Origin of the sequence: Paracoccus sp. C2R09, assembly GCF_018860625.1 — a bacterium.
Lineage (GTDB): Bacteria > Pseudomonadota > Alphaproteobacteria > Rhodobacterales > Rhodobacteraceae > Paracoccus.
Genome location: NZ_JAHKQB010000014.1, coordinates 55,262 through 166,261 on the forward strand (window position 1 = coordinate 55,262; position 111,000 = coordinate 166,261).

Consider the following 111,000-nt stretch of genomic DNA (forward strand, 5'->3'; position numbering starts at 1 on the left):
ATCACCGCAGAAGAAAAAGCCCGCGTCATCAAGGAATTCGGCAAGACCGAAGGCGATACCGGCGGCGCCGAAGTGCAGATCGCGATCCTGACCTCGCGCATCGTCACGCTGACCGAGCACTTCAAGACGCACAAGAAGGACAACCACAGCCGTCGCGGCCTGCTGAAGCTCGTCGCTCAGCGTCGCAAGCTGCTGGACTACCTGAAGGGCAAGGAAGAAGCCCGCTACAACGTGATCATCGCCAAGCTGGGCCTGCGTCGCTAAGACGTCGGATCGCCTTGCGATGAAGGCTTCAGGCGCCCGCGGTCGGCCGACCGCGGGCGCTTTCTCGTGCCTTGTCGCGTCTTTTCAAGTGACGCGATTTCCTGTATGGCCGCGAAATCTGAGACGTGAGGCCCGGCCCCGGGGCGCATGCGATAAGGATCGGGGCGGCGGCAATGGGGCCGCCATATGACACGGGATCACCGGAGGGCCGGTGCGTCCCCAGAGGAAACCAGATGTTTGATGTCGTGACGAAATCGATCCAGTGGGGCCAGGAAACGCTCACGCTGGAAACGGGCAAGGTTGCCCGTCAGGCCGACGGCAGCGTCATCGCCACCCTTGGCGAGACGAGCGTGATGGCCAACGTGACCTTCGCGAAGGAACCGAAGCCCGGCCAGGACTTCTTCCCGCTGACGGTCCATTACCAGGAAAAATACTATGCCGCGGGCAAGGTGCCCGGCGGCTTCTTCAAGCGTGAGGCCCGTCCGTCCGAAAAAGAGACGCTGACCGCCCGCCTGATCGACCGCCCGATCCGCCCCCTGTTCGCACCCGGCTTCAAGCACGAAGTCCTGGTGATGTGCACCGTCCTGTCGCACGACCTGGTCAACGATCCCGACATCGTCGCCATGATCGCGGCATCGGCCGCGCTGACCATCTCGGGCGTGCCCTTCATGGGCCCGATCGGCGCCGCGCGCGTCGGCTTCTCGGATGGCGAATACGTGCTGAACCCCGAGGTTCAGGACATGGACCAGCTGCGCGGCAACCCCGAACAGCGTCTGGACCTGGTCGTCGCCGGCACCAAGGACGCCGTGATGATGGTCGAATCGGAAGCCTACGAGCTGACCGAGGAAGAGATGCTGGGCGCGGTCAAGTTCGGCCATGACGCCATGCAGCCGGTTCTGGACCTGATCATCGATCTGGCCGAAGCCGCCGCCAAGGAACCCTTCGATTTCAAATCGCCCGATTACAGCGCGCTCTATGCCCGCGTGAAGGATCTGGGCGAGGCCGACATGCGCGCCGCCTATGCGATCCGCGACAAGTCGGACCGCCAGAACGCGATCGCCGCTGCCAAGACGAAGGTCAAGGAGCAGCTGTCCGAGGACGAGCTGGCCGATGCCAACCTGGGTTCGGCGCTCAAGAAGCTGGAATCGGGCATCCTGCGCGGCGACATCATCGAGGGCGGCGCCCGGATCGACGGCCGCGACACCAAGACCGTTCGCGCCATCGAGAGCCAGGTCGGCATCCTGCCGCGCACCCACGGTTCGGCCCTGTTCACCCGCGGTGAAACCCAGGCGCTGGTCGTGACCACGCTCGGCACCGGCGACGACGAACAGATCATCGACGCGCTGCACGGCAACTTCCGTTCGAACTTCCTGCTGCACTACAACTTCCCCCCCTATTCGGTGGGCGAGGTCGGCCGCGTGGGTTCGCCCGGTCGCCGCGAGATCGGCCACGGCAAGCTGGCATGGCGCGCGCTTCAGGCCGTGCTGCCCGCACCGACCGATTTCCCCTACACCATCCGCCTCGTCTCCGAGATCACCGAATCGAACGGTTCGTCCTCGATGGCGTCGGTCTGCGGTGGTTCGCTGTCGATGATGGATGCGGGCGTTCCGCTGAAGGCACCGGTCGCGGGCGTCGCGATGGGCCTGATCCTGGAAGATGACGGCCGCTTCGCCGTGCTGACCGACATCCTGGGCGACGAGGATCACCTCGGCGACATGGACTTCAAGGTCGCGGGCACCGAGGCTGGCATCACCAGCCTGCAGATGGACATCAAGGTCCAGGGCATCACGCCCCAGATCATGGAACAGGCGCTGGCACAGGCCAAGGACGGCCGCATGCACATCCTGTCCGAGATGTCGAAGGCCATCACCGAGGCCGGCAGCTTCTCGGCCCACGCCCCGCGCATCGAGACGATGCAGATCCCGACCGACAAGATCCGCGAAGTGATCGGTTCGGGCGGCAAGGTCATCCGCGAGATCGTCGAGGTTTCGGGCGCGAAGGTCGACATCAACGACGACGGCACGATCAAGATCGCGTCCTCGAACGGCGATGCGATCCAGAAGGCCTACGACATGATCTATTCGATCGTGGCGGAACCCGAAGAGGGCAAGATCTATACCGGCAAGGTCGTCAAGCTGGTCGATTTCGGCGCCTTCGTGAACTTCTTCGGCAAGCGCGACGGTCTGGTCCACGTGTCCCAGATCGCCAACAAGCGCCTCGGCCATCCGTCCGAGCTGCTGAAGGAAGGCCAGGAAGTGAAGGTCAAGCTGCTGGGCTTCGACGATCGCGGCAAGGTCCGTCTGGGCATGCGCATGGTCGATCAGGAGACCGGCGAGGAGATCGTCGAGAAGAAGGAAGAAGCGACCGAGTGATCGGATCGTCTTTCTGAAAAAAAGGGCCCCGCGCGATCGCGGGGCCCTTCTTCGTTCGGGGGCCACGGGGATTTGCATTTGCATCCGCGGCGTATTCCAGCAGAGATGCCTGCATGACGATCAGCCCGCATTTCGCAATCCTGTCGCGCCTGCCACCCGCCCTGCGGGGGCCGCTGCTGCAGTTCCTGACCCGTGACATGGATCTGGATGCGGAAACGCTGCGGGGCAGGCGGGTTCTGATCCTGGGGTCCGCCTCGTGCCTGGCCGAGGATCTGCACGCGCTGGACAGCGCCGGCTACGATCTGCTGGTGCGGTTCAACAACGGGCTGGATACGCCCATGCCCCTGCGCGGACACGATCCGCTGCATTGCGACCTGCTGTTCCATTCGCTGACGGATGATGCCCGCCCGGTGACGCCGGCCAAGCTGGAACGCGCGGGCGTGCGCTGCATCGTCCACCGGACCGCCACCAGAAGCGCGCTGCTGAACACGCTGACCGAGGCGCGGCGCCTGCAGGGTTGCGCAATGGCGCGCATTCCACTGGAACGCTACCGCGCCCTGTCGCACAGGTTGGGCGGGGCCAGCCCCAGTTCGGGGCTCGTGGCGGTATCCGTCATGCTGGAAATGCCCGTGGCGGAACTGGCCATCGCGGGCTTCACCTTCTTCTCGACGCGCTATGTCGCGGGATACGACGATGCCGTGGACACGGACGAGGCGGCGCGCCGCCGCATCGCCGCCGCCGGACATCACGATCCCGCAGCCGAGGCCGCGGTCCTGGCCGAAGACGTCGCCGCGGCCGTGTCGCGCGGGCTGAAGGTGACGCTTGGGTCGAACGTGTTGCAGGCGATCGCCCGCGTGTCCGGGCGCGAAACCGACAGCCTGCTTGCCTGCGCCCCCCGATCCGGGTCAGAACCGCAGGTGCGAAATTCCGATCCCGGCGCCGAGAGTTCGGCACCGATGACACCAAGCGGCACGATATTGGGGGCACCTGCGGATGACTGACCAGCCGGTCCTGATCCTGACGATGAAATGGGGCAGCCTCTATGGGGCCGAGGACGTGAACCGCCTGGCGCGCCAGGTGCGGCGTCACCTGTCGCGCCCGCATCGGTTCATCTGCTTCACCGACGACGCACAGGGGCTGGAGCCGGGGATCGAGGCGATGGACCTGCCCGAGCTGGGCCTGCCCGAGGGACATGCCGACACGCGCTGGCGCAAGCTGGCGATCTTCCGCCCCGATCTGGCGGGGCTGTCGGGCACGGCGCTGTTTCTGGATATCGACCTGGTGGTCGTAGATGACCTGGCCCCGTTCTTCGACCTGCCGGGCGATTTCCGCATCATCCGCGACGACGACCTGTTCCGCCCCAAGCCCCTGCGCCGCCTGAACCCCGCGCGCGACCGCTTTCTGCACAGCGTCGGCAATTCCAGCGTCTTCCGCTTCGAGATCGGTCGGCACGCCTATGTGCTGGACGCCTATCTGGCCGACCCGGCCGCAGCGACCCGCGATTACGAGATCAGCCAGCAGTTCCAGACCGCCCAGCTGGCCGCGCATGGCGATCTGGATTACTGGCCGAAGGGCTGGTGCGTCAGCTTCAAGAACGATTGCGTGGCGCCTTCGCTGCAAAGCTACCTCCGCGATCCGGCGCTGCCCGAGGGCGCGCGGATCGTCCTGTTCGCAGGCGCGCCCAAGATGGAGGACGTCTTCGCGGGGCGGGGCCACAAATGGTATCGGCGGATCGGACGAATCGACTGGCTGCGCGAGGCCTGGCAGGCAAGATGATCGGACAGCTGTTTCGCGGCCTCAAGCATCGCCGCCGCATCGCCCGCGCCCTGGCGGGACTGGAGGCACCGGCCCCCGAGGCGCGGCCCCACGGGTTGCCCGGTCCGCTGGTCGTGTCGCTGACCAGCCATGCGGCGCGGTTCGGCACGCTGAAGCCCACGCTGCAGTCGATCCTGCGGCAGGATATCCGCCCCGATGCGGTGATCCTGTGGGTCGGGCAGGACGATCTGGACCAGCTGCCGCGCAATATCCGCGATCTGCCCGGCCTCGAACTGCGCAGCTGCCGCGATCTGCGATCCTATACCAAGATCGTGCCGACGCTGCGTGCCCATCCGGATGCCCATGTCGTCACCGCCGATGACGATGTGCATTACGAACAGGGCTGGCTGGCGGGGCTGGTCGATGCCGCGCGGAACGGTGCCGCCGTCGCCTGTCACCGCGCCCACCGTGTCGCGATGGAGGCGCCGGGCCGGCCCGCGCCCTACGACATGTGGGACCACAACATCGATGCGCCCGACGCCGGTCCGCAGGTCTTCCTGACGGGCGTCTGCGGGGTGATCTATGCCCCCGGCGCGCTGCATCCTGACGTGCTGCGCGACGACCTGTTCACGACGCTCGCGCCCAGTTCGGACGATGTGTGGCTCTATTGGATGCACCGGTTGAACGGGGTCGAGGCCGTCAAGATCGGGGGGCGTCGCCGCATCCTCGAATGGGAGGGCAGCCAGGACATCTGCCTGCGCCAGACGAACACGCAGGCCGGAACCGGGAACGACCGGGCCATCGCCGCGCTGATGGACCGCTATGGCTGGCCCGGGGGCGCGAAAGCCTGAGCCGCGCCCTTGCGGCCCGGGGGGCGCGGTGTCAGGCTGCGCCCCAAAGCCAAAGGAGGGCCAAGATGTCCGATCTGCTGGACAAGCGTCAGTTCTATATCGACGGTGCGTGGGTCGATCCCGCCGCCGCCCGCGACCTCGAGGTGATCGACCCCTCGACCGAAGAAGCCGTGGCCGTGATCTCGCTCGGGGATCAGGCCGATACCGACCACGCGGTCGCCGCCGCCAAGCGCGCCTTCCCCGCCTGGTCCGCCACCACGCGCGAGGAACGCCTGGCCGTGATGGAGCGCGTCCTTGCGGCCTACGAGGCCCGCATGGAGGAGATGGCGAAGGCCATCAGCCTGGAGATGGGCGCCCCGCAGGAAATGGCGCTGAATTCGCAGGCCAGTGCCGGGTCCTATCACATCCAGGTCTTCCTGGACGCGTTCCGCGATTTCGAATTCGTGCGTCCCCTGGGGCCGCATGCGCCGTCCTCGATGACCTCGTGGGAACCGATCGGCGTCGTGGGGCTGATCACGCCCTGGAACTGGCCGATGAACCAGGTGACGCTCAAGGTGATCCCGGCGATCCTGGCGGGCAATACCTGCGTGCTGAAACCCTCCGAGATCGCGCCGCTGTCCTCGCATCTCTTTGCCGAGATCATGCACGAGGCGGGCGTGCCCGCGGGCGTGTTCAACCTGGTCAACGGCGACGGCATGGGGGTGGGCAGCCAGCTGTCCACCCATCCCGATGTCGAGATGATCAGCTTCACCGGATCGACCCGGGCGGGCATCGCGATCACCAAGGCGGCGGCCGACAGCCTGAAGAAGGTCGCGCTGGAACTGGGCGGCAAGGGGGCGAATGTCGTCTTCGCCGATGCCGACGACCAGGCGGTCGTGCGCGGGGCCCGGCATTGCTTCAACAATACCGGCCAGTCCTGCAATGCGCCGACGCGCATGCTGGTGGAACGCCCGATCTATGACCGCGCGGTCGAGACTGCGGCGAAGGTCGCGAACGAGACCGCCGTGGCCACGGCCCATCAGCCGGGCAAGCATATCGGGCCGGTCGTCAGCAAGGCGCAGTGGGACAAGATCCAGGACCTGATCCAGCAGGGCATCGACGAGGGCGCGCGTCTGGTGGCGGGCGGCACCGGCCTGCCCGAAGGCGTCAATCGCGGTTACTTCGTGCGTCCGACCGTCTTTGCCGACGTCTCGAACGACATGACCATCGCCCAGCAGGAGATCTTCGGCCCCGTCCTGACGATCATCCCCTTCGATTCCGAGGACGAGGCCGTCCGCATCGCCAATGACACGCCCTATGGCCTGACCAACTATGTCCAGTCGCAGGACGGGGCGCGCCGCAACCGCGTCGCCCGCCAGCTGCGTTCCGGCATGGTCGAGATGAACGGCGAATCCCGCGGTGCCGGTTCGGCCTTCGGCGGCGTGAAGATGTCGGGCCGCGCCCGCGAAGGCGGCGTCATGGGCCTCGAGGAGTTCATGGACAGCAAGTCCATCAGCGGCTGGGATGTCGACGCCTGAGGGGCGTCACCCGATCTCTGCAAGAAATATGTAGCCCGCGCCATAGATCGTCTTGATCAGGCGCGGGTTCTTCGGATCCTCGCCCAGCTTCGTGCGCAGGCGGGAAATCCGCACGTCCATCGCCCGATCGAAGCTGTCGCCCGCCGCCCCGCCAAGCGTTTCCAGCATCTGCGCCCGCGTGATCAGGCGGCGCGGATTGTCGGTGAACAGGCGCAGCACCTCGGCCTCGGCATGGCTGAGGGGGGTTTCGACGCCGGTGGGCGAAATCAACGCATAGCGGTCGAAATCGGCAGTCCAGCCGGCAAAGCGCAGGGTCTGGGCGCGCGTTGTCGTGTCGCGGGCCGGGCGGCGCAGGCGCGCGCGGATGCGGGCCACCACCTCGGCCGGTTCGAAGGGCTTGATGATGTAATCGTCCGCGCCCAGCTCCAGCCCCGTCACCCGGTCCTGCACCTGCGCCCGCCCCGAGATGATGATGATCGCCGCCCCGGATTCGCTGGCCAGCCGATGCACCAGCGCCAGCCCGTCGCGGTCGGGCAGGCCCAGATCGATCAGGCAGGCATCGGGGGTGATACGGCGCAGGGCGGCCTCGAACTCGGTCGCGCGGGAAAAGGACTGCGTGCGGTACCCCGCCTGCTCCAGCGCCTGGGACAGAAGGCGGCGGATCTCGGGTTCGTCGTCCAGGATGGCGATCAGCGGCGTGTCGGTCATGCGGTATCCGGTATGGCGTGACGGATGGTGGCGGCCAGCCGTGCGGTGGTGAAGGGCTTGGTCAGGACCGGGCAGCCCGCGCCTTCGCGCAGGGGGTGGCCGGGGGGCAGGGATGTCATGGCGACCATCGGGCGGTCACCTGCCAGATCCAGCCCCAGGCCGTCGCCCAGCTGGATGTCGGTCAGCACCGCGTCGAGGCCCGGCAGGTCGGACAGGGCGCGGGCCTCGGACAGGGTGGCGGCCTCGATCACGGAATGCCCGAGCGAGGTCAGCTGGTCGCGGACCTGTGCGCGGATCTGATCGTCATCCTCGACCAGCAGGATCATGCGGGGCGCGACAGGCCGCCAAGGCAGGCGTAGCGCCACGCGCGCACCGCCCCCGTGATCGTTCGCCAGCCGCAAGGTGCCGCCCGACAGCTTGGCCATGTCATAGACCATCGACAGCCCCAGCCCGGACCCCTGGCCCTTCTTGGTGGTGAAGAAGGGCTCGGTCGCGCGGGACAGGGCCTCGGGGGCGAAGCCCGCGCCCTGATCGGCCAGTTCGATCGCCAGCCAGTCGCCGGTTCGCTGCGCATGCAGCGTGACCGTGCCGCCACCCGGCATCGCGGCATCGGCGTTCAGGATCAGGTTCAGCACGGCATCCTGCAGCGCGCCCGCATCCAGCATCTGCTTGCCGGGGGGCAGATCCAGATCCAGCCGCAGCGCGACACCCTCGGACAGGGCGGGGCGGGCAAGCTGGGCCACCTCGAACAGCAGGGCCGCGGGGTCGGCCGGTTCCTGTGCAGGTTCGCGCGGGCCTGAAATGCGCGCCAGACGGTCCAGCAGCGCAGCCCCGCGCCGGGCCGCGGTCAGGGTGCCCTGCACGTCCTCCTGCGCATCGGGGGGCAGGTCGCGCGCCGCCAGCCGTCCCTGCAGCCCCAGGATGATGGTCAGCAGGTTCCCGAAATCATGCGCCATGCCCGCCGTCAGCTGCGCCGCCAGCGTGCGCTTGCCCGCATGGGCCAGCGCCTCGCGGGCCTGAACTTCGGCCGAGACGTCGGTGGACAGGATATAGACGCCGTGCCCTTCGTGGTCGGGCGTCAGCGCGATGCGGATGCGCCGCCCCGATCCGGGATGCGTGATCTCGAAGACCTGCGCGTCGCCTTCCAGCGCGCGGGCCATGTAGGGCAGCAGCGCAGCGCAGGTTTCGCGGCCCAGGGCCTGTTCCAGCGTCAGCCCCACGACATCCTGCGCGGCCCCCGGAAAGATCGCGGCCAGCCTGCGGTTCGAGAAGGTGTAGCGGAAATTCGCATCCATATGCGCGATATGGGCCGGCACCATCTGGGTCACCTGCCGGGTGCGGGCCTCGGTCCGGGTCAGGATGCGCTGCGCCTCGGACAGGGCGGCGTTGGTCGCGGCCAGTTCGCGGTTCGCCGCCGCCAGCCGTTCGGCGTTCAGCAGCACCTGTTCGGACAGCGCATCCGACCGCGCGCGCAGCAGGCGTTCCTGTTCCTTGATATGGGTGATGTCGGTATAGACGGTGACCCAGCCGCCCTGCGACAGGGGCGCGCCCTCGACCGCGATCCAGCGTCCGTCGGCGCGTTCGCGTTCGAAGTAATGGGGCTGGAACCGGCGGGCCTGCGCCACGCGCAGCGCGACCGCGGCGTCCGGATCGTCCTGCGGCCCGTATTCGCCGCGCGCGACCAGGAAGCGGATCGTGTCCTCGAAGCTGGCACCGGGGCGGGTCAGTTCGGGCGGCAGGTCGAACATGTGCTGGTACCGGGTGTTCGCCACGCGCAGCGTCAGGCCGTCGTCGAAGATCGACAGCGCCTGCCCGATCAGGTTCAGCCCCGATGCCACCAGTTCGCTGTCGACCCCGGCCACCGTCAATGCATCGCGCAGATCCGTCCGCTTCATCCCCGTCCCCCCGGCATCAAGGGTTAGCACCGCCTTCGAGCCTGCGGAAGCGCCGTAACATTTCGTTGGAATTCGGACAAACTGCGGCAATGATTGACCACAAGAGTGGCGGAACGTCATCGGGGGCAGGGGAGGCCCGCGGTGGCAGGCGCGTTCCGCGCACCGAGGGAGGAGACATGACGGACAGCCAGACGCCCTCGGGCGAATTGCGTTCGATACCCGCGCTTCTGGCGCGGAACGTGGCCCGCTTCGGCCACAGGCCGGCCTATCGCGAAAAGGAATACGGCATCTGGCAGAGCTGGACCTGGTCCGAGGCCGCCGAGGAGATCCGCGCATTGGCCCTGGGCCTGCTGGGGCTGGGGCTGAAGCCCGGCGATCATGTCGCCATCATCGGCCGCAACCGCCCCGCCCATTACTGGGGCATGGTCGCCGCACAGATGTGCGGCGCCGTTCCGGTGCCGCTGTATCAGGACGCCGTCGCCGAGGAGATGGCCTATGTGCTGGGCCATTGCCGCGCGCGCTTCGTGATCTGCGGCGACCAGGAACAGGTGGACAAGGTCCTCGAGGTCGCCCGCAGCGTCGAGGGGATCGACCAGATCCTCTATACCGACAAGCGCGGCATGCGGAAATACGACCATGGCCGCATGAACCCGCTGGCCGATATCCAGGCCGAGGGGCGGGCCGCGAAGCAGCGCCTGCAGGACGAACTGGACGCGCGCATCGCCGCGCTGGATTACGACGGCACCTGCGTCATGCTCTATACCAGCGGGACGACGGGCAAGCCCAAGGGCGTGGTCCTGTCCAACCGCAACATCATCGAGACCGCGAGGAACAGCGCCGATTTCGACCGGCTGGACCGAAGAGAGGAGATCGTCGCCTATCTGCCGATGGCATGGGTGGGCGATTTCATCTTCTCGATGGGGCAGGCCATGTGGTGCGGCTTCACCGTGAACTGCCCCGAGGGCGCGCACACGATGATGACCGACCTGCGGGAGATCGGTCCGACCTATTTCTTCGCCCCGCCCCGCGTCTTCGAGGGGCAGCTGACCAGCGTGATGATCCGCATGGAGGATGCGGGCCGGCTGAAGCGCGCGATGTTCCACCGCTTCATGAACGTGGCCCGCCGTGTCGGACCCGCGCTGCTGGACGGGCGCCCCGTCGGCTGGGGCGACCGCATCGCCTATGCCTTGGGCAACCTTCTGGTCTATGGCCCGCTGAAGAACACCCTGGGCTACAGCCGGATCCGCGTCGGATACACCGCGGGCGAGGCGATCGGCCCCGAGATCTTCGATTTCTACCGCAGCCTCGGGATCAACCTGAAGCAGCTCTATGGTCAGACCGAGGCGTCGGTCTTCATCACCCAGCAGCCCGACGGGCAGGTGCGATCGGACACGGTGGGCGTGCCCAGCCCCGGCGTCGAGCTGCGCATCGCGGACAGCGGAGAGGTTTTCTATCGCAGCCCCGGCACCTTCGTCGAATATTTCGCCAATCCCGAAAGCACCGCATCGACCAAGGACGCGCAGGGTTGGGTGGCCACCGGCGATGCGGGCTTCTTCGAGGAGGGCAGCGGCCATCTGCGGATCATCGACCGCGCCAAGGATGTGGGCAAGATGGCCGACGGGTCGATGTTCGCGCCCAAATATGTCGAGAACAAGCTCAAGTTCTATCCCGCCATCCTCGAGGCGGTGGTGATCGGCAACGGGCGCGACTTCTGCACCGCGATGCTGAACATCGACCTGACGGCTGTGGGCAACTGGGCGGAACGCAACAACATCGCCTATGCCAGCTACCAGGAACTGGCGGGCAATCCGCAGGTCTATGCGACGCTGCGCGAGCATGTCGAGGCGGTGAACCGTTCCGTGGCCGACGACCCGATGCTGTCGGGCTGCCAGATCCACCGCTTCCTGATCCTGCACAAGGAACTGGACCCCGACGACGGAGAGATGACGCGCACCCGCAAGGTCCGTCGCGCCGTCATCAGCGAGAAGTTCCACGATCTGGTCGACGCGCTCTATGACGGCAGCGCCCAGGTCCGCACCGAAACCGAGGTCACCTACGAGGACGGCCGCAAGGGCAGCATCAAGGCCGTGCTGCGGATCGAGGACGTGCCCGTCTTCGGCCAGGCCGGCGCACGAAAGGTGGCGGCGGAATGAACAGCATGACCGACGAATACGTGACCGAGGATGGCCGCCGCATCGGCGGGACCGTCATGGACCTGCGCAACATCACCCTGCGCTTCGGCGGCGTGGTGGCGATCAAGGATATCAGCTTCGACATCCGCCAGGGCGAGATCCGCGCGATCATCGGCCCGAACGGGGCGGGCAAGTCCTCGATGCTGAACGTCATCTCGGGGTTCTACAACCCGCAGGAGGGCGAGGTCTGGTTCAAGGGCCACCGCCGCGGGCCGATGCGCCCCTATCAGGTGGCGCGGCTGGGCATCGCCCGCACCTTCCAGAACATCGCGCTGTTCGACGGGATGAGCGTTCTGGACAACATCATGACCGGGCGCCTGAACCGCATGAAGGCGGGGTTCCTGTCGCAGGCCCTGTGGTGGGGCCGGGCCGAGCGCGAGGAGATCGAGAACCGCGAGGCGGTCGAGAAGATCATCGACTTCCTCGAGATCCAGAACATCCGCAAGACGCCGGTGGGACGGCTGCCCTACGGGCTGAAGAAGCGCGTGGAACTGGCGCGCGCGCTGGCCGCCGAACCGCAGCTGCTGCTGCTGGACGAACCGATGGCCGGCATGAATGTCGAGGAGAAGGAGGACATGTCCCGCTTCATCCTGGACGTGAACGACGAATTCGGCACCACGATCTGCCTGATCGAACACGACATGGGCGTGGTCATGGACCTGTCCGACCGCGTGGTCGTCATGGATTACGGCCGCAAGATCGGCGACGGCACCCCGGACGAGGTGCGCAACAACCAGGACGTCATCGACGCCTATCTGGGGGTGGCCCATGACTGATCTGTCCCCCGCACCCGCAGCCCCGAAAGGACGCATCTGATGGATCAGCTTATCTTCGCCGGAGAGGTCTTCCTGAACGGGCTGATGACGGGCGTCATGTACGCGCTGGTGGCGCTGGGCTTCGTGCTGATCTTCAAGGCCTCGGGGGTGTTCAACTATGCCCAAGGGGTGCTGGCGCTGTTCGCGGCGCTGACCCTGGTGGGCATCCAGCAGGGGCAGATCCCCTTTGCCCATCTGATCAACGCGGCCTTCGGTACCAGCCTGCACCATTTCGGCTGGACAGTTCCTGCCGTCCTGGCCATCGCCCTGACCGCCGGCGTCATGGTGCTTCTGGCCTTCCTGATCGAGAAACTGGTCCTGAAGCATCTGGTGGGCCAGGAACCCATCATCCTGTTCATGGCGACGATCGGGCTGGCCTATTTCCTGGAAGGCCTGGGCGACGTGATGTGGGGCGCCGACATCAAGACGCTGGACGTGGGCCTGCCGCAGGGGATCTCCGACACGATCGAGACCGCGACCGCGAACTGGTTCGGCTATGGCTTCTTCATCGACCGGCTGGACATCTGGGCCACGGTCATCGCGGCGGCGCTGGTCGCGGCGCTGGTCGCATTCTCGCAATACACCAAGCAGGGGCGCGCGATGCGGGCGGTGGCCGACGATCACCAGGCCGCGCTGTCGGTGGGCATCAGCCTGCGCTTCATCTGGGTGATGGTCTGGTCCATCGCGGGCTTCGTGGCGCTGGTCGCGGGCATCATGTGGGGCACGAAATCGGGGGTGCAGTTCAGCCTGTCGCTGATCGCGCTCAAGGCGCTGCCGGTGCTGATGCTGGGGGGCTTCACCTCGATCCCCGGCGCCATCGTCGGCGGGCTGATCATCGGCGTGGGCGAGAAGCTGTTCGAGTTCCTGATCGGTCCCATGGTGGGCGGCGCGACCGAGAACTGGTTCGCTTATGTCCTGGCGCTGCTGTTCCTCGTGTTCCGGCCCCAGGGCCTGTTCGGCGAACGCATCATCGAGAGGGTGTGACCATGGCCCGTATCAACGCAACCCGCAGGACCGAAGAGGCCACGGCATGATCTATCGCGAGGCAGGCGACTTCAAGACGAGCTACCGCTCGGACGGGCAGACCTTTCCGATCCGGCTGGACCGTTGGGGATATTACGCGGTGCTGGCCGTGGCCTTCGGGGTGATCCCCTTCGTCATCGACGACTACTGGGCCAATGCGGTCTTCGTGCCCTTCCTGATCTATGCGATCGCGGCGATCGGGCTGAACATCCTGACGGGCTATGCGGGCCAGGTCAGCCTGGGGACGGGCGGCTTCATGGCGGTGGGCGCCTATGCGGTCTACAAGCTGATGACCGCATTTCCCGACATCAGCATCGTGATCCACATCCTGCTGGCGGGCGGGATCACGGCGGCGGTCGGCGTACTGTTCGGCCTGCCCAGCCTGCGCATCAAGGGCTTCTATCTGGCGGTGGCGACGCTGGCCGCGCAGTTCTTCCTCGTGTGGCTCTTCAACAAGGTGCCGTGGTTCTACAACAACTCGGCCTCGGGGCAGATCACGGCGCCGACGCGCACGGTGCTGGACCAAGCCGTCACCGGACCGACCGCATCCGCCCCCGCGAAATACCTGATCTGCCTGGTGCTGGCCGTCGCCGTCGCATGGATGGCGCGCAACCTGACGCGCGGCACCATCGGGCGCAAGTGGATGGCCATCCGCGACATGGACATCGCGGCCGAGATCATCGGCGTGAACCCCCTGGCCGCGAAACTGTCGGCCTTCGCGGTCAGCAGCTTCTTCATCGGCATCGCGGGCGCGCTTCTGTTCGCTGTCTATCTGGGGGCGGCCGAGGTGGGCGAGGCCTTCGGCATCAACAAGAGCTTCCTGGTGCTGTTCATGATCATCATCGGGGGGCTGGGCAGCATCTTCGGCAGCTTCGCGGGCGCGGCCTTCCTGGTGCTGCTGCCGGTGCTGCTGAAGAACACGCTGGTCGGCGGCTTCGGATGGCCCACCGATCTTGCCGCCCATATCGAACTGATGGTCGTCGGCGCGCTGATCGTGACCTTCCTGATCGTCGAGCCCCACGGCCTTGCGCGGCTGTGGCGGTTGGCCAAGGACAAGCTGCGCCTCTGGCCGTTCCCGCACTGAACCCTGCGCCTTCGAAAGACCGGGCAACCGGCAGAACATCTCTGGGAGGAGAAAACCGATGAAGACGACTGTCCCCGCATTGGCCGCCGCCGTCATGATGGCCGCAAGCCCGGTCATGGCCGATCTGGTGGTGCCCAACATGTCCTATCGCACCGGGCCCTATGCCGCGAACGGCATCCCCTATGCCGACGGCTTCTCGGATTACTTCACGCTGCTGAACGAACGCGACGGCGGCATCGGCGGGCAGCTGATCCAGGTCCCCGAATGCGAGACGGCCTACAACACCGAGAAGGGGGTCGAGTGCTACGAGTCGCTGAAATCGCAGAACCCGCTGGTGCTGAACCCGCTGTCCACGGGCATCACCTACCAGCTGATCCCCAAGGCCTCGGTCGATGACATCGTGCTCTATACGCCGGGCTACGGGCGGACCTCGGCCAAGAACGGCGAGGTGTTCAGGTGGGTCTTCAACGCGCCCGCCAATTACTGGGACGGGGCATCGGTCGCGGTCAGCCACATCCTGGAACAGGAAGGCGGCGATCTGTCGGGCAAGAAGATCGCGCTGGTCTATCACAACAGCGCCTATGGCAAGGAACCGATCCGCACCCTGCAGGGCCTGTCCGAGAAGCACGGCTTCGAGCTGGTCGAACTGCCCGTCGACGCGCCCGGCCAGGAACAGAAGTCGCAATGGCTGCAGATCCGCCGCGAGAAGCCCGATTACGTCATCATGTATGCCTGGGGCGTCATGAACCAGGTCGCCATCCAGGAGGCCGTGAACATCCGCTTTCCGATGGACAAGTTCGTCGGCATCTGGTGGTCGGGTTCGGAAAACGACGTGACGCCCGCGGGCGCGGGTGCCGACGGCTACAAGTCGCTGACCTTCCACGGCGTGGGGCAGGACTATCCGCTCTATGACGATCTGCGGACGCATGTCCTCGATGCGGGTAAGGCCGCGGGTGCGGGCGACCAGATGGGCAACGTGATCTATTCCCGCGGCGTCTATGCCGCCGTCGTCATCGCCGAGGCCATCGCCAAGGCGCAGGAGCTGGCCGGCACGTCCGAGATCGACGGCGCGCAGCTGCGCGACGGCTTCGAGGCGCTGGAGATCACCCCCGAGCGCATGGCCGAGCTGGGCCTGCCCGATTTCGGCCAGCCCATCGCGCTGAGCTGCCAGAACCATGGCGGCGACGGGCTGGGCCGCATCCAGCAATGGAATGCGGGGGCGGGCGAATGGAGCCTGATCACCGACTGGATCGAACCCGATGCCGAGATCCTGCAGCCGTTGGTCGACGAGGACAGCGCCGCCTATGCCCAGGAAGCGGGCATCGAGCCAGGCTGCAACTGACGCGATACGGGGCCGGCGGGATCTCCGCCGGTCCGCCATGCCGGAAAGGGGATGCCCCATGTTCGATGCCGAACGACAAGAGACCCTGCTCGAGGTGAACAACGTCGAGGTCATCTACAACCACGTCATCCTGGTGCTGAAGGGCATCAGCCTGAAGGTGCCCAAGGGCGGCATCACGGCGATCCTGGGCGGCAACGGTGCGGGCAAGACCACCACGCTCAAGGCGATATCGAACCTGCTGGCCAGCGAACGCGGCGAGGTGACGAAGGGGTCGATCAGCTATCGCGGGGACAGGATATCGGACCTGAACCCGGCGGCGCTGGTCAAGCGCGGCGTGATCCAGGTGATGGAGGGCCGCCGCTGCTTCGAGCATCTGACCGTCGAGGAGAACCTGCTGACCGGTGCCTATACCCGCGGCGACGGATCGGCGGCCATCAGGCGGGACCTGGAGATGGTCTACGATTATTTCCCGCGCCTGCGCGAAAGGCGCCGCAGTCAGGCGGGATACACCTCGGGTGGGGAACAGCAGATGTGCGCCATGGGTCGCGCGCTGATGTCGCGCCCCGAGATGATCCTGCTGGACGAACCCTCGATGGGGCTGGCGCCGCAGCTGGTCGAACAGATCTTCCAGATCGTGAAGGCCGTGAACGAGGGCGAGGGGACGACCTTCCTGCTGGCCGAACAGAACACCAATGTCGCGCTGCGATACGCCCATTACGGATACATCCTGGAGAACGGGCGCATCGTCATGGACGGCCCCGCCGCCCAGCTGCGCGAGAACCCCGACGTCAAGGAATTCTACCTGGGCATGTCCGACGAGGGGCGCAAGTCCTTCCGCGACGTGCGCAGCTATCGCCGGCGCAAGCGCTGGCTGGCCTGAAGGACGACGCCATGAGCCATTACGACGACCTGGAAACCCGTGACGAGGCGGCACGGGGCGATGCCCTTGCGACCGGGCTTCCTGCCGCGATCGCGCGTGCCCGGACCGCCCCCGCGCTGGCCCGCCTGCTGCGGGACGTGGACCCCGCGACGGTCACGGACCGCGCCGCGCTGGCCCGCCTGCCGGTCATCCGCAAGGCCGAGCTGTCGGCTGCGCAGCAGCGCCAGCCCCCCTTCGGCGGCTTCACCACGCGGCTGGCATCCGAATTCGATCATGTCTTCCAGAGCCCGGGCCCGATCTACGAACCCGGGCGGCGCGAGGGCGATTGGTGGCGGCTGGGACGGTTCCTGCACGCCTCCGGGGTGGGGCGCGGCGACATCGTGCACAACTGCTTCGGATACCATCTGACCCCCGCCGGCATGATGTTCGAGAGCGGCGCGCGCGCCGTCGATGCGGCAGTGCTGCCCGCGGGCGTCGGCCAGACCGAACTGCAGGTCCGCGCCGCCGTCGATATCGGAACCACCTGCTACGCGGGCACGCCCGATTTCCTCAAGGTGATCCTGGATCGCGCCGATCAGATGAACGAGACGCTGTCCTTCACCCGTGCGGTCGTGGGGGGCGGGGCGCTGTTTCCGTCGCTGCGTCAGCTCTATGCGGACCGGGGGATCGTGACGCGGCAATGCTATGCCACTGCCGATCTGGGCAATATCGCCTATGAATCCGAGGCGCTGGAGGGGATGATCGTGGAGGAGGGCGTCATCGTCGAGATCGTGCGCCCCGGCACCGGCGACCCCGTCCCCGATGGCGAGGTGGGCGAGGTCGTCGTGACCACGCTGAACCCGGATTACCCGCTGGTGCGCTTCGCGACGGGCGATCTGTCCGCGGTGCTGCCGGGGATCAGCCCCTGCGGGCGGACCAACATGCGCATCACGGGCTGGATGGGACGCGCCGATCAGACGACCAAGATCAAGGGCATGTTCGTGCGCCCCGAACAGGTCGCGGCGCTTGTCGCCCGCCACCCCGAGATCGCCCGCGCCCGCGTCATCGCTGACCGGCAAGGAGAGATGGACGTGATGACCGTTCAGCTGGAAACGGCCGCCGCCGGGGGCGATTACGATGCCACGATCATGGATACGCTGAAGCTGCGCGGTCAGGTGGAACTGATGGCCCCGGGCAGCCTGCCAAATGACGGGCGCGTGATCGAGGATCGGCGCAGCTACGACTGACCGAATGCGGGGCATTTGACCGACCGCCTTGCCTGATGCGCCGCTTGGTCCAATCTGGTGCGATCGGATCAGATCGGGGAATGCCATGCCTGCGGGACGTGAAACGTCGCCCATCATCATCAAGCGGGTCGAGGGCGCGCCCGAGGCCGGTCATCACGGCGGCGCGTGGAAGGTGGCCTATGCCGATTTCGTGACGGCGATGATGGCCTTCTTCCTGCTGATGTGGCTGCTGAACGCCACGACCGAGGAACAGCGCAACGGGCTGGCGCAGTATTTCTCGCCCTCGATCACCAAGACGCCGGGCGCGGGCAGCGGCATGTCGGGCGAAGGCATAGAACATGGCGTCCGCCACGCGATCGAGGCCCCTGTGCCCGACAGCGACAAGGCGGGCGATTTCGACCAGATCGCGAAGGCCGTGCAGGACGCGCTGACCGGGACGGGGGCCGAATCCATGCAGATGCAGAACCTGCTGAAGCATGTGGTCACCCGCATGACCGACGAGGGTCTGGTGATCGAGGTGGGCGATCTGACCGATGCGCCCCTGTTCATCGAGGATACAGCCCAGCCCACGACCGAGCTGGTGCAGCTGGCGGGGATCCTGTCGAACGTGCTGCGCCACACCCGCAATCAGCTGGGCGTGGCGGGCCATGTCAGATCCTATCCCGAGATGCTGGTCGCCTCGCCCGTCTGGGCGCTGTCGGATGCGCGCGCCCATGCGATGCGCAACCTGATGGAGGGGCGCGATTTCGATCCGAAGCGATTCGAACGCGTCACCGGCTATGCCGATCGTCGGAACAGGTCGTCGAACCCGATGGACCCCGGGAACAATCGGATCGAAGTCATTTTACTAAGATAGGTTCGGGCAGGGGGCGGGATTATCCGAATCTTAAACCCTTGCAGGTCAGACTGACGGCAACGAGGTTTCACAAGGATTGCCGTCCATGTCCATGTCATCTGCCATGAATGCCAGCGTTGCGGGTCTGTCGGCGAATTCGTCCCGACTCGCGACGATCTCCGACAATATCGCCAACTCTTCCACCTATGGCTACAAGCGCGTCACGACCGAATTCGACTCGTTGGTCGTAGGCAGCGGGACGGGCCTCTATACCGCTGGCGGGGTGCGATCCAGCACGCAGCGGGTCGTCGATCAGGACGGTGCCATCGTCACCTCGACCGCGGCGCTGGATCTGGCGATCTCGGGGCGGGGCATGTTGCCTGTCACCAGCATCGCGGATGCCACGGGCACGGATGCACCGGGCATGATGATGACCCGCACCGGCTCCTTCTCGCCCGATGCGAACGGCATCCTGCGCAGCTCGAACGGGCTGGTGCTGATGGGCTGGCCCACGACCTCGGATGGCAGCCTGGGGGCGGTGTCGCGCGATACCTCGGGCTCGCTGGAGCCGATCCGCATCGATGCCACCACGCCGGTGGGCGATCCGACGACGGCGGTCTCTTTGGGGCTGAACCTGCCCGCCACCGCCACCCGTGCCGATGGCGACGCATCGGTCCTGCCGCTGCGGGTCGAGTATTACGGCAATCTCGGCACGACCGAGGCGTTGGACATCGAGTTCACCCCGATCCAGGGCGCCGACAACACCATGACGAACCGCTGGTCCGTTTCGGTCAGCGACAGCCAGTCCGAGACGAACCCGATCGCGACATTCGAGGTGACCTTCGACGACAGCCAAGCCAATGGCGGTTCGATCCAGACGGTGACCTCGGGGACCGGCGGCGTCTATGACGAGGCGACGGGAACGATCCCGCTGACCGTCGGCGGCGGACAGATCGACCTGTTCATCGGCAATTCGGACAGCGCAGGCGGGCTGAAGCAGCTTGCGACCGGCTTCTCGCCCTCGAACATCGCCAAGGACGGATCGCCCGTGGGCAAGCTGGTCAATGTCGAGATGGATGACCAGGGCTATCTGATGGCGACCTACGACACCGGGGCGGTCAAGTCGCTCTACAAGGTGCCGGTGGTGGACGTGCCGAACCTGAATGGCCTGGTCGCGCAAGAGGGGCAGGCATTCACCGCATCCCCCGAATCCGGTGCGTTCTACCTGTGGGACAGCGGCGACGGCCCGACCGGGTCGATCTTGGGCTATGCGCGCGAAAGCTCGACCACCGACATCGCGCAGGAGCTGACTTATCTGATCACCACGCAGCGGGCCTATTCGTCCAACGCCAAGATCATTCAGACGGTCGACGAGATGCTGCAGGAAACCACCAACATCAAGCGCTGAGCGCAAGCCCCGAGGGAGATACGGGATGAGCATTGCACAGGCCATTTCCAGCGCCATGTCGGGGCTGACGGCCACCGCGCGCGGCACCGAAACGGTCGCCGCGAACCTCGCCAACGCCATGACGCCCGGCTATGCCCGTCGGGAAACGGTCATCAGCGCCCAGACGCAGGGGGCGGCCGGCGGCGTGCGGGTGGACGGCATCGCGCGGATCGTCAACGCGACGCTTCTGAACGAAAGCCGCATCGCCTCGTCCTCGGGTCAGGAGGCTGGCGTGATCTCGGCCTTTCAGGTGTCGATGGAAGGGCGGATCGGCCTGCCGGGAGAGGCGAGCGCGCTGAGCACCGCGCTGAGCGATTTCCAGAACGCGCTGACATCCGCCGCGACGCGCCCGGATGACGAGATCCGCCTGACCCAGCTTGCCAGCGCGGCCTCGACGCTGGCGGGGCGGCTGAATACGGCATCCGATGCGGTCCAGGCCGCGCGGGGTGCCGCGCAGACGGCGATCGCCACGGATGTGGAGACGCTGAACGGATCGCTGGAACGGGTGGCGTATCTGAACACGCGCATCGCGGCGTTGGATGCCGATGGTACCGATGCCTCGGTCCTGCGCGACGAAAGGCAGTCGGCCATCGACCGCATCGCGGCCATCGTGCCCGTGCAGGAGGTTGCGCGCGACGGCGGCAAGGTCGCCCTGTTCACCGCCGAGGGTGCGGTCCTGCTGGACGGGAACATTCCCGCCAGCTTCGGTTTTCAAGGCGCGGGGCAGGTCACGGCCGACCAGGAAGTCGGCGCCGGCCTGCAGCTTCTGACCTTCAACGGCAAGGCGCTGGATGCCGGGCAGATGAAGATGTTCGCGGGCGGGTCGCTGTCGGCGCAGTTCACGATCCGGGATCAGCTTGCGCCCCAGATGCAGGCCGAACTGGATGCGCTGGCACTGGATCTGCACGACCGCATGCTGCCCGCGGATGGCGGTGCCGGCGTCTTTACCGATCAGGGCGCACCGGCCGATGCGGCGAACCTGACGGGGCTTGCGGGACGGCTGCGGCTGAACGCGGCTGCCGACACGCGCCAGGGGGGCAGCGCCACTTGGCTGCGCGATGGCGGGACGGGGACGGTCGCGGCGGGCGACGGGACGCGGCTCAACGCGCTGAACGAAGCCCTGAGCGATGCGCGCGCCGCGACGGGTGATGCGGACCTTGCCGGGAATGCCACGTTGGCCGACCGCTTCGGCACGATCGAGGCGCGCGTCTCGACCCGCCGCATCGACGCCGAGAGCGACCTTTCGATCCGGCAGGCGCGGGTCGAGACGATCTCGGGCAGCCTGCTGGCCGATGGTGTCGATACCGATGCCGAGATGCAGAAACTGCTGCAATACGAACAAAGCTATGCCGCCAATGCGCGCGTCCTTGTCGCAATCGAGGACATGCTCGACCAGATCCTGAGGATGTGACCATGACAGTGACCGGAACCGGCGACCAGGCCCGCGCCTATGCGCTGCAGCTTTCGTCCAATCGGCTGAAATCGACGCTGAACACGCTGACGCGCGAAGTCGCCTCGGGTGAGGTGGCGGATCTGGGCCAGCGCGTGCAGGGCAATACCCGCACGCTGAACGATATCGAGACGCGGCTGTCCCAGACGCGCCAGCTGCAGCAGAACGGTTCCGAGGCCGCGAACCAGCTGGAAGGCCTGCAGAACATCTTCGAGGCGCTGCGCCTGACCACCGGCACGCTGGCGGTCGAACTGGTGTCGGACCCGCTGCTGCAGGGGGGCTTCTCGCTCCAGACGCGGATCACGCAGGGCGCCACCGCATTCGAGACCGTGGTCCAACAGTTGAACGGCATGAATGCCGGGCGCTTCCAGCTGTCGGGAACCGCGACCGATCAGCGCTCGCTGCCATCTTCGGCGCAGATGCTGGATCAGCTGCAGACGGCCATCGGCGGCGCGACCGATGCCGCCCAGATCGAGGCCGCGGTATCGGCATGGTTCGACGATCCGGCGGGGGGCTTCATGACGTCCTATGGTGGCAACCAGCAGCCGCGGACGATCCCCGTTTCGGAAGGCACCGAGATCGCGATCACCACCACCGCGGCCGATCCCGGCATTCGCGACATGCTCAAGGGGCTTGCGATGGTGGCGCTGATGGATCGGGGCGTGCTGGCGGGCGATCAGGCGGGACAGAAGGCGATGATACAGGCGGGGGGACAGGCGATGTTGACGGCGGATGGGGCGATCCTGGCCGAGATGGGCCGGATCGGCCTGCAGCAGGAGGTGGTCGAGCGCGCCAGCACGATCAACGGCGCGGCCATCGCCACGTTCGAGATCGCGCGCAGCGATATCCGCGGCGCCGATGCCTTCGAGACCGCCGCCGCCCTGACCGAGGTCGAGAGCCAGCTCGAGGCGCTCTATGCCGTGACGGCGCGGCTGTCGAAGCTGAGCCTGGTGGATTACCTGTGATGCGGGCGCTGATCTCGACCGTCCTGATCTGGGCCATGCTGGCAGGGGCGGGGTTCGCCGTGCCCGTACGGATCAAGGACTTGGCGGATTTCGACGGGGTGCGCGGCAACGACCTGGTGGGTTACGGCCTGGTCGTGGGCCTCGACGGAACGGGCGACGGGTTCCGCAACGCCCCCTTCACCGAAGAGATGCTGGCCGGCCTGTTGGAGCGGCTGGGCGTGAACGTCACCGATGACGCGCTGCGGTCCAAGAACGTCGCCGCCGTGATCGTGACCGCAACCCTGCCACCCTTTGCCCGGTCGGGCAGTCGGATCGACGTGAACGTCTCGGCCATCGGCGATGCCGGCAGTCTTCTGGGCGGCACGCTGGTCATGACGCCGCTGAAGGCGGCCGACGGCAACATCTATGCCGTGGCGCAGGGGTCGATCATCGCGGGTGGGGCTGCGGCTGCGGGCGATGCCGCGCGCGTGGTCGAGGGCGTGCCGACGACCGGCAAGATCCCTGTCGGCGGGCGCGTCGAGCGCGAGGTCGAGTTCGATTTCGCGGGGATCGACAACATTCGCATCGCGTTGCGCAATGCCGATTTCACCACTGCCACGCGGGTCGAGGATGCGATCAACCGCGACTTCGACCGTCAGCTTGCGATCACCCAGGACAGCGGGACCATCATGGTGAATTTTCGCAGCCTGGGCGATGTGAACCCCGCGCGGGTGTTGGGCCGGATCGAGAATCTGATGATCGAACCCGAAGATCGCGCGAAGGTCGTGATCGACCACAAATCGGGGACCATCGTCGTGGGCGAAAGGGTCCGCATATCGCGCGTGGCCGTATCGCAAGGCAACCTGACCCTGCGCGTGGCCGAGGCACCGGTGGTTTCGCAGCCCAACCCCTTCGCGCAGGGCGAAACGGTCACCGTCCCGCGCAGTGCGGTCGAACTGGAACAGGAACCGGGCATCGGCTTCGTCGAGGTCGCCGGAGAGACGAACCTGTCCGACCTGGTGGCCGGTCTGAACGCACTGGGGGTAAGGCCGCGCGACATGATCGACATCCTGAAATCGATCCATGCGGCCGGCGCACTCCATGCGGATCTGATCGTCGAGTGATCCCTAGCGCCAGCTGCCCGCCGCAGCCGAAAGGAACAGCGCGGTGGTTCCCGCCGCCGTCTGCCGATAGAGGCCCGCCTGCCGCAGCATCGCCGCGCAGCGCGGGCCGCTTGCGTCCAGCGCATCGGTGAAGCGGTCGAAGACCTGCCGGTTCGGAATGGTCAGCAGGTCCGCCACCGGTGCCAGGGCCGCCTGGTTCGAACGCAGCCATTTGCCGTAATCGCCCGCCATCAGCTTGCGCAAGCGGACGGCCATCGCCTGCGGGGTGTCGTTGCGTCCGACCTCGGAGCGGCCATGCTGACGATAGAGCAGGCAGGGCCGCGGATCATGGACCAGCGTGGCACCCGCGCCAGATGTGATCTGATAGGCCCACCAGTCATGCGACAGGACCTGCGCGCGGATCGCGGCGGGGGCCGCAAGCTGCAACAGCTCGACCGCGCGGGGCGAAAAGACCGAGGCATTGCCCGCCATGATCGCCTGCACCAGCGCGTTCCGAAACCCGAGCGGCCGCCGAAAGTGCCGCGAGCCCGTCAGCGGATGCAGGTTCTGATCGGTGATGACGGTGCGGGCGGCGTAGTGAACCGGCCCTACATCCGCGACATGGGGAAGCGCGCGGGTCAGCTTGTCGGGGAACCAGTGATCGTCCTGATCGCAGAAGGCCATGGCCGCCCCTTCGGGAACCTCGGCCAACATGGACAGGAAATTCGCGGTCGCCCCCTTCCGCGGTCCGCGTCGCAGGCGGACCTGGCCGTCGGGGCGGGATCGCGCGAATTCCCGCACGATCGCGACCGTATCGTCATCCGAGCCGTCATCCGAGACGATCAGGGACCAGTCGGCATGGCTCTGGGCCGCGATGCTGGCCAGCTGGCGCGGAAGATGCGCCGCCCCGCGATAGGTGGCCATCAGGATCACGATATGCTGCGACATGGGCCCCCTTCGGCATGCGTCGTCCGACGATGCTTTTGGCGCGGGCGGGCGGACATGACAAGGCCGCGCCCCATTTGCCGGGGCGCGGCCTCGATGCTCAGGGCGTCAGCCCTGCTGGCGGGCGATATCCTCGATCAGGACGGCTTCGATCGGCAGGTCGGTGACCCCCTGCGCGGCGGTCAGCAGATCCGCGCGCAGTTGCTCCAGGTTCCGATCCAGCGTGTAGTTCCCGTCGAACCCGCCGGTATTGGCATGGATCATCAATTGGCGCAGCAAAGCGTCGCGGAGCGAATGCTCCTTCTTCTGCAGCGCCTCGACGCTCTCGGCCCCGGTCTTCAGGGTCAGCGTCAGCACCATGATGTCATTCATGCTGCCATACCGGACCAGCGGCACGAAGAATTGCGACGGGAAGGTGAAGAAGGTCTCGGCCGAGGCGTGATCGCCGGATGCATGATCGTCGGATGCGTGGTCATCGGGGGCGGGTTCGCCATGCGCGGCCGGATCGGCCGGCGCGCGCAGCATGTCGCCCGCGAAGGCGCCCCCGACAAGCGCTGCGATGGGCAGCAGCACGGGAAGGATTTTCCGGATCATCTGGGACCTCAATACGGAAGCAGGATGTCGGCGATCTGCTGACCGTAGCGCGGCTGCTGGACATCGGTGATCTGCCCCCGCCCGCCATAGCTGATGCGCGCGCCCGCGATACGGTCATAGGCGATCTCGTTCTGGCGATCGATATCGCCCGGCCGCACGAAGCCGCTGACGGTCAGTTCGCGCAGTTCGAAGTTCACGCGGACCTCCTGCGTGCCCTGGATCTGCAGCGTGCCGTTCGGCAGCGTGTCGATCACGGTGGCCGCGACCCGCAATGTCAGCTGATCGCGACGAGAGATGTTGCCGCTGCCGCGATAGGTCGACGAAGACGAGGCATCCGCCAGTTCGTCGAAGCTTGCCCCCTCGGGCAGCTTGCGTTCCAGCCGCTGCGGGATGCCCGCCATCTGCGGGATCGACACGCTGTCCTTCGATGTCCGGTTGCGGTCGCTGCTGTTGGACAGCTCGGCGCTGTCGTCGATCTCGATCACGACGGTCAGGATGTCGCCGCGAATGGCCGCACGGCGGTCGCTGATCAGCGAACTGCCGCCCCCCGCCCAAAGCGACGCCGCGGCCTCGGGGCGGCCGGAATCGACGGGGATGTCCAGCGGCGGATTAGTCATCGCCATGAATTCCTCGGTCTGCTGGATCGGGGTCAGTTCGGGGGGCTGACCGATCTGCGCGGCGCGCCCGCAGGCCGTCAACGTCAGGGCAAGCGCAAGGAAATGGGCGGGTTTCACGGACATTCTGTCTTCCTTCGGGTGGCGTCAGCGGGGAACGGACAGGCTGCCATCTGGCATGACCTGCGCGGTGATCTGGGATTTCGAGCCAAGGTTCATGGCGCGGATCAGCTCTCCTTCCGCGCCGTCGGACAGGGCGCGGGCCTCGGTGTCGATGCGCAGCGATCCGCGCTGGAAGCTGAGCCGCACGATCTGGTTGCGGCTGATCAGCCTGGGGGCCTGCAGCATGTTGGCGTGAAGCGGGCGCCCCTCGTAGAGCGTGATGCGCGTCTGCATCCCGATCGCGGCGGACGGATCGGTCAGGCCGGGGCGGTCGGTGTCGATCGCGCGCAGATCGGCCGCCGTGACGATGGTGCCCGCGGGCAGGGTGCGCGCGGCGCCAAGGCCGCCGGCGGCAGCGATGCCCGGCATCAGGGCCAGTGCGATGATCAGAACCCGCATCAGCGCACCTGCGTCGTTGCGCTCATCATCTGGTCGGCGGCGGTGATGACCTTGGCATTCAGTTCATATCCGCGCTGCGCCTTGATCAGCTCGGTGATCTCGCGCACCGCATCGACCGAGCTTTCCTCGAGATAGCCCTGCCGCAGCGTGCCCAGGCCCTCTTCGCCCGGATCGACGACCTGCGCACCGCCCGAGGCCGCGGTCTCGATGAACAGGTTCGACCCGATCGCCTCGAGGCCCTTTTCGTTCGAGAAACCGGCAAGCGTGATCTGGCCCAGCAGTTCCGGTTCGACCCGGTCGTCGAAATAGGCGTGAACCTCTCCGCCCGCATTGATCGAGATGGCGCGCGCATCGTCGGGGATGGTGATCTCGGGGACCAGCGGATGCCCGTCCGAGGTGACGATCAGGCCGTCGGCGGACCGTTTCAGCCCCCCGTCGCGGGTATAGCCCGAGATCCCCGAAGGCAGCGTCACCTCCAGGTATCCCGCCCCTTCGATGGCGACGTCCAGATCGCCGCCGGTCTGGGTCAGGCCGCCCTGCTGCAGGTTCACGCTGACGGCGGTGGCACGCACCCCCAGCCCCAGCTGAACGCCTGCGGGGATGACGGTGCCGTCGGCGGCGGTCACGCTGCCGGGGCGGGCAGCCTGCTGGTAATGCAGGTCCGCGAATTCGGCGCGGCGGGCGTTGTAGCCGGTGGTGGACATGTTCGCGAGGTTGTTCGAGATGACCTCGACGCGGGTCTGCTGCGCGCTCATGCCGGTGGCGGCGATCTGCAGGGCTCTCATGGCGGTTCCTTAACGGGTCATGGCGGTGATCGCGCCGCGGATGCGCTGATCTTCGCGGTCAAGAAGGCTCTGGCCCAGCTCGTAGGCGCGCTGGACCTCGATCATGCGGGTGATCTCGAAGACGGGATCGACATTCGATTCCTCGAGGAAACCCTGGCGGATGCGGGCATCCTCGGCCGGTTCGGGATTGCCGGTGAAGGCGAAGGACGTGCCGCCCTGGCGGGTCAGATCCTGCGGGTCCGGCGCGGCGAACGTGCCGATCCTGCCAAAGGGCAGACCGTTCGACGACAGCGTCCCATCCGCGCCGACGACGACATTCGCCGCCCCCGCGGGCAGGATGATCGGGGCCTGGCCTTCGTCCATCAGGCGATGCCCGTCCGAGGTCATCAGCTCGCCCTCGGCCGAGGGGGTGAAGGCGCCTGCGCGCGTCAGGCGCAGCCCCTCGGGGGTCTCGATCATGAAGAAGCCGTCACCCTCGATCGCGAGATCCAGGTTGTTTCCGGTCTGCGTCAGGGCGCCCTGTTCCAGGTCCAGCAGCCTGCCGCGGGCATGGGCCATGGACAGCGTGTCGCCGCGCCCGTCCACGGCGGACAGATGTTCGGCAAAGATCACCCCTTCGCGGCGAAAGCCCGTGGTGTTCGCGTTGGCGATGTTGTTGGCCACCACGCGCATTTCGGCCAGAAGGCCCGATTGGCGCGTCAGCCCGGCATAGATCGCGTTGTCCATGGCTCAGCCCCCCGCGACCATCGGGATGATCTCGCCCAGATAGAAATCGGCCAGGGCGGTGGTCATGAAGCTCATGGAGACCCAGAAGACGACCAGCATCAGGCCCACCTTCGGCACGAAGGTCAGCGTCATCTCCTGGACCGAGGTCAGCGCCTGGAAGAGGCCGATGACCACGCCGGTGATCAGCGCCACCCCCAGCAGCGGGGCCGAGATGCGCACCGCGATCAGCAGGGCCTGGCGCAGCATGTCGAACAGGATCGCGTCACCCATCAGACCGGCATCCTCAGGATTTCCTGATAGGCCTCGACCACCTTGTCGCGGATGGCGGTGACGGACTGCATCGCCAGTTCGGCCTCGGCGATGGTCTGGACCAGCTGATGCGTGCTGCCCTGGCCGGTCATCGCGGCGGTGGCCGCCTGGTCGACCTGCGCCATCTGGGCGGCGAATTCCTCGGCTGCCTGTCCGGCACGGGCAAGGGGGGTGGCGGTGGCTTCGGGGGCCACGGCGGCCCGGGCGGCGCTGTAGGCGCTGGCGGCGTTCATTGTGGTGATCATGGGGTTCTCCTCAGCGGCGGATCAGGTCCAGAAGGGCGCCGCTCATCTCGCGGCTCTGTTCGAACATGCGAAGGTTGGCCTCGTAGCTGCGCCCGGCCTCGCGGGCATCGGCAAGCTCGATCACCAGGTCCACGTTCGAACCCTGGTAATATCCCTCGGCATCGGCCATCGGATGCGCGGGGTCGTGGATGCGGGGCAGCGCGCTGCGATCCAGCTGAACGGGGCCTGCCGCGACCTCGCCCGTGGGGCGGCCCATGGTCACGGCCTCCTCGAAGGCGACGAGCTTGCGGCGATAGCCGGGCGTGTCGGCATTGGCGATGTTTTCGGCGCTGTGGCGCAGCCGTTCGGACTGGGCCCGCATCCCCGACGCCGCAAGGCGCAGAGGCGAGATGGGTTCGCTCATTCTGATATCCCCGTTGTTCAGTTGCGACCAAGGCCGCTGCGCATCAGGTCGAGGCCCGACCGGAACACCGCCAGCGACAGGTCGTGCTGGCGCTTGACGTCGGCGGCGCGGACCAGTTCCTCCTCAAGCGAGACGGAATTGCCGTTGGGCGACATGGGCGCCCCCGTATCCGACAGCCGCGCGGCACCGGGCGTCCAGTCGGGCGCGGCCAGGTGGCGCGGGTCGGTGACCCGCAGATCGGCCGCACCGGCATAGGCATCCGTGAAATCGCCCAGATCCGTGGCGCGATATCCCGGCGTATCGGCATTCGCGATATTCCGGGCCGTGGCCACATGCCGGTCCGCCGCATGGGCGGTCAGGGCGCGGGCCATCCGCATCATTTCGATATTCTCAAACACGAGGCTTCTCCTCAGTTTCGATAAACCCGGTCTTAACCCCGAGTCGTTTAGAAAACCTTTCGTGAACCTGGAAAAACCGCGGGGCCGGAATGGACGCACTTCAATCGATCGCCGCACGCATTGCGCAGATGCCCGTCTGCACGCATCACGGTCGGGTGGCTGCGGTTCGGGCGGGACTGATCACGGTCGAGGGGCTGGGCGGTCGCGCCTCGGTCGGGGATCGCGTATCGATCACGCGCGACGGCCCCGCCCTGATGGGCGAGGTCGTGGGACTGGGCCCGCGCGACATGCAGGTCCTGCCCGAAGGCCCGGTCGAGGGTCTTTCGGTCGGGGCGGAGGTACTGCTGCTGCCCGCCCCCCGCATCGCGCCCTGCGATGCCTGGATCGGGCGCATCATCGACCCTTTCGGCAATCCGCTGGACGGACGCCCGCTGATCCGGGGCGGCGCGGCACGGGCATTCCGCGCCGATCCGCCGCCCGCTGCCGGTCGGCGGCGGCTGGGCGCACGGCTGGCGACGGGATTGGCCGTCTTCGACACGTTGCTGCCGCTGGTCGCCGGCCAGCGGATCGGCCTGTTCGCCGGGTCTGGCGTGGGGAAATCGACGCTGCTGGCGCAGATGGCGCGCGGGGTGCAGGCGGATGTCGTCGTCATCGCGATGATCGGCGAACGGGGACGAGAGCTGCGCGAATTCGTCGAACGCACGATGGGCCCCGAAGGCATGGCGCGCACCGTGGTCGTGGCGGCCACCTCGGACCAGTCGCCGCTGCTGCGTCGCCGCTGCGCATGGGCGGCCATGGCCGTGGCCGAACATTTCCGCGACCAGGGGCGGCATGTCCTGTTCCTTGCCGATTCCATCACCCGCTTCGCCGAGGCGCATCGAGAGATCGCGCTGTCGGCGGGCGAGGCGCCCAGCTATCGCGGGTTCCCGCCCTCGGTCTCGAACCTGATCATGGCGCTGGCCGAAAGGTCCGGCCCCGGCCCCGAGGGGTCGGGCGACATCACCGCCATCTTCAGCGTGCTGGTCGCAGGGTCGGACATGGAGGAGCCGGTCGCCGACATCCTGCGCGGCACGCTGGACGGGCACGTCGTGCTGGACCGCACCATCGCGGAACGTGGCCGGTTTCCCGCCGTCGATGTGGTCCGTTCGGTGTCCAGATCGCTGCCAGACGCCGCGACCGGGCCGCAGAACGCATTGATCGGCAAGGCCCGCGCCGCCCTCGGTGCCTATGCCGAATCCGAGCTGATGATTCGGGCGGGGCTTCATGCGCCGGGCTCGGATCCGCGCCTGGACGAGGCCGTGCGGCTCTGGCCCGGCCTCGACGATTTCGTCTCGCAACGCAGTCCCGGCGTCGATGAAAGCTTTGAGGCGCTTGGGCTGGCTCTGCGGTCCGGACGCCGTGCGGGGAACCGAAGCTGATTGATGAATGTTAGATAAGCCGAGCGGCCATTGAACCTAACGACTTGATTTGCCAGTTTTCCCCAGCCGCGGAAAGGAGCGGCAGACATGGCGATAACAGAGTACTTCATCCGCTTTCTCCAGCGGCGCGACATCCTGAGCGAAAGGGATCTGGAACGCCTGCGGGCGCTGCAGACCACTCATGTCGCATATGCCCCGGGCGAGGTGATCGTCCCGCGAGATCGCAGCGCACATCGCAGCTGCATGATGCTGCGCGGCCTGTCTGCACGTTCGCATCAGCTTGTGGGTCGCCCCGACGAACGGGTGATCACGGCGCTGCATGTGCCGGGCGATTTCGTGGACCTGCACGGCTTCGTCCTTGCGGGGCTGGAACATTCCGTCGTGGCCGTGGGCCATGCCGAGGTCGAGTTCATCGACCATTCCGAACTCCAGGAAATCACCGAGAATTTCCCCCATCTGACGCGGCTTCTGTGGATGGCAACGCTGATCGACGCAGCCGTTCATCGACAATGGCTGGTCGCCGCCGCCAGCCTTCGGTCCAGCGCGCATCTGGCCCATTTGCTATGCGAGATCTACACCCGCCTGAATGCGGTCGGGGCGGCGACGAACAACAGGTTCTGCCTGCCACTTCTGCAGCGCGAGCTGGCCGAGATCCTGGGCTACAGCCCCATCCATGTGAACCGCGCGGTGCGCGATCTGCGTGATCGGGGCCTGATCCGCTGGACCGGGACCGAGATCATGATCCTCGATTGGCCCGGTCTTGCGATGCTGGCACGGTTCGATCCGACCTATCTGGACCTGGAACGCCAAGGTCGCTGAGCACCGATGTGCCGATCACTGGCAGAGCCGCCAGCCGCCATTCCGTTCGGCCATGTCCAGATGCAGGTGATCGTCATGGGCGGCATTCGCGCCGGGGCCCAGAACGGTCGTGAAGAACAGGCACGCCCCGGCGCGCGCGGCGGCCTGATACGCCGTCTGCATGTCGCCTTCGCGCGGTTCGATCGCGATCGTCGCGCCGTTGTCGAACTCGAAGGCCGTCACGTCGATGGCACTGCCGGTCGAATGCTCGGACGGCTTCGGGTCGTCCTTGCCGGTGCCGACGCGGTCGCGGCAGACATGGCCCGGCCCGGTCCGGATGGCCGTCAGGCGCGGCGCGCCGGGCATCATCGCCGCTGCGGGTTTCAGCATCCGGTCGGCCCATAACGCCATCGCCCGCGCGGTATCGCATTGCAGCACCGGTTCGCCGGGCAGCGCGATTTCCGGCGACAGCCGCTTCAGGCGCACCGGGTCGGGCACGCTGCATTCATCCCTGCCTTGCGCGGGCAGGCGTTCGTAATCCGCGCCCAGAAGCTGCAGCGCCAGGTCGCAGGCATCGCCCGCCTTTGCCATCGCGGGCAATCCCCCGGCCAGGACCAGCCAGATGACGGCAAGGGCCGGGGCGCGCTTCACGGTGCCGCCTGTTCCAGCGGGGGAACCACGAAGCCCTCGGGCAGGACATTGTCCAGGGCATCGGTCAGCGGGTCGGCCTGCGGCTGGACGGCGTTTTCCTCTCTCGTATCCTCGACGATCTGGGCGGGATCGGCGGGCAGGGTCAGCGGCTCGGCCGGGACCGGCGCCGTTTCCGAGGGCTGCGTATCGGCGGGCAGGGCCAGCGGCGTGTCCACCGGCATGTCGGTCGCGGGCACGCCGCGGTTCAGCGCATCGGCGATGGTGACGTCCGTGGGCAGGAACTCGACCGAGGTGCCGCCGATCGAGACCAGCTTGGCCAGTTCCTCGGCATCCCAGTTCGTCAGGCGCACGCAACCGTTCGAGGCGTTGCGGAACAGCTGCGACGGCGTCGGCGTGCCGTGGATGCCATAGGTGGGCTTCGACAGCCCGATCCAGACCGAGCCGACCGGCCCGTTCGGCCCCGGCGGCACGATCAGCGGCTTGTCGTTGTCGCCCTGCTTGAAATTGACGTTCGGGTTGTAGGTATAGTTCGGGTTCACCGCCACGGTCCGCACCTGATGCGAGCCTTCGGGCGACGGGGTGGCCGACGACCCGATGGTGGCGGGATAATCCGCGACCATGTTGCCGTTCGCATCGTATCCCGCGACGCGGCGGGTGGCCTTGTCGATCAGGATGCGCGTCACGCGGCGACCGCTCAGCGGCGGGTTCGGGGCCATGACGCGGATGACCTCTCCGGGGGTGAAGGTCGCGTTCGGGTTCAGGATCGCGATGAAGCGTTCGTCCATGTGGAAACGCTCGGCCAGACGCTCGGCCACGCTGGTATGGGCCATGGCGGTCATCTGCGCCTTTTCCGCGTAATCGGTGGGGATGGCGTCGACCAGCCCCTGCGCGTCGGCCTCGGTGATGGTGTAGTCCTGCGTGACGGGGCGTTCGGCATAGGCCTGCAGCAGGTTCCAGACATGCGGGTCCAGCACGCCGTCCATCGGCAGGCTGGCGCGGCGTTCGAAGGCCATCAGCGCGCTGCGGCTCATCTCGCCCTTGTAGCCGTCGATGACGCCCGGCGAGGTGCCCGACCGGTCTAGCAGGATCTGCACCTTGGCCGTCAGCGCGGACCGACCGCCGGGCAGGTCGCCGCCGCCGAACTGCGCGGACTCGATGGCCTCGGCGGTGATGGGGGCTGCATCCTGCGCGTGAACGGCGGTGACCGACAGGGCAAGGGCAAGAAGGGCAGGGGCCAGCTTGTGCGGCATGGGTCAGGAACTCCGGATGTCGGGAGGGGCGATTATGGCCGTTGGGCGGAAATCCGCCAGATACCCCGCCGGTCACGATCGGGTCAACGTGGCATTAATCGCTTGCAGATCATGCAAAATGAAAGGGTTGATTTCCACTATGCGGAATGCAAACCTGCCTGTTGAAACGGAGGAGGTTTCAATCATGTCCACGCAGTCTTACCGGACTGCGCTGGTTGCGGCGGGGCTTGTCAGCCTCGTGGCCGCGCCTGCGCTGTCGCAGACCACTCTCATCTATGGCGAACCCGGCCCCAATCGCGGCGCAAGATCCGAGGCGACGCAATGGTTCGCCGACGAGGTCGAACGCCTGTCCGGGGGCGAGGTCACGCTCGACATCACCTGGGGGGGCGCGCTGTTTTCCGAAAAGGCCGCCGTGCAGTCGCTGCGCGACGGGGTGGCCGATCTGGGCAGCGTCATCGGCGTCTATTTCCCGCAAGAGATGGTCGCCTACGGCATCGCCGACCTGCCGGTGAACAACCCCGACCCCTGGGTGGGCATGAAGGCCACCGACACGCTGATGCGCACGAACGACCAGATCAAGGCGAACCTGGCGCAGCAGAACCTCGTCTATGTCGGCACCTATACCACCTCGGCGGTGCAGATGGGCTGCAAGGGCGATGCGGTCGCATCGGTGGACGACATCGCGGGCAAGAAGGTCCGGGGCGTGGGCGCCTATGGCCAGACCTTCCGCGACCTTGGCGCCACGCTGGTCGACATGACCGTCTACGAGGCCTACCAGGGGCTGGAAAGCGGGCTGATCGACTGCACGCAGACCTATTCCTACCTCGTGAAGGCGCTGAAGTTCGACGAGGTCTTCGACAGCTACACCTTCATCGACTGGGGCCAGATCGGCGCCCTGGGCATCGTGATGAACAAGACGATGTTCGACGCGCTGGAACCTGCGCAGCAGGACGCCATCATGACCGCGGGCGAAGGCCTTGCCGACGAGTTCGGCCGCATCATCGAGGCCGCGAACGAGGAATCCATCGCCATGCTGGAAGAGCAGGGCAAGGAGATCGTCCGCATGTCCGACGATGATCGCGCCAAGCTGGCCGAGGCGGGGCAGAAATACCTGGACGAATGGGTCGAACGGGCGAACGGTTCGGGCCTGGATGGCGCGGCGCTGCTGGACGAATATCGCGAACTGATCGCGCAATATGCCCAGGAGGCCGAGACGCAGGGCTACCCCTGGGAACGCGGCTGATCCGATGCGGCTGATCGAGCGGACCCTGCTGGACCTTTCGGTGCTGGCGCTGATCGCGCTGGCCGGCGTCATCTTCGCCAATGTCGGGATGCGCTGGCTGCTGGGCACGGGTCTGCCCGACGCCATCATCCTGGTGCGCGAACTGATGATCGCGGCCGTGATCCTGCCCATGGCCGCGGCGACCGCCGCGCGCGGCCATGTGGCCGTCACCTTCTTCAGCGACCGGATGCCGCCCGACCTGCGCGGATGGCTGGTCGTGCTGGGCCACCTGGTGGGCGTGCTGGCGCTGATCCCGCTGATCTTCGCCGCATGGCGCGTGACCTCGCAGGTCTGGTCCTCGGGCGAATTCTACTATGGCGATCTGAACCTGCCGCGCTGGCCGGGCGTCGCGCTGTTCCTGGTGGGGCTAGGGCTGATGTGGCTGCGGCTGTGCCTGATGCTGGCGGGCGACATCCGTCAGCTGATGCGGGGCGGGACGATCCTCGACGACAACGGAAATGAGGTAAGCTGATGGACCCGATGACGATCGGCCTCGTGGCGCTGGCGGTCGTGCTGGTGCTGTTGGCGATGCGCGTGCCCATCGCCTTCACGCTGGCGGCGGTGGCAAGCGTGGGCACCTTCCTCGTCTATGCCACCCGCACCGGAGGTTGGGCGCCGGAGCGGGCGCTGAACCCGACCAGCTCGGTCGTCTTCGCGAATTTCTTCGATTTGGTCCACAGCTACGACCTGTCGATGGTCCCGCTGTTCGTGGCCCTGGGCAACATCGCCTTCTATGCCGGGATCACGACGCGCATCTACGACGCGGCTGCGGTCTGGTTGCGCCCCCTGCCGGGGGGCGTCGCGATGGCCTCGGTCATGGGTTGCGGGGGCTTCAGCGCGATTTCGGGGTCGTCCATCGCCTGCGCATCGACCATGGGCCGCATCTGCGTCCCCGAGATGCTGCGCATGGGCTACGACCCGCGCCTGGCGACCGCATCGGTCGCGGTGGGCGGCACGCTGGGGTCGCTGATCCCGCCATCGGTGCTGTTCATCCTCTATGGCATCTTCACCGAGACCTCGATCGCGCAGCTGTTCCTTGCGGGCATCCTGCCGGGGCTACTGTCGCTGGCGGGGATGATCCTGGTCATCGCCTGGTGGGTGGGCCGCGATCCCGCCGCCGCCCCCAAGGCCGATCGCGGCGGGGCCAGCCGGACCGAGGCCGCCATCGCCGCATGGCCCGCCGTCCTGCTGTTCGTCGTCATCGTCGGCGGCATCTATGGCGGGATCTTCACCGCGACCGAGGCCGCCGCCGTCTGCGTCGTGCTGACCACGCTGATCGGCATCGTCCAGCGCCGCCTGACCTTCGTCCATTTCCTGATGGCCATCCGCGAGAGCCTGGTCCAGACCGCCGCCATCTTCCTGATCGCGGGGGCCGCCAAGATCTTCGTCAGCTTCGTCGCGCTGACGGGTATCGCGGGCGCGGTCGTGGGCATGGTCGAGGACGCGCAGCTGTCCTTCCTGATGCTGATGCTGGTTCTGGTGGTCATCTACCTGGTGCTGGGGATGTTCCTCGATCCCATCGGGATCATGGTGCTGACGCTGCCCTTCATGATCCCGCTGATCGAGGGTTACGGCCTGAACCTGATCTGGTTCGGCGTGATCGTCGTCAAGCTGCTGGAGATCGGGCTGATCACCCCGCCCGTCGGGCTGAACGTCTTCGTGGTGGGCAACGTGACGCGCGATGTGGGCATCGGGCAGATCTTCTCGGGGGTCAGCCGGTTCCTGTTCGTCGATCTTCTGGTGCTGGCGCTGCTGATCCTGTTCCCGATCATCTCGACCTTCATTCCGGGATCGATGTGATGGACAGCCACGCCCCCCGCCCGGATTACGAAAACGACCGCAACTTCGCCACGACGCTGGCGCGGGGGCTGTCGGTGTTGCGGGCGTTCCGCGCGGGCGATGACGGGCTGACCAACGCCCAGATCGCCGAACGGACCGGGCTGCCGAAATCGACGGTATCCCGGCTGACCTTCACCCTGGGATGCCTGGGATACCTGACGCAGCCGCAGCGCAACGACCGCTATCGCCCCGGCCCGACGCTTCTGGCGATGGGGCATGTGGCGGCGTCGTCGCTGGCCTTCCTCGACCCGGCGGATGGCATGATGCAGCAGCTTGCCGACGAGACGGGGACCATGGTCCTGTTCGCCGTGCGCGACCGCGACAAGGTCGCGCTGATGCGGACATGGCGGCCCCGCCAGGCGGCCTCGATCTGGCTGGAGGTGGGGCACCGCCTGCCCATCGGCGGGTCGTCGTCGGGCATGGCCGTCCTGGGCGCCACGACGCGCGAGGAATTCGGCTGGCTGCTGGGCGACCGGCCCGACAGCCCGCTGGACGGGTCCGATTTCGACCGACTGCGCCAGGAGGCGCGCGATCAGCTGATGGCGCGCGGCTATACCGTCGTGCGCAACGAGCTTCGCTATTCCCGCAACATCTCGGCCGTGTCGGTGCCGTTCCGGTCGCAGCGCCTTGCGGGGCCGGTGGCCTTTTCCTGCGGGGCGCTGGACGACGTGCTGCCCGACGACCGCATCCATGCCGAGGTCGGCCCGCGCCTGCAGCAGACCGTGGCGCGCCTGCAATTCCTTGTCGGCCAGCAGGGCAGCCCTGCATGGCCCGGCAGCCCGAACGAATGAAGGAGGCTTCATGACCGTCACCTATCGCCGCGAGGGCGAGATCGGCATCATCGCCATCGACAACCCGCCCGTGAACGCCCTGTCCCATGCCGTGCGCGACGGGCTGGTCCGGGCGGCGGCTGAATTCGCCGCCGACGATCAGGCGCGCGCCTGCGTCATGCTGGCCATCGGCCGCACCTGGGTCGCGGGGGCCGACATCTCGGAATTCGGCAAGCCGCCGCGCGAACCCTTCCTGCCCGAGGTGATCGCCCGGATCGAGGCGCTGGAGAAGCCGGTCGTCGCCGCGATCCACGGCACCGCGTTGGGCGGCGGGCTGGAACTGGCGATGGGTGCGCATGCCCGCGTGGCCGCGCCCTCGGCCCGGATGGGCCTGCCCGAGGTGACGCTTGGCCTGCTGCCGGGCGCGGGCGGCACGCAGCGCCTGCCGCGCCTGATCGGGTTGGAGCCTGCGCTGAAGATGATCACCTCGGCCCGCCAGGTGCCGGCCCCCGAGGCTGCGGATCTGGGGCTGATTGACCGCATCGCGGATGGCGACCTGACCGATGCCGCGATGGCGCTGGCCGCGGAACTGGCGGGCCACGCGCCGCGCCGCACGTCCGAACTGTCCGCCCCCGAGCAGGGCGTGGACCTGGCCGAGGCGATGAAGGCCGATCTTGCGCGCCGTCTGCCGGGGCAGATCGCGCAGGCCCGCGCGGTGGATACGGTCGTGCAGGGCATGGCGCTGCCCTTTGCGGACGGGATGGTGCTGGAGCGTCGCGCCTTCATGGACCTGATGGACAGCCCGCAGCGTGCGGCGCTGATCCACGCCTTCTTCGCCGAACGCGCGGTCGGGCATCTGCCGGAAATCGCGGGCGTCGATCCGCGCCCGCTGGACCGGCTGGGCGTGATCGGCGGCGGCACGATGGGGGCGGGCATCGCGACGGCCTCGTTGATCGCGGGGCTGGACGTGACCCTGATCGAGCGCGACGGGGCGGCTGCCGACAAGGCCCGCGCCACCGTCGCCAAGCTGCTGGAAGGCGCGGTCAAGCGCGGCAAGCTGAAGGCCGATCGCCGCGACGCGATCCTGTCGGACGCCTTCCGCACCGACACGGCCTATGGCGCGCTGTCGAAGGCCGACATGGTGATCGAGGCCGTCTTCGAATCCATGGAGGTCAAGGAACAGGTATTCGCCGAACTGGACCGCGTGGCCAAACCCGGCTGCGTGCTGGCGACGAACACCTCCTATCTGGACGTGAATCGCATCGCGCAGGCGACCGGCCGTCCGGGCGACGTGATCGGGCTGCACTTCTTCTCGCCCGCGCATGTGATGCGCCTGCTCGAGGTGGTCGTGGCCGACCGCACCGCCCCCGAGGTCACCGCGACCGGCTTCGCGCTGGCGCGGCGGCTGAAGAAGATCGCCGTCAGGGCAGGGGTCTGCGACGGGTTCATCGGCAACCGCATCCTGTCGCATTACCGCGCGGCGGTGGATGCGATGGTGCTGGACGGGGCCTCGCCCTATCAGGTGGATCGCGCGCTGACCGATTTCGGCTTCGCGATGGGGCCCTATGCGGTCAGCGACCTGGCGGGGCTGGACATCGGCTACATGACGCGGCAGCGCAAGGCTGCGGACCGTCACCCGCGCGACCGCGTCCCGGTCTTCGCCGACAGGCTGTACGAGCTGGGTCGCCTGGGACGCAAGACGGGCCGCGGATACTACGTTTATGGCGATGACGGCCCGCAGGAGGACCCCGAGCTGGCCCCCCTGCTGGCGCAGGTCCGCGCCGATCTGGGCATCGCGCCGCGCGATTTCAGCGACGCGGAAATCGTCGCCCGCACCATGGCCGCGATGGTCAACGAGGCCGCCCGCACGGTCGAGGACGGCACCGCGCAGCGCCCGCTGGATGTCGATGTGGTCATGCTGAACGGATATGGCTTTCCGCGCTGGCGCGGCGGGCCGATGCACTGGGCCGACACGGTCGGGATCAAATCGGTCCTGACCGATATCCACCGCTTTTCCCGGGACGACGACCATTTCTGGCAACCCGCACCGCTGCTGTGCCGCATGGCGGCCATCGGATCGCCGCTTGCCGCACTGAACAAGGAGAGCCGCGCATGAGACAGGCAGTCATCGTCGAGGCCGCACGCACCGGCATCGGCAAGGCGAAGCGCGGCGCGTTCAACATGACCCATGGCGCGGTCATGACCGCCGCCACTGCCCGCGCCGTCATCGACCGTTCGGGCATCGACCCGGCCCTGATCGAGGACAGCATCTGGGGCTGCGGTTATCCCGAATACGTCACGGGCGGGAACATCGCCCGCCAGACGGTGATCCGCGCGGGCCTGCCCGACAGCATCGCGGGCGCCACGGTGAACCGCTTCTGCGCATCGGGGCTGCAGGCGCTGGCGATGGGGGCGCAGATGGTGGCCCATGACGGCGCGCGTGCCGTGCTGGTCGGCGGGGTGGAAAGCATCTCGATAGTGCAGCCGCCCGTCCGCCATTCCCGCGAGGCGTGGATCGAGGCCAACCGCCCCGACCTGTACCTGCCCATGATCGAGACCGCCGACATCGTCGCCGCCCGCTATGGCGTGACCCGCGAGGCGCAGGACGAATATGCCGTCCAGTCCCAGGCCCGGACCGCCGCCGCGCAGGATGCGGGGCTGTTCGCCGACGAGATCATTCCGATGACCGTCACCATGTCCGTGACCGACAAGGCCACAGGCCAGACATCCGAACGCGAGACGACCATCGCGGCGGACGAGGGCAACCGCCCCGGCACCACGCTGGAGGCGCTGTCCCGGCTGGAGCCCGTGCGCGGGCAGGGCCAGTTCGTCACCGCCGGCAACGCCTCGCAGTTGTCGGACGGGGCGGCGGCGCTTCTGGTCATGGATGCCGAGGTCGCCGCATCCGAGGGGTTGAGCCCGCTCGGGGCGTTCCGCGGATTTGCCGTGGCGGGCTGCGGCCCCGACGAGATGGGCATCGGCCCCGTCTTCGCGGTCCCGCGCCTTCTGGAACGCGCGGGCCTGACGGTGGACGATATCGACCTGTGGGAACTGAACGAGGCCTTCGCCAGCCAGTGCCTCTATTGCCGGGACACGCTCGGGATCGATCCGGCCAGGTACAACGTCAATGGCGGCGCCATTTCCATCGGGCATCCGTTCGGGATGACCGGGGCGCGCGCCGCGGGGCACCTGCTGCGCGAAGGCCGCAGGCGCGGCGCGAAATGGGGCGTCGTCACCATGTGCGTGGGCGGCGGCCAGGGCGCTGCCGGACTTCTGGAGATCTTCTGATGGATATGCGTTTCACCCCCGAGGAGCGAGCCTTTCGCGACGATGTGCGCGCCTTCCTGCAATCCGAACTGTCGCCCGAACTGGCGGGCAAGGTGCGTCTGCATCAGCCCCTGACCAAGGCCGAGATGGAGGGCTGGCACACCAAGCTGAACGCGCGCGGCTGGCTGGCCGGGAACTGGCCCACCGAATTTGGCGGCGCAGGCTGGACCGCGATCCAGCGCCACATCTTCGAAGAGGAATCCGCCCGCGCCCATGCGCCCCGGATCGTGCCCTTCGGCATCGCCATGCTGGGGCCGGTGCTGCAGCGGTTCGGATCGAAGGCGCAGCAGGACCGCTGGCTGCCGCGCATCCTGAACGGCGACGACTGGTGGTGCCAGGGCTATTCCGAACCGGGCGCGGGGTCCGACCTTGCGGGCCTGCGTTGCCGCGCCGAACGGCAGGGCGACCATTACGTCGTGAACGGCCAGAAGACCTGGACCACGCTCGGGCAGTACGCGAACATGATCTTCTGCCTGGTGCGCACCTCGACCGAGGGCAAGAAGCAGGAGGGGATCAGCTTTCTTCTGATCGACATGGAGACACCGGGCGTCACCGTCCGCCCCATCGTGCTGCTGGACGGCTCGGCCGAGGTGAACGAGGTCTTCTTCGACGAGGTGAAGGTCCCCGCCGAGAACCTGGTCGGAGAGGAGAACAAGGGCTGGACCTATGCGAAATACCTGCTGACCCATGAACGCACCAACATCGCGGGGGTGGGCTTCGCGACCGCCGCGCTGGACAACCTGCGCCGCGTCGCGGGTGCGCAGATCCACCGGGGCCGCCCGCTGTCGCAGGATCCGCTGTTCGCATCCCAGATCGCCGAGGTCGAGATCGAGCTGATGGCCATGTCCACGACCAACCTGCGCATGTTGTCCGCCGCGGCCCAGGGCCAGGCGCCGGGCATCGAGAGCAGCATGCTCAAGATCAAGGGCACGCAGATCCGCCAGCGGCTGGATGCACTGACGCGGCGGGCCTATGGCGGCTGGGCGATGGCGCTGCCCTCGGACGGCGGCAACGAGGGGCAGCCCCTTGGTGCCGAAGAGGCGCTGGCCGCCAGCGCGACCTGGCTGAACAACCGCAAGCTGTCGATCTATGGCGGCTCGAACGAGATCCAGCGCGGCATCATCGCCGGCGCTTTGGCACGGGGGTAGGGGCATGGATTTCAGCCTTTCGGACGAACACCGCATGCTGCAGGACAGCCTGCGCGGCATCCTGAACCGCCATTCGGGCGACGACGCGCTGGCCCCCCTGCTGGAGGCTGGCGTCATCGAGGCCCTGCTGACCGAGGGCGAGGGCGGCTTCGACGGATCGGGTGCCGCCGTGGCCCTGGTCTTCGAAGAGCTGGGTCGCGCGGGCGCCGCGCTGCCGCTGATCGGCACCATGATCGGGCGCGCGGCGCTGGCGCAGGCGGGCATGCCCGAGGACGCGGCCCGCGCGGCCTTTGCCGATGCCGAACCCGGCACGCGCGCCGATCGCGGCGTGGCCATCCGCGCGGACGCTGACCGCCTGACGGGCCGCAAGACGATGGTGGCGGGGGCCGAGGATGCGACCCATCTGATCGTCACCACCGCCGACGGGCTGTGGCTGGTCGCCGCCCGCGCCGAGGGGCTGGCCGTCACGGCCTTTCCGATGATGGACGGACAGCGCGGCGCGGATCTGGAATTCGCGGAAACCCCCGCGCATCGCCTTGGCAGCCTGACGGATTTCGGCGCGGTGCTGTCCCGCGCCGCGCTGGCCCATGCCGCCCGCACCCTGGGCGAGATCGAGGCCGCCGTCGATCTGACGCTGGACTATCTGCGCACCCGCAAGCAGTTCGGCCGCGCGCTGTTCGATTTCCAGGCCTTGGCCCATCGCGCGGCCGAGCTGACGGTCGAACGCGAACAGGCGCGATCCGCCGTGGTGAACCTTGCCGCGCATCTGGACGCCGAACCGCATCTGCGCGACCGCCATGTCCAGGCCTGCAAGGTCACCGTGGGCCGCGTCGCCCGCCTGGTGGCCGAGGAAGCCGTGCAGCTGCATGGCGGCATCGGCATGACCGAGGAATACGCGCTGTCGGGCATGATCCGCCGCCTGATCGCGGGCGACACGGCGATGGGGGATGCGGATTACCACCTCGAACGCTTTGCCAATGGCGAGGGCGCATGGGCCTGATCCTGAACGAGACCGGGACGCAGCGGCTGATCGGCTATGTCGTCGATACCGGCGCGGGCGACGGCACCGCCGCCTGCCGGCTGGACCTGGACGACCGGCACCTGAACCGGCAGGGGATGCTGCACGGGGGATTGGCCGCCACGCTGCTGGACAGCGCGATGGGGGCCACGGGCAGCCTGACGGTCGATGCGTCCGGGCGCCATCCCTTCACCACGCTGTCGCTGACGGTGAACTATGTCGCGCCCGGTCGCCCCGGCACGGTCGAGGCGCGGGGCCGTGTCACCGGCGGCGGGCGCAGCACCCTGTTCATCGAGGGCGCGTTGCGGCATCAGGACGGAACGTTGATCGCCACCGCGACCGGCGTCTTTCGCAAGTCCCGACAGGAGCCCTGATGTCCACGCCCCTTACCAACGCCCATTGCGAGATCAGCGATCTGGGTGATCGCCTCGTGGTCGAGAACCGCAACGCCACCCGGCGCAACGCCCTGACCCCCGAATTCTACGAGGGGCTGCACCACGCGCTGCGTCTGGCGACCGAGAGCCCGCGCATCGGTGCGGTGATCCTGATGGGCGAGGGGGATTTCTTCTGCGCGGGGGGCGATCTGAATTCGCTGATCACCGCCCAGCATCTGTCCGACGAGGAACGCCGGGACCGCATCAACGCGCTGAACGCGCTGATCCGCGCGGTCGTGAACTGCCCTCGCCCGGTCATCGCCGTGGTCGAGGGTGGCGCCGCAGGGGCGGGGATGTCGCTGGCACTGGCCTGCGACATGGTGATCGCCGCGCGCGATGCGCAGTTCACGGCGGCCTATGTGAATGCGGGCCTCGTGCCCGATGGCGGGCTGACCGCCGCGATGGGGGCCGCGCTGCCGCCGCAGATCGCGGCGCAGATGGCGCTGACGGGCCTGCCCCTGGGGGCCGAGCGGATGCACGCGCTTGGCGTCGTGAACGAACTGACCGAACCGGGCGAGGCGATCATGGCCGCCATGGCGCTGGCCGACCGCCTGACCTCCGGCCCGGCAAACGCGCAGGCCGCGATCAAGCGGCTGCTGACCGGCTGGCGCGAGGCCGCGTTCGAGGCCCAGCTGGCAGCCGAACGCGATGCCATGGCCCATGCCCTTGCCGCCCCCGAAGCCGCCGAAGGCATCGGCGCCTTCCTGGAAAAACGCCGACCCGACTTCCGAAGATTGCGCGAGGAAACATGACCGACGACGTCCGCATCCATCAGCTGTTCGATCGCGCCGCGAAGGCCCATCCCGACCGACCCGCCGTGACGGACTGGACGGGCAGGACCCTGAGCTACGGCGCGCTGGACCAGCTGATCGTGCGGACGATCGCCGAACTGGCCGCGATGGGCCTGCGTCCCGGCGACAGGCTGCTGATCGTGTCCGAGAACGCGGCCTCGCTGCCGGCGCTGCTGCTGTCGGCCAGCCGGATGGATGCCGTGGCGGTTCCCGTCAACGCGCGCATGACCGCCCCCGAACTGGCGAAGATCGCGGATCATACCGAACCCCGATTGACCCTGTTCCTGTCCGATGTCAGCGATCCCGCACGCGATCACGCCATGGCCGCCGGGGCGCGGCCCGTCGAACTGGCGGGCGGTGCGCTGCATGTCGCGGGGCCGTTCGAGGTCGATCCGGAAGCGGTCGAACCGGATGCGCGGATGACGGCGGTGATCCTCTATACGACCGGGACCACCGGCATGCCCAAGGGCGTGATGCTGACCCATGGGAATCTCATCTTCGGGGGGCGGTCCTCGGCCAGGCTGCGGGGGATCGTGCCGACCGACCGGATCTATGGCGTGTTGCCGATGACCCATGTCTTCGGGCTGACCTCGATGGCCTGTGCGGGGCTGTCGTCCGGGGCGCACCTGACGCTGGTGCCGCGCTTTAATGCGGGGGCGGTGCTGGACGCGCTGCTGGACGGCGTGACCGTGCTGCCCGCCGTGCCGCAGATGCATGCCGCCATCATGGCCGAGGCCCGCCTGCGGGGACTGGAGCGTCTGGACGGTCCCCTGCGCTATGTCAGCAGCGGGGCCGCGCCGCTGGACCCCGACTGGAAACGCCGGGCCGAGGATTTCTACGGCATTGCGCTGCAGAACGGATACGGCATGACCGAGACGACGGCGGGCGTCACCATCACCGTTAACGAGAAGGGCGATCCCGACCCCTCGGCGGGCATCCCGCTGCCGGGCGCGCAGATCGCGATCGACGAATCCGTGGGCCGCGAACCCGGAACGGGCGAGGTGCTGACCCGCGGCCCGCATGTCATGCGCGGCTACTTCCGCAACGGACAGGCCACGGCGCAGGTGCTGTCGGCGGATGGCTGGATGCGGACGGGCGATCTGGGCCGGATGGACCCGCAGGGCCGGCTGCATATCGTCGGGCGCTGCAAGGAGCTGATCATCCGCGGCGGTTTCAACGTCTATCCCCCCGAGGTCGAGGCCGCGTTGAACGATCACCCGGCCGTGCTGCAGGCGGCGGTGATCGGGCGCAGGCGCGATGGCGGGGACGAGGATATCCTAGCCTTCTGCCAGCTGTCGGGTGCGTCCCCCGTCACCGAGGCCCAACTGGCCGAACATGCCGCGGCCCGGCTGTCGCCCTACAAGCGGCCCAGCCGCATCCTGATCTGCGGCCCGCTTCCGGCAGCCGCGACCGGCAAGATCCTGAAGCATCGCCTGATCGAACATTTCGCCGATCTTCTGGCCACCCCCGAGGATGCGGCGACAGGGGGCTGACCCTTGAACGGCATGCGGGCGTCAGTCGTCGAAGACCAGCCGATGCCCCGGGGGATAGAACTGCCGCGCGAAGGAGACGGCCACCCCGTCCACCAGGCTCGTGCGCTCGATCGTCAAGAGCGGCGTGCCGTCATCGACGCCCAGATTGACCGCACAGGTGCCGCTGGCGCCCTCGGTCAGGATCGCGAAGCGGGTCTGGGTGACGGCGCGGCTGCGGTTCAGCCAGTCATGCGGCGCCTCCATGCGGAAATGCGTGCATTCGGGCAGCTCCAGAAGCTCGGGGTGCAGCCAGACAGCCTCGCAGCAATGGGGCTGACCGTCGGCCAGGTGCCGGGACTGGATCATCATCAGTTCCTCGGGCATGCCCTTGCACAGCGCCGCCGCCGCGCGCGCCGTGGGTGCGCGGCGTTCGCAGCCCGTCAGCTCATACGCATAGGTCGCCTGCATGGCCTCGATCTCGTCGCGGATCACCGGCAGCCGCATGGTCATGCGCCGCATCGGCGTGGCGGCGACCCGCGTGCCGACCTTGCGCCGCCTCTGGACGATGCCGCTTCCGGCCAGTTCGCGCAGCGCCCGGTTCACCGTCGCGCGCGCGCATCCCATCTGCTGGGCAAGTTCCTGTTCGGTCGGGATCAGGTCGCCGGGTGCCCATTCGCCCGATTGGATGCGTTCAAGGACATGTTCCCTGATCGATTGCCAGCTGTGCACGCGTGCCCTGGTCCGTATCCCGCCTTCGTTTCCGACAGTCACCCGCCCTCACCTCCGATATGTTGGTTACAGTTACGGAAGGTTAACCTTTTATGGCACCTGTCGGAATGGACAATTTAGTTCATTTTATGCCCTTTTCCTTTACTTTCCAATGTCATAAATTCACGAAGTGCAAAAAACAGGCAAGGGCGGGGCGTGTCCATCAACCTGACGACGAATCCTGATCGGGATGTTTCGCGCGGAATCGCCACCTCCTGGGGGGTGCTGGGGGCGATCAGCCTCTGCCATATGCTGAACGACGTGATGCAGTCGCTGCTGTCGGCGATCTATCCGCTGCTGCGGGCCGAATTCGCGCTCAGCTATGCCCAGATCGGGGTGATGACCTTTGCCTTTCAGGTGACCGCATCGTTGCTGCAGCCGGTGATCGGCATGGCGACGGACCGTCATCCGCAACCGCGTTCGCTGCCCTTCGGGATGATCTCGACCATGGGCGGGGTGCTGATGCTGGCCCTGGCGCAGGGTTACGGGATGCTGCTGGCCGGGGCGATGATGATCGGTGTCGGATCGGCGGTGTTCCATCCCGAAAGCTCGCGCGTGGCGCGGATCGCATCGGGGGGGCGTTTCGGGACGGCGCAATCGCTGTTCCAGTTGGGCGGCAATTTCGGCCAGTCCATGGGACCGCTGCTGGCGGCCTTCATCGTGGTGCCGCTGGGGCGGCCGGCGGTGGCCTGGTTCGCCGTGGCCGCCGCGGCGGGGGTGGCGATCCTGTGGCGCATCGGCAGCTGGGCCGAGACGCGCCGCCGCGCGGCCAGGGTCGCACCCGACCGCAGCCTGCCATTGCCGCGCGCGACGATCATCCGCGCCATCGCGGTGCTGGCGGCGCTGACCTTCACCAAGAACATCTATACCGCCTCGATGGCCAGCTACTTCACCTTCTTCACGATCGAGAAATTCGGGCTGGAGGCGCAGGGCGCGCAGATCATGCTGTTCCTGTTCATGCTGGGAATGGCGGGGGGCGTGATGCTGGGCGGCGTGATCGGCGACCGGGTCGGGCCGCTGCGGGTCATCTGGTTCTCGATCCTGGGGGTGCTGCCGCTGACGGTTGCCCTGCCGCATGCGGGACTGGTGCCGACCGGCGCGCTGGCCTTTGCCATCGGGCTGATCCTTGCATCGGCCTTTCCGGCCATCGTGGTCTTCGCGCAGGAACTGGTGCCGGGACGCACCGGGATGATCGCGGGGCTGTTCTTCGGCTTTGCCTTCGGCATGGGCGGGATCGCCGCGGCGGGGCTGGGGCTGGTGGCCGACCGGCAGGGCATCGCCTGGGTCTTCGGGCTGTGCTCGTGGTTGCCGGCGATGGGGGTGCTTGCGATCCTGCTGCCGCGACGGCCGATGGCTGCCTGACTTGTCGGACCCGGTCGTGATCCATATCGGCCCCGAAGGGCCCATCGGATACGCCATCCTGCGGATGTTCCGCGCCAGCGGGCATCCCGCGCTGCTGCATCGCGACGGCGAACTGGCCGAGAGCATCTGCCACGCGAAGGCCCGCGATGACCTGCCCCTGACCGAGTGGCCGGATACGCGCTTCTTCACCGGGCTGTATCGCCACGCGCCCATCTGGCGCCCCCCGCTGGAGGCATGGCGAGAGGTCGAGTTCCTGCGCCGCAAGCTGCCGCATGCGCATTTCGTGCTGCCCGAACCCGATCCGCGCTGGTCGCTGTGGCGGATCGGGCGTCCCGATGCACGGGCCTGCTGGCGTCATCACACGGGCCTGCCCGATGCCGCGCTTCCGGGGCTGTGGGATGAACAGATCGAGACGCATCTGGCGAACCTGTCCCAGATGTTCGGCGACGACCCGCGGCTGATCCGCTTCGATCCCCGGATCACGGGGCCGGCCGATCTGGCCGCGCGGTTGAACGATATCCTGCCCATGGCCGCGCCGCCCTTCGATACCTGGCCGCCCGCACCAGGGCCGAAGGTTGATGCGGCCGCATTGATGCGGCACCCCGAACCGCCGGTGGCCGCATCGGACTGGGCCCGCGATGTCGCGGCCTTCTGTCTTCGCGGCATCGACAATGGGGCGGATGGCGGTCTTGCCGGATTGTCCCGGCATGCCTGCCACTGGGATGGCGGATCAATCGTCGCCACCCCCGAGGGGGGTGCCCGCCGGATCGCCGTCGCGCCGGACGAAGGACTGGCCGTCGCCCGCACGGGCCGTCATTTCAAGCTGCTCAGGGCCGAGGGGGTGGTGAACGACATCCTGCGGCTGGATCGCCGCGATCCCGTCTGGATCGACATGGAGGATTCGCGCTGGTTCGGCAGCCCGCAGGGCGATCCGCTGGATCGGCCGGTCCTGTGCCACAACCGCCGCGCGGGGGCGGTGAACGCGGTGCTGTGGCCCTTGCCCGACCAGCACGCGATCGGGTTGCCGGGCTTCGACCCCGATGCCCCGCCCGACGACATCCCGTTCGAACAGAAGGAGGATCGCCTCGTCTGGCGGGGGATGATCTCGGGGTCCGAGATGACCGGCGGCGTGCGGCCCGGGGCCGCGGCGCATGTGCTTCTGTCGCAGCTGGCCGATCCCGCGCTGCGGGACGAGGCCTGGTCGCGGCTGCGGAACACGAACCGGCTGGCCTTCATCCGCCGCTTCATCGACGATCCCGATTTCGACATCGGGGTCGTGCTGGCCTGGGGGTTCCGCGAATTCGCAAGGGACCCGCTGCTGCGCCCGTTCCTGCGCCCCCGGATGGATCGCACCGATTTCCGCAGGTTCCGCTATCAGTTGTGCATGACGGGCTATGACCACGGGTCGAACTTCATCCAGGCGGTGGACGGCAATTCGGTCCTGCTGGCCGAGGATGACGGCTGGGAGGTGTTCTATTCCGGTCGTTTCCGCGCTTGGGAACATTTCATCCCCGTCGCCCGTCACCTGACCGACATTCGCGCCAAGCTGGACTGGGCACGGGCCCATCCGGCCGAATGCCGCGCCATGTCGCAGGCCGCCCGCGCCGAGGCCCGCAACCTGCGCGACCCCGAGGCCCGGCGGGACCTGATGCGTCTGATCCTCGACGGGATCGCGGCGGCAGGCTAAGGCAGGGGCATGGACACCATTCGCATCGCGCCCCTGACCCCCGAGGCCTTCGCCCCCTTCGGCGAGGTGCTGGCCCCGAAACCCGCCCCCGACCGCATGATCAATCGCGGCCGCTGCGAACGCCATCACGCGCTGGCCACCGTTCAGCGCATGGGGGGCGAGGCGATCATCTCGATCTTCCGGTCGGACCCGGTCGCCCTGCCTTACGAATGCGATCTTCTGGAACGCCATCCCCTGGGCAGTCAGGCCTTCATGCCGATGGGACCGGATGCCTGGCTGTCGGTTGTGGCGCCCGACATGGACGGCGTGCCGGGGCAGCCGCTGGCGTTTCTGGTCCCGCCGGGCGTGGGCGTGAACCTGCATGCAGGCGTGTGGCACGGGGTGCTGACGCCCTTGGACCGCGCGGCCGATTTCCTGGTCGTGGACCGCGAAGGCGACGGCACGAACCTGCAGGAAGTCGCCATTCCGCCCGTCAGGATCACGCGATGAACGGGCCGGACCTGTCCTTCGAACTGGCCGCCAGGGCGCGCGGGGCGATGCGGGTCGCGGGCGTGGACGAGGTGGGGCGCGGCCCGCTGGCCGGTCCGGTGACCGCCGCCGCCGTCATCCTGCCCGATATCGACCTGCCCGCGGGCCTGAACGACAGCAAGAAGCTGTCCGCGAAGCGGCGGCAGGCGCTGGACGAATGGGTGCGCGCGAATTGCGACTGGGCGGTCGTCCATGTCGGCGTCGAGGAAATCGACCGCCTGAACATCCTGCGCGCCAGCCAGCTTGCGATGGTGCGTGCCGTCGCCGCGCTGAAGCAGCGCCCCTGCCATGCGCTGATCGACGGCAACCTGATCCCCGAAGGCCTGGATTGCCCGGCCGAGGCCGTGGTCAAGGGCGACGCCCGCAGCCTGTCGATCGCCGCCGCCTCCATCCTTGCCAAGGTCGAACGCGACCGCCTGATGGTGGATTTGGCGCAACAGCATCCCGGCTATGGCTGGGAGGGGAACGCAGGATACCCGACCGCCGCCCATCGCGAGGCGTTGGAACGGCTGGGGGTGACACCACATCATCGGCGTTCCTTCGGTCCCGTCCACAAGATGTTGTGTAAACAGCCCTTGACAAGCGATTGATCCAAAAAACGAATTGACGCCGAATCGGGTCTGAATCATTTTTAGGGGATACCAGACCGGGCGAAACCGGCTCTCCCCAGAGGCAGATAATGACGAAGACCAAGGAACCACGTGCGGATCCCGCGCGGCCATTGCCGTTGAACCAGATCCTTGCGGGCGACTGCATCGATCTGATGAACGGCCTGCCGGCGGGCAGCGTGGACCTGGTCTTTGCCGACCCGCCCTACAACCTGCAACTGCGCGGCGATCTGCATCGCCCGGACAACAGCCGCGTCGATGCGGTGGACGATCACTGGGACCAGTTCGCCGGTTTCGCGGCCTATGACGAATTCACGCGCGCCTGGCTGGGGGCGGCGCGCCGGATCCTGAAGCCGAACGGTGCGATCTGGGTCATCGGAAGCTATCACAACATCTTCCGCGTGGGGGCCGAGCTGCAGAACCAGGGGTTCTGGATCATGAACGACGTGATCTGGCGCAAGTCGAACCCGATGCCGAATTTTCGCGGCAAGCGTCTGACCAATGCCCACGAAACGCTGATCTGGGCCGCCAAATCCGAAGCCAGCAAGACGACCTTCAACTACGAGGCGCTGAAATCGCTGAACGAGGGCACGCAGATGCGCAGCGACTGGGTGCTGCCGATCTGCACGGGCGGCGAGCGGTTGAAGGACGCGGCGGGCGACAAGGCGCATCCCACGCAGAAGCCGGAATCCCTGCTGCATCGCGTCATCGTGGGGACGACCAATCCCGGCGACGTGATCCTCGATCCGTTCTTCGGCACGGGCACCACCGGCGCGGTCGCCAAGATGCTGGGCCGCGACTATATCGGGATCGAGCGCGAGGAGAATTACCGCGAGGTGGCCGCGCGCAGGCTGGCCCGCGTGCGCAGGCTGGATGCCGACGCGATCGCCACCACCCGCGCCAAGCGGGCCGAACCGCGCATTCCCTTCGGGCAGGTCATCGAACGCGGCATGCTGCGCCCCGGAGAGGAGCTGTATTCCATCGGCAACCGCCACAAGGCCAAGGTCCGCGCCGATGGCAGCCTGATCGGCCGCGACGTCAAGGGCAGCATCCACCAGGTCGGCGCCGCGCTGGAAGGTGCGCCTTCGTGCAACGGCTGGACCTATTGGCATTTCCGGCGCGAGGGCAAGATGATCCCGCTGGACATCCTGCGCCAGCAGATCCGCGCCGAGATGGAGGGCGAGAACGCCCGCCCCAACTGAATTCCGCCCTGCTTCACCCGAACCGGCAGGCCGCATGGCCGCCGAAGGGCACCTTGCCCCGCCATGTCCGCATGGCGGGGTTCTTTCTTGGCGTCACAGCGCGTTCTGCGGCATGGGCAGGGCTCCCCTGTCATAGGGCGCCCAATCCGTGATCTCGGGGTAGAACTGCTTGCGCCAAGCGCGAACGCGCGGGTTCATCCGGCGCCGCCACAGCGGCGGCACCATCGCCAGGAAGGTCATCGCCGGGTATCCCATCGGCAGCTGCGGTGCCTCGTCCGCGCCATAGGTCTGCAGCAGGGGAAAGCGGCGGTCGGGTTTCGTGTGATGGTCCGAATGGCGCTGCAGGTTGATCAGCAGCCAGTTCGTGGCCTTGTGGCTGGCGTTCCAGCTGTGGCGCGGGCGCACGGGCTCGTATCGGCCATCGCCCAGATGCTTTCGCGACAGGCCGTAATGTTCGACATAGTTCACCAGCTCCAACTGCCACACGGCGATGAAGGCCTGGAACAGGAACAGGCCGATCCCGGCCCAGCCGCCCAGCAGCGCCGCCAGCGCCAGCATCCCGCCTTGCAGGGCCGCATAGCGCCAGAAGGGGTTGCGCCGGTCGAACGGGCCGCGCCGCGCGCGTTTCAGGAACCCGGTCTCGGCTCGCCATGCGCTGCGCGGGCCATTGGCCAGGACGCGTCCGAAGAAGCGGTAGAACCCCTCGTTGTAGCGCGCCGATACCGCGTCGCGGGGGGTCGAGACCCAGGAATGATGGACCAGCAGATGCTCGGTCCGGAAATGCGAATACATGACGCTGGCCAGCAGAAGATCGCCCAGCCAGCGTTCCAGCGGCGATTTCTGATGCAGCAGTTCGTGGGCATAGACGATGCCGATGGTCCCCGACGCGATGCCGATGGCGAAGAACAGCCCCAGCCGTTCCCAGCCTGACAGATGCCCCGCGCCGATCCACCAGATCGCGCCGAAGATCGTCGCGAATTGCAGTGGAAACCAGACGATGGTGACGGCCCGGTGCCAGAACAGCTGCTCGGTCGCGGTCTCGGGGTCGGGATTGTCCTCGTTCAGGCCCAGGATGCCGTCCAGCGCCGTGGTCAGGTACCAGGCATAGATCGGGACGATCACCCACCACCACCCGCCCAGCCCTGCGGCCAGCGCGATCATGGGGATCAGCGCGATGGACAGCCAGAAGGGCGCTGCAGCGGGGATGGGGGCATGGGACGAGTCGCTCATGCCCCGCAGCTTATGCCGCCAGCAGCGGTCCCGCCATATCCCAGACCTTGCGCATGAGCCCCGGAAGCGCGTCCCGGTCGATGCGCCCCAGGGGGATCAGCTCTCCCCGTTCGGGATTGCCGGACAGATCGCCCAGCATGACGGTCAGATCCAGGGAAAAATGCGTGAAGACATGGCGCACCGTGCCGATATCGCGCCAATCGGCGGGCCCGGGCGGCGGCAGGTCGCGCCCGTCCCACCCGGCCGAGGGGAAGGCCAGCGTGCCCCCCAGCAGCCCCTTGGCGGGGCGCTGTTCCAGCAGCACCGCATCGCCCGACCGCGCGATCCAGGCGATGCCGCGGCGTTCGGGCTTGGGTGCCTTGGGCGTCTTTCGGGGCAGTTCGGCGGCGATCCCTGCCTTGCGGGCCGCACAATGGTCCGTTAGCGGACAGATCGCGCAGGCGGGCTTGCGCGGGGTGCAGATCGTCGCGCCCAGATCCATCATCGCCTGCGCGTAATCGCCGGGGCGTTCCTGCGGGGTGATCGTTCCCGCAAGCACCGTCAGCTCGGGCTTGGCGCGGGGCAGGGGTGTTTCCACCGCGAACAGCCTTGAGACGACGCGTTCCACGTTGCCGTCCACCACCGTCTCGGGGCGCTGGAAGGCAATGGAGGCAATCGCGGCCGAGGTATAGGGCCCGATCCCCGGCAGCGCCGCCAGCCCCTCGCGCGTGTCGGGAAAGGCGCCCATTTCCGCGACGGCGCGGGCGCAGGCCAGCAGGTTGCGCGCGCGGGCGTAATATCCAAGCCCCGCCCATTCGGCCATGACGCGCGCGTCATCCGCCGCCGCCAGGTCGTCGACCGTCGGCCACAGATCGGTGAAACGCAGGAAATAGGCCTTTACCGCCGCCACGGTGGTCTGCTGCAGCATCACCTCGGACAGCCAGACGCGATAGGGGTCGGCAGGCGCGCCGCCGGGGGGCATGCGCCAGGGCAGCACGCGGGCATGGCGATCGTACCATTGCAGCAGGTCGCGGGCGATCACCCGATTGTCACGCAATTATGTGGCCTTCTACTGACTGGCCCGCTTTCATCCGGGGCGGTGGCTGGCTAAGGATTGTGACGTGTTACCAGCAAAGGCGCAGATGTCCCAGTCGTCCGACAGCATGAAGGCAGGTCCACGTCGTCGCAGCCGCGGCTTCCAGGCGGCGTCTCTTCTGTTGTCGCACAGGGTCCAGAAGGCCGCCGAGGGTCGCGGCTTTGCCGTGTCCCGCCTGCTGACCAACTGGCCCGAGATCGCGGGCCCGCAGTTGGCCGCCGTGACGCGCCCCGTGCGCATCAGCCATTCGCGCGGCGGCTTCGGTGCGACGCTGACGCTGCTGACGACCGGGCCCATGGCCCCCATGGTGGAAATGCAGCTGCCGCAACTGCGCGAGAGGGTGAATGCCTGCTATGGCTACAACGCCGTGCAGCGGATCAGCCTGACCCAGACGGCGGCCACGGGCTTTGCCGAAGGGCAGGCCAGCTTCTCGGGGATGCCGGCCAAGCCTGCGCCCCAGCCGACGCCCGAAGCCGAACGTGCCGCAAGCCGCGCCGCCCGGGGCTTCGAGGACCCGACACTGGCCGCCGCAATCCAGCAGCTGGCCCTCAACATTGCCAAACGCAAGACCTGAAAGGATCCGCCCCATGTTTCTTCGTCACGCAGCGACCGCGATCGCGCTGAGCCTGGCCGTCCCCGCCGCCGCACAAGAGGCCGAGACCCTTCCCGATGTCGTTCTGGGCGATGCGGACGCCCCCGTCACGGTGATCGAATATGCCAGCTTCACCTGCGGGCATTGCGCGAATTTCCACGAGAACGTCTATCCCGACCTGAAGGCCGAATATATCGATACCGGCAAGGTCAAGTTCATCCAGCGCGACATCTATTTCGACCAGCCGGGCCTGTGGGCCGGGGTGCTGGCGCGCTGCGCGGGGGACGACAAGTTCTATCCCGTTGCCGACATGCTGTTCGACGAACAGTCCGAATGGCTGTCGGGCGGGTCGGGCGACGAGATCGCGGCCCAGCTGCGCCGCATCGGTCTGAAGGCCGGCATGACCGAGGAACAGATGACGGCCTGCTGGAACGATACCGCCAAGGTCGAACAGCTGATCGCGACCTTCCAGAAGAACGCCACCGCCGACGGGATCGAGGCCACGCCCACCTTCGTCATCGAGGGCGAGAAGGTGAACAACCAGCCCTGGGAGGGCCTGAAGGAGGTCATCGAGGCCAAGCTGGAAGACGCCGAATGATCCACGGCTGATGCCGCTCGCGGCGTCCGGGAACACGGAATGTTGAATTTTCGTCCCGGACGCCGCAATCTGTCCCCAAAGCGGCCGCTGACGGCCCCAGATGGGACAGAACCAGATGCTTCAGGAATTCAGGACATTCATCCAGCGCGGCAACGTGATCGACCTTGCCGTCGGGATCATCATCGGCGCGGCCTTCACGGCCATCGTCAGCTCGCTCGTCAGCGATCTGATCAACCCGATCATCGGGATCCTGACCGGCGGGGTCGATTTCAGCGACAAGTATTTCGTGCTGTCGGGCGACGTTCCCGAAGGCGTCAGCCTGGATGTCGCGCGGGAATCGGGTGCGGCGATCTTCGCCTATGGGTCCTTCCTGATGGCGGTGGTCAATTTCCTGATCATCGCATGGGTCGTCTTCATCCTGGTCAAGGTCGTGAACCACATGAAGCCCAAGGAAACCCCGAAGGAAGAAGCGCCCGCAGGCCCCACCCAGGAGGAACTGCTGGCCCAGATCCGCGACCTTCTGGCCGATCGCACCACCCCAACGCTGTGAAGTTCCGGCCCCGGCAGCGATGCCGGGGCCGTTTCCGTCACGACCCCAGCAGCGTCTCGGGGGTGACGGCATCCAGCTTCAGCGCTTCGCCCACCGGGGGCGAGGTCAGTTGCCCTTCATGCACCGACAGCCCCGCGCGCAGATGCGCGTCATCCGTCAGGGCCTTGCGCCAGCCCTTGTCCGCCAATGCCAGCAGATGCGGCATGGTCGCGTTCGACAGCGCCTGGGTCGAGCTGCGCGCGACCGCACCCGGCATGTTGGCCACGCAGTAATGCACGATGCCGTCCACCTCGTATATCGGATCCTGATGCGTCGTGGCCTTCGAGGTTTCGAAGCAGCCGCCCTGGTCGATCGCCACATCCACCAGCACCGCGCCCTGCGGCATGGTGGACAGCTGTTCGCGGCTGATCAGCTTGGGGGCCGCAGCGCCGGGGATCAGCACCGCGCCGATCACCATGTCCGCGCTGCGGATCAGGTCCGCCGTTGCCGCTTCGCTGGCGAATTGGGTGGTCAGTCGCCCCATGAACACGTCGTCCAGGTAGGACAGGCGCGGGATCGAACGGTCGAGCACGGTGACATTGGCGCCCATCCCCGCCGCGACCCGCGCGGCCGCGGTGCCCACGACCCCGCCGCCGATCACCACGACATTGGCCGGACGCACACCCGGCACGCCGCCCATCAGCACGCCGCGCCCGCCATTGGCCTTCTGCAGCGCCCATGACCCGACCTGTGGCGCAAGACGGCCCGCAACCTCGGACATCGGCGCCAGCAGGGGCAACCCGCCCCGCGCATCCGTCACGGTTTCATAGGCGATGGCGGTGACGCCCGATGCCAGCAGGTCGCGCGTCTGGTCGGGATCGGGGGCCAGGTGCAGATAGGTGAACAGCAGCTGCCCCTTGCGCAGCATCGCGCGTTCGGCGGCCTGCGGTTCCTTGACCTTGATCACCAGCTCGGCCCAGTCGAACAGGCTGGCGGCATCGAGGGCGATGCGGGCCCCGGCGGCGGCATAGTCGTCATCTGTGTATCCCGCGCCAAGACCTGCGCCGGTCTCGACCATCACCTCGTGGCCGCGGCCCGCGGCTTCGGTCGCGGCGGCGGGGGTCAGGCCCACGCGGAATTCCTGCGGCTTGATTTCCTTCGGACATCCGATCTTCATCGCTCTCCTCCCAGAATGCTTGATCCTTCGATGATGCCAGCCGAACGCGCGAAGGTGCTGCGAAGATGCAGGGCGCGGGCGGGTGTCCCGCGCAGAAACAGCTGGCACAGCCGCGGGTTTTCGAAGATTCTGCGTCCATGCAGGAACTTGACGCAATAGACCGCCGTATCCTCGGGCTTCTTCAGAAAGAGGGGCGAATCAGCAATGCCGAGCTGGCGCTGCGGGTGCATCTGTCGCCTTCGGCCTGTCATCGACGCGTGCAGCGGCTGGAAGAGGCCGGCGTCATCTCGGGCTATGTCGCGCTGCTGGATGCGCGGGCGCTGCGCCGCCAGACCACCGTCTTTGTCGAGATCACGCTGTCAGGTCAGGCCGACGAGGTTCTGGACGCGTTCGAGCGTGGCGTGGCCCAGATCCCCGACGTGCTGGAATGTCACCTGATGGCGGGGACGGCGGATTACCTACTGAAGATCGTGGTCGAGGATACCGACGATTTCGCCCGCATCCACCGCCAGCACCTGTCGCGCCTGCCCGGCGTGGCGCAGATGCATTCCAGTTTCGCGCTGCGGACCGTGTTCAGGACGACAGCGATCCCGGTCCAGCCCGGGCCCGCGTGATCGCCCGCGTGATCGGATGTGATCACGGGGCATGGCACCATTGTCCACATCGCGGCGTTATCGACGCAATCTGATGTGGAGATGCATGATGCTGAACAATCCTCTCAAGACCCTGATGACCGGCGTGGCGACGGCGACGCTGCTGGCCACCGGCGCGGTTGCCCAGACCGCCCAGATCGACACCCCCGAGGGGCGCACGGTCATCGTCCCCGAGGCCGCGCTGGAAACCGCGCCTTCTGAAGGCTTCGTTGTCGAAAGCGACTATCCGATGCTGGACAGCGTCGAAAACAACCAGGTGATCGCGGAAACGCTGATCGCGCAGGGATACAGCGACGTGGTGATCAGCCGCGAGGGTCCGATGCTGACGGTGACGGCACAGCGCTCGGGCGTCCCGATCGAACTGGTCTACAGCACCGCGAACGGTCGCCTGGTTTCGGTCGACGGGGTCGAGACGCGTGTCGATGCGGATCCCAGCTCGGCCAATGACGACACGATGGAGCCGGGCCTGACCGAAGGCACGCCGGATGACGAAAGCGCCGACGATGCGATGACGGATGGTGCGACCGGTGATTCGATGACCGATGGCGCGGATGCGACCCCCGACATGGGCGACATGGGCGACACGACCGAGGGCACCGACGCCACGGATGGCGGCGATGCGGGCGATACCGGCAGCGACACGGGCAGCCAGAACGGATCGGACGCCGGTGCCGGCGGCGATACCGGTGGTGACAGCGGCAGCGATGCGGGCGGCGAATCGGACGGCGGTTCGGATAGCGGCTCGGACGGCGGTTCCGACGGTGGTTCCGACGGCGGTTCGGACGGGGGCGACAGCAACAGCTGATCGCGTCCGGCCAAAAGGAAAGGCCCCGCGACGTGGCATCGCGGGGCCTTTTTCAACGCGGGCTCGCGTCGTCTTACAATGCGCCTTCGCGCTGTGCCTTTTTACGGGCAAGCTTGCGGGCACGACGGACGGCCTCGGCCTTTTCACGGGCTTTCTTGACCGACGGCTTCTCGAAATGCTGCCGAAGCTTCATTTCGCGGAAGACACCTTCGCGCTGAAGCTTTTTCTTCAGTGCACGGAGCGCCTGTTCGACGTTGTTGTCGCGAACATTGACCTGCATGTGGTTGTCACCACCTTCCTAGGTTAGAGTTGATAGAATTGCAGGAAGCGCCCCACTAGCAGAGAGGGGCGCGATTGTCCAGACTGGTGGCAGACGAGGCTGACGATGACCCATTCCGACCGCGACGCGCTGCTGGATGCCGCGCTGATCCACGTCCCGTTCGAGGGGATGAACATGGCGGCCCTCCGGGCGGGGGCACGCGACATCGGCATGGATGCCGCACTGATCCCCGTCCATTTCCCGCGCAAAGGGGCCGATCTTGCCGCCGCCTATCACAGGCGGGCGGATGCGGCGCTGCGCGATCTGTTGGCGACCGATCCTCCACAGGGGCGTTTTCGCGACCGGGTGGCCGAATCGGTCTGGGCGCGGCTTGAACTGGTCGATCCCGAACTGGTACGCGCGGGGGCCGCGATCCTGGCGCTGCCGCAGAATGCGGCGCTGGCCGCGCGGCTGGTCTGGGAAAGCGCGGATGTGATCTGGACCGGGCTGGGGGACAGCTCGGACGACGTGAACTGGTATTCGAAGCGTGCGACCCTGTCGGCAGTGATCTCGGCCACGGTGCTGTTCTGGCTGGGCGACGATTCGCAGGGCAAGGTCGATACTCGCGAATTCCTGAACCGCCGGATCGACGGCGTCATGCGTTTCGAAGGCGTGAAGGCGCGATTGTCGCGCCTGCCGGGGGCTGCGGCGCTGGCGCAGGGCGCGTTCGGCTGGGTCCGGGCCCCGCGCAGCCATCCGCTGCCCGGCAAGACACGCTGACACCGAAGGAGAGAGAATGTTCCCCGACAGCATGACCGCGATCGAGATCGCGTCCCCCGGCGCGGCCGATCAGCTGCGCAGCGCGGATCGCCCGGTGCCGGTGCCGACCCATGACCAGATCCTGATCCGGCTGGATTATGCGGGCGTGAACCGCCCCGACGTCTTCCAGCGCGCGGGGGCCTACGATCCGCCTCCGGGGGCGTCGGACCTGCCGGGGCTGGAATGCTCGGGCGAGATCGTCGCCATGGGCGCGGGCGTCACCCGCTGGCAGAAGGGCGAGAAGGTCTGCGCGCTGCTGCCGGGCGGTGGCTATGCCGAATACGCCGTCTGCCATGCGGATCACGCGTTGCGCATCCCCAAGGGGTTGTCCATGGCCGAGGCCGCGGCCCTGCCCGAAACCGCCTTCACCGTCTGGTCGAACGTGGTCCAGCGGGGCAGGCTGACGGGGGGCGAACGCTTTCTTGTCCATGGCGGGACATCGGGCATCGGGATGATGGCGATCCAGACCGCGCGTGCGCTTGGCGCGCGGGTCTTCGCCACGGCTGGCAGCCCCGAGAAATGCAAGGCGATCGAGGCGTTGGGCGCGACGGCGATCAATTACCGCGAGCAGGATTTCGTCAAGATCCTGCGCGAAGCCGGCGGTGCGGATCTGATCCTCGACATGGTGGGGGGCAGCTATATCCCGCGCAACATCAAGGCCTTGGCCCAGGATGGGCGCCTCGTGATGATCGCCTTTCTCGAAGGTCCCAAGGTCGAGCTGAACTTCGCGCAGATCATGGCGAACCGGCTGACGGTCACCGGATCGACCCTGCGTCCGCAATCGGATGTGGCCAAGGCCGAAATCGCCGACCAACTGCGCAAGCAGCTGTGGCCGATGATCGCCGCGGGGTCGGTAGGGGTAACCATCGACAGCGAATTCGCGCTGGCCGATGCCGCCGAGGCGCATCGCCGGATGGAGACCAGCGAGCATATCGGCAAGATCGTCCTGAAGGTCCGCGCCTAGCGCACGGCCTCCATCAGCACGCTGGCGCTGCTGCAGTCGCGCCGCGTGTCCGGGGCGCAGTCGCGAAATTCGAGATCTCTGGTCAGGCAGATTTTCAGCTCGGTCAGCACCCCGTCGCGGCAGGACACGGTCAGCCCGTCGGGCGAGAGGTTCGGATTGACCTCGAGGAAGGCCTCTTCGACGACGCTTGGGGGCAGGGTGATGTCGCGGCCCAGATCGTCGAACACCTCGGGGATCTCCAGCGATTCGTAGGCCTTGCGCGTGGCGTCGTAATAGGCCTGCGAGGACAGGCCGCTGCAGCGACCATGCTTCTTCCACTGATACCAGGCCAGCCCGCCCGACCCCATGACATCCGACATCGCCTGGCTTTCCCGGCGCGACGGGTCGCGCTCGGGGGTCGCGCAATCCTGCGGCCAGCCATCCTCGTATTGCGGCCAGAGGCCGTGGACGCTGAAATCGCGGCCCGTGCCGCCATCGCATTCGGGCGCGTCCCGGTCGTCGCCCGTGGCCGAACACCAGGATGGCTGCCAGGACAATGCCAGCACGTAATAGTCGAAATCGCCGGCGGTATCCGCGGCAACGGGCAGGGGGGCGGCCATGGCCGCAAGCAGGGTCACGATCTTGCGCATGAGGTCACAGTAACGCCGCCCGCGCGGCTGTCCATGCCCCTTGCCGCGCGAATCCCCTTTTCCCCGGCCCCCGAAAACGCTATATCCGGCGCCAATTCCCCCCCGAGAACGAGGAATGGCGCAAGCCGAAAGCCGTTTTTCCGGCCAAGCCGCCCATGTTCGGGACCAAGTTGCGAAGGAGACTGACATGAGCAAGCCGCTGATGGCCAAGGCCACCGCCGTCTGGCTGGTGGATAACACCACGCTCAGCTTCAAGCAGATCGGCGATTTCTGCGGTCTGCACGAGCTGGAGGTTCAGGGCATCGCCGATGGCGACGTGGCCGCGGGCGTGAAGGGTTACGACCCTGTCGCCTCGAACCAGCTGGACCACGAGGAGATCAGGCGCGCCGAGGCGAGCCCGACCTACAGGCTGCGCCTGAAGCACAACCCCGCCGCCGATGGCGAGGAGAAGCGCCGCGGCCCGCGCTATACCCCGCTGTCCAAGCGTCAGGACCGCCCGAACGCCATCCTGTGGCTGGTCAAGTTCCACCCGGAACTGGCCGATGCGCAGATCGCCAAGCTGGTCGGCACCACCAAGCCCACGATCAATTCGATCCGCGAGCGGACGCACTGGAACATCCAGAACATGCAGCCGATTGATCCGGTCGCACTGGGCTTGTGCCGTCAGACCGAACTGGACGCCGCCGTCCAGAAGGCCGCCAAGAAAAGCGCCGCCGAAGGTGGCGTGATGTCGGATGACGAACGCCGCAAGCTGGTCAGCACCGAGACCTCGCTGTCGATGACGGACGAGCCGCGCCTGCCCAGCTCGATCGCCGGGCTCGAGAACTTCTCTCTCTCGCGCGACGAGGATGACGAGAAGCCGCGCAAGGATCTGGATGCGGACAGCTTCTTCAACCTGCCCGACAATTCGGACGACGACGAAGACGAGGACAACTGATCCTGTCATGAAAAAGGCCGGCAGTGACGCCGGCCTTTTTCGTATTCCCTGCGATGATCGCGCGTCAGGTTCGACCGCGCACCATGCGCACGACCCAGATCAGGATACATGCGCCGACCACGGCGATGATCAACTGTCCGATGATGCTGCCCTCGGCGCTGCGGCCCAGCAGCAGGTCGAACAGGAAGTTGCCGATCAGGGCGCCGATGATGCCGACGATGATGTTCATCAGCAGCCCCATGTTGGATTTCATCACCTTTTCGGCGATCCAGCCCGCGATGGCACCCAGAATGATGGCAAGAAACCAGCCGATACCTTCCATGACATATCCCTTTTCGTCGTAAATGGCCCGCCCCTGTGACGGCCTGTCGCAGTAGTAATGCTGCAACCGCGCGATCCGTTCCCGGACCGCGCCACCATTTGCCCCAGCCGGTCAGACCGACAGGCAGATGTATTTCATCTCCAGATAGTCATCGAGCCCGTGATGACTGCCCTCGCGACCCAGGCCCGACTGCTTGACGCCGCCGAAGGGCGCAACCTCGGTCGAGATGAGGCCGGTATTCACGCCGACGATCCCGTATTCCAACGCCTCCTGCACGCGGGTGATGCGGCCGACATCGCGGGCATAGAAATAGGAGGCCAGCCCGAAGATCGTGGCATTCGCGGCCTCGACGGCTTCTTCTTCGGTGTCGAAGCGGAAAAGCGGCGCGAGCGGGCCGAAGGTTTCCTCGGAGGCGACCTTCATGTCCGAGGTGACGCCCGTCACGACGGTCGGTTCGAAGAACAGCCCGTCCTTGGGCTTGCCGCCGGTCAGGACCTGCCCGCCATTCCGGGTCACATCGTCGATATGTTCCTGCACCTTGCCGACCGCATCGCGGTTGATCAGCGGGCCGGTGGTGGTCCCGTCCTCCAGCCCGTCGCCGACCTTCAGCTTGGACACCGCATCGGCCAGCTTTTCGGCGAAGGCGTCATAGACGCCCGACTGGACATAGATGCGGTTCGCGCAGACGCAGGTCTGGCCGTTGTTGCGGAACTTCGATGCCATCGCCCCTTCGACCGCCGCATCCAGATCGGCGTCGTCGAAGACGATGAAAGGCGCGTTGCCGCCCAGCTCCATGCTGCATTTCATCACCTGATCGGCAGCTTGGCGCAGCAGGATGCGGCCCACCTCGGTCGATCCGGTAAAGGTCAGCTTGCGCACCTTGGGGTTCTCGCAGAACTCCTTGCCGATATCGCTGCTGCGCGACGAGGTGACGACCGACAGGATACCCTTGGGCAGGCCCGCGCGTTCGCCCAGCACCGCCATGGCCAGCGCTGACAGGGGCGTTTCGGCAGCCGGACGGGCGACGAAGCCGCAGCCCACGGCCAGCGCGGGACCGGCCTTGCGCGCGATCATCGCATTCGGAAAGTTCCACGGCGTGATCGAGCCCACGACCCCGATGGGCTGGCGGATGACGCTGATGCGCTTGTCGGGCTGGTGGCCGGGGATCGTTTCGCCATAGACGCGCTTGGCCTCCTCTCCGAACCACTCGATGAAGCTGGCGCCATAGGCGATCTCGCCCTTGGCCTCGGCCAGGGGCTTGCCCTGTTCGGCGGTCAGGATGGTGCCCAGATCCTCCTGCGCCTCGATCATCAGGTCGTACCATCTGCGCATGATCTGGGCGCGTTCCTTGGCGGTGCGGGCAGCCCAGTCCTTCATCGCGGTATCGGCCGCGTCGATGGCGCGGGCGCATTCGGCGCGGTTCAGGTCGGCCACGCGGGCGATCACGTCGCCGCGCGCAGGGTTCGTGACCTCGAAGGTCGCGCCGTCATCGGCGTCGATCCATTCGCCCGCCACGAAGGCGCGGGTTTCCAGCAGCGAGGGATCGCGCAGAAGGGATTTCAGGTCGGTGGATTGCTTGGTCATGGTCGCTCCTACGGGGACTTGGCGCAGAGTTCAGCACGCGGCCCGTCGCTTGTCAAAACCGGGTCCGGTTCCGGGTCCGGTGCGAAAACTAACGTGATCCGCACGTGTGGAACGCATATGGCGGATGGAATGTTTCTGAGCCATTCGTCCCCTGTCCGGGGGCATGAACAAGGAGCATGACCATGACGACCAAGATCATGATGACCGGCGCTGCCGCCCTGCTGACCCTGTCGGGCGCGGCCTTCGCCCAGCAGACGACCGCCACCGCATCGACCGACCTGAACGTGCGGTCCGGCCCCGGTGTCCAGCACGAGGTGATCGGCGCGATCCCCGGCGGGGACGAGGTGAACGTCGTGGGCTGCATCGACAGCGCGAACTGGTGCGAGGTCAATTCCGACGAGATCGACGGCTGGGCCTATGGCGACTATCTGAACGTCACCGCCGGCGATGAGATCGTCAGTCTCTATCCCAACCGTCAGGATGTCGGCATCGCGGTGATCGAGGCCCCCGCCCAGCCCGACAATCGCGGCCAGAACACCGCGGTCGGTGGCGTGGGTGGTGCCGCGATGGGTGCGCTGATCGGCGGGCCGGTCGGTGCGGTCGCCGGCGCGGCCCTGGGCAGCGGGGCAGGGGCCGCCGCCCGTGTCGAACCTGCGCCCGAGGTCACGACATATGTCACCTCGAACAGCGTCGCGCCGGTCTTCCTGGAAGGCGAGGTGGTTCTTGGGGCGGGCGTTCCCGACACGGTGGACATCTACGATATTCCGCAAACGCCGGACTATCGTTACGCGCAGATCAACGGACAGACGGTTCTTGTGGATCCAAACGACCGCCAGATCGTTTACATCTATCGCTGAGCTGTCCCTCTTGGCGATCTCTGATGGGGCGGTGCGCCAGGTGCGCACCGCCTTTTTTCATGAAAAACGCGTCCGCCATGCGGGTTGCAGGTCGCCGGGCAGCGCGGTTGCGGCATGAACGCCCCGTGCAATCGCCCGCGCCAGCACGCAGGCCGCGGCATAGGACAACGCATAGGCATCGGCCAGCGGGTCGCCCACAGGCACGCGCCCGGTCGAGGCCGCGAAGACGAGATCCCCGTCCAGGGGCGTGTGACTGGGAACCAGCGACCGGGCCATGCCGTCATGGGCAACCGTGGCCATCCGCGTCAGCCCCGCCTTGTCCAGCGCCATGTCGGTGGCGATGATCGCGATGGTCGTGGCCTCGCCCATGCGCTTGGCGGGGGGCGGTTCATGCGCGGCCGGGAAATCGCGGGGCAGGCCCCTGCCGCCGAATTCCCCATCCAGTTCCCAAGGCGCGGCCCAGAAATGCGGCCCGTCGCCAACCGTCGCGGTCCCGAGCGCGTTGACCGCCACCAGCGCGCCCACCGTCGCGCCGTTTTCCAGCACCGCGCTGGCGGAGCCCAGTCCCCCGCGCAGGTTGCCCGTCATCGCGCCGTATCCCGCACCCGCCGTCCCCAGATCGAAGCGCGTATCCGCTGCCTGCCATGCCGCCCGCCCAAGCGCGGGATAGGGGTTCGCGTCCCAGTCCTTGTCGCCCCCGTTGATCAGGTCGAACAGGATCGCCCCCGGCACGATGGGCACGCGCGCGGGTCCGATGGCAAAGCCGCGGCCCGCGGCCCGCATGGCCTCCATCACGCCGTCGCAGGCCGCCAGCCCGAAGGCCGAACCGCCCGACAGGACCAGCGCATCGACCGCGGGCACCAGCTTGTCGGGGGCCAGAAGCTCGGTCTCGCGCGATCCGGGGGCGCCGCCCATGACGTGGATCGCGGCGGCGAAGGGCGCATCGGCGGTCAGCACGCTGACGCCGGAACGCAGTCCGGCGTCATGCGCCTGTCCGACCTTCAGGCCCGCGACATCGGTGATCAGGTTCAGGGGGCCGGGTCTCATGGGCGTTCCTTCATGAATGCGATCTGCCTGACCCGCACATGGCGCAGCGATTCGACCATCAGCGCGGTCATCAGCCCGAAGCTGAGAAGCCCGTTCGCCGCGGCCAGCCCGCCCAGAATGCGCCATTCCAGCGGCATCAGCACGTCACCGTAGCCAAGGGTCGTGAAGGTCACCAGCGCGAAGTACATCGCCTCCTCGAAGCCCGAGAAGATGCCCAGAATATGGAACGTCACCGCCCAGAGCCAGACCGACATGGTCACCATCGCAAGCACGGCCAGGCTGGAGGCGACCACGATCAGGATCAGCTTGGGGCGATGGGGCGCGCGCAGCAGCCAGCCCTCGTGGCGGGCATAGGTCCATTCGAGGGTCCATATCCAGAACCCCGCGATGGCGATGCTGCCCATCATCAGCAGCGAACCCAGCAGGATCTGTCCGGTCATGCGCCTTGCCCCCCCATCCGTTCCGGCGCGCCGCATCTTTACAGGGACGGCGCGCGCACCTATCTGACATCGTCATGGCCAAGGAACCGGAAAACAAGAACTACAAGGTGATCGCCGAGAACCGGCGCGCACGCTTCGACTATTTCATCGAGAGCGATCTCGAGGTGGGCATCGTGCTGACCGGGTCCGAGGTGAAATCCCTGCGCACCGGGCAGACCAACATCGCCGAAAGCTATGCCAGCATCGAGGATGGCGAGCTGTGGCTGATCAACGGCTATATCGCCACGCTGCTGAACGCCGGCGTCTTCGGCCACGAGGAACGCCGCAAGCGCAAGCTGCTGGTCAATCGCCGCGAACTGGCCCGTCTGTGGCAGGCCGTCGGCCGCGAGGGGATGACCCTCGTGCCGCTGGTGATGTATTTCAACCACAAGGGCCTCGTGAAGCTGAAGATCGGCGTCGCGAAGGGCAAGAAGGCCGCCGACAAGCGCGAGACCAGCGCCAAGCGCGACTGGAACCGCCAGAAACAGCGTCTGCTCAAGCAGGGCTGAGGCGGCTGCGCCATTGCACCCCCGCGCTTCGGTCTGTAAGTCGGAACGGCATAGCGATGGGGGGCACATGCAGGACGATCCGAGGACGCTTGTCTCGACCAATTGGCTGGCCGCCCATCTGGGCGACCCCGATCTGCGCGTGATCGACGCCAGCTGGCACATGCCCGCATCGGGGCGCGATGCGCGCGCCGAATACGACGCGACCCATATCCCCGGCGCACGCTTCTTCGACATCGACGCGATCAGCGACCACCGCAGCGCGCTGCCCCATACCGCCCCCTTGCCCGAGATGTTCATCAGCCGCATGCGCGCCATGGGCGTGGGCGACGGGCACCAGGTGGTCATCTACGACAATTCGGACGTGCGCAGCGCGGCGCGGGTCTGGTGGACCTTCCGCCTGATGGGCAAGAAGGACGTGGCCGTGCTGGATGGCGGCCTGCCCAAATGGCTGGCCGAGGGTCGCCCGACCGAGGACATGCCCCCCGTCATGCGCGACCGCCACATCACCGTGCAGCGTCAGGCGGGACTGATCCGCGACGTGACGCAGGTCGCCTCGGCCTCGAAGCTGGGCGATCACGAGATCATCGACGCCCGCGCGCCCGAACGCTTCCGCGGCGAGGCCGACGAGCCGCGCCCCGGCATGCGCAAGGGTCACATCCCCGGATCGCGGAACCTGCCCTTCGGTCGCCTGTTGAACAAGGACGGCACCATGAAGGACGAGGCCGCCCTGCGCACCGCCTTCGAGGAGGCCGGTGTCGATCTGTCGAAGCCCGCCATCACCACCTGCGGCAGCGGCGTGACCGCCGCGATCCTGTCGCTGGCGCTGGAACGGATCGGGCATCGCAACCACTCGCTCTATGACGGCAGCTGGTCCGAATGGGGCAGTTTCGCCGACCTGAACATCGCAACCGGAGACGCCTGAGATGCTGTCCAACCTCAAACCGCAAGCCGCCGACAAGATCCTGATGCTGATCGAGGAATACAAGGCCGACACCCGACAGGGCAAGGTCGACCTGGGCGTCGGCGTCTACAAGGACCCGCAGGGCGTCACCCCGGTCATGCGCGCCGTCAAGGCCGCCGAGAGCCGCATCTGGGAAACCCAGACCACCAAGACCTATACCGGTCTGGCGGGCGAACCCGAATACCGCGCCGCCATGGCCCGCCTGGTCCTGGGCGAGGCGCCGGTGGACCGGCTTGCCTCGGTCGCGTCGGTGGGCGGCACGGGCGCGGTGCGCCAGGCGCTGGAGCTGGCGCGGATGGCCAATCCCGACCTGACGGTGCATGTCTCGGATCCGACCTGGCCGAACCACCTGTCGATCATGAAATTCATGGGCCTGCCCTTCGTCGAATACCGTTACTTCGACAATGACAGCCGCGGCGTCGATTTCGACGCGATGAAGGAAGACATCGCACGGGCGAAGAAGGGCGACATCGTGCTGCTGCACGGCTGCTGCCACAACCCGACCGGCGCGAACCTGACCATGGACCAGTGGGCCGAGGTCGTGGCCATTCTGGAAAAGACCGGCGCGGTCCCGCTGATCGACCTGGCCTATCAGGGCTTCGGCGACGGGCTGGACGCCGATGCGCAGGCCACGCGCCTTGTCGCCAAGAGCCTGCCCGAAGTGCTGATCGCCGCGTCCTGCAGCAAGAATTTCGGCATCTATCGCGAACGGACCGGCATCCTGATGGCGCTGACCGAGAACGGCACGGCGCGCGATCTGGCCCAAGGGTCGATGGCCTATCTGAACCGCCAGAACTTCAGCTTCCCGCCCGATCACGGTGCGCGGATCGTGTCGACCATCCTGGACGACCAGGCACTGCGTGCCGACTGGCAGGCGGAACTGGAAGAGGTGCGCAACACCATGCTGGCCCTGCGCGAGCAGCTGGCATCGGAACTGCGCGACCTGTCGGGCAGCGACCGGTTCGATTTCGTCGCGCGCCATCGCGGCATGTTCTCGCGCCTGGGCGCCACGCCCGAGCAGGTCGAGACGATGAAGCGCGAGGCGGGCATCTACATGGTGGGTGATTCGCGCCTGAACATCGCGGGCCTGAACACCGACACGGTCCCGGTCCTGGCACGCGCGATCATCGACGCGGGCGTCTGAGGCGCCATCCGCCTGAAACGCGAAAAGGGGGCGCATCGGCGCCCCCTTTTTCGTGTCCCGCAATCCGGCGGGGTCAGCGCGCGGCCAGTCGCTGCTCGATATAGTCGCGCAGCTCCTCGACCTCGGAGCGGCTGTCGCGCAGGGCCTCCATCGCGGCGCGGGCCTCGGATTCGGCGCCGATCGCACGCGAAGACAGCACGGCCTCGCGTTCCTCCAGCAGGGCGATGGCCGCGTCGCGCTCCTCCTCGACCTCGTGCAGCGACTGGGCCATGCGGTCCAGATCGGACATGTCGGCCTGTGCGGGGCGGACGAAGCGATGGACCAGCCAGCTGGCGATCCATCCCAGAAGGAAGGCGCCGAACAGGATGACGGCGGTCACGGCGATGAATTCGGATCGGTTCATTCGGCAGGGGTCTCGTCGGTCTGTTCCTCGCCGACCCGGGTGATCACGCTTTCGGGGCGCGCGCCGGGGCGCGGCGTGTCGTCGTCCGGTGTCAGCACGGGCACCCTAATGTTTTCCTCGCGTTCGTCCAGCGTCTCGAATTCCTCGCTGACGCCGACGGTCATGGGGACCATGCCCGCGGTCTGGGCATGGGGCAGCTGCGGCCCCTGCATCCGCGGCGGCACGAGGCCATGTTCGGGCAGCGCAGGGCCGAAGACCGGCGGCAGCTGCGGCCCCTGCATCGCGGCCCGATCGGGTTCGGCCTCGACGGGGGCATCGGGATCGCGGGTCACGCCCGAAATGGTGACCGGCGGGTCCAGCGCGTCGCTGCGAACGGGGCGCGGGGTCAGAAGGCGGAATTCGATCCGGCGGTTCGCCTCGCGCCCCGCCTCGGTCTCGTTTGTGTCGATGGGCTGGCTTTCGCCGTAACCGCGCGAGGTCATGTTGACGGTGTCGATCCCCGCCTCGGACATGGCCTGCACGATGGCCTGCGCCCGACCGCGCGACAGTTCCGCGTTGAACCCCTCCGAGCCCTGGCTGTCGGTATGGCCGCCCGCCTCGATCTGGAAATCGGCGCAATCGGTCATCGCCTCGGCCAGCTGTTCCAGCGTCGGGCCGGGATCGCCGGCGATGGTGGACTTGCTCGGCTCGAAGCCGATCGCGCTCTCGCTCATGATGCGGTTCAGGCGCGCCACGCATTCCTCGCCATCGGGCAGCCCGAGCGCCGGGTCCAGCCTGCGATCGTAGCGGATGGCCAATTGATAGCGCGCACCCGCGCCAAGCCTGCTGGACAGGATCGCGGCGGCCTTGTCGGTGGTGGCGGGATCGCCCGACAGGCCCGTCAACGCGACGATATCGGGGGTGACGCGGGTGCTGCCCGATTGCAGCGTGTCCATCGCCTCGAGCGCGGCGATCACGCGGACGGTCCAGCCGCCCGGAACGGCCTCGTCGTCGCGCAGCCCGCTCTCGGTGACGTCGAAGCGGCTCTCGGCAAAGCTTGCGACCGCCTCGCGCATCTGTTCATCCGCCATGCGCCCGCGCATCGACAGCGTGCCCTGATCGGTCAGGGTGGCCAGGAACTCGATCGGGGCAGCCTGGCGCGGCTCGGCCTGCTGCAGCGTGGCGTCCAGCGAAAACACCGCGGGCAGGCGTGCTTCCAGTCCCGCGACCGCGCGGTCGAACAGTTCGGGATCGACCTCGGGGGGGACGACCAGCGCGACGTCGGCATCCGACAGCGTGACATCGCCCAGCCCCAGGGCCGCGACGGTCTCGATCGCGGCGGCGGCGGCGGCGCCCCATTCGGGGCTGGGCGCGCCAAGCCCCAGCGTGCAGTTGGCGGGCCCCGACAGGCCGGCCTTGCGCGCGGCATCCGTGATCAGGGTGCGAGCCTCTTCGGTCTCGGCGGCGCAGGCGTCGAAGCGCGGACCGGTCCCGTCCATGACATAACGCAGCGTGAAGGGCGCGATCACCGGGCGCGGCGCCGAGATCTGCGCATCGAGCGTCACCCCCTGCGGGCGCGATTTCTGCAGCGCGGCCTCGAGCCTGCCCTGATCCTCGCGGCTTTCGGCAAGTGCCGCGACCGTCACTTCGCCCGGCCGGATCGAGATCTTGGCCTGGGGTGCCAGCGCGGCCGCCTGCAGCCCGAAACGCAGGGCCGGGTCCCAGCCCTTCGGCACGGGATAATCCGCGCTTTCCAGCAGATCGGTCACCGGCAGGCCGCCCGCATCCAGCCCCGCCAGAAGCGATTGGCGGTCGAGCGCGGCGGGAACCAGCCCGATCAGCAAAATGCCCTGATCGTTGCTCAGCAGCTCGATCTCGAAATCGGGGGGCGTCATGGCATCGACGGCGGCGACCGTCATGTCGTCCACGATGCGGCTGGCATCCACCGCGCCCGAGGCGTCGGTCATGGCGCGGAAGCGGTCCACCTCGGTCGGGGCGGTGCCCGTCAGGCGGACCTGCAGCCCGTCGGTCGCGACCCCGGCCCAGTCATGGCCCGCGATCTGCAGCGCGCGGGTGACATCCTCGGCTGCGCGTTTCTCGACGAAGGTGGCTGCGGCCTCGGCCCCCGCCCATGCAAGCCCGCCGGCCGTCCCCAGCACGAGAACAGTGGCCATCGAGGTGGATATGCGGGATCGCTTGCGCGCCATGGGTCAGCCTTGCCTTGTTGCCAGCGTCGAACCGATAGCCATGCGCGCCCCTTCACGCAATCACGCCAGCCCCGCCACGGCAAGAAACAGCGCAAGGATCAGGCCCGCATCGCGGTTGGACCTGAACAGGCGAAGACAGGTATCACCCTGATCCGGCTGGAAATTGCGAAGCTGCCAGCCCAGATGCAGGCCGAAGCCCGCGACGCCCGCCCAGGCAATCAACAGATTGCGACCGGGCAGCGCGGCGGCCAGCGCCATGATCACGACGGCCCCGATCGCGAATCCGGCCAGGATGCGCGGGCTGCGATCGCCGAACAGCCGGGCGGTGGATTTCACACCGATCAGGGCGTCGTCCTCGGCGTCCTGATGGGCATAGATGGTGTCGTAGAAGATCGTCCAGGCGATGGCCGCCACCCATGCGACGACCGGGGCCGCATCGACGCGCCCCATATGCGCGGCATAGGCCAGCATGACGCCCCAGTTGAAGGCCAGCCCCAGGAAGATCTGCGGCCACCAGGTAAAGCGTTTCGCGAAGGGATAGATCGCGACCAACGCCAGCGAGGCGACGCCCATCCAGATCGCGGCCTGTCCCAGGGTCAGCAGGATCACCAGCCCGACCAGCCCCTGCGCGATCAGCCAGCCATAGGCGCCCTTCAGCGTGACCTGGCCGCTTGGCAGCGGACGCGACCGGGTGCGCGCGACCTGCGCGTCGATCCGGCGGTCGGTGATGTCGTTCCAGGTGCAGCCCGCGCCCCGCATCACGAAGGCGCCGATGGTGCAGGCCAGCGCGATCCACAGGTCGAACCAGCCCGGCGCATCGGCCATCATCGCCAACCCGATGCCCCACCAGCAGGGCAGCAGCAGCAGCCATGTCCCGATGGGCCTGTCGGCGCGGCTCAGCCGCAGCCAGGGGCGCGACCATGGCGGGGCGATCCGATCGACCCAGTTTCCCTTCGGCGCGTCGATGACGGCGTCTGGTCTTTCCGTGCTGCTTTGCATAGCGTCTGCCCATCATGGCGAAGATAAGATTGTTCATAGATCACCCCCTTGCCGCGGGACAACCCGTCCCGCTGGATCAGGGTCAGGCACATTACCTGTCGGGCGTCATGCGCCAGCGCGAGGGGGCCGAGGTCGCGGTCTTCAACGGGCGCGACGGCGAATGGACCGCGCGCATCGACCGGCTGGCCAAGCGCGAAGGCACGCTGATGCCCCTGGCGCAATCTGCTCCGCAGCAGGACCCGCCGGACCTGTGGCTGATCTTCGCGCCGATCAAGAAGGCCCGCACGGACTTCATCGTGGAAAAGGCCGCCGAGATGGGCGCGGCCCGCATCCTGCCCGCCCAGACCGAGCATACCAATTCCGAACGCATCCGGCAGGACCGCCTGCAGGCCCATGCGGTCGAGGCGGCGGAACAATGCGGCGGCACCTTCGTCCCCGAGGTGACCGATCTGCAACCCCTGCAGCGGTTGCTGTCTGACTGGGACCCTGCGCGGCGGATCCTCTGGGCGGACGAGGCCCGCGTCGGCGCGGCCGAGACGCTGGCCCATCTGCCGCACGGCCCCTGGGCGATCCTGATCGGCCCCGAAGGAGGGTTCTCGGCCACGGAACGTCGGCAGTTGTCGGGCCTGGATCATGTCGTGCCGATCAGCCTCGGACCACGGATCCTGCGCGCGGATACGGCAGCGGTGGCGGCCCTGGCGCTGTGGCAGGCGGCTTTGGGCGATTGGATCCCGGCCTGACGCTTCGATTCGACGAAGCTTCGTGGCAAAATGATGGCGGTTCCGTCAATTTCGCCTGCAGAAAATGCATGGCGGGGTTGAGGCAATCGCCCCTACTGTTTTCAAGGTGCCCGGAATATATCCTCGGCATCCGCAACATTGCCCCAGGAAGGGGCAGATTGAAAACAGGTGATACAGATGGCGACGATCGAAACCAACCGCAGCATGACCGCTGGTGTGGCTGCAGGTGGCATGGGCAATGTCGTCGCGTCGATTATCTCGGCTTTCGTCGGCTGGCGCGAAACGCGCCTGACCCGCAAGGAGCTGAGCCGCCTGTCGGACCGCGAGCTGGACGATATCGGTCTGGCCCGTGGCGACATCGAGCGCGTGGCACGCGGCTACTGAGCCCATCGACCAACGGATGAACGAAACCCCCGGCAAGGTTGCGCGGGGGTTTTTTCATGTGCTGGTGCAGGATCGGCGATCAGCGGCCCATCACCAGCGTGGACCATTCGACCAGATCGTCGCGGCGGATCAGGGCAAAGCCCTGTGCCTCGTATGCGGCGATCACGTCCTCTGCCTGGGTCGTCAGAATGCCGGACATCACAATGCGCCCGCCCTCGACCACATGCCTGGCCATGTCGGGGGCAAGGTCGATCAGCGGCTGCTTCAGGATGTTGGCCAGCACCAGATCGTAGGGCGCGGCCTCGTGCAGGGTCGGATGATCGAAGCCCGCGGCCTCGACGCAGACGACCCGACCGTCCAGCCCGTTCGCGATCACATTGGCGGCGGCGGTATCCACGGCGACCGGGTCGATATCGCTGGCCAGCACGGTGACCGGCCAGATGCGGGCGGCGCCCATGGCCAGGACCGCGGTGCCGCAGCCGATATCGGCAATGCGGCGGGCCTCGTAGCCTTCGCTTGCTAGCCGGTCGATCGCCTCGAGGCAGCCCTTGGTGGTGTTGTGATGCCCGGTTCCGAAGGCCATCGCGGCCTCGATGCACAATGCCTCGACGCCCTCGGGGACGTTTTCGGCATCATGGCTGCCATGGACATAGAAGCGGCCCGCGCTGACGGGGGACAACTCTCGGCGGACATGGGCGACCCAGTCCACCTCGGGCAGTTCCGACACGACGAAGGGATTGGCGCCATGCGCCGCCGCCAGAAGCGCCAGCGAGATCTCGTCGGGGGTCTCGGTGAAATAGACGCCGACCTCCCACCGGTCCGACCCGTCCTCGATCTCGAAGACGCCGGTGCCGACGGGTTCGGGGGTCAGCTCCTCGCAGGCCTCGGCCAGGGCTTCGGCGGCCTCGCGGCCCTTCGTGTGGGTCAGTGCGGTATAGGTGGGCATCAGATCATGTCCGGGTTGGGAAGGCTTGCCTCTACTCCGGTGCCCTTGAGCCCGCAATAACCTTCGGGATTCTTGTGCAGATACTGCTGATGCGCCTCGTGGGCGGGCCAGAAGGGTCCGGCATCGAGGATCTGGGTGGTGATCGCGCCGAAGCCCTGCACGGCAAGGCGATTGTCGAAATCGATCTTCGAGGCCTCGGCCGCGGCGCGCTGGTGATCGCTGAAGGTCATGATCAGGCTGCGATACTGGGTGCCGACATCGTTGCCCTGCCGGTCGCCCTGCGTGGGGTCGTGGTTTTCCCAGAACAGCTGCAGCAGGTGGTCGTAGCTGATCAGCGCCGGGTCGAAGATCACGCGCACGACCTCGGCATGGCCGGTATCGCCGCGCTTGACCTGGTCATAGGTCGGGTTCTGGACATCGCCCCCGGCAAAGCCCACCTCGGTCAGCCAGATGCCGTCCTGCTTCCAGAACAGCCGCTCGACACCCCAATAGCAGCCCATCCCGAAGATGGCCTGTTCGTTGCCGGGGGGCGGGTTGGCACCAAGGGGGCGGTGAAAGATCGCGTGTTCGGTCATGGGTCTGCCTGTTCGTGCTGTGTCGCTTCGGAACGCATGGGGCGGGGGTGGGGTTCAGCCGCGCGGATGCGCGGCACGATAGACGGCCATCAGCCGCGCGTCGTCCACCCCGGTATAGACCTGGGTCGTGGACAGGCTGGCATGGCCCAGAAGTTCCTGGATCGTGCGCAGATCGCCGCCTTCGGCCAGAAGATGCGTGGCGAAGCTGTGGCGCAGGGCATGGGGTGTCGCGCTGGCGGGCAGGCCCAGGGCGGCGCGCGCGTCGCGCATCACCTTGGACATGGCGGCATGGGACAGCGCACCGCCGCGCACCGCGCGGAACAGCGGCAGATCGAGTGCGACCTGCCATGGGCAGAGCCGCACGTATTCGGCGACCGCCTGCCGGGCGACGGGCAGGATCGGGACGCGGCGTTCCTTGTTCCCCTTGCCCCGGATCGTCAGCGCATCGGCCATGGGCCAGTCGCGTCCGGTCAGGGCCAATGCCTCGCCGATGCGAAGCCCCGACCCCCACAGAAGCGTCAGCACGGCGGTATCGCGGGCCGCGATCCAGTCCACCTCGTGCAGGGATGCGCAATCCAGCGTGGCCTGCGCCTGTTCGGGTGTCAGCGGACGGGGCAGGGACCGCGCGTATTTCGGGCTGCGCGAGGACAGGGCGGGCGACAGGTCCAGCCCCTCGCGGTCGGAGATCCAGCGCAGGAAGCTGCGCACCGCCGACTGCCGACGGGCCAGCGATCTGGCACCCAGGCCCCGCGTCCTTTCGGAGGCGGCGAAGGCCCGCATGTCGGATTGCGTCAACCGGCCCAGGGCGCGCGGGGCCGGGGCCTCGGCCCAATGGCTGCCGATGAACATCAGGAATGCCAGAAGATCCCCGCGATAGGCCGTGATCGTGTGATCGGACCGGTCGCGGGTCGAAGCTTCGGTGTCCAGCCAGCGCCTGAGCGCATCGGCCATGGCGGGCGACAGGGCAAGCAGGTGGTCGGTCATGTCCGCAGCCGGTCCAGAAGGACCAGCCTGAACACCTGCGCGAAGAAGCGCAGCAGGTCGGTCCCGTGCGTCGGTCGGAAGCGGGCGGGATCGGCACTGCCCATGAGGATCAGCGCGCGGGGCCGGTCGCGGCCCAGATCCAGCGGGATCAGCGCCTCGGAGGCGACGCGGCGGCCGTGCACGGGCTCGGTCACGATGGCGGCGCGGCGCAGCTGGATGTCGTCGCCCCGGGGTGCGCGACGGCCCGCCGCCAGCACCAGCTCGGCCCCGCCATCGGGCAGGATCGCCACATCTTCGGGCAGGCCGGGCAGGTGGGGCGTTTCCTCGATCAGCAGGCGCAGGGTCTCGATGCGCAGCAGGGGCGCGATGTCGGATTGCAGCGCGCCGATCATCTCGGGCAGGTCGGCGCATTCCAGAAGGCCCAGAACGGCGCGGTGGACGACGGCCATGCCCGACTGGTTGTCATAGGCGGCAGCGATCACCGTCTCATGCGTGGATTCGAGGCGTTGCAGCCGATCCTCCAGCGCCTCCATGGCGCGGCCGCGGATGTCGATGACATTCGCGCCCAGATCGGCTTCGCGGGCATCGACCAAGGCGCGCATCAGGTCGCGATCCGACAGGATGGCCTCGGGTTCGGCGATCAGCCGCGCCCGCGTTTCCGGATCGAGCCCTGCATCCATTCCCGTCCCCCTGCGACCATGCATGTGGCCCGGCCCCGACATGCGGGGCGCGGGCAGGTTCTTCGCGCTCAGCCGATCTTCTGGCCGGTCTGCGCCCAGTCAGCAGTGAACTGCGCCAGACCCTTGTCGGTCAAGACGTGGTTCGCCATCGCCTTGATGACGGCGGGGGGCGCGGTGATCACGTCGGCGCCGATCTTGGCGGCGTCGGTGATGTGGCTGACGCTGCGGATCGAGGCGGCGAGGATCTCGGTCTCGAAGCCGTAATTGTCATAGATCTCGCGGATATCCGCGATCAGGTCCATGCCGTCCAGGTTGATGTCGTCCAGGCGGCCGATGAACGGGCTGATGAAGGTCGCGCCCGCCTTGGCGGCCAGCAGCGCCTGCGCGGCGCTGAAGCACAGCGTCACGTTGACCATGTTGCCTTCGTCCGACAGGACGCGGCAGGCCTTCAGGCCGTCCCAGGTCAGCGGAACCTTGACGGTGATGTTCTCGGCGATCTTGGCAAGGTGGCGGCCTTCGCGGATCATGTCCTCGGCCTTTTCGGCGACGACTTCGGCGCTGACCGGGCCATCGACCAGATCGCAGATCTCCTTGGTGACTTCCGCGATGTCGCGACCCGATTTCAGGATCAGCGAGGGGTTCGTGGTGACGCCGTCAACCATGCCCAGATCGTTGAGCTCCTTGATGGCTGCGACATCGGCGGTATCGACGAAGAATTTCATGACCTGCTCCCTCAGATGCGGTTCGGCATGGTGATAGCGCAGAAGGAAGCCGCCCGAAAGGGTCGCGATGGCCTTGTCAGCGGCCCCCGCACGGGTATTCATGCGGGGGCAATGTCGAAGCTTCCCGAATTCTTTCCGCCCCGCGCGCGCATCGCGGTGCTGACCACCGAACCGGTGGGCGTGCTGGATTACCTGGCGCCCGATGACGGCGTGCGGCAGGGCGCGCTGGTGCTGGTGCCGCTTGGGCCGCGCCGCATACTGGGGGCGGTCTGGGGGGCGGGCATGGGCGATTTCGACCTGGCCAAGCTGCGCCAGGTCCATCGCGTGCTGGATGCCGAACCCCTGTCGCCGGGTTTCATGGAATTCCTGACCCGCGCCGCGGATTACACCCTGACCCCTCCGCCCCTGATGCTGCGCATGGCCACGCGCGCCCCCGACCTGGACCAGCCGCCCGCCGCGCGCCGTGTCATCGTGCCGGGCGGCGCCCAGCCGCAGCGCATGACCGAGGCCCGCACCCGCGTAATGCAGGTCGTGGCCGATCACGGCGGGGCCAGCTTCGCGCCGTCCGAACTGGCGCAGCTGGCGGGCGTCGGCACATCGGTGGTCAAGGGGCTGGTGGCCCAGGGCGCGCTTGCGGAAATCGAGGCCCCGCGCGATCTGCCCTATCCCCGGCTGGACCCCGAACTGCCGGGCAAGGAACTGGGCGCCGATCAGCAGGCGGCGGCGGATGCGTTGTGCGCCTCGATCCGGGCGGGGGGGTATGGCACGACCCTGCTGCGCGGCGTCACCGGGTCCGGCAAGACCGAGGTCTATCTGGAGGCCGTGGCCGAGACCCTGCGCGCGGGACGGCAGGCGCTGGTCCTGCTGCCCGAGATCGCGCTGTCGTCCGAATTCCTCGACCGGGTCGAGGCACGGTTCGGCGCGCGGCCCGGCGAATGGCACAGCGGCATCACCCGCACCGAGCGCCGGCGCCTGTGGCACATGGCCGGACGCGGCGAGGTCGGGCTGGTCGTCGGCGCAAGATCCGCGCTGTTCCTGCCCTTCCGCGATCTGGGGCTGGTCGTCGTCGACGAGGAACATGACGGCAGCTACAAGCAGGAGGATGTCGTCTTCTACAGCGCCCGCGACATGGCCGTGCTGCGCGCATCCATGAATGGCGGGCGGGTGGTGCTGGCATCGGCAACGCCCAGCCTCGAAAGCTGGGTGAACGCCTCCGGGGGGAAATACGCGCGGCTGGACCTGCGATCGCGCTATGGCGCGGCCGAGCTGCCCGACATGGCCGCGATCGACCTGCGGTCCGAGACGATGGAGCAGGGGCGCTGGATATCTCCCACCCTGGCCCGCGCGGTCGAGGAACGGCTGGCCAGGGGCGAACAGTCGCTGCTGTTCCTCAACCGGCGCGGCTTCGCGCCCGTCACGGTCTGCCGCGCCTGCGGCGAACAGATCGGCTGCCACCAATGCGATGCGCGGATGGTCGAACACCGCTTCCAGAACCGGCTTGTCTGCCATCAATGCGGCGAAACCCGCCCCATCCCGCCAGCATGCCCGTCCTGCGGGGTCGAGGGCAAGCTGGCCCCCGTCGGTCCCGGCGTCGAACGCATCGCCGAGGAGGTCGCCGCCCGTTTCCCCGATGCCCGGGCCGAGGTGCTGTCCTCGGACCTGTTCCATTCCGCCTGCGCGCTGAAGGAAAGCATCGCACGGATTTCGGACGGGGGGGCCGACATCATCATCGGCACGCAGATCGTGGCCAAGGGGCACAATTTCCCGAAGCTGACGCTGGTCGGCGTGATCGACGCGGATCTGGGGCTGCAGGGGGCCGACCTGCGCGCGGCGGAACGCAGCTTTCAGCTGATGCGGCAGGTCGCGGGGCGTGCGGGACGGCAATCGGGGGCCGCGCCGGGCGTGGCGCTGCTGCAGACCCACCAGCCCGATCACGCGGTGATCCGCGCGATCCTTTCGGGCCGGGACGAAACCTTCTGGGATGCCGAGGCCGCGGGCCGGCAGGCGGCGGGCATGCCGCCCTTCGCGCGGCTGGCGGGGATCATCCTGTCCCATCCTGATCAGGCAGCGGTGGCGGATTTCGCGCGACACCTGGCGGAACGCGCGGCGCCCCTGGGCCAGATCGGTGCCGATCTCTGGGGGCCCGCGCCCGCGCCCATCGCCCGCGTGCGCGGCCGGTTCCGCATGCGGATGCTGATCCGTGCGCCGCGGCAGGCCCCGTTGCAGCAGGCCATCGCGGACTGGCTGGACGGGATCAAGCTGCCCACGAACATGCGCCTGTCGGTCGATATCGACCCGCAGAGCTTTCTTTGACGGCTCAGTTCCGCAGGACGATGCAGCGACCACCGAGGCCCTTGAACCTGGTGCAGAAGCGCGCGGCTTCGGACCGGCTGCCGTAACCCACCTGCGCGGTATAGACCGCGCGCGGCATGCCGTTCATCCGCTTGCGGACATAGCCAACCTGAGCGCCGTCCAGGATCGGACGCAGGATGCGGTTCAGCCGCGCGACCTGCTGCGCCGCGCCCGACTGGCTGGGATGGCTGGCCACGATCACGCCCCAGGGCATGACCGGCGGCTGGGTCGAGAATTCGCGCAGGCTGCGATTGCCGGCCATTTCCTCGCAGGCGGGACGAAAGGCGGTATCCTCGGCCAGGGCCAGCTTCAGTTCATCCGCGCCGGGCGGGTTGTCGCGCCAGCGATGCGCGCTGAAGCCGGTGATGGCCTCGACGTAATCGACAGTCTCGTAGGGCAGCGAAGTCTGCTGGGCGCTGAACCGCGCGGCCCGGTTCTCGCCGCCGTTATAGGCGACGGCGGCCATGCCGATATTGCCGAAGCGGTCGGACAGCTGCGCCAGATACCACGCGGCCTTGCGGATGGCGGCCGCGGGGTTGAACGGATCGTCCAGCCAGTACAGCTCGGCCGTGCCGGGCATGAACTGCGCGATGCCCAGGGCGCCCGCAGGGCTGACCGCCGAGGGTTCGAACAGGCTCTCTTTCCACAGCAGGCGGGCAAGGAATGCGGGATCCATGCCCTGTTCCGCGGCGCTGCGTTCGATCAGCTTGCAGACATCGGCCACGTAGTGATCCTTGCGGATGCAGTCGCGCCCGTCGGGGGAACAGCGGATGTCGTCGGTCAGGGGCGGGGGCTTGCGCCCCGCGACCGCGTCGATCGCCGGATAGGCCAGCGCGGATTGCGCGGCCAGCAGGATGCCCGCCGCCGCCATCGCCGCCCTTCGAATCGTCCTGGTCGCGATCATGCGTTTCCCGCGGCGGGCCGCGCCTCCGTACCGCTCAGTCGGTCTTCTTTTTCTTCTTCTTGGCCTTCTTGCCGCCGCCCGCCCCCTCGATCAGGGCGGCGGCCGCGGCAAGCGCCTCGGCGGCCTTGGCTTCGGCGGCCTCGGCCAGGGTGCGGGCCTCTGCTGCCAGATCCTCGGCCGAGCGGGACTTCTTCTCGGCCTTGCGGGCGGCCTTGCGTTCCGCCTTGCCGGCATCCTTCGAGGCCTTGCGCGCAGCGGTATTGGCCGCCTTGCGCGCGGCGCGGCGTTCCTCGCGGGCGGCGTCCTTCTCGGCCTGCTTGGCGGCCTGACGCTCGGCCCGGCGGGCTTCGCGGGCGATGTTCTTCTCCGCCTCCTTGGCGGCGTCCTTCTCGGCCTTGCGGGCGGACTGGCGGGCCTGCTTTTCGGCGTCGGGGTTCTGCATCGCTTCGTTCCTCGTGTCGGTATCCTGCCCGGCGTCGGCGGGCGGGGGCGCGGGGCGGGCCACGCGATGGGGCTCGGTCCGCTGGTCGGTCTTGCGGGGGGTGGCGGGCTTGCGGCCGTTCACGGGCCGGGCGCGCGGTGCCTTGGGGGGGCGCGTCGCGGGGGCGACCGGGCGCATCGGCGCATCGCTGCCACGCTTGCGGCGTTCGGCCTCGGCCCGGCGCAGGGCGGCGCGCAGCAGGCTGGCGGGGCTCGTGCCCTGGGCGTCCTCGTCGGTCGAGGCGGCGTCGCGGGCCTTCCCCAGTGCCGCGATCAGCTGCTTCAGCTTCGTGGCGCTCAGCTGGCGCAGCTGGGGCTGGCGGCTCTGTTCGGCCAGCGCAAGCTCTTCGGGGCTGAGCATCTCGCGTTCCTGCTTGGCATAGTTCGGCATCGAAGCACCCTTACAGTGGACAGCGTCGTTCTGGCAGCAGAATGCCCGCTTTTCCAGCCTTTTCGCATGACAAAGGGGCCGGAATCGCTCCGGCCCCCTGTTCGATGCGGATATGCCCGTCGGGCGATCAATAGGCCGGAACGGCGCTTTCGACCGGCGACACGAAGCTGGAGCCGGTCGCGAAGGGATCGGTCACCACGGTCGTCTGGGCCGGTTCGCCAAAGCCCGAATAGGGGTCGTTGGGCATGGCGCTGGCGACCGTCGTGGCGGGCGCGGGGGCCGCTGCGGGTTCGGCGCCTGCCGCGACCGCGGTCGACACGCCCGTCGCCTGCTCGACCTCGGAAGCCGGCACGACATAGCCTTCGGGCGTTTCGATCAGGCGGCCTTCCATCTGCAGGCTGTCCGAGGGCGAACGCACGATGACTTCGGTCCCGGTCGGCACGCTTTCGAACAGGTCGATGACGTCCTGGTTGAACAGGCGGATGCAGCCGGCCGAGGTGGCCTTGCCGATCGAGCTGGGATCCATGGTGCCGTGGATGCGGTAGTAGGTGTCGCGGCTGCCCTGATAGAGATAGAGCGCGCGCGACCCGAGCGGGTTGTTCGGGCCACCCTGCAGACCGCCGGCGAACTGACCGTACAGTTCGGGCTGGGTGCGCAGCATGTTGTCGGTCGGACGCCAGCTGGGCCATGCCGCCTTGCGGGCGATGGTGGCGCGACCCTCGAAGCCGGTGCCTGCGCGACCCACGGCCACGCCATAGCGCATCGCCTGGCCGCCTTCCTGGACGTGATACAGGACGCGGGCATAGGGATCGACGACGATCGTGCCTGCCGGTTCGGAACCGTTATAGGCGACCAGCTGACGGCGGTTGCGCTCGGTCAGATAGGCGGCGCGGACGGCCGGGATCTCGATGGTGCCGCCATTGGGGCTCGCATCGGTCCGGGCCTTGTAGATGTCGGGCACGGTGGTCGGCGTTTGCACGGCGGGGGCGGTGGCCTGTTCGGTCGGCGCACAGGCCGCCAGCCCAAGGGCAACCGCCGCGAAGAGGGGAGCGAGGCGCATCTTGTCACATTCCTTGTTCATCTTCGGTCCGGCCTGATGCGGCGCGGGCCGAGGCAGCATTTTGGTCTTCACGCGCCCGGACCGGCAGAGGCCCGACACGATTCGTACATGATTGCATGAGGCCTGTCGGCGCGCGGCGTCAAGGCTTAGCGGCGGAACGCCGACATATCACCCCGCCCCGCCCCGTTCATGTGGCACGGGCGCTTCAACGCCATCAACTTTCCGCGGGGGTGGAACAACTTGGCGTGTGGTCCGGTTTCATCGAAGCTTGCGATCCATCGCGATTCTCCGGGCAAAGTGCAGGAAATGGGCAGCATGGCCGGGCGGGCCGCGCTTCGGATTGCCTGCTGCGGGCCGGCCCCGAATGGCGGTCCCGGTCGTTCCGGACGCGTCCAAGTTGCAGGCAGGCGCGGCGCGGCCTAGCTTCGCGCAGGAATGACAGGAATGGCGGAAGACGTGTCACAGGCCCAACCCGGTTCGACCCAGCTTGATCCCCCCCGGCGCGAAGGCGCCCTCGCGCCCTTCGGTTATCCCGATTTCCGCAGGCTGTGGGCCGCGACGCTGGTGTCGAATTTCGGCGGTCTGGTGCAGGCGGTGGGTGCGGCCTGGATGATGACACAGCTGACCGACAGCGCAACGCTGATCGCGCTGGTCCAGGCGTCGAACACCCTGCCCATCATGCTTCTGGCCCTGGCATCCGGCGCGCTGGCCGACATCTTCGACCGCAAGACCCTGCTGATCGGGGCGCTCAGCTTCATGTCGCTGATCTCGCTGCTGCTGGCGGGCGCGGCCTTTGCCGGATGGCTGACGCCCTGGCTGCTTCTGGCCTTCACCTTCCTGCTGGGCGCGGGGCAGGCGGTCTACAATCCGCCCTGGCAGGCCAGCATGGGCGATCTGGTCGAACGGCGCGATCTGCCTGCGGCGGTCAGCCTGAACTCGGTCGGTTTCAACATGATGCGCAGCGTGGGCCCGGCGGCGGGCGGCCTGATCGTGGCGGGCTTCGGCGCGGCGGCGGCCTTCGCGGTCAACGCGGTCAGCTATCTGCCGCTGATGGGGGCGATGGCCCGGTGGAGCCCGTCGGTCCCGGCCCGCATCTCGACGCCCGAACCCTTCATCCCGGCCCTGGGTGCGGGCCTGCGCTATGTCGCGCTGTCGCCGAACCTGATGCGCGTGATCTCTCGCGGGGCGCTGTTCGGCTTTGCTGCCGTCGCGGTGCTGGCGCTGCTGCCGCTGGTCGTGAAAAGCCACCCCGAGGGCGGGTCGTTCCTGTTCGGGCTGCTTCTGGGCTGCTACGGGCTGGGGGCGATCGTCGGGGCGCTGATGAACCCGCGCATCCGGGCACGGCTGAACAACGAACAGGTGGTCCGGCTGGCCTTCCTGGGCTTTGCGCTGGCGGCGCTTGCGCTTGGGCTGACCGATGCGATCTGGCTGCAGGCACTGGCGCTGCTGCCTGCGGGTGCATCCTGGGTGCTGGCGCTGTCGCTGTTCAACGTGACGGTGCAGCTCTCGACGCCGCGATGGGTGGTGGCACGGGCACTGGCACTCTATCAGACGGCGACCTTCGGGGGGATGGCCGCGGGGTCCTGGGCCTGGGGCGGTGTCGCGGGGCAGCACGGGCTGGACGTCGCGCTGATCGCGGCGGGGGTTCTGCTGCTGTTCGGTGCGGTGCTGGGGGCATGGCTGCGCGCGCCGGAATTCGGCACGGCGGATCTGGACCCGGTCAACCGCTTTCGCGAGCCGGCGCTGCGGCTGGACCTGCGCGGACGGTCGGGGCCCATCATGGTGATGGTCGATTACCGCATCGACCAGGAGGACGTCCCCGACTTCCTGCGCCTGATGCGCCAGCGCCGCAACATCCGACGCCGCGACGGCGCGCGCAACTGGGCGCTGCTGCGCGATCTGGAACATCCCGACCGCTGGAGCGAGAGCTATCACATCGCGACCTGGGACGATTACGTCCGCCACAACCTGCGCCGCACGAAATCCGATGCCGAGGTGACGACCGCGCTTCGGGCCCTTCACCGGGGCGACGGGGATCCGCATGTGCACCGCATGATCGAACGCCACAGCGTCACCCCGCAGGACGACGTGCCGCTGGTCGGCAAGATCGAGGTGCCGTGACGGCTTAGTCCCAGGGCGCGACCTCGTCCCCGAGCGATCGCCCGAAGATGTTTTCCCGGTGCCAGCGCAGGTTTTCGGGATGGGGCGCGTCCCCCGGATCCTCGGGGCGGATCAGCTTGCCATCGGATGCGATCAGCCGGCCGACCACGTCCCTCGGCACCTTGTTGTGCGACACCAGGATCGTGCTGTTGTCATCGGCGACCGAGATCAGGCCACGGTCGAACATCCAGTGGAGCGTTCCCGACAATGCCAGCCCGTTCCGGACGGAATCGCTGCCCTGATGTTCCACGGGGCGGATATGGGCGGCCTGAACCTCGGGGCGTCCGCCGCCATTGCGCAGCTGCAACCCGGACATGGCGCAGCGATAGCCATAGGCCTCGCGCACCTTCCGCCGGAAGGCCACGTCGCGATAGGGGCGGCGGGTCAGGCGCTCCAGCACGGGGCGTTCGAACAGGGCCGCGCCCTCGTCCAGCTGCCGGGCCGCGGGGTCATAGCGGGTGGCCTCGATCCGTTCCAGATCCTGCGGCAGGCCAAGATCGACGATGCAGGCGAATTCGCGGTCGGGCAGGCGGCGCACGGCGGATTGCACGATCCCGCCGCTGCGGGGCGTGCCGTCGGGATGGGTCAGCGCCGATTCCAGCGGACGGCCATCCCGAAGGCGGGGAACATCGGCCACGAAGCGCAGGAAACTGTCCGGCGCGATCCGGGCCAGATACCTGCCGGGGGCGCGGGGGTTGGACACCACCCCTTCGATGCGTGCCACGGCGTGATAGCCGCGCGGCCCCGCCTTGACCGGTTCGTAATAGACGATCCAGTCGCCCACGGCCTCGGTCACGGCCTTCAGGTAACTGCGCGGGAAGTCGTATTCGACATCCGGGATGTCGTCATAGATCGGTTCGGCCTTGTGCAGCAGAACCAGTTTCACCATGCGCCCAGGAAACCCCGGGCGCCGGTAAATGCAAGTGCCATCGCGCCCTTACAGCCGGTCGCGCCAGCGGTTCACCAAGGGGTAGCGGCGGTCCAGCCAGAAGGCGCGGGTCGAGATGCGCGGGCCGGGGGCCGCCTGGTAACGCTTCCATTCGCTGATATAGAGCAGCTTTTCCACCTTGCGGACGGTGTCCTCGTCGAAACCCTGCGCGACCAGATCGGCCAGCGCCAGGTCCTTCTCGACCAGTCCGTCGAGGATCGCGTCCAGCACCTCGTAGGGGGGCAGGCTGTCCTCGTCCTTCTGGTCGGGGCGCAGTTCGGCCGATGGGGGCTTCGAGATGATGCGCGGGGGGATCACCTCGCCCGGATTGCCCATCATCCAGTCGCGGTGGTTGGCATTGCGCCAGCGGCAGGTCTCGAAGACGCGGGTCTTGTAGAGATCCTTGATCGGGTTGTAGCCGCCCGCCATGTCGCCATAGATCGTGGCATAGCCGACCGCGACCTCGGACTTGTTGCCGGTGGTCAGCAGCATCTCGTTGAACTTGTTGGAAATCGCCATCAGCATCACGCCGCGCAGGCGGGACTGGATGTTTTCTTCCGTGACGTCGGGCTCGGTGCCCTCCATCAGGTGGGCCAGCGCGCCGCCCACCGCGTCGCGCGCGCCGTCGATGCGCACCGTGTCCAGCCGCGCACCGATCCGGGTTGCGCAATCGGCCGCGTCGTCCAGGCTGGTCTGCGAGGTGTATTCCGAGGGCAGCATCACGCAGCGCACGTTCTCCGGCCCGATCGCATCGGCGGCGATGGTGGCGACCAGCGCACTGTCGATCCCGCCCGACATGCCCAGCAGCACCTTGCGGAAGCCCGACTTGCGCAGATAGTCGCGCAGGCCCAGCATCATCGCGTGGTAATCCTGTTCCCAGGCATCGGGCTGGACCGCCATCGGGCCGGGTTCGGCCTGCCAACCGTCCGCGCCGCGCGTGAAATCGACATGGGCGATCGCTTCCTCGAAGGCGGGCAGCTGGACGACCTTCCGACCGCCGGGGTTCAGCACGAAGCTGGCCCCGTCATAGATCTGGTCGTCCTGACCGCCGACCATGTTCACATAGACCAGCGGCAACCCGGTCTCGACCACGCGGCCGACCATGTGGCCCATGCGCAGGTCCAGCTTCTCGCGGTGATAGGGGCTGCCATTCGGCACGACCAGGATCTCGGCCCCGGTCTCGGCCAGGGTCTCGGCCACGTCGGGATACCAGCTGTCCTCGCAGATGGGGCTGCCGATGCGGGCGGGCCCCACGGCATAGGGGCCGCTGATCGGGCCGGACTGGAACAGGCGCAATTCGTCGAAAAGCTGCTGATAGGGCAGGTGGTGCTTCAGCACCCGCGCGACCAGCCTCCCGTCCCGGAAGATCCAGTAGGCGTTATACAGCTTGCCATCCTCGGGCCACGGGGCGCCGATGCCGATGGCGGGGCCATCCGTCAGTTCCGCCCCGAGCGCCATCACCGCCTCGACCGCCTGCGCGGTGAAGGCGGGCTTCAGCACCAGGTCCTGCGTCTGGTATCCGGTGATGAACATCTCGGGCAGGGCCAGCATGTCGGCGCCCGCCTCGCGTGCGGTCCGCCATGCCTGACGCGCCTTTTCGGCATTGCCGGGCAGGTCGCCCACGGTTGCGTTCAGCTGGCCGATGGTCAGGCGGAAACGTTCGGTCATGGTGTCGTCCTTCGTGCGGGCCCCTGCGGGTCATCCAACGACATAGGTGATCGGACCCCAAAGGAAAAGTCGGGCTTTGCCCCTGCAGGGGGATGGGTTAAACCCGAAGCCAAACGACTTGAGGGCAGAGGCATGAAGCGGGCAACTCGGGCGCAGACGGCCCTTGGCGCGATCGCGTTGGCGGGGATGGCGTGGACCGCCCCCGTGGCGGCGCAGGTCATCACCAAGCAATACGACGATGGCGGCGTCTACGAGGGCACGTTCCGCAACGGCGTGCAGCACGGGCAGGGCAGCTACGAGCTGCCGAACGGCTATCGCTATGACGGCGACTGGGTCGAGGGCCAGATCATGGGCCAGGGCCGCGCCGAGTTTCCGAACGGGTCGATCTACGAGGGCCAGTTCGCCGCCGGCAAGCCCGACGGGCAGGGCAAGATCACCTATGCCGATGGCGGCACCTATGAAGGCGATTGGGTCGCGGGCGAGATCACCGGCCAGGGCATCGCCAATTACGCCAACGGTTCCGTCTATGACGGGCAGTTCGTGCGCGGGCTGCACCAGGGCAAGGGCGTGCTGACCCAGCCCAACGGATACCGCTACGAGGGCGACTGGAATTCCGGCGTGAAGGAAGGCCAAGGCAAGATCACCTATCCCGACGGATCGACCTATGAAGGCGGCATGATGGCCGGCCAGCGCGCGGGGCGCGGCAAGCTGACCATGACCGACGGGCTGACCTATGACGGGGTCTGGGCCGCGGGGCAGATGTCGGGGCGCGGCGTGCTGGTCCAGCCTTCGGGCGATCGTTACGAAGGGGAATTGCGGGGCGGCAAGCGTCAGGGTTCCGGCGTCGCGACCTATGCCAATGGCGATGTCTATGACGGCCAGTTCAAGGATGACCGCCGCCATGGCGAGGGCGTCTTCACCGGGGCCGACGGCTATGTCTATGAAGGCCAGTGGGTGGACGGCCGGATGGAGGGCAGCGGAACGATCACCTATCCCGACGGGTCGGTCTATGTCGGCCAGATGCGCGCGGATCGGCCGGACGGGACCGGCAGGATCACCTATGCCGACGGGTCCACCTACGAAGGCCAGTGGTCCGAGGGCGTGATCCAGGGCGACGGCAAGGCCAGCTATGCCAACGGCATGGTCTACGAGGGCGGCTTCCGCAATGCCAGGAACGAGGGGCAGGGCCGCATGTCCTATCCCGACGGCTATGTCTATTCCGGGGCGTGGAAGGATGGCCAGCGCCACGGCGAGGGTCAGGCCACATATCCCGACGGCACGGTCTATACCGGCAGCTTCGTCGATGGTCTGCGCGAGGGGCAGGGTCGCCTGACCACGCCCGACGGCTTCGTCTATGAAGGCGGCTGGAAGGGCGGAGAGATCGACGGCAGCGGTGTCGCGACCTATGCCAATGGCGATGTCTACGAAGGCACCTTCGCCAGCGGCAAGCGCCAGGGACAGGGCGTCATGCGATACGCCACCGGTCAGGTCGCATCGGGCACCTGGGAGGACAACCGGCTGGTCGAGGCCGACGAGGCCAATGGCGCCGACGGGGGAGCAGCGGCCGAAAGCGCCCCGACCCCCGATCTGCCCGCGGATGGCGATCAGCCCTGATCGCCCCGCGGCATCGCTTGGTCTGAAAAATTGCGGCATCCGGCCATCCCGGATGCTGCGGGCGCGGTCACTTGCTGTCGTCGCTGCCGAACAGCCCCGCAAGGCCGCGGCTGACAAGGTTGCCGACCTTGGGGCGTGGCTGGGCGATGAAGGGCAGGGGGCGGCAGACCTCCATCGCGGCGATGCCCACGCGGGCGGTCAGGGCGCCGTTCACCAATCCCTCGCCGAAGCGGCGCGAGAGCTTCGCAAGAACGCCGCCGCCCGCGACCGTGTGGATCAGGTCGTCCCCTGCGGCGACGGCCCCGGTCGCGATCAGATGGGTCATCACCGTCCGCGCCAGGCGCCAGCCGCCGACGGCACCTGCGCGACCGCCATAGATCTCGGCCATGCGGCGGATCATGCGCAGGTTCGCGGCCAGCGCCGCCGCGACATCGGCAAAGGCCAGGGGCACCAGCGCGGTGGTCGCGGCGACGGTGCGGGCGGCGGCCTCGATTTCCCGGCGGGCAAGCTGGTCGAGACCCGCCAGAAGCTCGGTCTCGGCATGGGTCAGGACGGTTTCGGCATCGAAGCCTTCGTCCTGCGCCTGTGCCAGCCGGTCGCGCTGCCACTGCATTTCGGGGCGGTCGGCATAGAGCGCGAGCATCCCTTTCGTCACCGCCTTGGCCGCCGTCAGGTCGTCATCGGCCAGCGCGGTCCCTGCCTGCCGCTGCAGCCCGTCGATCCTGGCCAGCCGCCGAAAGGCCCGCCATTCGCGAAACGCAAGGCCAAGCGCGGCAAAGGTGAAGGTCGCGAACAGCGCCACCGCGATCCAGCCCAGCAGCGGGTATCGCGTCAGCATGTCGTTGATGAATTCCAGCGCCGCGACCCCCAGCAGGAAGGTCAGAAGCGCGGCCCCCGCATTGACGAACAGCCGTGTCAGTCGGGACGGGGGCCGCCCGACCAGCCGGGTCACCATCTCCATCGTGCGGGGGCGGGGAAGGGGCCTGTCATCGGCGTCGATGCGCGGCGCGTCGGCGGGGTTCGCGGGGCCGTCCTCCAGCTCGATCAGGACGGGGCCACGCGGGCGCTTGGGCGTGTCGGTCGTCACAGGCGGTCTCCGATCAGGAATTCGGCGGCGCGGTCCAGCCGGACATGGGGTGGCCCGTCGCCCGGACGCGCGGTGCCCGGTGCAGGGGCGAAGTTCATGATGGCGTAATCGTCGTCCAGCCACGCGGACGCGCCCTGGCGCGCGGGGTGCAGCAATTGCCCCGGATCGGCGGGCAGATCGCCCGCATGGAAGGCCGCCTGCCGCCCGTCCAGCAGACGGCCCCGGACCGCGGGCAGTTCCTCGCCCTGGTGGGCGATCATCTCCTCGGTGGTGGCGCGAAGGGCGGCGATGGCCATCGCCTCGGTCCGGGCGCCCTGAAAATCGGCCCGGTCGCGGGCCTCGCGCAGCATGGCGGTCAGGATCGCGGTCAGGCGCGGATGCTGGACATGGTGCAGGTGATCGGCCTTGGTCGCCGCGAACAGGATGCGTTCGACCCGCCGCGTGCCCAGGATCTGCGCCAGCCAGCCTGCGCGTCCGGGGCGAAAGGCCGTCAGGATGTCGGCCATCGCGCGGCGCGTATCCTCGACCGCCTGCGGGCCCTGATGGATCGCGCCCAGCACATCGACCAGCACCACCTGCCGGTCGATCCGCGAGAAATGGTCTCGGAAGAAGGGCCGCACGACGCGGGACTTGTAGGCCTCGAACCGGCGGCGGAATTCGCGGCCCAGCTTGCCGTCCTGCAGATGCGGGGGCAGCGGCGCGAAGGTCAGCGCGGGCGATCCTTCAAGCTCGCCCGGGATCAGGAAACGCCCCGGGGTGCAATCGGCCCAACCGGCCTCGCGCGCGGCGATCAGATGCGCGGTATAGAGATCGGCCAGCCCCTGCGCGCGGGGTTCGGCAAAGGGCGCGCCCGCATCCTCGGCCCCGATGGCGGCCAGGAACGCCTGCGCGCCGGGCCGGTTCGGCAGACGCTCCAGCACCTCGGCGGACCATTGCGCGAAATCGCGTTCCATCAGGCGCAGGTCCAGCAGCCATTCGCCGGGGTAATCCACGATATCCAGGTGCAGGTTGCGCGGCCCACGCAGCCCCGACAGCAGCCCCGAGGATTCCAGCCGCAGCGACAGGCGCAGCTGGCTGACATGTCGCGTGCCCTCGGGCCAATGCGGATCGGGGCCGGTCAGGGCAGCCAGATGGCGTTCGTAATCGAAGCGGGGGATCGTGTCGTCGGGCTGGGGCTGCAGCCAGACGGCCTTGAGCCGCCCGTCCGCCGCCGCCCGCAGCGCATGCATCCGCCCGCGTTCCAGAAGGTTGGCGACCAGCGATGTGATGAACACCGTCTTGCCCGCGCGCGACAGCCCCGTCACGCCCACCCGGATGACCGGATCGCCCAGACCCAAGCCTTCGATCATGTCGCTGCCGATGCCCATGCCTGCCCTTTTCGTTCTGCCTTTTCCAGATAATAGGTATGGCATCGCGACATTGATAGGGCGGGGGCGATTGCAAGCCGCGCGGCAGGGGCGCTATCACGCGGTGATGACCGACAGCTTGCCCATCGACGACGCCCTTCCCGCGCTTCTGGACGCGATGGCCACGCATGGCCGGGCGGTGCTGACCGCGCCTCCGGGGGCGGGCAAGACGACACGCGTGCCGCTGGCGCTGATGGACCGGGTGCGGGGCCGCATCCTGATGCTGGAACCGCGCCGCCTGGCCGCCCGCGCCGCCGCCGAACGCATGGCCGAGACCCTGGGCGAACCGGTCGGGCGCAGCGTCGGCTTCCGCATCCGCGGCGAAGCCGTGCCCGGCACCCGGATCGAGGTCGTGACCGAGGGCATCCTGACCCGCATGATCCAGTCCGATCCCGAATTGCAGGGCATCGGCTGCGTCATCTTCGACGAATTCCACGAACGCAGCCTGAACGCGGATCTGGGTCTTGCCCTGGTCTGGGAGGCACGCGGCGCGCTGCGCGACGATCTGGGCGTGCTGGTCATGTCGGCCACGCTGGATGCGGGCCCCGTGGCCGCGCTTCTGGACGACGCGCCCATCGTCACCTCGGACGGGCGCAGCTTTCCGGTCGAGACGCGCTGGCTGGACCGCCCGCTGCCCGCCGCCGCGCGGCCGCTGGACCAGATGGCCGCCCTGATCGCCCGCGCCGCATCCGAGACGCAGGACAGCGGCGGCACGATCCTGGCGTTCCTGCCCGGAGAGGGAGAGATCAGGCGCGTCGCCGCCCAGCTGGACGGCAAGGGGCACGAGATCGCGCCCCTGTTCGGCGCATTGGACCACAAGGCGCAGCGCGCCGCGCTGGCCCCGCCGGGGGATCGGCGCAAGATCGTGCTGGCGACCTCGATCGCGGAGACGTCGCTGACGATCCCGGGGGTGCGGGTCGTGGTGGACATGGGCCGTGCAAGGCGCGCGCGCTTCGATCCGGGCAGCGGCATGTCGCGCCTGGTCACCGAACGCGCCAGCCGGGCCGAGGCGGAACAGCGGCGCGGCCGCGCGGGCCGCGTGGCCCCCGGCATCTGCTATCGCATGTGGGCACGGACCGAGGAGGGGGGCTTTCCCGCCTTCGCCCCGCCCGAGATCGAGGTCGCGGACCTGACGGGACTTGCGCTGGAACTGGCCTCGTGGGGGGCCGAACCGGGCGATCTGGCCTTTCTGACCGCGCCCCCCGAAGCTGCCCTGGCAGAGGCGCGGTCCCTGCTGGGCGATCTGGGCGCGCTGGATGCGGGGGGGCGCATCACGCCCCATGGCAAGGCGCTGGCCCGCCTGCCGCTGCATCCCCGCCTGGCGCATATGCTGCTGCTGGCCGGTCCGCAGGCGGCTGATCTGGCGGCGCTGCTGTCCGACCGCGATCCGCTTCGCGGCGCACCCGCCGATCTGGCGCTGCGCATGGCCGCCCTGCGCGACCCGTCCGGGCGGCATCCGTTCGAGGTGAACCGCCAGGGTGTGGCGCGCATCAGGCAGGAGACCGCGCGCCTGCGCCGCATGGCGGGCAAGGCGGGGCCGGAAATGTCGCATGGCGCGATGGCGTCGCTGGCCTATCCCGACCGGATCGGACAGCGGCGCAAGGGCGATCTGCCGCGCTATGTCCTGTCGGGGGGCAAGGGGGCCGCGCTCCGCCCCGAGGACCAGTCCGGCAATGCGCCCTTCCTCGTGGCGCTGGACCTGGACGGCGATCAGCGCGAGGCCCGCATCCGTCTGGCCGCGGCGATCACCGAACCCGAGATCCGCGACCTGCATGGCGACCGCATCCGCGAGGTCGAGATCTGCGAATGGTCCCGCCGCGACGGGCGCGTGATGACGCGGATGCAGGAACGGCTGGGCGCGCTGATCCTGTCGGACCGGGCCTGGCCCGATGCCTTGCCCGACCAGATCGCCCGCGCCGCATTGGAGGGCGTGCGCCAGGACGGCATTCCCTGGTCGCGCCTGGCCGCGCGCACGCGGGCCCGGATCGCGCTGGTCCCCGAACTGGGCCCGGTCGATGACGAAACGCTGCTGGCCGATCCCGAATGGCTGCTGCCCTGGCTGACCCGGATCCGCAACCGGGCCGATCTGCGCGCGCTGGACTTGACCGAGGCGCTGAAGGCCCGCATCGGCTGGCAGGGCCAGCAGCTTCTGGACAAGGTCGCGCCCGCGATCTTCGTCACGCCCCTGGGGCGGCGCGTGCCGATCGACTACGATGCCGAGGACCCCTCGATCGAGGTCAAGCTGCAGGAGATGTTCGGCGTGACGCGCCATCCGGTCGTGGGGGGCAGGCCGCTGCGCGTGGCGCTTCTGTCGCCGGCGGGGCGCCCGGTGCAGGTGACCATGGACCTGCCGGGCTTCTGGGCCAGCAGCTATGCCGATGTCAGGAAGGACATGCGTGGCAGGTATCCCCGCCATCCCTGGCCCGAGGATCCGACCGAGGCCGACCCCACCACCCGTGCCAAGCCGCGCGGGACCTAGTCCACGCCCCGGATCAGCTTGCGGTCCAGCACGCGCAGGACCTGGCCCAGGTCGTGGCCGCGCTTCAGGATCTGCCCGTCCATCCCGATCACGGCATAGGCGCCCTGGGCGTTCCGCAGACGCGGGCGTTTCTCGATCCGGTAGAGCGGGTGTTCGGTCGCGCGACGGAAGACGCTGAAGACCGCCACGTCCTTCAGGAAGGACATGGCATAGTCGCGCCATTCGCCGGCAGCGACGAAGCGGCCATAGGTGGACAGGATCAGACCCAGTTCGCGGCGGTCGAAGACGACGCGGTCGGGATCGGCATGAAACGGCGGCGTGGCGTTCATCATGACGGAATGGTGACAGCCCCGCCGCCGCAAATCAATGGATCAATAGCAGGCGACCTTCTCGATGCGGTCGTTCGGGGCATATTCGATGTTCAGCCGGTCGGGACGGAAATCCGCGGTCACGGCATCCTCGGGGCCGATGACGCGGGTACCCAGGGGAAAGTTCATCTTCTCGAGCACGGAACGCGGCTGGCCGACCAGCCCCTGATAGCCCGCGGCCCCGCAGGCATCCACGGGTTCCTCGGGTTGCGCCACGGGTTCGCAGGCGGCCAGGACGCCCAGCAGGGGCAGGAGGAATGCGATCTTCTTCATGGTGTCATCCGCAATCGACATTGGTGATGGTGCCTGCCGCGTCCAGACGGAAGACGACCCGGTTCGGATCGTAATCCTGCGGCTCGATCCCGCGATATTCGACCACGCGATAGGTCTTTTCCACCCCGAGCGACGGGATCGAGCTGCCCGGCTGGCCGATGGCACTGCGGAAGGCCTGCGCCTTGCACAGATCGGGCTTGCGTTCCTCGAGCCCGTCGATGCCGTTCGCGGCGGTGGGCACGTTGGCTGCGGGGGCCGGGATCGCCGCGGTCTGCGCGTATTCCGTGCCCGCATAGGGATCGCCCACGGCAGGGGCATAGCCGGGCGTGGCCGCCGGCTGATAGGGTTGGTATCCCTGCTGCGCCTCCACGCCAGCCGCCGGGTATTCGCCCGCCACGGGGGGCGTGCGCGAGAATGTCGATGCGCAGGCGCCAAGCGCCAGCAGCGCCGCCCCGCCCATGATGACATGGCTTTTCATGTGATCTCTTCCTGCCGATACTGCCCTGCAGGGCGCTTGGCTGCGCCCGGTTTATCGCGGCATGATACGCGGCGGGACCCGGTCTGAAAAGCGCCTGCGCAAGGTCAATCTCACTCGGCCGCGGTGGGCCGGGCGGCGCGCACCATCAGGAACAGGCTTGCGACCTCTTCGGCGGTGTGGCGGATGCGGTCGGCATCGGGGGTGTGGCCCAGAAGCGCCCGGTGGGTCGGAATGCCCCCCAGCATCGAGGCGACGGTGCGCGACGACCGTTCGGTGTCATGGGGTTCCAGGCTGCCCATCAGGACCCAATGATCGATCTGGGCACGGATCGGTTCGACCAGGGTCGCTTCGCGCAGGCGAAGATAATTGGTCACGCAATCGGGAAAGCGATGCGCCTCGGCGATGGCTAGGCGATGCAGGCGGATGCTTTCGGGCGACAGCTGCCAGGTCAGGATGTCGGCAAGAAAATCGGCCAGGTAGTCATGCGGGGAATCGTCCACCGGGGCGACGTCCATCCGTGCCTCGAAAACCTCGGCGGCGCAGGCGCTCATGACCTCTTGGAACATCAGCGACTTGTCCGAGAAGTAGGTATAGAGCGTGGCCTTCGACACATGGGCCGCGCGTGCGATGTCGTCGACACTTGCGCCCGCGAAACCGTCACGAAGGAAGATGGCGGAAGCACCTCGGCGGACCTGTTCGAACTTGCGGCCCCGGGTAATCTCCCTGGCAGAATTTGGCATATCAATCTTCTTCTGAAACTTCGTAACGCGATATAATTAGAGCCGGGCCCTATTTGTTCCCCCAAAACGGGCTCCCGCAGGACTGGGCAAGATTTCACCGGTCGGACGATTACCCATGATTAATATTTGTGCAGGTCCGAGTCGATCCCCTGTGGCAGCTGCGGCGGAAACCCCCTAGCTTGGCGGCGCCATACCAGCAAAACGCACCACTGCAGGAGGATAGCGCCCATGGCCCACCAGCTTCTCTCGTTCCGCGATTCGGTCGATCAGATGTTCACCAAGGCCGCCGGCCTGATGGAACTTTCGCCCGGGCTCGAGGAAAAGATCCGGGTCTGCAACTCGACCTATGTGGTGCGCTTCGGTGTCAGGCTTCGTGGCCAGATCCACACCTTCACCGGTTACCGCGCGGTCCATTCCGAACATATGGAGCCCGTGAAGGGCGGCATCCGCTATTCGCTGGACGTGAACCAGGACGAGGTCGAGGCGCTGGCCGCGCTGATGACCTACAAATGCGCGCTGGTCGAGGTGCCGTTCGGCGGCTCCAAGGGCGGTTTGTGCATCGATCCGCGCGCCTGGAACGAGGATGAGCTGGAACGCATCACCCGCCGCTTCACCTACGAGCTGTCGCGCCGCAACCTGATCTCTCCGTCGCAGAACGTGCCCGCCCCCGACATGGGCACGGGCGAGCGCGAGATGGCCTGGATGGCCGACGCCTACAAGCGCCTGCATCCCGACGACATCAACGCCAAGGCCTGCGTCACCGGCAAGCCGCGCCATGCCGGCGGCATCGACGGCCGCGTCGAGGCGACGGGTCGCGGCGTCCAATACGCGCTGCGCGAGTTCTTCCGCCATGACGACGTGATGAAGAAGGCCGGGATGACCGGCGATCTGTCGGGCAAGCGCGTCATCGTGCAGGGTCTGGGCAATGTCGGCTATCACGCCGCGCAGTTCCTGTCGGCCGAGGACAAGTCGCTGGTCACCTGCGTCATCGAGCGCGACGGGGTGATCCGCAATCCGCAGGGCATCAATATCGACGCGCTGCGCGGCCATATCCGCGCGACGGGTGGCGTGAAGGGCTTTGCCGGCGGCGATTTCACCGAGGACGGCCTGCGCGCGCTGGAAGACGATTGCGACATCCTGATCCCCGCCGCGGTCGAAAGCGTGATCGACGCGACCAATGCCGACCGCATCCGGGCCAAGCTGATCATCGAGGCCGCGAACGGTCCCGTCACCGCCGATGCCGACCGCATCCTGCGCGAGAAGGGCATCGTGATCATCCCCGACATGTATGCCAACGCGGGCGGCGTGACGGTGTCCTATTTCGAATGGGTCAAGAACCTGTCGCAGATCAGCCTCGGGCGGCTGGAGCGTCGCCACGAAGAGGCCCGCGCCCGCATGATCGTCGAGGAACTGGAGCGCCTGTCGGCCGATACCGGCCTGAACTGGACCCTGTCCAAGGGCTTCAAGGAAAGCTTCCTGACCGGCGCGGACGAACTGGAGCTGGTGCGCTCGGGTCTGGACGACACGATGCGCGAAAGCTTCAAGAAGATGAAGGAGGTCTGGGTGAACAACGCCCGCGTCGACGACATGCGCACCGCCGCCTATGTCGTGGCGATCCGCCGGATCTCGAACGTCTACAACTCGCTCGGGCTGTGATTAGTCGCGCGGGGCCGCGGCGCGGCGCAGGCGGTCATTGATCGCCGCGCCAAGCCCCCGCTCCGGGATCGGCGCGACCGAGATCGCCCGACCTTCCGCATCCGCGCGGCGCAGCATGTCGAACAGGCGGGCGGCGGCCTCGGACAGGTCGCCGCTGGCCGACAGGGTGAAGGGGCCCGGCCGACCGAAGGCGATATGCGTCTCGTGGGGCAGGGGATCGGTGGCTTCCAGCCGCAGGGCGGCGTTGGGCGCGTAATGGCTGCTCAGCTGACCCGGCGCGTTCGGGCGCGACGGATCGCCCTGGTGCTGCGCAAGGGGGGTGCCCAGCACGGTCGCGATATCCTCGGCCGCGATGCCGCCCGGACGCAGCAGGGTCGCCACGCCGTCGGGCCAGCCCAGGATCGTCGATTCCACGCCCACCGCACAGGGGCCCGCATCCAGAACCGCGGCGATGCGCCCGTCCAGCCCGCCATCGGGCGACAGGACGTGATCCGCGCTGGTCGGGCTGATCCGGCCCGATGCATTGGCCGAGGGCGCGGCCAGCGGCCCGCCGAAGCGGCGCAGCAGGTCGCGCGCCGCCGGATGGGCCGGCACGCGCAGCCCGATCGTGTCCAGCCCCGCCGTCACCAGCGACGCGATCCCCGCATCCCCGCGCAGGGGCAGCACCATTGTCAGCGGCCCCGGCCAGAAGGCATCGGCCAGCGCACGCGCCTGCGGGGGCAGGTCCGCGATGGCCGCCGCCGCCTGTGCATCCGGGACATGCACGATCAGCGGGTTGAAGCTGGGCCGCCCCTTGGCGGCATAGATGCGCGCGACCGCCTGGCCCTGCCGCGCGTCCGCGGCAAGCCCGTAGACCGTTTCGGTCGGGATCGCCACGCATTCGCCCGCCGACAGCAGTTCCGCCGCCGTCGCGATGCCGGTCCGATCTGTGTTCAGCCTGAGGGTGTTCATCCGTGACGCGGGGTTTCGGTTGAGCCGGTTTCGTTGGCGGCCCAAGATGCCGCTGAACGCATTTGATAGTCGCGCCGGCCCCGGATGCCAAGGCGCATGGAGGAGACCCCGATGACCTACAAGGCGCCGGTCGCGCAGATCGACTTCATCCTTCGCCATGTCGTGCCCTTCGCGGATGTCGCCGCGACCGAGCGTTTCGCCGAGGCGACGCCCGAAACGGCCACCGCGATCCTGGACGAGGCCGGCAAGCTGTGCTCGGAGGTGCTGGCGCCCCTGAATGTCGCGGGCGATCACACCCCCGCGCGGCTGGAGAACGGCGTCGTCAGGTCCTCGCCGGGCTTCGCGGAAGGGTTCCGGGCGATCGCGGATGGCGGCTGGGTGGGCGTCTCGGCCGATCCCGAATATGGCGGCATGGGCCTGCCGCAGGCGCTGAACATGTCGGTCGCGGAAATGATGTCGGGCGCGAACCTTGCGCTGCAGCTGAACCCGCTGCTGACCCAAGGGCAGATCGAGGCGCTGGAACATCACGCCAGCGACGATCTGAAGGCCCTGTATCTGCCCAAGCTGATCAGCGGCGAATGGTCGGGCACCATGAACCTGACCGAACCGGGCGCGGGCAGCGATGTGGGCGCGCTGGTCACGCGCGCCGAACCCGCGGGCGACGGCACCTATCGGATCACGGGACAGAAGATCTACATCACCTGGGGCGACAGCGACGTCACCTCGAACGTGTGCCACCTGGTGCTGGCCCGCCTGCCGGGGGCGGACAAGGGCACGCGGGGCATCAGCCTGTTCATGGTGCCGAAATTCATTCCCGACGATCAGGGCGAACCGGGCGTGGCCAACGATCTGAAGGTCGTCAGCCTGGAAGAAAAGCTGGGCATCCACGGCAGCCCGACCTGCGTGATGTCCTATGACGGCGCGACCGGCTGGCTGGTCGGGGCGGAAAACAAGGGCATGGCCGCGATGTTCACGATGATGAACTGCGCCCGGCTGGGCGTCGGCATGCAGGGCGTGGGCGTGGCCGAGGCCGCGCTGCAGAAGGCCGTCGCATATGCGCAGGATCGCGACCAGATGGGTCGGATCATCGGGCATCCCGACGTGCGGCGCATGCTGGCCACCGCCCGGGCCGAGGTCTTCGCCGCCCGCGCCATCGGGCTGGCCTGCGCGACGGCCATCGACATGCAGCGCGCGACGGGCGATGCCGATCACGCGGCCCGCGCGGCCTTCCTGACGCCCATCGCCAAGGCCTATGGCACCGATCTGGGCATCCGCGTCGCCGATATGGGCGTGCAGGTCCATGGCGGCATGGGCTATGTCGAGGAGACGGGTGCCGCGCAATATCTGCGCGACGTGCGCATCACATCGATCTACGAGGGGACGAACGGCATCCAGGCGATGGATCTGGTCGGGCGCAAGCTGTCGGACAATGGCGATGCGGCGATGCGCCTGCTGGACGAGGTGACGGACGGCGCAAGATCCGCGCAATCCGTCCATCCCGACATGGCCCACCAGCTGTGGCAGGCCGCCGAGACCCTGCGAGAGACGACGCTGGCGCTGCTGGATCGCCCGCTGCCGGACCGTTTCGCGGGGGCCGTCGCCTATCTGAACGCCTTCGCGCGGGTGCTGGGCGGGCATTACCATCTGCGCGCCGCCCTGCGCGGGAACGGATCGCACCTGGCATTGGCGCAGGTCTTCATGGCCCGCGTCCTGCCGCGCAATGCAGGCGACATCGCCGAGGCGCTGGCGGGCCTGTCCGATCTGAGCGCGATCGGCGACGATGCGCTGATGGGCGATTTCGCGGCGTGATCCGCACGCCCTTCGACACCCCGCCCGAGGAAGGCGCGGCCATCGAGGTCGCGCCCGGCATCCTGTGGATGCGCCTGCCCCTGCCGATGCGGCTGGATCACGTCAACGTCTATGCGCTGGACGACGGCGACGGCTGGACGGTAATCGATACGGGCTTCGACAGCAGGCGCGGCCGCGCGATCTGGGAAGGGCTGTTGGCAGGACCGCTTGGCGGGCGGCCCGTCACCCGCGTGATCGGCACGCATCACCATCCCGACCATATCGGCCTTGCGGGTTGGCTGATGGCCACGCAGGGCGCATCGCTTGCCATGACCCGCACCGCCTGGCTGATGGCGCGGATGCTGATCCTGGACGATCAGGCCCGCCCGCCCGCCGAATCGCTGGGCTTCTGGCGTCGTGCGGGGATGCCGCGCGAATTGCTGGACAAGCGCGCCGCGGAACGGCCCTTCAATTTCGCCGACGTGGTCCATCCGTTGCCCCTGGGGTTCGAGCGCCTGTCCGAGGGGCAGGTGACCCGCATGGGCGGGCGCGACTGGCGCGTGGCCATCGGGCATGGGCACGCACCCTGCCACGCGACCTTCTGGTCGCAGGATGACGGGCTGGTCATCGGGGGCGATCAGCTTCTGCCCTCGATCTCGCCCAATCTGGGGGTCTATCCGACCGAACCCGGCGCCGATCCGGTGGGCGAATGGCTGGAAAGCTGCGAAAGGCTGCTGCCCCTGGCCCGGCCCGATCAGCTGGTCCTGCCGGGGCACAAGCTGCCCTTTACCGGGCTGCCCTTCCGTCTGCGCCAGCTGATCGACAACCACCGCACGGCGCTGGACCGGCTGGCCACGGCACTGGCCGAACAGCCCCGCAGCGCGGTTGATTGCTTCGATCTGCTGTTCCGCCGCCGCATCGGCGAGGGGGAATTCGGCCTGGCCCTGGTCGAGGCCGTCGCCCATCTGAACCGGCTGGGGCGTGACGGGCGTGCAAGGCCTGTGGGCGAAAGGGACGGCGCGGTGCTGTGGGGGGCGTGACAGGGCAACGCGCTTGGGCTATCGCAGGGATGGATACTGACCAAGGGGGGCAGGAATGGCCGATCTCGACAACAAACCCGAAGCCACTCAGGGCAGCATGGACGTCACGCCGCAGAAGCGGGCCTTCGCCGGCCTGATGAGCGGCATCACCTGGGTGACCATCGGGTCGCTGGTGGTGCTGGTGTTCCTCGCGCTGACCAACCTGTAAGGCCGGCGATGAAACGCAGGACCTTTCTTGCCGCCTCGCTTCCGGCGGTTCTGGCCGCATGCGGTGCCGACAACGTCTTCGCCCCCGACGAGGCCGTGCGCGCCGCGCGGTTCGTCTCGTCCGAGCCGCCCTCGATCACGCTGTTCACCGTGATCGGCATTCCGCGCGGGCAGGGCGGGCATTCCGCATTGATGATCAACGGCAGCCAGCGGGTCATCTTCGACCCGGCGGGCAGCTGGAACCATCCGCGCATTCCCGAACGGCACGACGTGCTCTACGGGATCACGGACAACTACAAGCGCTTCTACATCGACTATCACGCCCGTTCGACCTGGTGGGTGGCCGAGGATACCATCCCCGTCACGCGCGAGGTGGCCGATATCGCCATCCGCAGGGCCGAGGCGCATGGCCCCGCCAACAAGAGCTTCTGCGCGGTATCGGTGGGCAGCGTCCTGCGCGATGTTCCGGGCTTTGGCGATGCGCCGCGCGGCTTTTCGCCCCTGAAGCTGCGCGACTGGTTCATGTCGCGCCCGGGCGTGGTGTCCAGGCGCCATCAGGACGGCGATCCCGCGAATAATCACGACGTCCTTCTGCAGCAGAAGGACGGCACGATCACGGGTTATCCCAGAACATAGAGCATCAGCGCCAGCGTTCCGCCCCCCGCGGCGATGGCGGCCAGCACGTTGTGGGTCCACAGCCCCGCGATGACGGTCGCCGCCGCCGCGGCCATTCGCGCGGGGTCGGGTTCGCCGCCTGTCGCGGCGGGCCAGACGACCAGCGGCGCGACCAGCGCGGGCAGCACCGCCACCGGGGTATAGCGCAGCAGCCGCAGCACCCATTCGGGCAGGTCGCGCCCGCCCAGCACCCCCAGGAACGACCAGCGGATCAGATAGGTGCCGACGCCCAGGATCAGGATCACGGCCCAGACGGTCAGATCGGATACGGGCATCTCAGATCTCCTTCGGGGTGGTGCGCGTCTCGACCACGGCGCCCGCGATCATGCCCAGGGGGGCCGCGATCAGCAGGCCCAGCCCCGAGGGCAGCCCCGCCAGCAGCAGCGCCGACAGGATGGCGGTGAAGCAGGCCGCCAGATGCGCGGGCGTGCGCAGCATCGGCGCGATCATGGCAAGGAAGGTGATGGGCAGCGCGAAATCCAGCGCGATGCCTTCGGGCATGGCATTGCCGATCACCGCGCCGACCCCCGTCGCGATCATCCACGGAATGCACAGCGGGGTCACGCAGCCCGCGAAATAGGCCAGCCGCTGCGGCATGCTCAGCCGGGGGTGGCGTTCGTAATGCTGGATCGACAGGGCATAGCTCTGATCGATCAGGACATAGGCGATCCAGGCCTTGTGCCTGCCCGCCGCATTGCCCAGCCACGGCACGAGCGAGGCCGAATACATCGCCATCCGCAGGTTCACCGCCAGCGAGGACAGGATGACGATGATCGCGGGCGCATTGTCCGACATCAGCTGCACGGCCGTGAATTGCGACGCACCCGCCAGCACGAGGACCGAGAAGCCCATGACCTGGGCCAGGTCCAGCCCGGCCTCGGAGGCGACGACCCCGAACAGCAGCGCAAAAGGAACGATCACGATCAGGAAGGGCAGCGACTGCCACATCCCGTGCCAGAACGCCTGCCGCGGCGTCCGTGCCAGGGCGCGGGCGGTGATCGGATCGGCGGTTTCCTGCGCGGGATCCGGGCGGGGTTCCGGGGTCGGTGACATGGGGCTTTCGTCCAGCTTGGCTTCGCGCCACCTTGCTTGCATGACACGCAACGGATCACAAGACCGTGCCATCCGGCTGGCAAGCCCCGTTCCCGCCCATGCGCTGGAGGATGCGGCCCGGCTGTGGTGGCGACATTTCGGTGGCAGGGGCAGGGCCGGCACCTGCCGCGCCGAACGCGGCGTGGTCGCGCTGGACGATGCGGGGCGCGTGCTGGGCGTTGCGGGGCTGCGCGATGACGGGGGCGGCTTCGTGCCCGATGCGCGGGGCGTGCTGCGGCACCTGTTCAGGCCCGCGCCGCCCACCGCGGATCTGGTCGTGGACGGGATCGCGGTGGCCGAACCGCGGGGCGGCATCGGTCGCCTGCTGCTGGCCGAGGCCGAGGCGCAGGCGCGGCGGCGGGGACGTCCGGGCCTGCGGGTCGAGGTGCGCGCCTCGAACGCGTCGGCGCGGGCCTTCTATGCCGCGACCGGATTTCACGAGGAGACCCGCGGCAGGTTCGGCCTGCCCTGGTGGGGGCAGGTCCTGGTGCTGCGCCGCGAGGCGGCCTAGCCGAAGGCACCCCCGACGCGGCCCAGCAGCATGAAGGCGCGGCCCGAGCGGCTGTCGGCCATGACGGCGATCTGCAGGTCGTCCAGCTCGGGGATCAGCCGCGTCAGAAGCCCGTCGAAATGGCGCAGGAAGTGATGCGCGGTGTCCTTGAACACTTCGTCTCCCTGCATCATCGCGGCGATTTCCTGCAGCGTCTCCTCGTCGTGGATCGCGCCGAGCGATGCGACCGCGCTGCCGCGTTCGCCCGCGGCAAAGCGCCGCCAGGCATCGGCATGGGCCGTGTCGGGCGGCAGGTCGTCCATGTAGATGTCGCGTCCGGCCAGCAGCGTGACGACATCCTGCGCGCTGCGCAGCACGCGGGACTGGGACGGATCGCGCAGGGCCTGACGCAGCGCGTCGATGGCCTCGTGGTCGTCCGGCCCGTCGGGAAAGTTCAGCGCCCGGATCAGGGTCGCGGCATCCACGGCTTCGCCCTGCGGATCGTCCAGCGCCATGACAGGCTGGCGCGGCGGTTCGGGCAGGCGGGAACGCGCGGGGGCGGCGGCGGGCGCATTGCGCGGGGTCGCGGGGGCCACCCCGCCATGCAGGGGCTTCTGCGGCGGTTCGGGGATGCGGTCCCCCGATGCGCGATCCCCGGATACGTGATCTTCGGGGGCATCGCCGCGCATGTCGGCGATGACGGCGCGCAGATCGGCGGCCTCGGCCCGCAGGACGGCGATGCTGCGGGCCAGCGTCACGGCCAGCCAGATCAGCACCAGCGGCAGGGCCACGCCCACCACGGTCATCAGCCTTGCGACGCCGCCGCCGCCGCCTTCGCCGCCCGGCGCCAGCATCCAGAACAGCGCGACGAGGAACAGCCACACGCCCGTCAGCGCATAGCCCACCGAGGTGATGCGATCGCGATGCGAAAGGCTTGCTATCTTGGCGATTACTGACATGGGATCAGACGTAGCGGATCGAGAGGATCTCGTAGCTGCGCTCACCGCCGGGGGTCTTGACCTCGACGCTGTCGCCTTCGTCCTTGCCGATCAGCGCGCGCGCAAGCGGCGAACGCATGTTCAGCAGGCCGCGCTCGATATCGGCCTCGGCCTCGCCCACGATCTGATAGGTGCGTTCCTCGTCGGTATCCTCGTCCACCATGGTGACGGTGGCGCCGAACTTGATGCTGCCCGACAGCTTCTCGGGGTCGAACACCTCGGCCCGCGACAGAAGGCCCTCCAGTTCCTTGATGCGGCCCTCGATGAAGCCCTGCTTTTCGCGGGCTGCATGGTATTCGGCATTCTCGGACAGATCGCCGTGTTCGCGCGCCTCGGCAATGGCGCGGATGACGGCCGGACGTTCCTTGGACTTCAGTTCGGTCAGCTCGCGTTCCAGAGCCTGAAAGCCCTTGCGGGTCATCGGTATCTTATCCATCGCTGCCCTGTCCTTCATGGGATGCGGTTCTTGGTCATCGCCGCCAAGCCAACGCCCCCGCCATCGGGATGGCAGGGGCGTGGTCGGCGTCAGGATTTCATCGTGAACCCAATTCCGCGGCCTTTGCAAGCCTGCTTGGCGGGCAGAACCCCGATCGGCGGATTTCTTCGCGGCGTCACGATTGCCCCGGCGTGAAGCGCAAGCTACCAATTCGTGCAAAGCCAGCCATTACGGGAGGATGCCAGCCGATGACCGAGGACGCCGCGATCGAACGAGAATCCATGGAATACGATGTCGTGATCGTGGGCGCGGGACCTTCGGGCCTGTCCGCGGCGATCAGGCTGAAGCAGATCGACCCGGAAATTGCGGTCGTGGTGCTGGAAAAAGGTTCCGAAGTCGGTGCGCACATCCTGTCGGGCGCGGTGCTGGACCCGTCCGGCCTCGACCGTCTGATCCCCGACTGGAAGGAAAAGGGCGCCCCCCTGAACACCGAGGTGGTGGACGACAACTTCTTCGTGCTGGGCGAAAGCGGGCAGGTCCGCGTGCCGAACTGGCCGATGCCGCCCCTGATGAACAACCACGGCAATTATGTCGTCAGCATGGGCAATGTCTGCCGCTGGATGGCCGAGCAGGCCGAGGAGCTGGGCGTCGAGATCTTCCCGGGCATGGCCGCCAGCCAGCTGGTCTGGGAAGGCGATCGCGTCAAGGGCGTCGTCGCGGGCGAATTCGGTCGCAATCCCGACGGCACCATCGGCGACGGCTATGAGCCCGGGATGGAGCTGCACGGCAAGTATGTCTTCATCGCCGAAGGCGTGCGCGGCAGCCTGTCCAAGGAGATCATCGCGAAGCTGGGCCTGGATGCCGCATCCGAGCCGCAGAAATACGGCATCGGCATGAAGGAGATCTGGGAGGTTTCCCCCGAGAAGTTCAGACAGGGCCGTGTCGTCCACACGATGGGCTGGCCGCTTGGCAAGAACGCGGGCGGCGGCAGCTTCATCTATCACTTCGAGGACAACCAGGTGCTGGTCGGCTTCGTCGTCCACCTGAACTATCGCAACCCGCATCTCTATCCCTACATGGAGTTCCAGCGCTTCAAGCACCACCCGATGGTCGCGGAACTGCTGGAGGGCGGCAAGCGCGTGGCCTATGGCGCGCGTGCCATCAGCGAGGGCGGCTTCCAGTCGCTGCCGCAGCTGTCCTTCGCGGGCGGCGTGCTGCTGGGCTGCAGCGCGGGCATGGTCAACGTGCCGCGCATCAAGGGCAACCACAACGCCATGCATTCGGGCATCGAGGCCGCCGAGACCGCCGCCGCCGCGCTGAAGGCGGGCCGCGAGGGCGACCGGCTGGAGGATTACGACGCCGCGGTCCGCGACGGCGCAGTGGGCACCGACCTGAAGCGCGTGCGCAACGTCAAGCCGATCTGGTCGCGCATGGGCCTGACCGCCAGCCTGATGCTGGGCGGCATCGACATGTGGGTGTCGAACCTGACCGGCTGGAACCCGATGGGCAGCTGGAAGCACGGCAAGACCGATGCCGCGGCCACCGGCAAGGCCGCCGATTTCCCGGTGATCGATTATCCCAAGCCCGACGGCAAGCTGTCCTTCGACCGCCTGACCAACGTGGCCTTCAGCTTCACCAACCACGAGGAAAGCCAGCCCTGCCACCTGAAGCTGCGCGATCCCTCGATCCCGATCGCGGTCAACCTGCCCGAATATGCCGAGCCCGCGCAGCGCTACTGCCCGGCAGGCGTCTACGAGGTGATCGAGGATGCGGGCGGGCCGCGCTTCCAGATCAATTTCCAGAACTGCGTCCACTGCAAGACCTGCGACATCAAGGACCCCAGCCAGAACATCGTCTGGACCACGCCGCAGGGCGGTGACGGGCCGAATTACCCGAATATGTGATGACCTGCATGGCGGGGGGCGTTGCGACCCCCGCCATTCGTGGTCTAGGCTGGTGGCAACGTGAAAGTGACCAGCGGACCCATCCGACGTGAACATCCTGCCCAGCCAGACGCCCCTTGCCGGCCCCATCAAGACCGCGCTGATCGCCATGCTGATGGCGGGCGCGGCCCATGCGCAGGCCCCCGAGGCGCCGGATGCGCAGATGCACCGACCTCAGCCCCGCCCGGAACACGAGGCCCGCGCCCCGCTGACCCACGGTCTGGCCGGTCCCTACCTGGCCGCCCGCCTTGCCACGGTCGAGAACGATTTCAGCGCGGCGGCCGAGTATTTCGCCCGCTCTGCGGATGCGCTGCCCAAGGATGTCTATCTTCAGGACAACGCCATCCTCGCGCTGATCTCGGCCGGGCGGATGGATCGCGCGGCGCAGATCACCGACGATCTGTTCCGTGACGGCAACGAGACCGAGCTTGCGGCTCTCGTGCGCAGGGCGCAGCTGATCCGGGCAGGCGACTGGCAGGGGCTTCTGGCGCTGATCGAGGCGCATCGCGATGCCGATGCGGGCATCAACGACGACCTGATGGACGGGATCGTGCGCGGCTGGGCGCTGCTGGGGGCCGGGCGCGCGCAGGACGCGCTGGCCGCCTTCCAGGCGCTGGCCGACAACCCCTCGTTGGCGCCTGTCGTGAACTATCACCTTGCGCTGGCCCGTGCGCTGGTCGGCGATTACGAAACCGCCGAGACCCTGCTGGACGAGGCCGACGGCCTGGCCGATCTGATGGGGCTGGTCACACGCATCCAGATCCTCGCGCAGCTCGACCGTCGGGACGAGGCGCTGGCCCTGCTGGACAAGGTGCAGGAGATCGAGGCCGAGCCGCAGCTGGTGGCCCTGCGCGATGCGCTGCGCGACGATCAGCCGGTGCCCTTCGACGTGGTGGGCGGCCCCGGCGACGGGATCGCGCATCTGCTGCTGTCCTTCGCCTCGGCGCTGGCCTCCAGCCCCGATCCCGAACCGCTGGCGCTGGTCCATGCGCGCATCGCGTCCTGGCTGGCCCCCGAGGATGCCGAATCCCGCCTGATGGTCGCGCAGCTGCTGCAGGATCGTCAGCAGTTCGACCTGGCCGAGGCCGAATTCGCGGCCGTCCGCAAGATGGGCGAGATGCGCCCCGTGGCCGAGCTGTCGCGCATCGACGCACTGTCGCGTGCCGGTCGCCGGGACGCCGCCGAACAGGCCGCGCTGGCGCTGACCGCCGCCTATCCGCAGCTGTCGCAGGCCTGGATCGCCCTGGGCGACGTCCTGCGCCAGCAGGAGAAGTTCGACAGCGCCGTTCCCGCCTATGACCGCGCGCTGACCATGCTGAAGGACGCCCCCGAAGGCGCGCGCTGGTTCCCCCTCTATGCCCGCGGGATCGCGCTGGAGCGGGCAGGGCAGTTCGACCGGGCCGAGAAGGATCTGCTTGCCGCGCTGGAGATCCGGCCCGATTATGCAAGCTGCCTGAACTATCTTGGCTACAGCTGGATCGACCGGAACGAGAATCTGGATCGTGCGCTGGCGATGATCCAGAAGGCGGTCGAGCTGTCGCCGGGCGACGGCTATATCCTGGATTCGCTGGCTTGGGCCTATTTCCGCATGGGCCGGTATCAGGACGCCGTCGCGCCGATGGAGGCCGCGGTCGCCAGCATGTCCGCCGATCCGCTGGTCAACGATCACCTGGGCGACATCTACTGGAAGGTCGGACGCCACCGCGAGGCCGAGATCCAGTGGCAGCGTGCATTGTCGCTGGAACCGACCGATACGGGCGATGTCGATCCCGACCGCATCCGCGCCAAGCTGGACCGGGGTCTGGATCGCGTGCTGGCCGAGGAAACCGCCCGCGGCGATACCGCGGACGCGCCCCTTCCGGATGCGCAGGACACCGCCGCCGAATGATCCCCGCCCTTGCCGAGGGCGTCGGCGAATTCGCCGACGCCAAGCTGAACCTTGCGCTGCATGTGACGGGCAGGCGGGATGACGGATATCACCTGCTGGATTCGCTGGTCTGCTTCGCCGATGCGGGCGACCGGATCGACCTTGCGCCCGGGCCGCTGTCCCTGACCATCGACGGTCCCTTTGCGGATGGCCTGGCCTCCGACGACAATCTGTGTCTGCGCGCGGCCCGTTCGGTCGGGGCCGAGGTGGCGATCCGCCTGACCAAGAACCTGCCGGTGGCATCGGGCATCGGGGGCGGATCGGCCGATGCGGCAGCCGTCCTGCGCGGGCTGCACCGCATGGGATACCCGCTGCCCGCCAACCCCGAGATCCTGGGGGCGGATGTTCCCGTCTGCATCGCATCGGCACCCGCGCGCATGCAGGGCGTGGGCGAGATCCTGACCCCCGCCCCGCCATTGCCCCCGCTGCACATGGTGCTGGCCAATCCGGGTGTCGCCCTGTCCACGCCGCAGGTCTTCTCTCGGCTGGAAACGCGCGACAACCCGCCCTTGCCGCCCATTCCGCTGATGCCCGACATGGCGGCGCTGATCGCATGGTGCCGGGCCACGCGGAACGACCTGCAGGCCCCCGCGATCAAGGCTGCGCCGGTGATCGCGGATGTGCTGGACGCGCTGACCGCCCAGGGCGCGGGCCTTGCGCGGATGTCGGGATCGGGGGCCACCTGCTTCGGCCTGTTCGACCGCGCGGATCGCGCCAGCGCCGCCGCCGCGACATTGGCGCGCAACGGCTGGTGGGCGGTGGCCTGCCAACTGGCATCCGCGCCCAACGGCGGCTAGACTGCGGGAAACTGCTGAAAAGGGCCTCTCCATGCTTCGTCTGGGCGTCAATATCGATCACGTCGCGACCCTCCGAAATGCGCGGGGGACGCCCTGGCCCGATCCGATGCGTGCGGCCGAACTGGCGCAGGCGGCAGGTGCCGACGGCATCACCGCCCATCTGCGCGAGGATCGTCGCCATATCCGCGACGCCGATATCGAGGCGCTGATGACCGGTCTGACGCTGCCCCTGAACTTCGAGATGGCCGCCACCGCGGAAATGCAGGCCATCGCGCTGCGCCACCGCCCCCATGCAGTCTGCATCGTCCCCGAGAAGCGCGAGGAACGCACGACCGAAGGCGGCCTGGACGTCGCGGGCCAGGAGGATGCGCTGGCCGATTTCATCGCCCCCCTGCGCGATGCGGGCTGCCGCGTGTCGCTGTTCATCGGCCATCAGCCCGAACAGATCCGTGCCAGCGCACGCGTGGGGGCCGCCGTGGTCGAACTGCATACCGGCGCCTATTGCGATCTGGATACCGAAGGGCGGCACGACGAACGCGATGCCGAACTGCAGGCGCTGCAGCAGGGCGCGAAGCTGGCCGCCGACCTGGGGCTGGAGGTCCATGCGGGTCACGGCCTGACCTTCGACACGGTCGGCCCCATTGCCGCGATCCCGCAGCTGGCCGAACTGAATATCGGGCATTTCCTGATCGGGGAATCCGTGTTCCTGGGCCTCGATGGGGCCATCCGCGAGATGCGCCGCCGCATGGACATGGCGCGCGCATGATCCTGGGGATCGGCACCGACCTTGCGAATATCGACCGGATCCAGGGCACGCTGGACCGGTTCGGCGACCGTTTCCGCCACCGCGTCTTCACCGACCGCGAACTGGCCAAGGCCGCCCGCCGCGTCGACGAGGCCGGCACCCTGGCCAAGCGTTGGGCCGCGAAGGAGGCCTGTTCCAAGGCGCTCGGGACGGGGTTGGCCATGGGCATCGCCTGGAAGGACATGTCGGTGTCGAACCTGGCGTCCGGGCAGCCGGTAATGGAACTGACGGGCTGGGCCGCCGACAGGCTGGCCGCGATGACGCCCGCGGGCCACCGCGCGGTGGTCCATGTCACCCTGACCGACGATCACCCCTGGGCGCAGGCCTTCGTCGTGATCGAGGCCCTGCCGATGGCGGGTCCAGACGCTTGACTTTGTCCCGT

Annotated in this window: 113 protein-coding genes (1 of these 113 running past the window's edge); 65 read left to right on the top strand and 48 right to left on the bottom strand. The window is 67.8% G+C overall.

Annotated features, from left to right (window positions below):
* The 6 genes from rpsO to KO490_RS04320 form a co-directional block, all read left to right on the top strand.
* Positions 1–264, top strand: the 3' portion of a protein-coding gene (rpsO, locus tag KO490_RS04295; RefSeq protein ID WP_216018167.1) for a 30S ribosomal protein S15. 6 nt of this gene lie to the left of the window's left edge; 264 of the gene's 270 nt are visible here — the last part of the coding sequence; its start codon lies off the left edge, out of view; it ends in the stop codon at positions 262–264.
* A gap of 233 nt (positions 265–497) precedes the next feature.
* Positions 498–2,636 carry a polyribonucleotide nucleotidyltransferase gene (gene pnp / locus KO490_RS04300; protein WP_216018168.1) on the top strand — a complete coding sequence of 713 codons (2,139 nt, stop codon included), beginning with the start codon at positions 498–500 and terminating at the stop codon, positions 2,634–2,636.
* 113 nt (positions 2,637–2,749) lie between these two features.
* The gene (locus tag KO490_RS04305) at positions 2,750–3,637 is read left to right on the top strand and encodes a hypothetical protein (protein ID WP_216018169.1); all 888 of its coding nucleotides are present in this window, start codon (positions 2,750–2,752) and stop codon (positions 3,635–3,637) included.
* Complete coding sequence (locus tag KO490_RS04310; protein WP_216018170.1) at positions 3,630–4,412, top strand: hypothetical protein; 783 nt, start codon at positions 3,630–3,632, stop codon at positions 4,410–4,412. Before KO490_RS04305 ends, KO490_RS04310 begins: the two co-directional genes overlap by 8 nt.
* A complete protein-coding gene (locus KO490_RS04315; protein ID WP_216018171.1) occupies positions 4,409–5,242 on the top strand; it encodes a glycosyltransferase family 2 protein in 834 nt (277 codons plus the stop codon). Before KO490_RS04310 ends, KO490_RS04315 begins: the two co-directional genes overlap by 4 nt.
* Positions 5,243–5,316: 74 nt before the next feature.
* Positions 5,317–6,759 carry an aldehyde dehydrogenase family protein gene (locus KO490_RS04320; protein ID WP_216018438.1) on the top strand — a complete coding sequence of 481 codons (1,443 nt, stop codon included), beginning with the start codon at positions 5,317–5,319 and terminating at the stop codon, positions 6,757–6,759.
* Positions 6,760–6,765: 6 nt separating this feature from the next.
* Here KO490_RS04320 and KO490_RS04325 read toward each other — a convergent pair whose 3' ends face one another.
* Positions 6,766–7,467, bottom strand: a complete 702-nt coding sequence (locus KO490_RS04325; RefSeq protein ID WP_216018172.1) for a response regulator transcription factor — start codon at positions 7,465–7,467, stop codon at positions 6,766–6,768.
* Positions 7,464–9,362: a PAS-domain containing protein gene (locus KO490_RS04330; protein ID WP_216018173.1), complete on the bottom strand. Its 1,899-nt coding sequence runs from the start codon at positions 9,360–9,362 to the stop codon at positions 7,464–7,466. Before KO490_RS04330 ends, KO490_RS04325 begins: the two co-directional genes overlap by 4 nt.
* A 176-nt stretch (positions 9,363–9,538) precedes the next feature.
* Here KO490_RS04330 and KO490_RS04335 point away from each other — a divergent pair, with 176 nt between their 5' ends.
* From KO490_RS04335 to KO490_RS04390, 12 genes are all read left to right on the top strand, one after another.
* The gene (locus tag KO490_RS04335; protein WP_216018174.1) at positions 9,539–11,515 is read left to right on the top strand and encodes an AMP-binding protein; all 1,977 of its coding nucleotides are present in this window, start codon (positions 9,539–9,541) and stop codon (positions 11,513–11,515) included.
* A 5-nt stretch (positions 11,516–11,520) separates the two neighbouring features.
* Positions 11,521–12,330 carry an ABC transporter ATP-binding protein gene (locus KO490_RS04340; RefSeq protein ID WP_216018439.1) on the top strand — a complete coding sequence of 270 codons (810 nt, stop codon included), beginning with the start codon at positions 11,521–11,523 and terminating at the stop codon, positions 12,328–12,330.
* A gap of 36 nt (positions 12,331–12,366) precedes the next feature.
* Positions 12,367–13,353, top strand: a complete 987-nt coding sequence (locus tag KO490_RS04345) for a branched-chain amino acid ABC transporter permease (protein ID WP_216018440.1) — start codon at positions 12,367–12,369, stop codon at positions 13,351–13,353.
* 46 nt (positions 13,354–13,399) lie between these two features.
* Positions 13,400–14,476, top strand: coding sequence for a branched-chain amino acid ABC transporter permease (locus tag KO490_RS04350; RefSeq protein WP_216018175.1), 1,077 nt, complete (start codon positions 13,400–13,402; stop codon positions 14,474–14,476).
* Positions 14,477–14,534: 58 nt separating this feature from the next.
* Positions 14,535–15,818, top strand: a complete 1,284-nt coding sequence (locus KO490_RS04355; protein WP_216018176.1) for an ABC transporter substrate-binding protein — start codon at positions 14,535–14,537, stop codon at positions 15,816–15,818.
* Between the two features lie 58 nt (positions 15,819–15,876).
* Positions 15,877–16,698 carry an ABC transporter ATP-binding protein gene (locus KO490_RS04360; RefSeq protein WP_216018177.1) on the top strand — a complete coding sequence of 274 codons (822 nt, stop codon included), beginning with the start codon at positions 15,877–15,879 and terminating at the stop codon, positions 16,696–16,698.
* Positions 16,699–16,709: 11 nt separating this feature from the next.
* Positions 16,710–17,924 carry a phenylacetate--CoA ligase family protein gene (locus KO490_RS04365; RefSeq protein ID WP_216018178.1) on the top strand — a complete coding sequence of 405 codons (1,215 nt, stop codon included), beginning with the start codon at positions 16,710–16,712 and terminating at the stop codon, positions 17,922–17,924.
* A gap of 85 nt (positions 17,925–18,009) precedes the next feature.
* The gene (locus KO490_RS04370) at positions 18,010–18,780 is read left to right on the top strand and encodes a flagellar motor protein MotB (RefSeq protein WP_216018179.1); all 771 of its coding nucleotides are present in this window, start codon (positions 18,010–18,012) and stop codon (positions 18,778–18,780) included.
* Positions 18,781–18,865: 85 nt separating this feature from the next.
* Positions 18,866–20,167: a flagellar hook protein FlgE gene (locus tag KO490_RS04375; protein WP_216018180.1), complete on the top strand. Its 1,302-nt coding sequence runs from the start codon at positions 18,866–18,868 to the stop codon at positions 20,165–20,167.
* A 25-nt stretch (positions 20,168–20,192) separates the two neighbouring features.
* On the top strand, positions 20,193–21,617 hold the full coding sequence (gene flgK / locus KO490_RS04380) for a flagellar hook-associated protein FlgK (protein WP_216018181.1): 1,425 nt from the start codon (positions 20,193–20,195) through the stop codon (positions 21,615–21,617).
* A 2-nt stretch (positions 21,618–21,619) separates the two neighbouring features.
* Positions 21,620–22,621: a flagellin gene (locus KO490_RS04385; RefSeq protein ID WP_216018182.1), complete on the top strand. Its 1,002-nt coding sequence runs from the start codon at positions 21,620–21,622 to the stop codon at positions 22,619–22,621.
* Positions 22,621–23,724, top strand: coding sequence for a flagellar basal body P-ring protein FlgI (locus KO490_RS04390; protein WP_216018183.1), 1,104 nt, complete (start codon positions 22,621–22,623; stop codon positions 23,722–23,724). The genes KO490_RS04385 and KO490_RS04390 overlap by 1 nt, the downstream gene beginning before the upstream one ends.
* Before the next feature lie 3 nt (positions 23,725–23,727).
* Here KO490_RS04390 and KO490_RS04395 read toward each other — a convergent pair whose 3' ends face one another.
* The 10 genes from KO490_RS04395 to KO490_RS04440 form a co-directional block, all read right to left on the bottom strand.
* Positions 23,728–24,651: a glycosyltransferase gene (locus KO490_RS04395; RefSeq protein ID WP_216018184.1), complete on the bottom strand. Its 924-nt coding sequence runs from the start codon at positions 24,649–24,651 to the stop codon at positions 23,728–23,730.
* 105 nt (positions 24,652–24,756) lie between these two features.
* A complete protein-coding gene (locus KO490_RS04400; protein ID WP_216018185.1) occupies positions 24,757–25,242 on the bottom strand; it encodes a hypothetical protein in 486 nt (161 codons plus the stop codon).
* Positions 25,243–25,250: 8 nt separating this feature from the next.
* Positions 25,251–25,982, bottom strand: a complete 732-nt coding sequence (gene flgH, locus KO490_RS04405; protein WP_216018186.1) for a flagellar basal body L-ring protein FlgH — start codon at positions 25,980–25,982, stop codon at positions 25,251–25,253.
* 21 nt (positions 25,983–26,003) lie between these two features.
* Positions 26,004–26,417, bottom strand: coding sequence for a flagellar basal body P-ring formation chaperone FlgA (flgA, locus tag KO490_RS04410; protein WP_216018187.1), 414 nt, complete (start codon positions 26,415–26,417; stop codon positions 26,004–26,006).
* Positions 26,417–27,202, bottom strand: a complete 786-nt coding sequence (gene flgG, locus KO490_RS04415) for a flagellar basal-body rod protein FlgG (protein ID WP_216018188.1) — start codon at positions 27,200–27,202, stop codon at positions 26,417–26,419. Before flgG ends, flgA begins: the two co-directional genes overlap by 1 nt.
* A 9-nt stretch (positions 27,203–27,211) precedes the next feature.
* On the bottom strand, positions 27,212–27,928 hold the full coding sequence (locus tag KO490_RS04420) for a flagellar hook-basal body complex protein (protein ID WP_216018189.1): 717 nt from the start codon (positions 27,926–27,928) through the stop codon (positions 27,212–27,214).
* A gap of 3 nt (positions 27,929–27,931) precedes the next feature.
* Positions 27,932–28,198, bottom strand: coding sequence for a flagellar biosynthetic protein FliQ (locus KO490_RS04425; RefSeq protein ID WP_216018190.1), 267 nt, complete (start codon positions 28,196–28,198; stop codon positions 27,932–27,934).
* Positions 28,198–28,482, bottom strand: a complete 285-nt coding sequence (locus KO490_RS04430; RefSeq protein WP_216018191.1) for a flagellar hook-basal body complex protein FliE — start codon at positions 28,480–28,482, stop codon at positions 28,198–28,200. The genes KO490_RS04425 and KO490_RS04430 overlap by 1 nt, the downstream gene beginning before the upstream one ends.
* A 10-nt stretch (positions 28,483–28,492) precedes the next feature.
* A complete protein-coding gene (gene flgC / locus KO490_RS04435; RefSeq protein ID WP_216018192.1) occupies positions 28,493–28,885 on the bottom strand; it encodes a flagellar basal body rod protein FlgC in 393 nt (130 codons plus the stop codon).
* A 17-nt stretch (positions 28,886–28,902) separates the two neighbouring features.
* Positions 28,903–29,283, bottom strand: coding sequence for a FlgB family protein (locus KO490_RS04440; protein ID WP_216018193.1), 381 nt, complete (start codon positions 29,281–29,283; stop codon positions 28,903–28,905).
* 89 nt (positions 29,284–29,372) lie between these two features.
* Here KO490_RS04440 and KO490_RS04445 point away from each other — a divergent pair, with 89 nt between their 5' ends.
* Both KO490_RS04445 and KO490_RS04450 read left to right on the top strand, forming a co-directional pair.
* The gene (locus KO490_RS04445) at positions 29,373–30,701 is read left to right on the top strand and encodes a FliI/YscN family ATPase (protein WP_216018194.1); all 1,329 of its coding nucleotides are present in this window, start codon (positions 29,373–29,375) and stop codon (positions 30,699–30,701) included.
* A gap of 87 nt (positions 30,702–30,788) precedes the next feature.
* Complete coding sequence (locus tag KO490_RS04450; RefSeq protein ID WP_216018195.1) at positions 30,789–31,520, top strand: Crp/Fnr family transcriptional regulator; 732 nt, start codon at positions 30,789–30,791, stop codon at positions 31,518–31,520.
* Between the two features lie 15 nt (positions 31,521–31,535).
* Here the strand turns inward: KO490_RS04450 and KO490_RS04455 are convergent, their stop codons facing one another.
* Positions 31,536–32,150, bottom strand: coding sequence for an extensin family protein (locus KO490_RS04455; RefSeq protein WP_216018196.1), 615 nt, complete (start codon positions 32,148–32,150; stop codon positions 31,536–31,538).
* Positions 32,147–33,400, bottom strand: a complete 1,254-nt coding sequence (locus KO490_RS04460; RefSeq protein WP_216018197.1) for a L,D-transpeptidase — start codon at positions 33,398–33,400, stop codon at positions 32,147–32,149. Before KO490_RS04460 ends, KO490_RS04455 begins: the two co-directional genes overlap by 4 nt.
* 184 nt (positions 33,401–33,584) lie before the next feature.
* Here KO490_RS04460 and KO490_RS04465 point away from each other — a divergent pair, with 184 nt between their 5' ends.
* The 11 genes from KO490_RS04465 to KO490_RS04515 are packed head-to-tail and all read left to right on the top strand — an operon-like array spanning position 33,585 to position 45,502.
* Positions 33,585–34,643 carry a C4-dicarboxylate TRAP transporter substrate-binding protein gene (locus KO490_RS04465; RefSeq protein ID WP_216018198.1) on the top strand — a complete coding sequence of 353 codons (1,059 nt, stop codon included), beginning with the start codon at positions 33,585–33,587 and terminating at the stop codon, positions 34,641–34,643.
* 4 nt (positions 34,644–34,647) lie between these two features.
* Positions 34,648–35,154, top strand: coding sequence for a TRAP transporter small permease (locus KO490_RS04470; RefSeq protein WP_216018199.1), 507 nt, complete (start codon positions 34,648–34,650; stop codon positions 35,152–35,154).
* Positions 35,154–36,482: a TRAP transporter large permease gene (locus KO490_RS04475; RefSeq protein ID WP_216018200.1), complete on the top strand. Its 1,329-nt coding sequence runs from the start codon at positions 35,154–35,156 to the stop codon at positions 36,480–36,482. The genes KO490_RS04470 and KO490_RS04475 overlap by 1 nt, the downstream gene beginning before the upstream one ends.
* Positions 36,482–37,312 carry an IclR family transcriptional regulator gene (locus KO490_RS04480; protein WP_216018201.1) on the top strand — a complete coding sequence of 277 codons (831 nt, stop codon included), beginning with the start codon at positions 36,482–36,484 and terminating at the stop codon, positions 37,310–37,312. The genes KO490_RS04475 and KO490_RS04480 overlap by 1 nt, the downstream gene beginning before the upstream one ends.
* A 10-nt stretch (positions 37,313–37,322) precedes the next feature.
* On the top strand, positions 37,323–39,407 hold the full coding sequence (locus tag KO490_RS04485; RefSeq protein WP_216018202.1) for a 3-hydroxyacyl-CoA dehydrogenase NAD-binding domain-containing protein: 2,085 nt from the start codon (positions 37,323–37,325) through the stop codon (positions 39,405–39,407).
* On the top strand, positions 39,404–40,579 hold the full coding sequence (locus tag KO490_RS04490) for an acetyl-CoA C-acyltransferase (protein ID WP_216018203.1): 1,176 nt from the start codon (positions 39,404–39,406) through the stop codon (positions 40,577–40,579). Before KO490_RS04485 ends, KO490_RS04490 begins: the two co-directional genes overlap by 4 nt.
* Positions 40,579–41,766 (top strand): acyl-CoA dehydrogenase family protein, encoded by a 1,188-nt coding sequence (locus KO490_RS04495; protein WP_216018204.1) that lies wholly within the window; start codon positions 40,579–40,581, stop codon positions 41,764–41,766. The genes KO490_RS04490 and KO490_RS04495 overlap by 1 nt, the downstream gene beginning before the upstream one ends.
* A gap of 4 nt (positions 41,767–41,770) precedes the next feature.
* Positions 41,771–42,766: an acyl-CoA dehydrogenase family protein gene (locus tag KO490_RS04500; RefSeq protein ID WP_216018205.1), complete on the top strand. Its 996-nt coding sequence runs from the start codon at positions 41,771–41,773 to the stop codon at positions 42,764–42,766.
* Positions 42,757–43,158, top strand: coding sequence for a PaaI family thioesterase (locus KO490_RS04505; protein WP_216018206.1), 402 nt, complete (start codon positions 42,757–42,759; stop codon positions 43,156–43,158). Before KO490_RS04500 ends, KO490_RS04505 begins: the two co-directional genes overlap by 10 nt.
* Positions 43,158–43,970, top strand: coding sequence for an oxepin-CoA hydrolase, alternative type (locus KO490_RS04510; RefSeq protein WP_216018207.1), 813 nt, complete (start codon positions 43,158–43,160; stop codon positions 43,968–43,970). Before KO490_RS04505 ends, KO490_RS04510 begins: the two co-directional genes overlap by 1 nt.
* Positions 43,967–45,502, top strand: coding sequence for a class I adenylate-forming enzyme family protein (locus KO490_RS04515; RefSeq protein WP_216018208.1), 1,536 nt, complete (start codon positions 43,967–43,969; stop codon positions 45,500–45,502). The genes KO490_RS04510 and KO490_RS04515 overlap by 4 nt, the downstream gene beginning before the upstream one ends.
* Before the next feature lie 21 nt (positions 45,503–45,523).
* Here KO490_RS04515 and KO490_RS16625 read toward each other — a convergent pair whose 3' ends face one another.
* Positions 45,524–46,252 (bottom strand): GntR family transcriptional regulator, encoded by a 729-nt coding sequence (locus KO490_RS16625; RefSeq protein WP_216018209.1) that lies wholly within the window; start codon positions 46,250–46,252, stop codon positions 45,524–45,526.
* 153 nt (positions 46,253–46,405) lie between these two features.
* On the opposite strand from KO490_RS16625, the gene KO490_RS04525 reads away from it, so the two are divergent.
* The 5 genes from KO490_RS04525 (at position 46,406) to KO490_RS04545 (ending at position 51,636) form a co-directional block, all read left to right on the top strand.
* Positions 46,406–47,611 (top strand): MFS transporter, encoded by a 1,206-nt coding sequence (locus KO490_RS04525; RefSeq protein ID WP_368500154.1) that lies wholly within the window; start codon positions 46,406–46,408, stop codon positions 47,609–47,611.
* Position 47,612: 1 nt separating this feature from the next.
* Complete coding sequence (locus tag KO490_RS04530) at positions 47,613–49,298, top strand: glycosyl transferase family 90 (RefSeq protein ID WP_216018210.1); 1,686 nt, start codon at positions 47,613–47,615, stop codon at positions 49,296–49,298.
* A 9-nt stretch (positions 49,299–49,307) separates the two neighbouring features.
* A complete protein-coding gene (locus KO490_RS04535; RefSeq protein WP_216018211.1) occupies positions 49,308–49,787 on the top strand; it encodes an ureidoglycolate lyase in 480 nt (159 codons plus the stop codon).
* The gene (locus KO490_RS04540) at positions 49,784–50,416 is read left to right on the top strand and encodes a ribonuclease HII (protein WP_216018212.1); all 633 of its coding nucleotides are present in this window, start codon (positions 49,784–49,786) and stop codon (positions 50,414–50,416) included. Before KO490_RS04535 ends, KO490_RS04540 begins: the two co-directional genes overlap by 4 nt.
* Before the next feature lie 86 nt (positions 50,417–50,502).
* Positions 50,503–51,636, top strand: a complete 1,134-nt coding sequence (locus KO490_RS04545) for a site-specific DNA-methyltransferase (RefSeq protein ID WP_371822274.1) — start codon at positions 50,503–50,505, stop codon at positions 51,634–51,636.
* A gap of 93 nt (positions 51,637–51,729) precedes the next feature.
* Here KO490_RS04545 and KO490_RS04550 read toward each other — a convergent pair whose 3' ends face one another.
* Positions 51,730–52,866, bottom strand: coding sequence for an alkane 1-monooxygenase (locus KO490_RS04550; protein ID WP_216018214.1), 1,137 nt, complete (start codon positions 52,864–52,866; stop codon positions 51,730–51,732).
* Between the two features lie 10 nt (positions 52,867–52,876).
* The gene (gene mutY, locus KO490_RS04555; protein ID WP_256447461.1) at positions 52,877–53,902 is read right to left on the bottom strand and encodes an A/G-specific adenine glycosylase; all 1,026 of its coding nucleotides are present in this window, start codon (positions 53,900–53,902) and stop codon (positions 52,877–52,879) included.
* An 85-nt stretch (positions 53,903–53,987) separates the two neighbouring features.
* Between mutY and KO490_RS04560 the strand changes: the two genes are divergently transcribed.
* The 3 genes from KO490_RS04560 to mscL all read left to right on the top strand — a co-directional run bounded on the left by KO490_RS04560 (position 53,988) and on the right by mscL (position 55,681).
* Positions 53,988–54,515 (top strand): DUF721 domain-containing protein, encoded by a 528-nt coding sequence (locus tag KO490_RS04560; RefSeq protein ID WP_216018215.1) that lies wholly within the window; start codon positions 53,988–53,990, stop codon positions 54,513–54,515.
* 13 nt (positions 54,516–54,528) lie between these two features.
* Positions 54,529–55,131 carry a DsbA family protein gene (locus KO490_RS04565; protein WP_216018216.1) on the top strand — a complete coding sequence of 201 codons (603 nt, stop codon included), beginning with the start codon at positions 54,529–54,531 and terminating at the stop codon, positions 55,129–55,131.
* Positions 55,132–55,246: 115 nt separating this feature from the next.
* Complete coding sequence (gene mscL, locus KO490_RS04570) at positions 55,247–55,681, top strand: large conductance mechanosensitive channel protein MscL (RefSeq protein WP_216018217.1); 435 nt, start codon at positions 55,247–55,249, stop codon at positions 55,679–55,681.
* A 37-nt stretch (positions 55,682–55,718) separates the two neighbouring features.
* Here mscL and ald read toward each other — a convergent pair whose 3' ends face one another.
* Positions 55,719–56,837 carry an alanine dehydrogenase gene (ald, locus tag KO490_RS04575; protein WP_216018218.1) on the bottom strand — a complete coding sequence of 373 codons (1,119 nt, stop codon included), beginning with the start codon at positions 56,835–56,837 and terminating at the stop codon, positions 55,719–55,721.
* A 137-nt stretch (positions 56,838–56,974) separates the two neighbouring features.
* Between ald and KO490_RS04580 the strand changes: the two genes are divergently transcribed.
* Both KO490_RS04580 and KO490_RS04585 read left to right on the top strand, forming a co-directional pair.
* Positions 56,975–57,451 carry an Lrp/AsnC family transcriptional regulator gene (locus KO490_RS04580; RefSeq protein WP_216018219.1) on the top strand — a complete coding sequence of 159 codons (477 nt, stop codon included), beginning with the start codon at positions 56,975–56,977 and terminating at the stop codon, positions 57,449–57,451.
* An 85-nt stretch (positions 57,452–57,536) separates the two neighbouring features.
* The gene (locus KO490_RS04585) at positions 57,537–58,295 is read left to right on the top strand and encodes a hypothetical protein (RefSeq protein ID WP_216018220.1); all 759 of its coding nucleotides are present in this window, start codon (positions 57,537–57,539) and stop codon (positions 58,293–58,295) included.
* Positions 58,296–58,368: 73 nt separating this feature from the next.
* On the opposite strand, the gene rpsU is transcribed toward KO490_RS04585, so the two are convergent.
* Positions 58,369–58,575 carry a 30S ribosomal protein S21 gene (gene rpsU, locus KO490_RS04590; protein WP_022705914.1) on the bottom strand — a complete coding sequence of 69 codons (207 nt, stop codon included), beginning with the start codon at positions 58,573–58,575 and terminating at the stop codon, positions 58,369–58,371.
* 105 nt (positions 58,576–58,680) lie between these two features.
* Between rpsU and KO490_RS04595 the strand changes: the two genes are divergently transcribed.
* Together KO490_RS04595 and KO490_RS04600 are read left to right on the top strand one after the other, a co-directional pair.
* Positions 58,681–59,334: a COQ9 family protein gene (locus KO490_RS04595; protein WP_216018221.1), complete on the top strand. Its 654-nt coding sequence runs from the start codon at positions 58,681–58,683 to the stop codon at positions 59,332–59,334.
* A 16-nt stretch (positions 59,335–59,350) separates the two neighbouring features.
* Positions 59,351–60,337 (top strand): NAD(P)H-quinone oxidoreductase, encoded by a 987-nt coding sequence (locus KO490_RS04600; protein WP_216018222.1) that lies wholly within the window; start codon positions 59,351–59,353, stop codon positions 60,335–60,337.
* Here the strand turns inward: KO490_RS04600 and KO490_RS04605 are convergent.
* Positions 60,334–60,966, bottom strand: coding sequence for a ribonuclease T2 (locus tag KO490_RS04605; protein ID WP_216018223.1), 633 nt, complete (start codon positions 60,964–60,966; stop codon positions 60,334–60,336). The genes KO490_RS04600 and KO490_RS04605 overlap by 4 nt on opposite strands.
* A 187-nt stretch (positions 60,967–61,153) precedes the next feature.
* On the opposite strand from KO490_RS04605, the gene KO490_RS04610 reads away from it, so the two are divergent.
* Positions 61,154–61,903: a DUF1013 domain-containing protein gene (locus KO490_RS04610; protein WP_216018224.1), complete on the top strand. Its 750-nt coding sequence runs from the start codon at positions 61,154–61,156 to the stop codon at positions 61,901–61,903.
* Between the two features lie 64 nt (positions 61,904–61,967).
* Here KO490_RS04610 and KO490_RS04615 read toward each other — a convergent pair whose 3' ends face one another.
* Both KO490_RS04615 and KO490_RS04620 read right to left on the bottom strand, forming a co-directional pair.
* Positions 61,968–62,225: a GlsB/YeaQ/YmgE family stress response membrane protein gene (locus KO490_RS04615; RefSeq protein WP_216018225.1), complete on the bottom strand. Its 258-nt coding sequence runs from the start codon at positions 62,223–62,225 to the stop codon at positions 61,968–61,970.
* A gap of 111 nt (positions 62,226–62,336) precedes the next feature.
* Positions 62,337–63,809, bottom strand: coding sequence for an NAD-dependent succinate-semialdehyde dehydrogenase (locus KO490_RS04620; protein ID WP_216018226.1), 1,473 nt, complete (start codon positions 63,807–63,809; stop codon positions 62,337–62,339).
* Between the two features lie 182 nt (positions 63,810–63,991).
* Here KO490_RS04620 and KO490_RS04625 point away from each other — a divergent pair, with 182 nt between their 5' ends.
* Entirely contained in the window at positions 63,992–64,666 is a 675-nt protein-coding gene (locus KO490_RS04625) for a DUF1236 domain-containing protein (RefSeq protein ID WP_216018227.1), read from the top strand.
* Positions 64,667–64,723: 57 nt separating this feature from the next.
* Here the strand turns inward: KO490_RS04625 and KO490_RS04630 are convergent, their stop codons facing one another.
* Positions 64,724–65,713, bottom strand: coding sequence for a P1 family peptidase (locus tag KO490_RS04630; RefSeq protein ID WP_216018228.1), 990 nt, complete (start codon positions 65,711–65,713; stop codon positions 64,724–64,726).
* The gene (locus KO490_RS04635) at positions 65,710–66,153 is read right to left on the bottom strand and encodes an ion channel (protein WP_216018229.1); all 444 of its coding nucleotides are present in this window, start codon (positions 66,151–66,153) and stop codon (positions 65,710–65,712) included. Before KO490_RS04635 ends, KO490_RS04630 begins: the two co-directional genes overlap by 4 nt.
* Before the next feature lie 74 nt (positions 66,154–66,227).
* On the opposite strand from KO490_RS04635, the gene smpB reads away from it, so the two are divergent.
* The 3 genes from smpB to KO490_RS04650 all read left to right on the top strand — a co-directional run bounded on the left by smpB (position 66,228) and on the right by KO490_RS04650 (position 68,806).
* The gene (gene smpB / locus KO490_RS04640; protein ID WP_216018230.1) at positions 66,228–66,701 is read left to right on the top strand and encodes an SsrA-binding protein SmpB; all 474 of its coding nucleotides are present in this window, start codon (positions 66,228–66,230) and stop codon (positions 66,699–66,701) included.
* Positions 66,702–66,768: 67 nt separating this feature from the next.
* On the top strand, positions 66,769–67,623 hold the full coding sequence (sseA, locus tag KO490_RS04645; RefSeq protein ID WP_216018231.1) for a 3-mercaptopyruvate sulfurtransferase: 855 nt from the start codon (positions 66,769–66,771) through the stop codon (positions 67,621–67,623).
* Position 67,624: 1 nt separating this feature from the next.
* Positions 67,625–68,806 carry an amino acid aminotransferase gene (locus KO490_RS04650; protein WP_216018232.1) on the top strand — a complete coding sequence of 394 codons (1,182 nt, stop codon included), beginning with the start codon at positions 67,625–67,627 and terminating at the stop codon, positions 68,804–68,806.
* 73 nt (positions 68,807–68,879) lie between these two features.
* On the opposite strand, the gene KO490_RS04655 is transcribed toward KO490_RS04650, so the two are convergent.
* The 3 genes from KO490_RS04655 to ubiA are packed head-to-tail and all read right to left on the bottom strand — an operon-like array spanning position 68,880 to position 72,394.
* A complete protein-coding gene (locus KO490_RS04655; protein ID WP_216018233.1) occupies positions 68,880–69,209 on the bottom strand; it encodes a hypothetical protein in 330 nt (109 codons plus the stop codon).
* The gene (locus KO490_RS04660) at positions 69,206–71,395 is read right to left on the bottom strand and encodes an OmpA family protein (protein WP_216018234.1); all 2,190 of its coding nucleotides are present in this window, start codon (positions 71,393–71,395) and stop codon (positions 69,206–69,208) included. Before KO490_RS04660 ends, KO490_RS04655 begins: the two co-directional genes overlap by 4 nt.
* 60 nt (positions 71,396–71,455) lie before the next feature.
* Entirely contained in the window at positions 71,456–72,394 is a 939-nt protein-coding gene (gene ubiA, locus KO490_RS04665; protein WP_216018235.1) for a 4-hydroxybenzoate octaprenyltransferase, read from the bottom strand.
* 14 nt (positions 72,395–72,408) lie between these two features.
* Between ubiA and KO490_RS04670 the strand changes: the two genes are divergently transcribed.
* Positions 72,409–73,134 carry a 16S rRNA (uracil(1498)-N(3))-methyltransferase gene (locus tag KO490_RS04670; protein WP_216018236.1) on the top strand — a complete coding sequence of 242 codons (726 nt, stop codon included), beginning with the start codon at positions 72,409–72,411 and terminating at the stop codon, positions 73,132–73,134.
* 177 nt (positions 73,135–73,311) lie between these two features.
* Positions 73,312–73,518 (top strand): DUF1127 domain-containing protein, encoded by a 207-nt coding sequence (locus tag KO490_RS04675; protein WP_216018237.1) that lies wholly within the window; start codon positions 73,312–73,314, stop codon positions 73,516–73,518.
* 79 nt (positions 73,519–73,597) lie between these two features.
* Here KO490_RS04675 and KO490_RS04680 read toward each other — a convergent pair whose 3' ends face one another.
* The 5 genes from KO490_RS04680 to fsa all read right to left on the bottom strand — a co-directional run bounded on the left by KO490_RS04680 (position 73,598) and on the right by fsa (position 77,425).
* Positions 73,598–74,464, bottom strand: a complete 867-nt coding sequence (locus KO490_RS04680) for a 50S ribosomal protein L11 methyltransferase (protein WP_216018238.1) — start codon at positions 74,462–74,464, stop codon at positions 73,598–73,600.
* On the bottom strand, positions 74,464–75,039 hold the full coding sequence (msrA, locus tag KO490_RS04685; protein WP_216018239.1) for a peptide-methionine (S)-S-oxide reductase MsrA: 576 nt from the start codon (positions 75,037–75,039) through the stop codon (positions 74,464–74,466). The genes KO490_RS04680 and msrA overlap by 1 nt, the downstream gene beginning before the upstream one ends.
* Positions 75,040–75,093: 54 nt before the next feature.
* Entirely contained in the window at positions 75,094–76,023 is a 930-nt protein-coding gene (locus KO490_RS04690; protein ID WP_216018240.1) for a tyrosine recombinase XerC, read from the bottom strand.
* Complete coding sequence (locus KO490_RS04695; protein ID WP_216018241.1) at positions 76,020–76,703, bottom strand: DUF484 family protein; 684 nt, start codon at positions 76,701–76,703, stop codon at positions 76,020–76,022. The genes KO490_RS04690 and KO490_RS04695 overlap by 4 nt, the downstream gene beginning before the upstream one ends.
* Positions 76,704–76,771: 68 nt before the next feature.
* A complete protein-coding gene (fsa, locus tag KO490_RS04700; RefSeq protein WP_216018443.1) occupies positions 76,772–77,425 on the bottom strand; it encodes a fructose-6-phosphate aldolase in 654 nt (217 codons plus the stop codon).
* Positions 77,426–77,536: 111 nt separating this feature from the next.
* Between fsa and KO490_RS04705 the strand changes: the two genes are divergently transcribed.
* Positions 77,537–79,738 (top strand): primosomal protein N', encoded by a 2,202-nt coding sequence (locus KO490_RS04705; protein ID WP_216018242.1) that lies wholly within the window; start codon positions 77,537–77,539, stop codon positions 79,736–79,738.
* 4 nt (positions 79,739–79,742) lie between these two features.
* Here the strand turns inward: KO490_RS04705 and KO490_RS04710 are convergent, their stop codons facing one another.
* The 3 genes from KO490_RS04710 to KO490_RS04720 form a co-directional block, all read right to left on the bottom strand.
* Positions 79,743–80,681, bottom strand: coding sequence for a lytic transglycosylase domain-containing protein (locus tag KO490_RS04710; protein ID WP_252727013.1), 939 nt, complete (start codon positions 80,679–80,681; stop codon positions 79,743–79,745).
* 34 nt (positions 80,682–80,715) lie between these two features.
* Positions 80,716–81,552 carry a hypothetical protein gene (locus KO490_RS04715; RefSeq protein ID WP_216018243.1) on the bottom strand — a complete coding sequence of 279 codons (837 nt, stop codon included), beginning with the start codon at positions 81,550–81,552 and terminating at the stop codon, positions 80,716–80,718.
* Positions 81,553–81,679: 127 nt separating this feature from the next.
* On the bottom strand, positions 81,680–82,612 hold the full coding sequence (locus KO490_RS04720; protein WP_216018244.1) for a L,D-transpeptidase: 933 nt from the start codon (positions 82,610–82,612) through the stop codon (positions 81,680–81,682).
* A gap of 444 nt (positions 82,613–83,056) precedes the next feature.
* On the opposite strand from KO490_RS04720, the gene KO490_RS04725 reads away from it, so the two are divergent.
* Complete coding sequence (locus KO490_RS04725) at positions 83,057–84,733, top strand: MFS transporter (RefSeq protein ID WP_216018245.1); 1,677 nt, start codon at positions 83,057–83,059, stop codon at positions 84,731–84,733.
* Between the two features lie 4 nt (positions 84,734–84,737).
* On the opposite strand, the gene KO490_RS04730 is transcribed toward KO490_RS04725, so the two are convergent.
* Entirely contained in the window at positions 84,738–85,661 is a 924-nt protein-coding gene (locus KO490_RS04730; protein WP_216018246.1) for an HNH endonuclease, read from the bottom strand.
* 48 nt (positions 85,662–85,709) lie between these two features.
* On the bottom strand, positions 85,710–87,368 hold the full coding sequence (locus KO490_RS04735) for an NAD+ synthase (protein WP_216018247.1): 1,659 nt from the start codon (positions 87,366–87,368) through the stop codon (positions 85,710–85,712).
* Between the two features lie 132 nt (positions 87,369–87,500).
* Between KO490_RS04735 and KO490_RS04740 the strand changes: the two genes are divergently transcribed.
* Positions 87,501–88,982 (top strand): 2-isopropylmalate synthase, encoded by a 1,482-nt coding sequence (locus KO490_RS04740; RefSeq protein ID WP_216018248.1) that lies wholly within the window; start codon positions 87,501–87,503, stop codon positions 88,980–88,982.
* 67 nt (positions 88,983–89,049) lie between these two features.
* Here KO490_RS04740 and KO490_RS04745 read toward each other — a convergent pair whose 3' ends face one another.
* A complete protein-coding gene (locus KO490_RS04745) occupies positions 89,050–90,069 on the bottom strand; it encodes a YcjF family protein (protein ID WP_216018249.1) in 1,020 nt (339 codons plus the stop codon).
* The gene (locus tag KO490_RS04750; RefSeq protein WP_216018250.1) at positions 90,066–91,436 is read right to left on the bottom strand and encodes a YcjX family protein; all 1,371 of its coding nucleotides are present in this window, start codon (positions 91,434–91,436) and stop codon (positions 90,066–90,068) included. Before KO490_RS04750 ends, KO490_RS04745 begins: the two co-directional genes overlap by 4 nt.
* 106 nt (positions 91,437–91,542) lie before the next feature.
* Between KO490_RS04750 and hrpB the strand changes: the two genes are divergently transcribed.
* Positions 91,543–93,954: an ATP-dependent helicase HrpB gene (hrpB, locus tag KO490_RS04755; protein WP_216018251.1), complete on the top strand. Its 2,412-nt coding sequence runs from the start codon at positions 91,543–91,545 to the stop codon at positions 93,952–93,954.
* On the opposite strand, the gene KO490_RS04760 is transcribed toward hrpB, so the two are convergent.
* The 4 genes from KO490_RS04760 to KO490_RS04775 form a co-directional block, all read right to left on the bottom strand.
* Positions 93,951–94,283, bottom strand: a complete 333-nt coding sequence (locus tag KO490_RS04760) for a DUF2794 domain-containing protein (RefSeq protein WP_216018445.1) — start codon at positions 94,281–94,283, stop codon at positions 93,951–93,953. The genes hrpB and KO490_RS04760 overlap by 4 nt on opposite strands.
* A gap of 42 nt (positions 94,284–94,325) precedes the next feature.
* A complete protein-coding gene (locus KO490_RS04765) occupies positions 94,326–94,595 on the bottom strand; it encodes an I78 family peptidase inhibitor (RefSeq protein ID WP_216018252.1) in 270 nt (89 codons plus the stop codon).
* A gap of 4 nt (positions 94,596–94,599) precedes the next feature.
* Positions 94,600–95,073 (bottom strand): hypothetical protein, encoded by a 474-nt coding sequence (locus tag KO490_RS04770; protein ID WP_216018253.1) that lies wholly within the window; start codon positions 95,071–95,073, stop codon positions 94,600–94,602.
* Positions 95,074–95,183: 110 nt separating this feature from the next.
* Positions 95,184–95,813: a TetR/AcrR family transcriptional regulator gene (locus KO490_RS04775; protein WP_216018254.1), complete on the bottom strand. Its 630-nt coding sequence runs from the start codon at positions 95,811–95,813 to the stop codon at positions 95,184–95,186.
* A 228-nt stretch (positions 95,814–96,041) separates the two neighbouring features.
* Here KO490_RS04775 and KO490_RS04780 point away from each other — a divergent pair, with 228 nt between their 5' ends.
* A complete protein-coding gene (locus KO490_RS04780; protein ID WP_216018255.1) occupies positions 96,042–97,469 on the top strand; it encodes a Glu/Leu/Phe/Val dehydrogenase in 1,428 nt (475 codons plus the stop codon).
* On the opposite strand, the gene KO490_RS04785 is transcribed toward KO490_RS04780, so the two are convergent.
* Positions 97,470–98,420, bottom strand: coding sequence for an L-threonylcarbamoyladenylate synthase (locus tag KO490_RS04785; protein WP_216018256.1), 951 nt, complete (start codon positions 98,418–98,420; stop codon positions 97,470–97,472). It lies immediately after the preceding gene.
* Positions 98,421–98,531: 111 nt separating this feature from the next.
* Between KO490_RS04785 and KO490_RS04790 the strand changes: the two genes are divergently transcribed.
* The 4 genes from KO490_RS04790 to KO490_RS04805 are packed head-to-tail and all read left to right on the top strand — an operon-like array spanning position 98,532 to position 102,091.
* Positions 98,532–100,229 carry an acyl-CoA dehydrogenase gene (locus tag KO490_RS04790; protein WP_216018257.1) on the top strand — a complete coding sequence of 566 codons (1,698 nt, stop codon included), beginning with the start codon at positions 98,532–98,534 and terminating at the stop codon, positions 100,227–100,229.
* Positions 100,226–101,248: an MBL fold metallo-hydrolase gene (locus KO490_RS04795; RefSeq protein WP_303462828.1), complete on the top strand. Its 1,023-nt coding sequence runs from the start codon at positions 100,226–100,228 to the stop codon at positions 101,246–101,248. Before KO490_RS04790 ends, KO490_RS04795 begins: the two co-directional genes overlap by 4 nt.
* A 55-nt stretch (positions 101,249–101,303) precedes the next feature.
* Positions 101,304–101,456 (top strand): aa3-type cytochrome c oxidase subunit IV, encoded by a 153-nt coding sequence (locus tag KO490_RS04800; RefSeq protein ID WP_216018258.1) that lies wholly within the window; start codon positions 101,304–101,306, stop codon positions 101,454–101,456.
* Positions 101,457–101,464: 8 nt separating this feature from the next.
* On the top strand, positions 101,465–102,091 hold the full coding sequence (locus KO490_RS04805; RefSeq protein WP_216018259.1) for a hypothetical protein: 627 nt from the start codon (positions 101,465–101,467) through the stop codon (positions 102,089–102,091).
* Here KO490_RS04805 and KO490_RS04810 read toward each other — a convergent pair.
* Positions 102,076–102,405 (bottom strand): AzlD domain-containing protein, encoded by a 330-nt coding sequence (locus KO490_RS04810; protein WP_216018260.1) that lies wholly within the window; start codon positions 102,403–102,405, stop codon positions 102,076–102,078. The genes KO490_RS04805 and KO490_RS04810 overlap by 16 nt on opposite strands.
* A 1-nt stretch (position 102,406) precedes the next feature.
* Complete coding sequence (locus tag KO490_RS04815; RefSeq protein ID WP_216018261.1) at positions 102,407–103,183, bottom strand: AzlC family ABC transporter permease; 777 nt, start codon at positions 103,181–103,183, stop codon at positions 102,407–102,409.
* Positions 103,184–103,223: 40 nt separating this feature from the next.
* Here KO490_RS04815 and KO490_RS04820 point away from each other — a divergent pair, with 40 nt between their 5' ends.
* Positions 103,224–103,733 carry an N-acetyltransferase gene (locus KO490_RS04820; RefSeq protein ID WP_216018262.1) on the top strand — a complete coding sequence of 170 codons (510 nt, stop codon included), beginning with the start codon at positions 103,224–103,226 and terminating at the stop codon, positions 103,731–103,733.
* Here KO490_RS04820 and KO490_RS04825 read toward each other — a convergent pair.
* Together KO490_RS04825 and greA are read right to left on the bottom strand one after the other, a co-directional pair.
* Positions 103,730–104,671 (bottom strand): hypothetical protein, encoded by a 942-nt coding sequence (locus KO490_RS04825; RefSeq protein ID WP_216018263.1) that lies wholly within the window; start codon positions 104,669–104,671, stop codon positions 103,730–103,732. The two genes, KO490_RS04820 and KO490_RS04825, sit on opposite strands and share 4 nt — an antisense overlap.
* Before the next feature lie 4 nt (positions 104,672–104,675).
* Complete coding sequence (gene greA / locus KO490_RS04830; protein ID WP_216018264.1) at positions 104,676–105,146, bottom strand: transcription elongation factor GreA; 471 nt, start codon at positions 105,144–105,146, stop codon at positions 104,676–104,678.
* Between the two features lie 248 nt (positions 105,147–105,394).
* Between greA and KO490_RS04835 the strand changes: the two genes are divergently transcribed.
* The 5 genes from KO490_RS04835 to acpS all read left to right on the top strand — a co-directional run bounded on the left by KO490_RS04835 (position 105,395) and on the right by acpS (position 110,989).
* On the top strand, positions 105,395–107,050 hold the full coding sequence (locus tag KO490_RS04835; protein ID WP_216018265.1) for an electron transfer flavoprotein-ubiquinone oxidoreductase: 1,656 nt from the start codon (positions 105,395–105,397) through the stop codon (positions 107,048–107,050).
* Between the two features lie 88 nt (positions 107,051–107,138).
* Positions 107,139–108,977: a tetratricopeptide repeat protein gene (locus tag KO490_RS04840; RefSeq protein ID WP_303462835.1), complete on the top strand. Its 1,839-nt coding sequence runs from the start codon at positions 107,139–107,141 to the stop codon at positions 108,975–108,977.
* Complete coding sequence (locus KO490_RS04845) at positions 108,974–109,813, top strand: 4-(cytidine 5'-diphospho)-2-C-methyl-D-erythritol kinase (protein ID WP_216018266.1); 840 nt, start codon at positions 108,974–108,976, stop codon at positions 109,811–109,813. The genes KO490_RS04840 and KO490_RS04845 overlap by 4 nt, the downstream gene beginning before the upstream one ends.
* A gap of 31 nt (positions 109,814–109,844) precedes the next feature.
* Positions 109,845–110,579: a pyridoxine 5'-phosphate synthase gene (locus tag KO490_RS04850; protein ID WP_216018267.1), complete on the top strand. Its 735-nt coding sequence runs from the start codon at positions 109,845–109,847 to the stop codon at positions 110,577–110,579.
* Positions 110,576–110,989 (top strand): holo-ACP synthase, encoded by a 414-nt coding sequence (gene acpS / locus KO490_RS04855; RefSeq protein ID WP_216018268.1) that lies wholly within the window; start codon positions 110,576–110,578, stop codon positions 110,987–110,989. The genes KO490_RS04850 and acpS overlap by 4 nt, the downstream gene beginning before the upstream one ends.
* Positions 110,990–111,000 lie beyond the last annotated feature (11 nt).

Excerpts from the sequence above, each read along its gene's own strand:
- pnp (WP_216018168.1), top strand. The coding sequence starts at position 498 with ATGTTTGATGTCGTGACGAAATCGATCCAGTGGGGCCAGGAAACGCTC.
- KO490_RS04305 (WP_216018169.1), top strand. The coding sequence starts at position 2,750 with ATGACGATCAGCCCGCATTTCGCAATCCTGTCGCGCCTGCCACCCGCC.
- KO490_RS04310 (WP_216018170.1), top strand. The coding sequence starts at position 3,630 with ATGACTGACCAGCCGGTCCTGATCCTGACGATGAAATGGGGCAGCCTC.
- KO490_RS04315 (WP_216018171.1), top strand. The coding sequence starts at position 4,409 with ATGATCGGACAGCTGTTTCGCGGCCTCAAGCATCGCCGCCGCATCGCC.
- KO490_RS04325 (WP_216018172.1), bottom strand. The coding sequence starts at position 7,467 with ATGACCGACACGCCGCTGATCGCCATCCTGGACGACGAACCCGAGATC.
- KO490_RS04330 (WP_216018173.1), bottom strand. The coding sequence starts at position 9,362 with ATGAAGCGGACGGATCTGCGCGATGCATTGACGGTGGCCGGGGTCGAC.
- KO490_RS04335 (WP_216018174.1), top strand. The coding sequence starts at position 9,539 with ATGACGGACAGCCAGACGCCCTCGGGCGAATTGCGTTCGATACCCGCG.
- KO490_RS04340 (WP_216018439.1), top strand. The coding sequence starts at position 11,521 with ATGACCGACGAATACGTGACCGAGGATGGCCGCCGCATCGGCGGGACC.
- KO490_RS04350 (WP_216018175.1), top strand. The coding sequence starts at position 13,400 with ATGATCTATCGCGAGGCAGGCGACTTCAAGACGAGCTACCGCTCGGAC.
- KO490_RS04355 (WP_216018176.1), top strand. The coding sequence starts at position 14,535 with ATGAAGACGACTGTCCCCGCATTGGCCGCCGCCGTCATGATGGCCGCA.
- KO490_RS04360 (WP_216018177.1), top strand. The coding sequence starts at position 15,877 with ATGTTCGATGCCGAACGACAAGAGACCCTGCTCGAGGTGAACAACGTC.
- KO490_RS04365 (WP_216018178.1), top strand. The coding sequence starts at position 16,710 with ATGAGCCATTACGACGACCTGGAAACCCGTGACGAGGCGGCACGGGGC.
- KO490_RS04370 (WP_216018179.1), top strand. The coding sequence starts at position 18,010 with ATGCCTGCGGGACGTGAAACGTCGCCCATCATCATCAAGCGGGTCGAG.
- KO490_RS04375 (WP_216018180.1), top strand. The coding sequence starts at position 18,866 with ATGTCCATGTCATCTGCCATGAATGCCAGCGTTGCGGGTCTGTCGGCG.
- flgK (WP_216018181.1), top strand. The coding sequence starts at position 20,193 with ATGAGCATTGCACAGGCCATTTCCAGCGCCATGTCGGGGCTGACGGCC.
- KO490_RS04385 (WP_216018182.1), top strand. The coding sequence starts at position 21,620 with ATGACAGTGACCGGAACCGGCGACCAGGCCCGCGCCTATGCGCTGCAG.
- KO490_RS04390 (WP_216018183.1), top strand. The coding sequence starts at position 22,621 with ATGCGGGCGCTGATCTCGACCGTCCTGATCTGGGCCATGCTGGCAGGG.
- KO490_RS04395 (WP_216018184.1), bottom strand. The coding sequence starts at position 24,651 with ATGTCGCAGCATATCGTGATCCTGATGGCCACCTATCGCGGGGCGGCG.
- KO490_RS04400 (WP_216018185.1), bottom strand. The coding sequence starts at position 25,242 with ATGATCCGGAAAATCCTTCCCGTGCTGCTGCCCATCGCAGCGCTTGTC.
- flgH (WP_216018186.1), bottom strand. The coding sequence starts at position 25,982 with ATGTCCGTGAAACCCGCCCATTTCCTTGCGCTTGCCCTGACGTTGACG.
- flgA (WP_216018187.1), bottom strand. The coding sequence starts at position 26,417 with ATGCGGGTTCTGATCATCGCACTGGCCCTGATGCCGGGCATCGCTGCC.
- flgG (WP_216018188.1), bottom strand. The coding sequence starts at position 27,202 with ATGAGAGCCCTGCAGATCGCCGCCACCGGCATGAGCGCGCAGCAGACC.
- KO490_RS04420 (WP_216018189.1), bottom strand. The coding sequence starts at position 27,928 with ATGGACAACGCGATCTATGCCGGGCTGACGCGCCAATCGGGCCTTCTG.
- KO490_RS04425 (WP_216018190.1), bottom strand. The coding sequence starts at position 28,198 with ATGGGTGACGCGATCCTGTTCGACATGCTGCGCCAGGCCCTGCTGATC.
- KO490_RS04430 (WP_216018191.1), bottom strand. The coding sequence starts at position 28,482 with ATGATCACCACAATGAACGCCGCCAGCGCCTACAGCGCCGCCCGGGCC.
- flgC (WP_216018192.1), bottom strand. The coding sequence starts at position 28,885 with ATGAGCGAACCCATCTCGCCTCTGCGCCTTGCGGCGTCGGGGATGCGG.
- KO490_RS04445 (WP_216018194.1), top strand. The coding sequence starts at position 29,373 with ATGGACGCACTTCAATCGATCGCCGCACGCATTGCGCAGATGCCCGTC.
- KO490_RS04450 (WP_216018195.1), top strand. The coding sequence starts at position 30,789 with ATGGCGATAACAGAGTACTTCATCCGCTTTCTCCAGCGGCGCGACATC.
- KO490_RS04460 (WP_216018197.1), bottom strand. The coding sequence starts at position 33,400 with ATGCCGCACAAGCTGGCCCCTGCCCTTCTTGCCCTTGCCCTGTCGGTC.
- KO490_RS04465 (WP_216018198.1), top strand. The coding sequence starts at position 33,585 with ATGTCCACGCAGTCTTACCGGACTGCGCTGGTTGCGGCGGGGCTTGTC.
- KO490_RS04470 (WP_216018199.1), top strand. The coding sequence starts at position 34,648 with ATGCGGCTGATCGAGCGGACCCTGCTGGACCTTTCGGTGCTGGCGCTG.
- KO490_RS04475 (WP_216018200.1), top strand. The coding sequence starts at position 35,154 with ATGGACCCGATGACGATCGGCCTCGTGGCGCTGGCGGTCGTGCTGGTG.
- KO490_RS04480 (WP_216018201.1), top strand. The coding sequence starts at position 36,482 with ATGGACAGCCACGCCCCCCGCCCGGATTACGAAAACGACCGCAACTTC.
- KO490_RS04485 (WP_216018202.1), top strand. The coding sequence starts at position 37,323 with ATGACCGTCACCTATCGCCGCGAGGGCGAGATCGGCATCATCGCCATC.
- KO490_RS04490 (WP_216018203.1), top strand. The coding sequence starts at position 39,404 with ATGAGACAGGCAGTCATCGTCGAGGCCGCACGCACCGGCATCGGCAAG.
- KO490_RS04495 (WP_216018204.1), top strand. The coding sequence starts at position 40,579 with ATGGATATGCGTTTCACCCCCGAGGAGCGAGCCTTTCGCGACGATGTG.
- KO490_RS04500 (WP_216018205.1), top strand. The coding sequence starts at position 41,771 with ATGGATTTCAGCCTTTCGGACGAACACCGCATGCTGCAGGACAGCCTG.
- KO490_RS04505 (WP_216018206.1), top strand. The coding sequence starts at position 42,757 with ATGGGCCTGATCCTGAACGAGACCGGGACGCAGCGGCTGATCGGCTAT.
- KO490_RS04510 (WP_216018207.1), top strand. The coding sequence starts at position 43,158 with ATGTCCACGCCCCTTACCAACGCCCATTGCGAGATCAGCGATCTGGGT.
- KO490_RS04515 (WP_216018208.1), top strand. The coding sequence starts at position 43,967 with ATGACCGACGACGTCCGCATCCATCAGCTGTTCGATCGCGCCGCGAAG.
- KO490_RS04535 (WP_216018211.1), top strand. The coding sequence starts at position 49,308 with ATGGACACCATTCGCATCGCGCCCCTGACCCCCGAGGCCTTCGCCCCC.
- KO490_RS04540 (WP_216018212.1), top strand. The coding sequence starts at position 49,784 with ATGAACGGGCCGGACCTGTCCTTCGAACTGGCCGCCAGGGCGCGCGGG.
- KO490_RS04550 (WP_216018214.1), bottom strand. The coding sequence starts at position 52,866 with ATGAGCGACTCGTCCCATGCCCCCATCCCCGCTGCAGCGCCCTTCTGG.
- KO490_RS04560 (WP_216018215.1), top strand. The coding sequence starts at position 53,988 with ATGTCCCAGTCGTCCGACAGCATGAAGGCAGGTCCACGTCGTCGCAGC.
- KO490_RS04565 (WP_216018216.1), top strand. The coding sequence starts at position 54,529 with ATGTTTCTTCGTCACGCAGCGACCGCGATCGCGCTGAGCCTGGCCGTC.
- mscL (WP_216018217.1), top strand. The coding sequence starts at position 55,247 with ATGCTTCAGGAATTCAGGACATTCATCCAGCGCGGCAACGTGATCGAC.
- ald (WP_216018218.1), bottom strand. The coding sequence starts at position 56,837 with ATGAAGATCGGATGTCCGAAGGAAATCAAGCCGCAGGAATTCCGCGTG.
- KO490_RS04580 (WP_216018219.1), top strand. The coding sequence starts at position 56,975 with ATGCAGGAACTTGACGCAATAGACCGCCGTATCCTCGGGCTTCTTCAG.
- KO490_RS04585 (WP_216018220.1), top strand. The coding sequence starts at position 57,537 with ATGATGCTGAACAATCCTCTCAAGACCCTGATGACCGGCGTGGCGACG.
- rpsU (WP_022705914.1), bottom strand. The coding sequence starts at position 58,575 with ATGCAGGTCAATGTTCGCGACAACAACGTCGAACAGGCGCTCCGTGCA.
- KO490_RS04595 (WP_216018221.1), top strand. The coding sequence starts at position 58,681 with ATGACCCATTCCGACCGCGACGCGCTGCTGGATGCCGCGCTGATCCAC.
- KO490_RS04600 (WP_216018222.1), top strand. The coding sequence starts at position 59,351 with ATGTTCCCCGACAGCATGACCGCGATCGAGATCGCGTCCCCCGGCGCG.
- KO490_RS04605 (WP_216018223.1), bottom strand. The coding sequence starts at position 60,966 with ATGCGCAAGATCGTGACCCTGCTTGCGGCCATGGCCGCCCCCCTGCCC.
- KO490_RS04610 (WP_216018224.1), top strand. The coding sequence starts at position 61,154 with ATGAGCAAGCCGCTGATGGCCAAGGCCACCGCCGTCTGGCTGGTGGAT.
- KO490_RS04615 (WP_216018225.1), bottom strand. The coding sequence starts at position 62,225 with ATGGAAGGTATCGGCTGGTTTCTTGCCATCATTCTGGGTGCCATCGCG.
- KO490_RS04620 (WP_216018226.1), bottom strand. The coding sequence starts at position 63,809 with ATGACCAAGCAATCCACCGACCTGAAATCCCTTCTGCGCGATCCCTCG.
- KO490_RS04625 (WP_216018227.1), top strand. The coding sequence starts at position 63,992 with ATGACGACCAAGATCATGATGACCGGCGCTGCCGCCCTGCTGACCCTG.
- KO490_RS04630 (WP_216018228.1), bottom strand. The coding sequence starts at position 65,713 with ATGAGACCCGGCCCCCTGAACCTGATCACCGATGTCGCGGGCCTGAAG.
- KO490_RS04635 (WP_216018229.1), bottom strand. The coding sequence starts at position 66,153 with ATGACCGGACAGATCCTGCTGGGTTCGCTGCTGATGATGGGCAGCATC.
- smpB (WP_216018230.1), top strand. The coding sequence starts at position 66,228 with ATGGCCAAGGAACCGGAAAACAAGAACTACAAGGTGATCGCCGAGAAC.
- sseA (WP_216018231.1), top strand. The coding sequence starts at position 66,769 with ATGCAGGACGATCCGAGGACGCTTGTCTCGACCAATTGGCTGGCCGCC.
- KO490_RS04650 (WP_216018232.1), top strand. The coding sequence starts at position 67,625 with ATGCTGTCCAACCTCAAACCGCAAGCCGCCGACAAGATCCTGATGCTG.
- KO490_RS04655 (WP_216018233.1), bottom strand. The coding sequence starts at position 69,209 with ATGAACCGATCCGAATTCATCGCCGTGACCGCCGTCATCCTGTTCGGC.
- KO490_RS04660 (WP_216018234.1), bottom strand. The coding sequence starts at position 71,395 with ATGGCGCGCAAGCGATCCCGCATATCCACCTCGATGGCCACTGTTCTC.
- ubiA (WP_216018235.1), bottom strand. The coding sequence starts at position 72,394 with ATGCAAAGCAGCACGGAAAGACCAGACGCCGTCATCGACGCGCCGAAG.
- KO490_RS04670 (WP_216018236.1), top strand. The coding sequence starts at position 72,409 with ATGGCGAAGATAAGATTGTTCATAGATCACCCCCTTGCCGCGGGACAA.
- KO490_RS04675 (WP_216018237.1), top strand. The coding sequence starts at position 73,312 with ATGGCGACGATCGAAACCAACCGCAGCATGACCGCTGGTGTGGCTGCA.
- KO490_RS04680 (WP_216018238.1), bottom strand. The coding sequence starts at position 74,464 with ATGCCCACCTATACCGCACTGACCCACACGAAGGGCCGCGAGGCCGCC.
- msrA (WP_216018239.1), bottom strand. The coding sequence starts at position 75,039 with ATGACCGAACACGCGATCTTTCACCGCCCCCTTGGTGCCAACCCGCCC.
- KO490_RS04690 (WP_216018240.1), bottom strand. The coding sequence starts at position 76,023 with ATGACCGACCACCTGCTTGCCCTGTCGCCCGCCATGGCCGATGCGCTC.
- KO490_RS04695 (WP_216018241.1), bottom strand. The coding sequence starts at position 76,703 with ATGGATGCAGGGCTCGATCCGGAAACGCGGGCGCGGCTGATCGCCGAA.
- fsa (WP_216018443.1), bottom strand. The coding sequence starts at position 77,425 with ATGAAATTCTTCGTCGATACCGCCGATGTCGCAGCCATCAAGGAGCTC.
- KO490_RS04705 (WP_216018242.1), top strand. The coding sequence starts at position 77,537 with ATGTCGAAGCTTCCCGAATTCTTTCCGCCCCGCGCGCGCATCGCGGTG.
- KO490_RS04710 (WP_252727013.1), bottom strand. The coding sequence starts at position 80,681 with ATGATCGCGACCAGGACGATTCGAAGGGCGGCGATGGCGGCGGCGGGC.
- KO490_RS04715 (WP_216018243.1), bottom strand. The coding sequence starts at position 81,552 with ATGCCGAACTATGCCAAGCAGGAACGCGAGATGCTCAGCCCCGAAGAG.
- KO490_RS04720 (WP_216018244.1), bottom strand. The coding sequence starts at position 82,612 with ATGCGCCTCGCTCCCCTCTTCGCGGCGGTTGCCCTTGGGCTGGCGGCC.
- KO490_RS04725 (WP_216018245.1), top strand. The coding sequence starts at position 83,057 with ATGGCGGAAGACGTGTCACAGGCCCAACCCGGTTCGACCCAGCTTGAT.
- KO490_RS04730 (WP_216018246.1), bottom strand. The coding sequence starts at position 85,661 with ATGGTGAAACTGGTTCTGCTGCACAAGGCCGAACCGATCTATGACGAC.
- KO490_RS04735 (WP_216018247.1), bottom strand. The coding sequence starts at position 87,368 with ATGACCGAACGTTTCCGCCTGACCATCGGCCAGCTGAACGCAACCGTG.
- KO490_RS04740 (WP_216018248.1), top strand. The coding sequence starts at position 87,501 with ATGAAGCGGGCAACTCGGGCGCAGACGGCCCTTGGCGCGATCGCGTTG.
- KO490_RS04750 (WP_216018250.1), bottom strand. The coding sequence starts at position 91,436 with ATGGGCATCGGCAGCGACATGATCGAAGGCTTGGGTCTGGGCGATCCG.
- hrpB (WP_216018251.1), top strand. The coding sequence starts at position 91,543 with ATGACCGACAGCTTGCCCATCGACGACGCCCTTCCCGCGCTTCTGGAC.
- KO490_RS04760 (WP_216018445.1), bottom strand. The coding sequence starts at position 94,283 with ATGAACGCCACGCCGCCGTTTCATGCCGATCCCGACCGCGTCGTCTTC.
- KO490_RS04765 (WP_216018252.1), bottom strand. The coding sequence starts at position 94,595 with ATGAAGAAGATCGCATTCCTCCTGCCCCTGCTGGGCGTCCTGGCCGCC.
- KO490_RS04770 (WP_216018253.1), bottom strand. The coding sequence starts at position 95,073 with ATGAAAAGCCATGTCATCATGGGCGGGGCGGCGCTGCTGGCGCTTGGC.
- KO490_RS04775 (WP_216018254.1), bottom strand. The coding sequence starts at position 95,813 with ATGCCAAATTCTGCCAGGGAGATTACCCGGGGCCGCAAGTTCGAACAG.
- KO490_RS04780 (WP_216018255.1), top strand. The coding sequence starts at position 96,042 with ATGGCCCACCAGCTTCTCTCGTTCCGCGATTCGGTCGATCAGATGTTC.
- KO490_RS04785 (WP_216018256.1), bottom strand. The coding sequence starts at position 98,420 with ATGAACACCCTCAGGCTGAACACAGATCGGACCGGCATCGCGACGGCG.
- KO490_RS04790 (WP_216018257.1), top strand. The coding sequence starts at position 98,532 with ATGACCTACAAGGCGCCGGTCGCGCAGATCGACTTCATCCTTCGCCAT.
- KO490_RS04800 (WP_216018258.1), top strand. The coding sequence starts at position 101,304 with ATGGCCGATCTCGACAACAAACCCGAAGCCACTCAGGGCAGCATGGAC.
- KO490_RS04805 (WP_216018259.1), top strand. The coding sequence starts at position 101,465 with ATGAAACGCAGGACCTTTCTTGCCGCCTCGCTTCCGGCGGTTCTGGCC.
- KO490_RS04810 (WP_216018260.1), bottom strand. The coding sequence starts at position 102,405 with ATGCCCGTATCCGATCTGACCGTCTGGGCCGTGATCCTGATCCTGGGC.
- KO490_RS04815 (WP_216018261.1), bottom strand. The coding sequence starts at position 103,183 with ATGTCACCGACCCCGGAACCCCGCCCGGATCCCGCGCAGGAAACCGCC.
- KO490_RS04820 (WP_216018262.1), top strand. The coding sequence starts at position 103,224 with ATGACACGCAACGGATCACAAGACCGTGCCATCCGGCTGGCAAGCCCC.
- KO490_RS04825 (WP_216018263.1), bottom strand. The coding sequence starts at position 104,671 with ATGTCAGTAATCGCCAAGATAGCAAGCCTTTCGCATCGCGATCGCATC.
- greA (WP_216018264.1), bottom strand. The coding sequence starts at position 105,146 with ATGGATAAGATACCGATGACCCGCAAGGGCTTTCAGGCTCTGGAACGC.
- KO490_RS04835 (WP_216018265.1), top strand. The coding sequence starts at position 105,395 with ATGACCGAGGACGCCGCGATCGAACGAGAATCCATGGAATACGATGTC.
- KO490_RS04845 (WP_216018266.1), top strand. The coding sequence starts at position 108,974 with ATGATCCCCGCCCTTGCCGAGGGCGTCGGCGAATTCGCCGACGCCAAG.
- KO490_RS04850 (WP_216018267.1), top strand. The coding sequence starts at position 109,845 with ATGCTTCGTCTGGGCGTCAATATCGATCACGTCGCGACCCTCCGAAAT.
- acpS (WP_216018268.1), top strand. The coding sequence starts at position 110,576 with ATGATCCTGGGGATCGGCACCGACCTTGCGAATATCGACCGGATCCAG.